Raw genomic sequence first — 113154 nt, forward strand, 5'->3', positions numbered from 1 at the left:
CCGAGCCGCGCCACGCGCACGTCGCCGGGCGTGGCAGGACGGTGACGCATCCCCCCATTGTCACATGCGGAATGTCAGATGCACAATGTCTTCGCGCCGGAGGACGATCCTACTGGTGGAAGAACGGGATGATCAGGTACAGCCCGTAGAGCACGGCGAGGCCGCAGCCCACGAAGCAGGCGTACGCGCCCGTCAGTGCCCAGCGTTTCTGTGCGTCGGAGAGCGGGTTCTTCTTGCGGGCCTTCGCAGCCTTCTTGAGCGCGCGAGCCGCTTCCTCCGGCGAGATGACGGTGATGGCGTCCGTGAACTCGACCGGCTCGACGAACAGGGCGCGCCCGGCGACAGCGAGCAGCCGTGTTCCGAACGCGTACAGGCCGACCACCACGCAGGCGCCGATGATGGATGCGGCGAAGACGACCAGGAAGGCGATCCAGTCGATCATGCTGACTCCTTCTCCTTGCCACGCGGCTTCTTGAGCGGCTTGACCTTCTTGATCTTGACGGCGCGGCCGGACGCCGCGACCTCGCTCACGCCCTGCACGGGCGCCGGGGCGACCGCGTTCGTGCTGTCGACCTTGTTGCGGCTGGAGAGCCAGAAGATGAGCACGATGACGACGACGGCGGCGATGGCGTCGATGGCGAGGCCGATCGGGCCGAGGTCGACCAGCCAGGCGGAGACGGCGCCGACGATTCCGGCCGCGGGGAGCGTGAGCAGCCAGCCGAGCGCGATCCGGCCCGCCGTTCCCCAGCGCACCGACGCGCCGCGGCGGCCGAGGCCGGAGCCGATGACCGAACCAGAGGCGACCTGTGTGGTGGACAGCGCGAAGCCGAGGTGGCTGGAGGCCAGGATGGTGGCCGCCGTGCTCGTCTCCGCCGCGAAGCCCTGCGCAGGCTTGACCTCGGTGAGGCCGCGGCCGAGCGTGCGGATGATGCGCCAGCCGCCGGAGTACGTGCCGATGGCGATGGCGAGGGCGCAGGCGACGACCACCCAGAGCTCCGGGCCGGACCCCGCGGTCTGCACACCGGCCGCGATGAGGGTGAGCGTGATGACGCCCATCGTCTTCTGCGCGTCGTTGGTGCCGTGCGAGAGGGCGACGAGGGAGGAGGAGAAGATCTGGCCGTAGCGGAACCCGCCGCGGCCGTCAGGGCGGCCGTCGTAGCGGCGCGTGATCCAGTAGGCCAGCTTGGTCGCGCAGTACGCCACGACACCGGCCGTGACCGGTGCGATGAGCGCGGGCAGGATGACCTTGTCGAGCACGACGACGAAGTCGACGGAGCCGAGCCCGGCGCCGACGAGCGCGGCGCCGATCAGCCCGCCGAACAGCGCGTGGCTGGACGACGACGGCAGGCCGAGCAGCCAGGTCACCATGTTCCAGATGATGGCGCCGACCAGCCCGGCGAAGATCAGCTCCGGCGTGATGAGGACGCCACCGGAGCCCTCTTTGATGATGCCGCCGGAGATGGTCTTCGCGACCTCGGTGGAGAGGAACGCTCCGACCAGGTTCAGGACGGCAGCGAGAGCGACGGCGACCTTCGGCCGCATCGCGCCGGTGGCGATGGGGGTCGCCATCGCGTTCGCGGTGTCATGGAAGCCGTTGGTGAAGTCGAAGAACAGGGCCAGCGCGATGACCAGCACGACGATGAGGGTGAGATCCACCGGTTACTTTCTCGTGTCGGGACACAGTCCTCCCCGCCAGAGTTCATCGGGGATTCATGCAAATGACCTGGCGCTGTTACGCAACCACGAAAATACTCACACGGCAGCGGGACGAGGTCAACTTCACGCGGCGTCTCGTGGGGCGCTCGGCCGGGGGCCGAGGACCAGATCGACCAGGCGGCCCCCGAATCCGGGGTCGGACGGCGCGCCGGCGATGGCGCGGAAGATCAGCGCGCCGATCACGGTCTCGCTGACGTCGTCGATGGGGAGGCCGGCCCGCAGCTCTCCGGATGCGCGCGCATCCCGCAGCCTGGTGGCGAAGAGCCGGGGATCGGCGAGGGATTCGCGCAGCCTGCTGCCGACGTCGGCGTTCTCCGTCGCCGCAGCGATCAGGGAGCGGAACAGCCCCTCGCCCGCCGGGCTCTCCAGCACGGCCAGCACCTCGGTGAGCCAGGCCGTGAGGTCGTCCCGCAGGTCGCCGGTGTCGGCGAGCACGAAGCGGTCCGGCAGCAGCATCCCCTCCAGCAGGCACTCGGCGATCAGCGCGCTCTTGCCCGACCACCAGCGGTAGACGGTCTGTTTGCCGACTCCGGCGCGGGCGGCGATGCCCTCGATGCTGAGGTGGTCGTAGCCGCGTTCTGCGAAAAGCGCTGCCGTTGCCTCGAGGATGGCGAGCCGTGCTGCCTCGCTGCGGGGTGCTCCTCGTCGTCCATCCGGCATGGCTCACAGCTTACCTGCATTTATCGAGACGAACCGTTGCGTATTATCGACGCGGACGCCACGAAAGGGATGCGAAATGGCCGAACTGCTGTACCGCCTCGGGAAGTTCTCCGCACACAGAGCCTGGCGGGTGGTCATCGCCTGGATCATCGTGCTCGGCATCGCCGTCGGCGGCTTCCTGATCGGCTTCAAGGGCCTGACGACGAGCTTCGACGTGCCGGGGACCGCATCCGGTGCCGTGGTGGACGAGCTCACGAAGAAACTCCCCGACTACGCCGGCGCCTCGGGAACGGTGGTGTTCCAGACGAAGGACGGCTCCGCGTTCACTTCCGCTCAGCGCGACGACATCAGTGCGCTCGTGAAGGACGGGGACGGCCTGCCGGACGTGGCGGACATCATCGACCCGTTCAGCACGGAGAAGCAGCGGGCGGACCGGCAGGCGCAGGTGACGGACGGTCGCGCCCAGCTCGACCAGGCGACCGCGCAGCTCGACGCCGGTCAGCAGCAACTGGATGCGGCGAAGCAGCAGCTCGAAGCGGCAGGGATGCCGACCACCCAGCTCGACGCCCAGCAGCAGACGATCGACGCGAACAAAGCCACGATCGCGGCGAAACAGAAGGAGCTGGAGCAGGGGGCGGAGCTCCTGAAACTGTCCGACGGCATCCGCGTGGTGTCGGAGGACGGCGCGACGGCGCTGGTGAACGTGGCGTTCACCGAGCCGCGCCTGGAGCTTTCCGAGGACTCCAAGCAGGCCGTCATCGAGCACTTCGAGTCGAAGCCGATCGACGGGGTGACCGTCTCGTTCTCCACCGACATCGCTCAGGGCGTTCCGCAGATCGTGGGCGTCGGCGAGGCCGTCGGCGTCGTGTTCGCCGCGATCGTGCTCGTCGTGGTGCTCGGGTCGCTCGTCGCTGCGGCGCTCCCCCTCGTCACCGCCCTGTTCGGCGTCGGCGTCGCCGCGCTCGGCTCCCTGGCGTTCTCCGGGATCGTGGACATGGCGTCCGTGACCCCCGTGCTCGCCATCATGCTCGGCCTCGCCGTCGGGATCGACTACTCGCTGTTCATCGTGAAGCGGCACAGACGCCAGCTCCTGGAGGGCGCGGAGCCGCACGAGTCCGTCGGCCTGGCCAACGGCACGTCGGGCAATGCCGTCGTGTTCGCCGGCACGACGGTCGTCGTCGCCCTGCTCGCCCTGAACGTCACGGGCGTGCCGTTCCTCGGTCTGATGGGCACGGTCGGCGCCGTCGCCGTCATCCTCGCCGTCCTCATCGCCATCACGCTGACCCCCGCCATCCTCGGCCTGCTCGGCACCCGTCTGCTCTCGAAGCGTGCGAGGGCGAAGGTCGGGAAGGTGCACCACGACGACACCGCGGCCAAGCCGATGTCGACCTGGCGGGCCGTGATCACGGTCGTGGCGACCGCCGCCGCGCTGCTGGTCGTCGCCATCCCGGCCCTGTCGATGCGGGTCGGCCTGCCCGACGGCTCCTCCGAGCCCGTCGGCTCGACCACGTACAACGCGTTCCAGCAGACCGCGGACGCCTTCGGCGACGGAGCGACCGGTCCCCTGCTGGTCACCGCGAACATCCCGGCAGGTCTGCAGGACGACCAGGTGACCTCGACGCAGCTCGACATCGCCAGGAAGCTCGCCGACCAGAAGGACGTGGTGGCCGTCGCCCCGATCGCGGTCTCCGACGACCACCGGCTGATGGCGTTCCAGGTGGTCCCGGCCGAAGGCCCGAACAGCGTCTCGACCGAGAAGCTCGTCGGCGACCTCCGCGCCATCGGCACGGTGAACGGCGACATCACCCTCGGCGTCTCCGGCCAGACCGCGATCAACCTCGACATCTCGCAGAACCTCGCCGACGTGCTGCCGCTCTACCTTCTGGTGGTGGTGGGGCTGTCGCTGCTCATCATGATCCTGGTGTTCCGCTCCCTGCTGGTGCCGCTGATCGCGACGGGCGGCTTCATCCTGTCGCTGTTCGCCACCTACGGAGCGATCACGGCCCTGTTCCAGTGGGGCTGGGGCGCCGAGGCGCTCGGCATCCACACCGGCCCCATCCTGAGCTTCCTGCCGGTGATCCTGGTCGGCATCCTGTTCGGCCTCGCGATGGACTACCAGCTCTTCCTGGCGTCCGGGATGCGCGAAGCGTACGTGCACGGCGCCCCTGCGCGTCTCGCGGTCGTGAAAGGCCTGCGGGCGGGCCGCACCGTGGTGATCGCGGCCGCCCTCATCATGATCTCGGTCTTCGGCGGCTTCGTCTTCAGCGACTCCACGATGATCCGCTCGATCGGCTTCGGCCTCGCCTTCGGCGTGCTCGTCGACGCGTTCGTGGTGCGGATGCTGCTCATGCCGGCCCTGATGCACCTGCTCGGCCGGTCGGCGTGGTGGCTGCCCCGCTGGCTGGACAGGGTGCTGCCCAACGTGGATGTGGAGGGCGCGGCGCTGGAGCGGCGGCACCACGTGGAGTGATCGCGGGCGGCCTGGCGCTGCAGCAGGTGGGGCGCGCTGCAGCCGGTGGGGCGCGCTGCAGCAGGTGGGGCGCGCTGCAGCCGGTGGGACGCGCTACAGCCGGTGGGGCGCGCTACAGCCGCCCCACCCCCGTCACCGACACCACCGCGACGCCCGCCTCGGCTGACGCGCCGAGCAGGACCTCCGCGCTGATGCCCCAGTCGTGGTCTCCTGCTGGGTCTGCGAGGATCTGCCGCACCTTCCACACTCCGTCTGCCGCCGCGGCCGTCTCGTCGACGATGATCATCGCCGCTGAGCGGGCTGCCGCATCCGTGCCGATCTCGTCGTGGTCGGCGTAGTAGGCCTCCAGGGCCTCGTCCCAGTCGAGCTCCGTGAAGGTCGGCGTCGCCAGGCCGGCGAGCGACGCCGCTTCGACCTCCACCGCTCCGAGCTCCTGCACCTTGTCCAGGGCGGCGAGCTGCACGCGGCGGAACAGTTCGTTGCGCACCAGCACGAAGAACGCGCGGCGGTTGGTCGTGACGTTGCGGGGTGGAGGAGGCGCGAGCTCGCTCGCTGAGGCGGCGTGTGCTGACGCATCCGGGTGGATGAGCTCCTCCCACTCGTCGAGGAGGCTCGAGTCGACCTGCCTCACCAGCTCGCCGAGCCACTCGATCAGGTCGCGGAGGTCGTCGGTGCGGAGGTCGGCCGGCACCGTCTGGCCGAGGGCACGGTATGCGTCGGACAGATAGCGCAGCACCACCCCCTCGGAGCGGGCCAGCTTGTAGAGGGCGATGTACTCGCCGAACGTCATCGCGCGCTCGTACAGGTCGCGCACCACCGACTTGGGGCTGAGCTCGAAGTCGGCCACCCAGGGCTGGCTGGCGGCGTAGGTGGAGAACGCCGCCGCCAGCAGTTCGGCGTGGGGCTGGGGATGCGTGACCTGCTCCAGCGCCTCCATCCGGTCGTCGTACTCCACGCCGTCCGCCTTCATGGCCGCGACCGCCTCGCCGCGCGCCTGGAACTGCTGCGCGGACAGCACGGGGCGCGGGTCGTCGAGGGTCGCCTCGACCACGGAGACGATGTCGAGGGCGTACTCGGGCGATTCCTGGTCGAAGAGCTCGAACGCGGCGAGCGCGAACGGGGACAGCGGCTGGTTGAGGGCGAAGTTCGGCTGCAGGTCCACCGTCAACTGGATGCGCCCATCCACGTTCTCGACGACACCTGCGGTGAGCAGGGAGCGGTACAGGCCGAGGGCGCGCCTGGCGAGGGCGAGCTGTCGTTTCCACGGTTCGTGGTTGTCGAACACCAGCGCGCGCACGTGCTCGAACACGTCTCCCCCACGGCCGATCACGTTGATGAGCATCGCGCTCGTGATCTGCATGGAAGACGTGAGGGTCTCCGGTTCCGCCTCGATCAGCTTCCTGAACGACGGCTCTCCCCACGATACGAACCCGTCCGGCGCCTTCTTGCGGACGATCTTGCGGCGCTTCTTCGGATCGTCGCCCGCCTTCTCGATCGCTTTCAGGTTCTCCGACTCGTGCTCCGGCGCCTGGGCCACGACCGTGCCTGCCGTGTCGTAGCCCGCCCGCCCTGCTCGTCCGGCGATCTGGTGGAACTCGCGAGCGTTGAGCTGCCGCATCCTGGTGCCGTCGAACTTGGTCAGCGCCGTCAGCAGCACCGTCCTGATGGGGACGTTGATGCCGACGCCCAGGGTGTCCGTGCCGCAGATGACCCGCAGCATCCCGCGCTGAGCGAGCTGCTCGACCAGCCTGCGGTACTTGGGCAGCATCCCGGCGTGGTGCACGCCGATGCCCTGCCTGAGCAGGCGGGAGAGGGTCTTGCCGAACGATGTCGTGAAGCGGAACTCGCCGATCAGCTCGGCGATCGCATCCCGTTGCTCCCGGCTGGCGATCCGCGCACTGGAGAGCGCCTGCGCGCGTTCGAGCGCGGCGAGCTGGGAGAAGTGGACGATGTAGATGGGCGCCTGCCCCGTGCTGAGGAGGTCTTCGACCGTCTCGTGCGCCGGGGTGACCTCGTAGTAGTAGTGCAGCGGCACGGGGCGCTCGACGCCGGTGACCGTCGCCGTCTCGCGGCCGGTGCGCGCGCTGAGGTCGTCGGCGAGCGCCGTGACGTCGCCGAGGGTGGCCGACATGAGGACGAATTGCGTGCGAGGGAGGGTGAGCAGCGGCACCTGCCACGCCCAGCCGCGGTCGGGGTCGGAGTAGAAGTGGAACTCGTCCATCACCACCTGGCCGACCGGGGTGTCCGCTCCGTGGCGGAGGGCGAGGTTGGCGAGGATCTCCGCGGTGCAGCAGATGATCGGGGCGTCGGCGTTGACGGCGGAGTCTCCCGTCATCATGCCGACGTTCTCCGCTCCGAAGATCTCGACGAGGGAGAAGAACTTCTCCGAGACGAGCGCCTTGATCGGCGCGGTGTAGAAGCTGCGCTCCCCGCGGGCGAGCGCGGCGAAGTGGGCGCCGACGGCGACGAGCGACTTGCCCGTGCCTGTCGGTGTGCTCAGGATGAGGTTCGCTCCGGCGACGACCTCGATCACCGACTCGTCCTGGGCGGGGTAGAGGCTGATGCCGCTCTCCTCCACCCACGCCACGAAGGTGTCGTAGAGGGCATCGTCGTCCAGGCTGGCTGGACCGGTGTAGCCGGGGATCGCCCCGACGCGGAGCTGACTGCGTTCTGACATCGTGACCCAAGCCTCCCATGCCGCACTCGACATCGTCACAGCTTGCGCGCCTAGCCTCACGCCATGGTGTCGTTCTGGCGTCCGGCCGCTGCCGGTGTGGCGAGCGTGCTCGCCGGTGTCGGTGCAGGGGAACTCGTCAGCGCGTTCCTCGTGCAGAACGGCAGCCCCGTGCTCGTGGTGGGCGCACTGGTCATCGACCTGGTGCCCGCCTGGCTGAAGGAGGGCGTGATCGCCCTGTTCGGCACAGGCGACAAGGCGGTGCTCGTCGCCTCGCTCGCCATCGTGGTGCTGGCGGCCGGAGCGCTCGCCGGGTGGCTGGAGCTGCGCCGGCCGCCGCTCGGGCGCATCCTGATCGGCCTCGGCGGCGCGGTCGGCGTGTTCGCCGCGCTCACCCGCTCCGGCGCAGGGCTGCTGGACGCCGCGCCCTCCGTCGTGACGGCGGCCGTCGGCATCATCGCACTCGGCATCCTGGCGACGATGCTGCGCGGAACCGCGCCGACCAGGATCGCGCCGGACGGCTCTGTGACGAGGCGTCGGTTCCTCGCGGCGACGGGAACCACGGCCGCGGCCGGTGCGCTCGCCGTGATCGTCGGCCAGGTGGTCGCGACCGGTTACCGCACGGCAGCGGCGGCGCGGGCGGCGTTCCACCTGCCGAAGCCTGCGGTCGCCGCACCGCCCATTCCGGCCGGAGCCTCGTTCGACATCGCCGGTCTCTCCCCCATCGTCACGCCGAACGCCGACTTCTACCGGATCGACACCGCACTGCAGATCCCGGGCATCGACCCTGCCACCTGGAAGCTGCGCATCGTCGGGATGGTCGAGAACGAGGTGGAGCTGAGCTTCGCCGAGCTGCTGAAGCTGCCGCTGGAGGAGTCGACCACCACCCTCACCTGCGTCTCGAACGAGGTGGGCGGCGACCTGATCAGCAATGCCACCTGGCTGGGATACCCCATCCGGCACCTGCTGGCGCGCGCGAAGCCGAGCGCGGACGCCGACATGGTGCTGTCGAAGAGCCAGGACGGCTGGACGGCCAGCACGCCGATCGAGGCCCTGACCGACGAGCGGAACGCCATCCTCGCCGTCGGAATGAACGGCCAGCCGCTGCCGTTGGAGCACGGCTACCCGGTGAGGATGGTCGTGCCTGGCCTCTACGGCTACGTCTCCGCCACGAAGTGGGTGGTAGAGCTCAACGTGACCAGGTTCGACAAGGTCACCTCATACTGGACCGACCGGGGCTGGTCGCAGCGCGGCCCGGTCAAGCTGTCGTCGCGCATCGACGTGCCAGCCTCCGGCCGTCAGGTCGCCGCCGGCACGGTCGCGGTGGCCGGTGTCGCCTGGTCGCAGCACGTCGGCGTGAGCGCCGTGCACGTGCGGATCGACAGCGGCCCGTGGGAGGAGGCGACCCTGGCGGACGCGATCTCGGTGGACACCTGGCGCCAGTGGAAGTACGCGTGGCCCGCCACGAAAGGCGGGCACACCATCACGGTGCGCGCAACGGACGCGAACGGCACGGTGCAGACCTCGAAGGTCGCCGACGTCGTGCCCAACGGCGCCACCGGCCTGCACAGCATCCAGGTCACGGTCGCCTGAGCGCGCGCCTGAACCCGCACTCCAGCGCCAGCACCGAGGGATACTGAGTGCATGGGCATACCTCCCCTCGTCGCACCCGGCCCTGAGCTCTCGCCCGAGCGCGAGGCCCGCTACGCCCGCACCGCACAACTGCCGGGATTCGGGATGCTCGCCCAGCGTCGCCTCCGCAACGCGCGCATCCTCGTGGTCGGCGCGGGCGGGCTCGGTTCCGCTGTGCTCCCGTTGCTGGCCGCGTCGGGCGTCGGAGCCATCGGCATCGTGGACGACGACAGGGTGGAGCGGAGCAACCTGCCGAGGCAGACCGTGCACACCCCGGCCGACGTCGGCCGCCGCAAGGCGGACTCCGCAGCGGAGACGGTCCACGCGCTGGACGCGGAGACCGAGGTCGTCGTGTTCCCCGAACGGCTGACGGCTCAGAACGCCGAGCGCATCCTGACCGGGTTCGACCTCGTGCTCGACGGCAGCGACAACTTCCCCACCCGCTACCTGGTCAACGACGCCGCCGTGCTCGCCGGGCTCCCCGTGGTCTGGGGCGCCGTGCACCAGTTCGGCGGGCAGGCCGGAGTGAGCTGGGCGGCGCACGGCCCGCACTACCGCGACCTGTTCCCCGTGCCGCCGGAGCCGGGCAGCGTTGCGAGCTGTGCGGAGGCCGGCGCGCTCCCCTCCGTGTGCGGTGTGATCGGCAGCGTCATGGTGAGCGAGGCCGTCAAGCTCGTCACCGGCACGGGCTTTCCGCTGCTCGGCCGGGTGCTGATCCACGATGCGCTACGCGGAGACACCCGCGAGCTGGCGTACGAGCGCGACCCTGATGCATCCCCCATCACTGGCCTGATCGACTATGAGGAGTTCTGCGGAGTGACAGACACCATCAGCCCGTCCGAACTGCACGCCCGCCTGCTGGCCGGTGAGCCGCACACGCTGCTCGACGTGCGCGAACCGTGGGAGGCGGACATCGCCGAGATCCCCGGCTCCCTGCTCGTGCCTCTCGGGGTCGTGGTCGCCGATCCCTCCGGGGTCGCAGCACGGCTCGGCGACGATCCGCTCGTGATCGTCTGCCACCACGGCGTGCGCGCGGAGACCGCACGGGCGAAGCTGGCCGAGGCGGGCGCATCCGGGATCGTGCTCGCCGGGGGCATCGACGCCTGGGCCAGAGACATCGACGGCGACCTGGCGCGATACTAAGGACATGACGCCACCGCGCACGGTCGAGGAGCACGCAGAGTCCATCGCCCGCCTCGTCGAGCCGCTGCTCGCCGTGGCCGCCGCGGAGCGGGTTCCGCTGGCGGAGGCGTCCGGCAGGGTCACCGCCGCCGCCGTGCGCTCGGACGTCGACCTGCCGCTGTTCCGCAACTCGCAGATGGACGGCTACGCCGTGCGCTCCGCCGACATCGAGCACACGCCGGTCGCTCTCGAGGTGAGCGGCGACATCCCCGCCGGGCACACGGTGCCGGTGATCCTCACCAGGGGAACCGCCGTGCGCATCATGACGGGCGCTCCCGTGCCGAGCGGAGCCGACGCCATCGTGCCCATCGAGGACACCGAGCTGGTGCTCGGCCGAGACGACGACCTCTCCGGCGCCGTCGTCGAGATCCGCCGCTCCCGCCGCCCTGGCGAGTACGTGCGCGAGCGTGGGAGCGACCTGCGCCGCGGCGACACCCTGGTGGATGCCGGCACCCGGCTGGCCGCGCGCCACCTGGCGGCCATCGCGGCGGCAGGGGCGGAGACGGTGGAGGTGCGTGCTCGGCTGCGGGTCGGCATCCTGACCACCGGCGCCGAACTGGTGTCCGCGGGGGCGACCGCCGAGTTCGGCCAGGTGTTCGACGCGAACGGCGTGGCGCTCGCCGCCCTGGTCGAGGAGTCCGGCGCGCTCGTCTCCGTGCGGACGGCCACGAGCGACGACCACGACGAGTTCGAACGCGCGCTGCTGCACGCGGTGAGCGTGAGCGACCTCGTCGTCACCTCCGGCGGAATCTCGAAGGGCGCGTACGAGGTGGTGCGCGAGGTGCTTGAGCCGCACGGCGCCGAGGTGGTGACGGTGGCGATGCAGCCGGGCGGACCGCAGGCGACCGGCGTCGTCTCCGGTGTTCCTGTGCTGTCGTTCCCCGGCAACCCGGTGAGCACGCAGGTCTCGTTCACGGTGTTCCTGCGCGACCTGCTGCGCGACTCCGCCGGGCTTCCCTCCTCGCCTCCCTCGCCCGCGCGACTCGCGGCGGACGTGCACTCGGTGGCCGGCAGACGGCAGTTCCTGCGCGGCAGACGCCTGCCGGACGGCACGGTCGAGCAGGTCGCGGGCCCCAGCTCGCATCTGGTGGCGGCGATGGCGCGCTCCGACGTGCTCATCGAGGTGCCGACGGACACCGTGGACCTCCAGGCCGGCGACGACGTGACAGTGTGGACCCTATGAGCGGACTCAGCCACATCGACGGAGACGGCAGGGCGCGGATGGTCGACGTCGGAGGAAAGCAGGAGACCGACAGGCAGGCGGTGGCGCGCGGACGGGTGGTGACCCGCTCCGACGTCGTCCGCCTGGTCAGAGCCGACGATCTGCCCAAAGCCGATGTGCTGGCGACGGCGAGGCTCGCGGGCATCGGCGGAGCCAAGCGCACCTCGGAGCTGATCCCGCTGTGCCACCCGCTGCCGCTGACGGCCGTGGACATCGTGTTCTCCCTGGATGCGGACACCGGGGTCATCGACATCGAGGCCACCACCCGCACCCACGGGCGCACGGGAGTGGAGATGGAGGCGCTGACGGCCGTGGCGGTCGCGGGGCTGACCCTGCACGACATGATCAAGGCGGTCGACCCCGCGGCGACACTGACGGACGTGCAGCTCCTCTCGAAGAGCGGGGGCAAGCGTGGCGACTGGCGGCGGGAGACGGCGCAGCAGGAACCGGCGCCCGCCGTCGCGGCGGAACCCACTGCATCCACCGCCATCGTCGTCGTCTCCTCCACGCGCGCCGCTGCCGGCGAGGCCGAGGACACCACCGGTCCGGTGATCGCGGCGTGGCTCGCCGCGCGGCAGCTCCCTGCAGACGTGCGCGTGGTCGCCGACGCCGACATCGCCTCGGCGATCCGGGATGCGCTGCTCGCCCGCCCCGCCGTCCTGCTGACCACGGGCGGCACCGGCGTCTCCCCCACCGACCGCACGCCGGAGGCCACCACCGCCGTGCTCGATCGTGCCCTGCCCGGCGTCGCAGAGGCGCTTCGGGCGCGCGGGGCGGAGCACACGCCGCTCGCCGCGCTCAGCAGGGGCGTCGCCGGGGTCGCGGGAGGAACCCTGGTGGTCAATCTGCCCGGTTCGCGCGGCGGGGTGGCGGACGGACTGGCCGTGCTCGCCGATCTGCTCCCGCACCTGCTCGACCAGCTTCGCGGAGGCGACCACAGCCGATGAGAGACGTGTACGCAGCCATCAGCGCCGACCCCCTCGACGGTTCGACAGTCGAGGAGTTCGTCTGGCGAGCCGCGTCGGGCGCCGTCGTGTCGTTCCAGGGCATCGTGCGCGACCACGACGGCGGCCGCGGCGTCGTCTCGCTCGACTACCGGGCGCATCCGGAGGCCGAGCGGTTCCTCCGCGAGTGCTGCGAGGAGATCGCGTCGCGCAGCGGTCTGCGGGTCGCCGCCGAGCACAGGGTCGGCTCGCTCACCATCGGAGACCCTGCCCTCATCGCCGCCGTCGCCGCTCCGCACAGGGCCGAGGCGTTCGCGGCGTGCGCCGCTCTCGTCGACCTGATCAAGACCAGGGTGCCGATCTGGAAGCGCCAGCACTTCGCCGACGGCGTCTCCGAGTGGGTGGGCCTCTAGCCCGTTCCGCAGGTGCGGGGCTAGAGTCGGTTGCGTGCCGCAGATTCGGGTGAAAGACGCTTCGCTGTACCTCGGGGTGAGCGACGACACGGTTCGCCGCTGGATCGACGCCGGGCTGCTCGGCAGCGCGAAGGACGATGCCGGCCGCACCGTGGTCGACGGCTACGAGCTCGCGCAGCTCGCCAGACAGAACGCCGTGCTCCCCACCGACCCGTCCGGCGTCGCGCGCTCGGCACGCAACCGCTTCGTCGGCCTGGTGACCAGCATCACCGTCGACACCGTCATGGCGCAGGTGGAACTCCAGTGCGGCCCGCACAGGGTCGTGTCGCTGATGAGCAGCGAGGCCGTGCGGGAGCTCGGGCTCGAACTCGGCTCCGTCGCCGTCGCGGTCGTCAAAGCCACCACCGTCATCGTCGAGACCCCCATCGGAAGGGACTGACCGTGCGCCAGCGGATCGTCGCAGCAGCTTTCGCCGCCGCAGCTGCCCTCGCCCTCTCCGGATGCGCGGCCTCCTCCGGCACCGCACCGAGCGCATCCACGGGGTCGCCGTCGGCGGATACCGTCACAGGGACGGTCACTGTGTTCGCCGCCGCGTCGCTCACGGCCACCTTCACCGACCTCGGGAAGGCGTTCGAGGCCGAGCATCCCGGGGCGACGGTGACGTTCAGCTTCGCTGGATCGTCCGACCTGGTGTCACAGCTCACCGAGGGCGCGCCCGCCGACGTGTTCGCGTCCGCCGACGAGGCCAACATGGCCAAGCTCACCACGGCGAAACTGGCCGATGGCCAGCCGTCCGACTTCGCCACCAACGTCCTCGCCATCGCCGTCCCTCCTGGCAACCCGGCGAAGATCACCGCGTTCGCCGACCTGGCGAAGCCGGGCGTCAAGACCGTGGTCTGTGCCCCGCAGGTGCCGTGCGGAGCGGCGACGGCGAAGGTGGAGGCGTCGAGCGGCGTGACCCTGACTCCGGTGAGCCAGGAGTCGTCGGTGACCGATGTGCTCGGCAAGGTCGAGGCGGGCGAGGCGGACGCCGGCATCGTCTACGTCACCGATGTGAAGGGCGCGGGCAGCAAGGTCGACTCCGTGCCGTTCCCCGAGGCGGCGTCGACCGTCAACACATACCCGATTGTCGCTCTGAAAGCGGCGCCGAACCCCGCGGGGGCCGCGGCGTTCGTCGACTTCGTCACCGGAGAGAAGGGCCGCGCCGTCCTGAAGGCCGCCGGCTTCGGGGCGCCGTAGACCGTGGGATCGTCTCCGCGTCGGCTGGACGTGCCGACCTGGGTCGTGGTGATCGCCGTCGTCGGCGCGCTGTTCGTGCTGCTGCCCGTGCTGGCGATGCTGGCCAGGGTCGACTGGGCGAACTTCCTCCCGCTGATCACGTCGCCATCCTCTCTTGATGCGCTCTGGCTGAGCCTGCGCACCTCCGTCGCGGCCACGGCACTGTGCGTGCTGCTCGGCGTGCCGATGGCGACCGTGCTCGCGCGCGTGCCGTTCCCCGGCCAGCGGGTGGTGCGCGCGATCGTGCTGCTCCCGCTGGTGCTGCCGCCCGTGGTCGGCGGTCTGGCGCTCCTCTACCTGTTCGGACGGCGCGGGCTGCTCGGCGGGGTGCTCGACGTCGCGTTCTCGACGACGGCGGTGATCCTCGCGCAGACGTTCGTCGCCCTCCCGTTCCTCGTGCTCAGCCTGGAGGGCGCGCTGCGCACCGCGGGGACGCGCTTCGAGGCCGTCGCCGCCACCCTCGGTGCGCGCCCGGCGACTGTGCTGTTCCGGGTGACGCTGCCGCTCGTCCTGCCCGCTCTGGTCTCCGGCGCGATCCTGTCGTTCGCGCGAGCGCTCGGCGAGTTCGGCGCGACGATCACCTTCGCCGGGAGCCTCCAGGGCGTCACCCGCACGCTGCCGCTGGAGATCTACCTGCAGCGCGAGACCGACCCGGATGCGGCGGTCGCCCTCTCACTGGTGCTGATCGTGGTCTCCGTCGTCGTGGTCGCGGTCGCGCACGGCGCAGGAGAACCGGCGCGCCGTCGTCTGAGGGCGGCGCGATGAGCGGCGCCGTCCGCCTCCGCGCGACGCTCGCAGAACGCGGCATCGACGTCGACCTCTCCGTCGCGGACGGCGAGACCGTCGCCGTCCTCGGCCCGAACGGCGCCGGCAAATCCACTCTGCTCGGGATGCTCGCCGGGCTGATCCGCCCGGACACCGGCCGGGCGTCGCTCGGCGACGACGTGCTGTTCGACCTCCCCGGCACCTGGACCCCACCGCACCGCCGCGGGGTCGCGCTGCTCGCGCAGGAGCCGCTGCTGTTCCCGCACCTGACCGTGCGACAGAACGTGGAGTTCGGTCCGAGGGCCGCACGCGCATCCCGTGCGGACGCCCGCTCTGTGGCGGACGACTGGATGCGCACGGTGGGCGTCGATGCCTTCGCCGAGCGCCACCCGGATGAGCTGTCCGGCGGGCAGGCGCAGCGCGTCGCCGTCGCCCGCGCTCTGGCAGCAGAACCGCGGCTGCTGCTGCTCGACGAGCCGCTCTCCGCCCTCGACGTCGCGGTGACCGGCGAGGTGCGGCAGACGCTCGCCCGCGCCCTCGACGGGCGCACCGCTGTGATCGTCAGCCACGACGCGCTCGACGCCTACCTGCTCGCCGACCGCGTGATCGTCTTGCACGATGGCCGTGTCGTCGACGACGGGCCGACCCGCGACGTCCTCGACCGGCCGCGCAGGGCGTTCACCGCCGAGCTGACCGGGGTGACGCTGCTGACAGGGCGACGCACCGCATCCGGAATCGTCACGGACGACGGCCTCGCCCTCGCAGCGACCGTCGTGGAGGGCGCCGCTCCCGGCGACCGGGTCGCTGCGGCCGTGCGCCCGTCGAGCGTGCGGGTGCTCTCCGCCGAGCCACGCACGACGTCCGCCAACCTGATCTCGGCGGTCGTGACCGGCCTCGAACCGCGCGCCGACCTCGTCCTCGTGCGCACCGATGCCCTGACCGCCCTGGTCGCTCCCGCGATCGTCGCCGACCTCGCGCTCGGTCCAGGCACGCCGGTCACCCTCACCGTCTCCCCCGACGACCTCCGCGTCTACCCCGCCTGACCGTCCCCGCAGTCACCCGCCGCCATCCGCCGCCATCGAGCCGGGACTTATGCACGCCCGCATCCGGCGTGTCGCGTGCACAACTCCCGGCTCGATGGATGCGGTCGTCACCCGCCCGCGAACGGCGGCAGCACGTCCACGGTGCCCGTGACGGGTCGCTCCGGGTCGCGGGACACCACCGCGTCCACCAGGAACGAGCCGGAACGCAGCACCCGCTCCATCGGCTCGCCGTAGCGCGCGAGCAGCTCCGCCCTCAGCGCCCCGAGCGTCGCGTCGGCCAGGTGGATGCGCTCCTCCGGCCGCCCCGCCGCCTCCTCGGCCGCGGCGAAGTACCGCACGAGCACCGTCGCGGCAGCCTCGTCCGCCCGGTCAGCCACCGATCGCCCCCATGCTCCGCACGGGAGGGACGAAACCCGCCGCGTCGATCCCGTGGCCCGCCTGCTTGCCCCACATCGCCCGGCGCCACCAGCGCGCGATCTCTGCATCGTCCGCCCCGCCGCGGAGCAGGCCGCGCAGGTCGGTCTCGTCGTCGCCGAAGAGGCAGGAGCGGACCGTGCCCTCCGCTGTGATCCTGGTGCGGTCGCAGGCGGCGCAGAACGAGCGGGTCACCGACGCGATGATCCCCACCGTCGCCGGTCCACCGTCGACCAGCCACTCCTCCGCCGGCGCAGACGGATCGTCCCGCCCGGCGGCCGTCAGGCTGAAGCGGTCGCCGAGCACGTCGAGGAGTTCGGCGGCCGGCACCATGTTGTCGCGCATCCAGGTGTGGTCGGCGTCGAGCGGCATCTGCTCGATGAAACGAAGGCGGCAGCTGTTCTCGATCGCCCAGGCGAGCAGGTCGGGCGCCCCGGCGAGCGTGTCGCGCATCAGCACGGCGTTGAGCTTCAGCGGGGTGAGCCCCGCGTCGTGCGCCGCGCGGATGCCCGCCAGGACGGCCGGGAGCCTGTCCCTCCTGGTCAGCCGGGCGAAGTGCTCGCGGTCGACCGTGTCGAGCGAGACGTTCACCCTGGTGAGGCCGGCATCCACCAGGCTCCGGATGCGGTGGTCCAGCCCGATCCCGTTGGTCGTGATCGAGAGGTCCAGCCCTGGTGCCGCTGCGGCGGACAGCCCGACGATCTCGGCGAGGTCGGCGCGCATCAGCGGCTCGCCGCCGGTGAACCGCACCTCGGTGATCCCCAGGTCGCGCGCCGCGATGCGCACCAGCCGGGCGATCTCGCCCGCGGTCAGCAGCTCGTCCCGCGGGATGCTCGGCAGGCCGTCCTCCGGCATACAGTACGTGCAGCGCAGCGAGCACTTCTCGGTGACGGAAACGCGCAGGTCGCGGGCGACCCTCCCGAAGCGGTCGATCAGGCCGGGGACGACCGGGCGCCCGTCGAGACTCGGAGCGCTCCGCCGGACCGTTCCCGGCTCAGCGGCTCCCGGCCGGGCAGCCTCCGGCAGAGCGATGCTCCGCGGTGTGCCGAGATTCACGACGGTCATTCCATCACCATAGACCGCGCCGCCTGCCGAGGAATAAGCTGCGCGCATGGGAATCATCTCCTCCGGGTTCCTCGGCCGTCGCCGCACCGAGGATGAACGACTTCCGCCAGGCCAGTACCTCACCGAGGGCTTCCCTGTGCTCTCCGCTGGCCCGACTCCGCGCATCACGCACGACGAATGGGCCTTCACGATCACCACGGAGAAGGGACAGGTGCACCGCTGGAGCTGGGACGAGTTCCTCGCCCTCCCCCAGGACGACGTGACCCAGGACATCCACTGCGTCACAAGCTGGTCCAAGCTCGGCACCTCGTGGCGCGGCGTCGCCCTCGACACGCTGTTCGACGGCGTGGACACCGAGTACGAGTACACGATGGCGCACTCGTACGGCGGGTACACCACCAACGTCCCCCTCGCCGACCTGCTCGACGGCAAAGCCTGGATCGCGCACACCTTCGACGGCGCCGATCTCGCGCCTGAGCACGGTGGGCCGGCCCGACTGCTCGTGCCGCACCTGTACTTCTGGAAGAGCGCGAAATGGGTCAGCGGCCTGCAGATGCTGCCGCAGGACCAGCCGGGATTCTGGGAGCAGAACGGCTACAACATGTACGGCGACCCCTGGAAGGAAGAGCGCTACTGGTGAGCACGGCCTGGCGCGTCGCCGACGTGATCGCCGCCCGCTTCGAGACGCCGACCGCGCGCACGCTGAAGCTGCGCATCCCCGGCCTCAGCGGGCACCTGGCCGGACAGCATGTGGATGTCCGCCTCACCGCCCCGGACGGCTACCAGGCGGTGCGGTCGTACTCGATCGCGTCTGCGCTGCCGGGAGACGAACTGGAGCTGACGGTCGAGGAACTGGCGGACGGCGAGGTCTCCCCCTATCTGGTGCACGGCGTGAAGGTCGGCGACCAGGTGGAGGTGCGCGGCCCCGTCGGCGGCTGGTTCGTCTGGCGGCCGGGCGACCCGGCACCCGTGCAGCTCATCGCCGGCGGCTCGGGTGTCGTGCCCCTGATGTCGATGGCGCGCGCCCACTCCGCCGCGGCGAGCGCGGCGCCGTTCAGGCTGCTCTACTCCGTGCGTTCGCCGGAGTCGGTCTACTACCGCGACGAGCTCGCCGCCCTGGCACGGGATGCGGCCGCCCCGCTCTCCGTCGACTACGTCTACACCCGCTCGGCCCCCGCCGGCTGGCCGGTGCCAGCAGGGCGCCTCACGGCGGCGGCGCTCGCCTCCGCCGCGCTGCCGGCGAGCGCGTCGCCCACGTTCTTCCTCTGCGGGGCGACGGCGTTTGTCGAGACCGTGTCCGGCTGGCTGGTCGACGCCGGGCACGACCCCGCCCGCATCAAGACCGAGCGCTACGGCGGAATCGGAGGCGCGTCATGACCGACCAGGACTACCTCGACGGGAACGCGGCGGCCGGGCTCCTCTCCGAGGTGTTCGCCGTCGACATCACCAGCGCTGTCGGGCGGTGCGCGAGCTGCGGGGACGAGGCGGTCGTCGCCGTCGCCCGGGTGTACCCGAACGATCACGGGCTGGTGATGCGCTGCTCGGTGTGCGGCGACGTGCTCCTTGTCGCGGTGGAAGAGCGCGAGCGGGTGTGCATCGACCTGCGCGGGCTGAGCTGGCTGGAAGTCCGTCCAGGCGCCACCGCGTAGAATTCTCCGGTGCTCCCCGACTCCTCCCCACTCGATTCCGACGACTCACCGGCCGACTCACCGGCCGACGCCCCGCGCGTCGACCCTGCCGACCTCGCCGCCGCCCTGCGCGTGCTCGAGAACCTGCACGAGCTGGATGAGGAGCACCCGGACTTCATCACCGTCCGCCGTGCCACCGCGCACATGTTCAAGGCGGTCAAGCAGGCCAGGCGCAAAGAGATCCGCCGGGCCGTCGCCGAGGCCGACAAGGCCGTCGTCGCCGCCACCGCCACCGGAGCACCCGACCGCATCGACGACGAGACCCGCGGACTCGACCTCTCCACCAGCGCGGAGGGCGCGAGCGCCGGAACCCTGCTCAAGTCGCGTGCCTGCTACATCTGCAAGCAGCACTACACGCTGGTCGACGCCTTCTACCACCAGCTCTGCCCCGACTGCGCCGCCACCAGCCACGCCAAGCGCAACGCCCGCACCGACCTCACCGGCAAGCGCGCCCTGCTCACCGGAGGCCGCGCCAAGATCGGGATGCACATCGCCCTGCGCCTGCTGCGCGATGGCGCTCACCTGACCATCACCACCCGGTTCCCGCGAGATGCGGTCCGCCGGTTCTCCCAGCTCCCCGACTCCGGCGAGTGGCTGCACCGCCTCCGTGTCGTCGGCATCGACCTCCGCGACCCTGCCCAGGTGATCGCGCTGGCCGACTCTGTGGCGGCGCACGGCCCGCTCGACATCCTCATCAACAACGCGGCGCAGACCGTGCGGCGCTCGGCCGGCGCGTACTCCCTGCTCGCCGAGGCGGAGACGCAGCCGCTGCCGGACGGACCCCTGCCGGAGATGGAGACCTTCGGTCACACGGCAGACCCGCACCCGCACGCGCTCGAGGCGTCCGTCGCCGCGCATCCCCTGCTGTCGGCGGCGAACGTCGCCGGCACGGTCGCCGAGCTCGCCGGTCCGTCCGCCCTGACCGCCGACGAACTGGCCGCGCTCGCGATGGCGCCTGGCTCGTCGTCGCTCGCCAAGCACGCGGACGGCAGCGCGATCGACGCCGGCGGCCTGGTGCCGGACGTGCACACGGTCAACAGCTGGACGCAGGCGGTGCAGGATGTGGACCCGCTGGAGATGCTCGAGGTGCAGCTCTGCAACACCACGGCGCCGTTCCTGCTGATCAGCAGGCTGCGCGCATCCATGGCGGCCGCGACCGATTCGGCCGACGCCGACGCGACCGGTTCAGGGCGCGCATACATCGTCAACGTCTCCGCGATGGAGGGCGTGTTCGGCCGCAGGTACAAGGGGCCGGGCCACCCGCACACCAACATGGCCAAGGCGGCGCTCAACATGCTCACCCGCACCAGCGCCGGCGAGATGTTCGAGACCGACCGCATCCTGATGACGGCCGTCGACACCGGCTGGATCACCGACGAGCGCCCGCACTACACCAAGGTGCGCCTGGCGGAGGAGGGCTTCCACGCCCCGCTCGACCTCGTCGACGGAGCAGCCCGCGTGTACGACCCGATCGTGCGCGGTGAGGCGGGAGAAGACCTGTACGGAGTGTTCCTCAAGGACTACCGCAGCTCGGCCTGGTGACGATCGGCGAAACCCGCTGAATCGGCGTCATTCGCGCGCGGTCGCGCGGTCTCCTGATGCGTACAATTCAGTTGCGCGACGTTCTGCGCGAGAACGAAGGAACTCGATGTCCAGCACTCCTGCGGAACAGACGCCGACCAGCCCCACCCCCGTTCCCGGGCAGGCGCACGAGCGCCAGGCGCGGTCGAGCGGAGGGGCTTTCCGGCACTGGCTGCTGTCCGGCCTCGTCGACGAGCGCGGCACCCACCAGGGTCCGCACGGCAGGAAGCCGGAACGGCAGCACACCTGGTGGCAGGTCATGTGCCTCACCGGCGTCGACTACTTCTCCACCCTCGGCTACCAGCCCGCCATCGCCGCTCTCGCGGCCGGGGTGGTGTCGCCGTTCGCGACGCTCGTGCTCGTCGCCCTCACGCTGCTCGGCGCGCTGCCGGTGTACCGCAGGGTGGCCAGGGAGAGCTTCAAGGGCTCCGGGTCGATCGCGATGCTGGAGAGACTGCTGCCCTGGTGGGCAGGCAAACTCTTCGTGCTCGTGCTGCTCGGCTTCGCCGCCACCGACTTCATGATCACGATCACGCTCTCCGCCGCGGACGCCACGGCGCACGCGATCGAGAACCCGTTCACGCCGTCGTGGTTCCACGGCAACCAGATCGGCATCACGCTGTTCCTGCTCGCCCTCCTCGGGGCGGTGTTCCTCAAAGGGTTCAAGGAGGCCATCGGCATCGCCGTGGTGCTGGTGGCGGTGTATCTGGCGCTGAACGTCATCGTGGTCGGCACCTCCATCGTCGAGGTGTTCCAGCACGCCAGCGCCATCGACGACTGGTGGCAGGCGCTCAACACGCAGCACGGCGACCCGCTGATGGTCGTGGCGATCGCCCTGCTCGTCTTCCCCCGGCTCGCCCTCGGCCTGTCCGGCTTCGAGACCGGCGTCGCCGTGATGCCCCAGATCAAGGGGAAGCCGAACGACGACCCCGATCACCCGCAGGGACGCATCAAGGGGGCTGGTCGACTGCTGACCACCGCGGCCATCATCATGAGCTGCTTCCTCATCACGTCGAGCTTCACCACCACGCTGCTGATCCCGCAGAAGGAGTTCCAGTCCGGCGGCCAGGCGAACGGGCGTGCGCTCGCCTACCTGGCGCACGAGTACCTGGGCAACGTGTTCGGCTCCGTCTACGACCTCAGCACCATCCTCATCCTGTGGTTCGCAGGGGCGTCCGCGATGGCAGGACTCCTCAACCTGGTGCCGCGCTACCTGCCGCGCTACGGCATGGCCCCGCAGTGGGCGCGCGCCGTGCGACCGCTGGTGCTGGTGTTCACGCTCATCGCCTTCATCATCACCCTGGTCTTCCAGGCCGACGTGGATGCGCAGGGCGGCGCGTATGCGACCGGCGTGCTGGTGCTGATCACGTCCGCATCCCTCGCCGTCACCCTATCCGCGCTGCGGAAAAAGCAGCGCAAGCGCACCATCGCGTTCGCGATCATCACCGCGATCTTCGTCTACACGACCATCGCCAACATCTTCGAACGCCCGGACGGCCTGCGCATCGCGAGCCTGTTCATCATCGGCATCCTCACCATCTCGATCGTCTCCAGGATCGGCCGGTCGTTCCAGCTCAGGGCGACGAGCGTGACGCTCGACGTGACGGCTCTCGATTTCGTGCTCGAAGACGCGGAGGAGGGCGAGATCCGCATCATCTCGCACGAACCGGACGTCGACACCACCAAGGAGTACGAGCAGAAGAACAAGGACGAGCGCAAGTTCAGCCACATCCCGCAGCGCTCGCGCACCATCTTCATCGAGGTCTACCGCTCGGACTCCTCCGACTTCGAGGAGGACCTGGTGGTGCACGGTGTGGTCAAGCACGGCTACCGGGTGCTGCAGGTCAAGGCGGGGAACGTGCCGAACACGATCGCGGCGGTGCTGCTGGAGATCCGCGACGTGACCGGGATCGTGCCGACCATCTACTTCGAGTGGACGGAAGGGAACCCCATCTCCAACATGTTCCGGTTCCTCATCACCGGCGTGGGCGAGGTCGCCCCTGTCACCAGGGAGGTGCTCCGCGAAGCCGAGCGCGACGTGAAGCGCCGCCCCGCCGTGCACGTGTCCTGACACGGGCATTGACTCTGACACCGGCGCTGGCGCTGGCCGCGCGGGGCGCCCTGTGGGAGCATGAGCGCATGTTCGGTCACGCCTTCTTCGAGACCATCGCCATCGCCTTCGAGGTGGTCGGCGTCAGCGCGATGGCCATCGGGTTCGTCGTCTCCGTCGGCATCGCGATCCGCGCCTGGGCGACCTCCCGCAGCGGAGCGATCGCCTTCAAGACGCTCAGGGAGAGCTTCGGCGGCGTCATCCTGCTCGGCCTGGAGGTGCTGGTGGCCGCCGACCTGGTCAGGACGGTCACGTCGACGCCGTCGCTCACCGACGCCCTGGTGCTCGCGCTGATCGTCCTCATCAGGACTGTGCTGAGCTTCTCGCTGCAGATCGAGATCGACGGCGTCGCCCCGTGGCGCCGCGCCCTCGTCACCGGCCCCGAGCTGATCGCCAGAGCCGCTACGCGCTCCGCCGCCCCCGGCCCCCACTGAGCGCCGCCCCCATCCACGCAATCGAGCCCAGGCTTTTTCACCGCAAACGCGCGGTTTGCGGTGAAAAAGCCTGGGCTCGATTGCTGCTGGGCTAGTCGGTGCGCGCCGCGCGCTCGGCGTTGCGGGCCTTGACGCGCGCGTTCTCCGCGTGCACGGCGGCCTGGGTGGCGCGCTCGGTCACGAGCCACGCCGGGGGCTCCTCCAGGAGGGCCTTGATCTGGGCGGTGGTGAGCGCCTCCGTGACGCCGCCGCGGGCCAGCCCGGAGTTGGAGACGCCGAGCTTGTGGGCGACCACATCGCGCGGATGCGGTCCTTCCGCGCGCAGCGTCGCCAGCCACTCCGGCGGGTTGGCGGCGAGCTCGTCGAACTCGGTGCGGCTGATCTCGCCGTCCTGGAACTCTGCTGGGGCTGCCGGGAGGTAGATCCCCAGCTTCTTCGCGGCGGTCGCCGCCTTCATCGTCTGGGGCTTCTTCTGGGCGCTCATGGTTTCAAGGGTATCCGTTCGCTACCCTCGGAGGATGCCGTCTACGTTCACGATCGTCTTCCCCCTCGGCGTGACCGTCGGCAAATGGACCCGCGTCTTCGAGCAGAGACACCCGGATGTGCAGCTCGTCGTGACCCGCGTGGCCGACGCCGAGCAGCGCGACGCCATCGAAACCGGCGGCGCAGACATGGCGTTCGTGCGCGAGCCTGTCGACACCGACGGGCTGCACCTCATCCCGCTGTACGCGGAGGACATCGTCGTCGCGATGCACCACGAGCACCTGCTCACCCTCGAGAAGAAACTGCACCTGGCCGACCTCGACGACCAGCCGCGCATCGACGGCGTGCCGTCGGAGGCGATGTTCCGCAGCATCGCCGCCGGCGACGGCATCGCCGTCCTGCCGCAGTCGGTGGCGAAGGCGCTGCGCCGCAAAGACGTGGTGGCGATGAAGCTGGAGGATGCGGAGCCCAGCAAGGTCGGCCTCGCCTGGCCGAGGGATGCGCAGCACGAGCTGGTCGACGAGTTCATCGGCATCGTCCGCGGCCGCACCGCCCACAGTTCGCGCAATCCCGACGTCGCCGCCGCGCAGGCGGACGCGGCCAAGCAGGACGCCAAGAAACCTCCCCGCGCGGCGAAGAGCCCGAACGGCCCGGGCAGCAAGCAGGGCAGGCGTCCCGTCTCCCGTTCACGCAAGCCGCGCCGCGGCCGCTGAATCGCGCGGACAGCGCCGGCAGCGCTGACCGCCATGGCCAGCCCGGCCGCCCCGGCCGTGTGCCGACCGGCCACTTCGCCCCCACGGTGCAGAATGTTGCCATGCCATCCAGCGTCGGCCGCGATGCCCAGTCCGCCGTCTACCGGGCGGGGGTGTCCGGCCGCACCCCGCGCATCCCGGTCGGCTTCCCCGCGCTCGAGCGGGCGGCCGAGCGCCGCATGTCACGGGTGGCGTTCGCGTACGTCGCCGGCTCGGCGGGGCTGGAGCGCACCGATCGGGCGGACACCGCGGCGTTCGGCGCCCACCGGATCCTGCCGCGTGTGCTCCGCGACGTCTCGTCGCGCGACCTCGGCATCAACCTGTTCGGCACGCGGAGGGCGACACCGCTGCTGCTCGCGCCGATCGGTGTGCTCGACCTCGCGCATCCATCGGCCGACGCCGGAGCAGCCCGCGCCGCCGCAGCCCTCGGCATCCCCGCCGTGCTCTCCAACCAGGCCTCGATGCCGATGGAGCAGGTGACAGCGGCGATGGATGCGGTGTCCCCGGGCGCGAGCCGCTGGTTCCAGCTCTACTGGAGCTCGTCGAACGAGCTGGTCGAGAGCCTGGTCTCGCGCGCGGAGGCTGCCGGCTGCGAGGCGATCGTCGTCACCCTGGACACCCACGTGCTCGGCTGGCGGCCACGCGACCTCGACCTCGGCTATCTGCCGTTCAGCCGCGGACGCGGCATCGCCCAGTACACGAGCGATCCGGTGTTCCGGCGCCTGGTGCGCGAGCGCGTCTCAGCGAGCGGTCCGCGCGTCCGCACGCCGCTGACCCCCGCCGCCGTCGCGTCGTTCGCGAGTATTCTGCGGCGCCATCCCGGTCGGCTGCGCGACAATCTGCGCTCTCCGGAACCGCTCGCCGCCATCGAGACGTTCCTCGATGTCTTCGCGAACCCCGCCCTCACCTGGGCCGACCTCGCGTTCCTGCGCGAACGCACAACGCTGCCGATCGTGCTCAAGGGCGTCTTGCACCCGGACGACGCCTCCCGCGCCGTCGATGCCGGGATGGATGCCGTGCAGGTGTCGACGCACGGCGGACGTCAGATCGACAACGAGCAGCCGGCCCTGGATGCGCTCCCCCGCGTCGTCGATGCGGTGGCCGGACGCATCCCCGTGCTGTTCGACAGCGGCGTGCGCAGCGGAGCCGACGCGGTCGTCGCGCTCGCGCTCGGCGCCCGCGCCGTCGGCATCGGGCGGCCGTACGTGTACGCGCTCGCCATCGCGGGCGAGGCCGGAGTGCGCGAGCTGCTGCGGAACACGATCGCCGAGCTCGACATCACCCTGGGGCTCGCGGGCGTGCGCAGCGTGGCGGAGCTGGACGCGTCGATCTTCGCCTGAGCCTGGCGGCTCCGCCCGCCAACCGCGCACCGAGCCGCGCGCCAAACCGCGCGCCGAGCTGGGCTAGGAGACCGACGCGCCGATCAGCGACAGCAGCGCCTGCGCGTACGCCGTCGCCGCATCCTCGTCCTCGAACTGCCGCTCGTCGCCCCCGAGCAGGATGGTCACGCGGTAGCCGTCGTCTGTGCGCGCGAGGTGCAGGAAGGCGCCGCCGAGCAGGTCGCGCAACTGGTCCTCGCGCGGAATCCACAGCGCGTCCTCCACCGCCAGCGAGTCGAGCGCCCACTCCGTCGTCCCGTTGAAGCCGAGGATCGTTCCGGTGTCGAACTCGTGCGGTTCGATGGTCATGTCGCTCACGGTGAACCGGTCGCCGGACAGCTCCTCGCGGTCGATCGCGAAGGTGTCTCCTGACTGCGGCCGCCAGCGGAGCCCTGCGGCGCGCAGCAGGCGTGCGGTGTCGTCGGCGATCATCGGATGCTCCTGACGCTCAGCGGGAAGACCATGTCCGCGAGTCTAGGCCTCCGCCCCGGTGTTTCCCAGGCCCAGACCCATCCCACCCTCAGAGCGACGCGCCGCGCTCAGCAGGAGTTCTCCAGCCCACTGGCGACTCTCCTCCGTCCCGACGGAGATCCGCACCGCGTGCCATCACGATCCTCCTTCCGAACCCTGCCGCTCAGTCCGTGACCAGCACGATCTTCCCGCGCACGTGCCCGGCCTCCAGCCTGGCGAACGCCTCGGCGACGCGCTCGATCGGGAAGATCGAGTCGATCGGCAGCAGGCACTCGTCCTCGGCCAGCAGGGCGGCGATCCCGGCCAGCTCGGCGTTCCCCGCTGCGGAGCCGCCGACCGTGCGCGCGCCGCGGGCTGCAGGACCGAACGCGGCGATCGTGTTGATGCGGTCGACCGGCACGCCGAGCTCCAGAGCAGCCTCGATCGTCTCCGCACCGTGGTTGTCGAGCACGGCGGTGATCCTGTCGCCGTCCAGCAGCTCCCGGATGCGGTCGGCCAGGCCGTCGCCGTATGTCACGGGCACGACGCCCAGCCCCTCCAGATAGTCGTGATGCTCCTCGCTCGCCGTCCCGATCACCGTCGCTCCCGCGCGCACCGCGAGCTGGGCGGCCAGCACGCCGACGCCGCCCGCGACCGCGCTCACGAGAACGGTGTCGTGCTCGCGCAGACCGAGGGATGCGGTGGTCGCCATCGCCGTCCTGCCGACCGTCGCCAGCGACCCGGCCACCTCGAAGGTGAGCGGGTCCGGCTTGTGCAGCACGGCGGCGTCGGCGTCGACCACCACGAAGTCGGCGAACGTCGCGAACGGAACGCTCCCGAACACGGCCTCGCCGACCGTGAAGCCGGTGACGCCGTCTCCCACCTCTTCCACGAAACCGGCGAAGTCCTGGCCGACCCCGCTCGGCACGGTGACGCCGAAGCGCGCAGCGACCCGCTCATCCCGAAACGCCTTGGCGTCGATGGCGTTGAGACCGGCGGCCATCACCCGCACGACGAGCTGCCCGGCGCTCGGCCACGGCCGCGCCGTCTCGACCAGGCGGAGCACATCGCGGGAGCCGAACTCGTCGAATCGAACGGACCTGGGCACGCGAACTCCTTACGTCTGTGACGAGGAGTCTAGTTCCGGCCGCGGCGACCGCAGGCGTCCGGACCGAACTCAGCCGAAGAGCAGAGCCGCCTCGTCGTAGCGCGCCTGCGGCACCGTCTTGAGGCCGCCCGTCGCATCCGCGATCGACACGTTGACCACGTCGGTGCCGCGCAGCGACACCATCGAGCCCCAGCGTCCCTCGTAGACCGCGTCGACCGCCGCCATTCCGAGGCGCGTGGCGAGCACCCGGTCGTATGCGCTCGGCACGCCGCCGCGCTGCATGTGGCCGAGCACCGTGGCGCGCGACTCGATGCCGGTGCGCTCCTCGATCATCGGGGCGAGCATCTCGCCGATTCCGCCGAGACGCGGACGGTTGAACGCATCCAGGCCCTTGTGGGAGTGCGCCTCCTCCATCGTGTCGAGGTGGAAGCCCTCGGAGACGACGATGACCGGCGCCCTTCCGCGGTCGCGGACCGACTCGACCCACTCCACGATCTGCTCGATCGACTGCGGCTGCTCGGGGATGAGGATGGCGTGCGCTCCCCCTGCCATGCCGGAGTGCAGCGCGATCCAGCCGACGTGGCGGCCCATGACCTCCACCACCATGCAGCGCTGGTGCGACTCGGCCGTGGTGCGCAGACGGTCGATGGCCTCCGTGGCGATCTCGACGGCGGTGTCGAAACCGAACGAGTAATCGGTGGCGGCGAGGTCGTTGTCGATGGTCTTCGGCACGCCGACGATCTTGAGACCGGCATCGGTCAGGCGGCGGGCAGCGGTGAGCGTGCCCTCTCCTCCGATGGCGATGATCGCATCGATGCCGTTCTCGTCCATCATGCGCTGGATGTTCTCCGGGCCGCCGTTGTCGCCCTCGAACGGATTGGTGCGGCTGGAACCGAGGATCGTGCCGCCCTGACGGGAGAGCCCGCGCACGCTGTGGCGGTCGAGCGGCATGATGTCGCCGTTGACGACGCCTCGCCAGCCGTAGCGGAATCCGGCGAAGTCCGTGCCCTGGGCGCGGTCGCCTTTCAGGACAGCGCCGCGGATGACCGCGTTCAGTCCTGGACAGTCGCCGCCACTGGTGAGGATGCCGATCTTCAAAATGCTGCTCCCTGGGTGATATTCGCTACCTGTGAATCATGCCCGACGGTGGTCGTCAGTACAAAAACGCCCGGCACGGCAGCATCGGCGTGCGGACGGTGCGCGCGGCGCGCGAGCGGCTAGAGCCCGAGAGTGCGCTGCAGTTTCGACGAGCTGGCAGACACGACGGCGCCCGCCGCGAGCACGCGCTCCTCGATCTCGTCGAGCAGCGCGGTGCGGCCGGAGCGCGTGTCAGGGGCGCCGCTCAGCAGTTCCACCTCCCACTCGCGCCAGCCCTGCGTGCCGCCGCTGCGCAGGTTCTCGCTGGTCACGTGATCGTCGCAGAACTCCGCGAGGTCGAACCCGGCCGCATCCTGCAGCACGACCGTCGTGCGGGTGTTGGTGACCCGCGCGATCGGGACGAGCGGTGCGTCGCCGATTCGTGCATCCGGAGCCACCTGGGCAATGGATGCGATCAGCTCGGCTGGCACATCGTCGCCGTCGGTCAGCGGCCAGTGCAGCTCGGTGCGGCCCTCCTCGGCAGGCAGCTTGACGTGCCAGCCCTCGTCGGCTCCTCCGCGACGGACGCGCACGGCGACCTTCGCGTGCGCGAGCGCCAGGTCGGAGGTGTCGAAGTAGGTGGCGACGAGTTCGGCCGTCTCCGGCTTCGACCCTGTCGCGACGGCGCCGACGCCGACCAGGAACGGAGGCTCCGTGTTCTCGTCGACGTCGTACTTTCGCTCGATTTCAACCTGAGAGTGCTGGGGCATTCCCCCTGTCTAGTGCAGTTTCGCTCTGTCGCGAAATTTCCAGACCTCGACGGCAGGGCTGTCTATCGTGAAGGCATGAGCGAACGCGAGACGATCACGGCCCGATTCGACGTCACAGGATGGGACCCGGCCGACCTGCCCGGCATCGACGGCGACTGGGTCGGCGGCATCACGATGCGGAAGACGTACACGGAGGGCCTGGTCGGGGAGTCGGTGGCGCACTTCATCTCGTCCGGCACGGAGGAGAGCAGGGGGTACCTGGCCGCCGAGCGGGTGACGGGCACGCTGCCGGACGGACGAACGGGGTCGTTCACGGTGCACCACGGCGCACTGCAGCACCCTGGCGATCCTTCGGCGTTCGGCTACATCGTGCCGGGGACGGGAACGGACGACTTCTCCGGGTTCGCAGGGAGCGCGCGCATCCTGCACGACGAGCGCGGGCCGTACTTCGTGTTCGAGCTCGACTGAACGCGCATCCCGGTCGAACGGCCCTCGACCACCGGCGGCGCGAGAGGTACCCTCGGTGCATGAGCGAGAGCGACACGCGCCCCGGCGACGACGACCTCGACGCCTTCCGCGAAGAGCAGGAAGGCGACTACGAGCCCGCGCCGAACGTCCACGACGAGGACGACCTCCCCGTCGCGGACGACGATGACGACGACCTCGTTCCCGACGACGACCGCCCCGTGCCGCTCGACGACGCCGGCATCGCCTGAAGCACGACTCGTGCCCGCGCGACTCGTGCGCCCACGCTTCGTGCGCCCCACGCTTCGTGCGCCCGGCGACTCGTGCGAAACGTGCGAGTCGCCGCGATCTTAACCGCACCGTTCGCACGACTCGTGCGCCCGCGACTCGTGCGAAAGGTGCGGTCGGGGCGAGCGCGACCGCACGTTTCGCACGACTCGTGCGCCGCGGACGGCGTCAGCCGAGCGCGTCCTCGAGCAGGTGGATGAGGGCGTCGAGCTGCACGGAGTCCGCCGAGCCGAGCTCCACGTCCGAGCCGTCGAGCGCTCGGGCCGCGAGGCCCTGCTTGGCGTCGATGAGCTCCGCGATCTTCGAGTCGATGGTCTGCGCCGCGATGATGCGCCACGCGGTGACCGGCTCCTCCTGACCGATGCGGTGCACGCGGTCGATCGCCTGCGTCTGCTCCGCCGCCGTCCAGGACAGCTCGGCCAGCACCACGTTGGATGCGGCCTGCAGGTTGAGGCCGACACCCGCCGCGGTCAGCGAGCACACCGCCACCGACACATCCGGATCGTTGTTGAACGCGTCGATCTCGCGCTGGCGGGCGATGGCGGTCTGGTCGCCGCGGATCGAGATCGTCTTCAGGTCGCGGGCGGCGAAGGCGTCCTCGGCCGCATCCATCACGTCGATGTGCTTGGCGAAGAACACCACCTTGCCGACCGAGCGCGCGAGCTGCGCGGCGTAGTCGGACGCAAGCCCCGCCTTCGCCTGACCGATCTTGCGGACCATCGTGAAGACGTTGTCCCCGCTCTTGGCCGACTTCGACTCCTCCAGCTCCGACTGGGCGACGAGCCGGATGAGGTGCCTGCGGTGCGCCTCGTCGTCGCCGTCGAACGAATCGGGGCGACCAGCGGCGGATGCACGGCGGAACTTGGCGACCAGACGCGCGGCCAGCTCCTTCTCGGCCTGGCGGATACTGCGGCCGAGGTCGTCGTCGAGCTCGACGGGCAGGTCGACCACGCGACGGCTCGGCAGGTCGGAGGCGACGTCGAGTTTGCGGCGGCGGACGATGCCCATGTCGATGACCGCCTCGCGGGCCGCGGCGTAGAACCCGAAGTCGGCCGGGGTGAGCTCGGTCTCCTCCAGCTTCTGCATGAGCTCTGGCGACGGCTTGTTGCCATCGATCCAGCCGAGGAACTGCCAGATGGCCTTGAAGTCGTCGATGTCGTTGATCAGCGGGGTGCCCGTGAGGGCGAGCAGCAGCGGATCGCCGGTCTTCTTGATGGCGTCCGCGAGCCCGAGAACGTATTTCGAGCGCTGCGAGTGCAGGTTCTTGATGAAGTGCGCCTCGTCGACGACCATGCCCTTGAAGCCCAGGGTGCTGAGCCAGGCCAGGTGCCTGTCGAGCACTTCGTAGTTCACGATCACGACGTCGGCGAACGCATCCAGCCCCTCGCCGTCTCCGTGGATGACGGTGGCCCTGCGGTGCGGCGTCCAGCGCTCGACCTCGCGCGCCCAGTTCATCTTGACCACGTTCGGCACGACGGCCAGCAGCGGGTACGCACCGACGACCGACGCTGCGAGCACCGACTGCGCTGTCTTGCCGAGACCCGGCTCGTCGGCGAGCAGGAAGCTGCGGTGTCCGAGCCTGACGCTCTCCACGAAGCGGGCCTGGTGGTGCATCAGCTCCAGGCCGGGAGGCGAGTACCTGTCGATCGCGGGCGCAGGCGGCAGCTCCATGCTGGCCGCCTGACCGCCGGAGCCGTATTCGAACGACTTGAACAGCGGGCCGAGCAGCTCCCACGAGTCGAGACGGCGGCGCGGGGCAGGCTGTGCCGCTGTCGCCCGGGAGAAGTCGGGGGCGAGGAACGGGTTGGAGAGCTGCCTGGCGCGCACCGACTGCGGGATCACCTGCTTCTCGGCGAGCTCCGGCGTGATGACGCTGTCCTGCTTCGCCACGGGACGCTCCACCGTGATGATGAGGTCGTCCGGCGTCAGCTCGGTGCCGGACTCCAGCAGCCAGTCGCGACGCATGGTCTGCGCGGTGGCGGTCGGCGGGGACTCGCTCTCCAGCAGGGAGATCAGCGAGGTGTCACGTGCCGCTGTCTTCGCGAGGATGGTCGCGATGCCGTCGAGCCGTTTGAGCTGCTCGGCGCGCGCCGCGTCGCTCAGCTCAGGGTCGGACTTCGCCCTGGCCCGCTCTTCGCGCATGAGGAAGGCGATGACCTGGAACTTGGTGCGATTGGTCGGCCCGAGCTTCTTGCCGTCCGCGGCCTTCGCCTCCACCTCCCGCACTTTGCGCGCGAGGACGGGGATCAGCCCGTCGTTGTTCGCGTGGCGGTTGCGTCGCTGCTGCTGGCGTGACGGGCTGGTGCGTTGACCGGAACGAGACATGGTCCTCCAGTGGGAGCGTCGCGCGCTGACGAAGAGCGGACGCCGTGTGGCGTGAGGGCCGGCGCAGCGATCGGGCAGGGAACCGAATGGTCCTGCCCGCCGCGGTGAGCGCCGGGGACGCGTCGCGAGTGAAATCGCGGCGCTCAGACCAGTTTACGCGAGGATGCGGGAATCAGCGACGTTGATCGACGGGGATCTTCACGGTGACGGCCACGGCCACGAAGAGCACGGCGCCGGCGAGGTGCAGCAGCCGGATGGCGACGTCGCCGAACGCGATCGGCCAGACCGGGTTCCAGATCACGGCAACGGGGATCAGCCCGGCCAGCCACCACCACTGCTTCGCCTGCCCGGCGAACACGCAGAGGATGAGCGCGAGGATGCTCACCGCGTACTGCACGTAGAGGTACCAGTCGCCCCCGATCAGGGCGAGGCCGCCGATCAGGACGATCGCGCCCAGGATGCCTGGGGCGAGCGCTGCACGATTGAACGCGGGCTGGGTGGTGTATCGGGACACGGTCACCGAGTCTACGTCAGCGGGATCGGCGCTGGATGCGCATCCACTGTGCCTGGCTGACGCACGGCTGGATGCTGGCGGGGCGTGCCGACGACGGTGCGCCGGCACGCCCACGTTCAACGGTGCGTGTGATTCAGCAGGCGCCCTTCCGCAGCAGGAACGCGCATGGTGGGGCGTCCGACCCCACGCTCACGGTCACGACGGAATGGCGGGCGAGCTCGACGAATTCGTCGAGCTCCAGACGGGTCATGGGCACGCGACGGAGCTCGGCATCTGATGCGATGCCGTTCACCGCGAACGCCACGTCTGGGACATCGTACGGTTCTCCGGCGAGATCGAGGAACGTGATCGGCGACGGGTCTTCGTTGTCGAGAGGGAACACACTGAGGATCGCGTCTGCAGCGGCTTCTGTGGTCACTTCTCCAAGATGGATGACGGGTGAAACGATTGCTTCTTCTGGATAGCCGCTGCCGACAAGGGTAAGCATGTCGCCATCGTGCATGGAATCCAGGGCGCTTAAAAGCGCACCAGACAGCAGCGGGCTGAGGTTCTTCAGCAAAGTCGGGCCTTTCCTGTAAAACGAATATTTCTCAACCCCTATGTGGAGGATAGACCCGGCAGTATGTCCTCCCCCACCCCCCTTTCAGGGGTGAATGCGGACGGCGCGCCGGAAGGATTCTCACACTCCTCACAGGATCACTGGTAGGGATACATCCCCGCCGCGGAATATGACGCGATCTAGGAAGAAATCCTGCGCCCGGTGAACGACCGCAACCGCAGGCTGTTGAGAACGACGAACACGCTCGAGAACGCCATCGCCGCCCCGGCGATCATCGGGTTGAGCAGCCCGAGCGCCGCCACCGGCAGCGCGGCGACGTTGTAAGCGAAGGCCCAGAACAGGTTGCCCCTGATGATCGCCACCGTGCGTCGCGACAACCGGATGGCGTCGGCCACCAGCACAGGGTCGGAGCGCAGCAGCGTCAGGTCGCCCGCCTCGATCGCCACGTCGGAACCGGAGCCCATCGCGATCCCCAGGTCGGCCGCCGCGAGAGCGGCAGCGTCGTTGACCCCGTCGCCGACCATCGCCACCGAGTTCCCCTTCGCCTGCAGCGCCGCGATCGTCTGCGCTTTCCCCTCGGGCGTCGCACCGCCGACCACGTTCCGGATGCGCAGTGGCCCGACCACCGCGCGCACCGTCTCCTCGTGGTCACCGCTCAGCACCACCGGCTCCAGCCCCAGACCGCGGACCAGCCCGATCGCCTCCTCCGCGTCGTCACGCAGCGGGTCGGAGACGCTCAGCACGGCGACGGCACGGTCGTCGACTGTGACGAGCACCGCCGTCGCGCCGTCGGCACGGGCGGCGCGCACGGCGACGGCGAGCGCGCCGGGGATACCGGCGCTGTCGTTGACGCGGGCGACGGTGACCTGCCGCCCGTCCACGAGCGCGTTGACGCCGAACCCGGCGACGGCACGGAACCCGGAGACGGGAGCGTGCGCATCCACGGCGGCCGCGATGGCCCTGCCGATCGGATGCTCCGAACCGCGCTCGGCCGACGCTGCGAGCAGCAGCACGTCCGCCGCGGCCACGCCGTCTGCCGTCACGACGCCGGTGACCGTCATCGTGCCGGTGGTGAGCGTTCCTGTCTTGTCGAAGACGATCGTGTCGATGCGGCCGGTGCGTTCGAGGACTTCCGGCCCGGTGATCAGGATGCCGAGCTGCGCTGCGCGTCCCGTGCCGACCAGCAGGGCTGTCGGGGTCGCGAGACCGAGCGCGCACGGGCAGGCGACGATGAGCACGGCGACCGCGGCGGAGACGGCGGCCGCAGTGCCTCCGCCGACGAGCATCCACACCAGGAACGTCGCCAGGGCGAGCCCGATGACCACGGGCACGAAAACGCCGGAGATGCGGTCGGCCAGTCGCTGGATGCCCGCCTTGCCGAGCTGCGCCTCCTCCACGAGCTTCGCCATCCTGGCGAGCTGGGTGTCCGCGCCGACGCGGGAGGCGCGCACCACGATGGTGCCGGCGTGCGCGATCGTCCCGCCGGCAACAGCGTCTCCTGCGCCCACCTCGACGGGCACGGACTCCCCCGTCATCGCACTGGTGTCGACAGCGGCTGCGCCGTCCAGCACGACACCGTCCGCCGCGATGCGCTCGCCTGGCCGCACCACGAACCGGTCGCCCACCGCCAGGGCCGAGACGGGGACACGCTGCTCCCGCTCGTCGCCGGTGAGGATCGCGACGTCCTTCGCCCCTGCTCGGAGCAGGTCGCGCAGCGCAGCACCCGCCCGTCGCTTCGACCGCTCCTCCACGAATCTGCCGAGCAGCAGGAACGTGGTGACTCCGGCCGCCACCTCCAGATAGATCGAGCCGGATGCACTGCCAGGCTCCGCCACGAAGCTGAACGGGTGGCGCATCCCGAGCTCGCCCGCTGTGCCGAAGACGAGCGCCCACACCGACCACAGGTATGCGGCTGCCGTGCCGAGCGAGACGAGCGTATCCATCGTTGCCGCACCGTGCCGCAGGTTGACGGCCGCAGCCCGGTGGAACGGCCAGCCGCCCCAGAGCACGACCGGCGTCGCCAGCACCAGCGACACCCACTGCCAGCCCCAGAACTGCCAGGCGGGGACCATCGCGAGCAGCACCACGGGAACGGTGAGGCCCGCACTGACGAGCAGCCGGATGCGCAGCGCAGTGCCGGAGTCGGTTTCAGCCAGCGGTTCGGCGGCTTCGATGACGTGCGCGCCGTACCCGGCCTTCTGCACCTCCGCCACGAGCAGCGCGGGGTCGACGGAGGCCGGCGCCGAGACGCGAGCGCGTTCCGTGGCGAGGTTGACGCTTGCGGTCACGCCGTCCAGGCGCCCGAGGCGCTTCTCGACGCGCGCCACGCAGCTCGCGCAGGTCATGCCGTCGATGGCGAGGTCGAGCTCGACCGTGTCGGCGGAGGAGCCTGGCGCGGTTGTCGCGCCCGTCGTCGCGCCCGTCACAGCAGGGGAAGGCGGCGTGGGTGGGCCAGTGCGTATCCGGCCTCTTCGACCGCGACCGCGACCGCATCCACCGAGAGTGCCGTGTCGCTGGTGACCGTCGCCGTGCCCGCCGCCACATCGACCGCGACCGCCGTCACGCCGTCGATGGTGCTGAGTTCCTCCGTCACCGCGTGTGCGCAGTGCGCGCAGGTCATGCCCCGGATGTCGTAGCTCGTTTCCATGTCTTCGACTGTAACACATACCCCATAGGGGTATGTGGGATCGGCGCGGTATCCTGGAACGGTGATCGCAGACATCAAGAAACGCGCCATGCACCGCACGCGCATCCTGGAAGGCCAGTTGAGGGGCCTGGAGAAGATGATCGAGAACGAGGACTACTGCATCGACATCATCACGCAGTCCCTCGCCATCCAGAAGTCGCTCGGCTCCCTCAACAAGCTGCTGGTCGAGAACCACCTCAAGACGCACGTCTCCGAGATGTTCGAGGAGGGCGGCAGCCAGCGCGACGACGCGATCGTGGAGCTGCTGAAGGTGTACGAGCTCTCGAACAACAGGGGCTGACCGTGGACGACCTCATCCAGATCGTCCGGGGCGACATCACCGACGAGCGCGTCGACGCGATCGTGAACGCCGCCAACAGCTCCCTACTCGGCGGAGGGGGCGTCGACGGCGCCATCCACCGCAGAGGGGGCCCCGCCATCCTCGACGCCTGCCGCGAGCTGCGCGCGACCACGCTTCCCGACGGCCTCCCGACCGGCCAGGCCGTGGCCACAACGGCGGGCGACCTCGCCGCGACCTGGGTCATCCACGCGGTCGGCCCTGTCTGGTCGGCGTCCGAGGACCGCACAGAGCTGCTGCAGAACGCCTACCGCTCGTCCCTGCGCGTCGCCCGCGAGGTCGGCGCGACCTCCGTCGCGTTCCCCGCGATCTCCGCCGGAGCATACGGCTGGCCGATGGACGACGCCGCGCGCATCGCGGTCAGCACGGTGCGCGCCGTTCTCGCCGCATCGTTCGGCCCGGTCGAGCGCGTGCGGTTCGTGCTGTTCTCCGACGACGCCCTCACCGCGTTCCGCACGGCGGCGGGCGAGTGAGCGCCACCCCCGGCATCGACGACGATGCCGCCCTGGAGCGCTTCCGCACGCTCCTGCGCATCCCGACCATGTCGCGCAACGTCGTGGACGACACCGACTGGGAGTCGTTCGACCGCTTCATCGCCGCCCTCCCCGAACTCTATCCAGCGCTGCACGCGACACTCGAGCGCGAACGGCACGGCCACTCGCTGCTCTACCGCTGGCGTGGAGCGGGCGACGGGCCGCCGACGGTCCTGATGGCCCACTACGACGTCGTTCCAGCCACCGACGAAGGCTGGGAGCACCCGCCGTTCGGCGCGGAACTCACCGGCGACGGAGACGGCCGCGTGCTCTGGAGCAGGGGCACCCTCGACGACAAGGGCGCCCTCGTCGCGATCCTCGAAGCAGTGGATGCGCTGGTCGCCGCGGGCCACACACCTGCGGCCGACGTATACCTCAGCTTCGGCCACGACGAGGAGACGGTCGGTTCGGGAGCGCAGGCGATCGTCGCCGCCCTGGGCGAGCGCGGCATCCGTCCTGCACTGGTCGTCGACGAGGGCGGCGCGGTGGTGGAGGGCATTTTCCCCGGCGTCGCCAAGCCGATCGCGGTCGTCGGAGTGAGCGAGAAGGGCATCACCAGCGTGCGCCTGACCGTCGAGCAGAACGGCGGCCACGCATCCACCCCTCCCAAGCTGACGGCGACGGTGCGGCTGGCCCGCGCGATCACGCGGCTCAACGCCAAGCCGTTCCCGGCCAGACTCAGCGAGACGAACCTGCAGATGGTGGAGACGCTCGGCGCGCACGCCAGCGGGCCGCTGCGCGCGGTGTTCACCAGGGCGCGCACGCTGAAACCCGCCCTGGTCGCCGTTCTCGGCCGGGTGAGCGACGAGACGCGTGCGATCGTGCGCACCACGACGGCCGTCACCCAGCTCAGCGGGAGCCTCGCGGCCAACGCGCTGCCGGAGACCGCGGAGGCGGTCGTGAACGTGCGGATCGCGGTCGGGTCGAGCGTCGCGGAGACGGTCGCCCACATCCGCAAGGCGATCCACGACCCGCTGGTGCGCATCCAGACGGTCGACCCGAGTGAGCCGTCCCCGGTGTCGCCGACGAGCGGCCAGGAGTGGGAGGCGGTCGCCGGCAGCATCGCGGCTGTGCACCCGGAGGCGGTGGTGACGCCGTACATCATGCTCGGCGCGAGCGACAGCCGCCACTTCACGGCGATCAGCGACGCCGTCTACCGGTTCACCCCGTTCGAGATGGCCACCGAGGAGCGCGCGACCCTGCACGCCCGCAACGAGCGCATCCACGTGGCCACCTGGCTCCGCGGCATCCGCTTCTACGAGACCCTCCTGCGCGCCCGCTGACCGCCGACGCAATCGAGCCCAGGGTTTCTCACCTCAAAACCGGTTCTTGCGGTGAAAAAGCCTGGGCTCGATTGCTACGCGGCGCCGCCGAGGTCGGGGAGGGTGATCGCGCGGCTGGTGGGCGGCTGCTGGCGCAAGCGCTCCAGCGCTGGGACCAGCTCGTTGACCCAGACGCGGTAGCCCTCCTCGTTGAGGTGGAGCCTGTCGTCGCTGTATGCGGGGTTCAGCTCGCCGTCGTCGAGCGCCAGAGACGGCCAGAGGTCGAGCCACTGGGCGTGCACGGTCGGCGCGAACTGCCAGAGGTGGCGGTTGATGTCGCGGATCTGGTCGGCGAACTCGTGACCGCGCGGCAGCACGGACTGCACCAGGATGCGCGTCTCCGGCAGCTCCCTGCGCAGCGTCACCAGGATGGTCTCCACATTGCGCACCACGTGCTCGACGGAGCGCCGCCAGGCGAGGTCGTTCGTGCCGATCAGCAGCACCACGACAGCGGGCTGGGCGTTGATCACATCCCAGATCCGCGCGACCACGTCGTCGGACGTGTCTCCGCCGACCCCGAAGTTGTAGATCGTCTCCCCCGGCATCCACGCCTGCCAGTCCCCGCCCTGCGTGAGACTGTCCCCGACGAGGGCGGTCGGACCCATACCCGACATCCCCTGATCCGTCATCCGGACCTCCTAAGTCTTTCTGCCATCCTCCCCCAAGAAGCTGAAAGCCGCGAGGGGTGTACCGCGGCCAGCGGCTGCGGTACACCCCTCCGGATGCGTCAGGACGGCGATCGCGGGATGCGCGATCCGCCCCGGATCAGATCAGCGACTTGGTGTGCCAGACCGTCTTCGTCTCCGTGAAGAACGCGATCCGGTCGAGCGACGGGGCAGCCGCGTCCGGCCCGTTCTCCGGGGTGAGCACGCGCTTGAGAGTGTCGGCCGCGGCGATCTGCAGGTCGATCCACTCCAGCGCGCCAGCGCCGACCAGGTCGAGCGCGTTGACGTCGGCGTGCGACGCCAGCCACGGGGCGATCTCGGCCGGGGAGCCGGTCAGGATGTTCACCACACCGCCAGGCACGTCGCTGGTCGCGAGCACCTCGCTCAGGCTGATCGCCGACAGCGGGAAGCGCTCGCTCGCCACGACGACGACCGTGTTCCCCGCCACCAGCGCCGGCGCGACGGCGCTGACGAACCCGAGCAGGCCGCTGTCCTGCGGCGCCACGATCGCGACGACGCCGGTCGGCTCCGGCACCGAGATGTTGAAGTACGGTCCTGCGACCGGGTTGGCGTTTCCGACGACCTGGGCGAACTTGTCCGCCCAGCCCGCGTACCAGACCCAGCGGTCGATGGCCTCGTCCACCTGGGCGCCTGCGACGGACGCCGAGACGCCCTCCGTCTGCTGCACCTCGTCGACGAACTGGGCACGTCGGCCCTCCATCAGCTCCGCGATGCGGTAGAGCACCTGGCCGCGGTTGTATGCGGTCGCGCCCGCCCAGCCGCCGAGGGCTCCTCGGGCGGCGACGACCGCATCCCTGGCGTCCTTGCGGGAGGCCTTCGCGGCGTTCGCCAGGAACGCGCCCTTCGCCGAGACGACCTCGTACGTGCGGCCGGATTCGCTGCGCGGGAACTTTCCGCCGATGTAGAGCTTGTACGTCTTCGGCACGGTCAGGCGGCTCATTTCTTCGCTCCCTTGCGGGTCGTGGTGGATGCGGCGGTCAGCGCACCGGCGGACGAGCCGGAGAGCGCGCGTCCGGGCGTGAGGTACGCCGCGAGTCCGTGGCGGCCTCCTTCGCGGCCGTAGCCGGACTCCTTGTAGCCGCCGAACGGGCTGGCAGGGTCGAACCGGTTGAACGTGTTCGCCCAGATCACACCGGCGCGGAGCTTGTCTGCGACGGCCAGGATGCGGCTGCCCTTGTCGCTCCAGATTCCGGCCGACAGGCCGTACGGGGTGTTGTTCGCCTTGGCGATGGCCTCGGCCGGGGTGCGGAAGGTGAGCACGGACAGCACGGGTCCGAAGATCTCCTCGCGGGCGATCCGGTGGCTGGTGGACACGTTGTCGAAGATCGTCGGCGCGAACCAGAAGCCGTTCTCCGGGATGGCGCAGTCGGCCGTCCAGCGGTCCGCGCCCTCCGCCTCTCCGATGTCGGACAGCTCCCGGATGCGCTGAAGCTGCTCGGCGCTGTTGATCGCCCCGATGTCGGTGTTCTTGTCGAGCGGGTCGCCGAGGCGCAGCGTCGACAGGCGGTTCTTCAGCCGGTCGACGACCTCGTCGTGGATGCTCTCCTGCACCAGGAGCCTGCTGCCGGCGCAGCAGACGTGGCCCTGGTTGAAGAAGATGCCGTTGACGATGCCCTCGACCGCCTGGTCGATCGGCGCGTCGTCGAAGACGATGTTCGCCGCCTTGCCGCCGAGCTCCAGGGTGAGCTTCTTGTCCGTGCCTGAGACCGCTCGCGCGATCTCGCGGCCCACCGCGGTGGAGCCGGTGAAGGCGACCTTGTTCACATCCGGGTGGTTGACCAGGTCGCGCCCGGTCTCCCCCGCGCCGGTGACGATGTTGACGACACCAGCAGGCAGACCGGCCTGCTGCACGATCTCGGCGAACAGCAGAGCGGTCAGCGGTGTGGTCTCCGCCGGCTTGAGCACGACGGTGTTTCCGGCGGCGAGGGCCGGTGCGATCTTCCACGCGAGCATGAGCAGCGGGAAGTTCCACGGGATGACCTGGGCGGCGACGCCGAGCGCGCGGGGCGCAGGGCCGAGACCGGCGTGGTCGAGCTTGTCCGCCCATCCCGCGTAGTAGAAGAACCAGGCGGCGACGAGCGGGACGTCCACATCCCTGCTCTCCTTGATCGGCTTGCCGTTGTCGAGACTCTCCGCGACGGCGAGCTCACGGGCGCGCTCCTGCACGAGGCGTGCGATGCGGAACAGGTACTTGCCGCGGTCGCTCCCGCTCATCCTGGACCAGGTGCGCTCGTATGCCCGGCGGGCGGCGGCGACGGCCGCATCCACGTCGGCGGTGTTCGCGGTGGCGATGGTCGCGATGCGCTCCTCGGTGGCCGGGGAGATGGTCTGGAACGGGGTGCCGTTGCCCTCGACGAACTCGCCGTCGATGAACAGGCCGTACTGGTCGCGGAGGTTCAGGATGGCCCGAGACTCCGGCGCCGGTGCGTATTCGAGAAAACTCATTGTTCTGCCTTCGGTCTCTTCGGTCAGTCGATCGTGACGTAGTCGGCGCCGGAGTAGTGCCCGGTCGTCAGCTTCTGGCGCTGCAGCAGCACATCGTTCAGCAGGCTGGATGCGCCGAACCGGAACAGGTGCGGCTGGAGCCAGCGCTCTCCCACCGTCTCCGCCACGGTCACGAGGTATTTGATGGCGTCCTTGGACGAGCGGATGCCTCCCGCGGGCTTCACGCCGATCTCCTCGCCGGTGAGCTTGTGCCAGTCGCGAACGACCTCGAGCATCAGCAGGGTGACGGGCAGCGTCGCCGCGGGCGAGACCTTGCCGGTGGACGTCTTGATGAAGTCGCCGCCCGCCAGGATCGACAGCCAGGATGCGCGGCGCACGTTGTCGTACGTGTTCAGTTCGCCGGTCTCCAGGATGACCTTGAGGTGCGCGTACGAGCCGTCCGCGCGGCGGCAGGCCTCCTTGACGGCCACGATCTCGTCGAAGACGAGCCCGTAGCGGCCGGCGAGGAACGCGCCGCGGTCGATGACCATGTCGATCTCGTCCGCACCGGCCGCGACGGCGTCCGCCGTGTCCGCCAGCTTGACGGCGAGGGATGCGCGCCCGCTCGGGAACGCGGTCGCGACGGCCGCGACGTTCACGCTCCCCGGTGCGCCGCCGGAGCGCCCGGCGTGGGATGCGCCGAGCGCCTCCACCGCGTACGGCACCATGTCGCCGTACACGCACACGGCGGCCGGTCGCGGCGCGGTGAGGTCGCCAGGGTCGGGGGTGAGGGCCTTGGCGACGAGCGAGCGCACCTTGCCTGGCGTGTCTGCGCCTTCAAGGGTGGTGAGGTCGATCAGCTCGATGATCTTGTCGAGCGCCCAGGCCTTGCTCGTGGTCTTGATGGAGCGGGTGCCGAGTCCGGCGGCGCGCTGTTCGAGGCCGACAGCGTCGACCCCGGGAATGCCGTTCAGGTAGCGGCGCAGGGAGGCTTCCGTGAAGTCGCCTCCGAGCACCTCGACGGCCCGGGCCGCCGGTGCGAGGGTTCGCACGGGCGGCGTCGTTTCGATGGTCACGTCACTCCTTCTTTCAGCTCGCCGCTGTGCGGCCGAGCAGGTGGTTCGCGGTGGATTCGTCGGTGATGAGCGTGCTGCAGAGCCCACTCGACACGATGGCGTGGGCCACCCTGTGCTTGGTCTCGCCTGCGATCACGGCGATGCTGGTGCGCGCTGCGCGCAGTTCGTCCAGCGAGATGCCGAGGGTCCGTCCGTCGAGTTCAGGGTCGGCCACCTGGCCGTCCTCTGTGATGAACCGGCCGACGACGTCGCCGACCGCTCCCTTGGCGGCGAGCGAGGCGACGTCGTCTGCCGTGAGGTAGCCGGAGTCGACGTGCACGGAGCTCGTGTCGACCACACCGGCGCTGAACAGGTACGCGGATGCGCTCCTCGCCAGGGCGAGCACGCTCTGCACCGAGCGGTCGGCCTCGATGGCGCGGCGGGTGGCGGCGTGCTCGAAGATGGCAGGGCTCGGCAGCAGCGTGGCCGTGCCCTGCGCCTTGCGCGCGATCACGACGGCGGTGTCGGCCGCCGCGGTGGCCTGGCGCGTGCTCGACACGCTTCCGTTGATCTGCACCGGGTTCACGCCGACGGCCCAGCCTGGCCGCAGGCGCGCGGCGACGGCGTGCAGGGTGCGGCCCCAGCTCACGCCGAGCGTGCGCGGAACGGGTCGAAGCGTGGTGAGGTAGTCGGCTGCGGCCTGCGCGACGCGGGCCTGCACATCCGAGTCGGTGTCGAGGGTGGGCACGACGACGGCGTCCTGAAGGTCGTAGAAGCCGCAGAGCTCGCGCTCCAGCGAGAACCGTCTGGCGCTCGGGTGCACGATCTCGATGCGCACGAAGCCGTGCTCGCGCGCTGCGACGAGCAACCGCCCGACCTTCCAGCGGCTGACGCTGAGGGCGAGACCGATCTCGTCCTGGGTCTTGCCCGCCTCGTAGTACAGCTCAGCGGCTTTGACGGCGAGGATCTCATCGGTGTCGTTCATGGCCACCCTTCCACCTTAGGAACCGATTGCGCGTCCGAGCAACGCTTGCGCGCATGTTGCTCATATGAGCATCGGTTGTTTCCTTTAGGGTAAAGGTCGTGCCCACTCCCCTCGCTCTCGCCGTCGACTTCGGCGGAACCAAAGTCGAAGCCGCGCTCGTCGATGCAGATGGCCGCCTGGTCGAATCCACCCGCTTCCGCCGCCCGACCGGCCGCACGGCCACCGTCCCGGACCTCGAGGCCTCGGTCGGCGGCGTCGTGCGCGACGCCATCGCTGCGGTTCCCGCCGACGCCGTGCTCATCGGAGCGGGCATCGGCTGCGCCGGACCGATCGACCGCATCCGGGGTCTGGTCTCCCCGCTGAACGTGCCGCACTGGCGCGACTACCCGATGCGCGACTTCATCGCGGGCGTCGTGGCGGACGCCGGGCTCGACATCCCGGTCACGCTGGAGATGGACGGCGTCGCGATCACCCTCGCCGAGCACTGGGTGGGCGCAGCACAGGGCGTCGACAACGTGATGGGGATGGTCGTCTCGACCGGCATCGGAGGCGGCCTCATCGTCGGCGGCCGCGTCATCACCGGCCCGACCGGCAACGCAGGGCACATCGGCCACGTGGAGGTCGGCGAGATCGTCGGAGAGGACACCTTCGGCAACCCCAGCGCGCTCGAAGCCATCGCCTCAGGGCCGCACACCGTCGCGTGGGCGCGTCAGCACGGCTTCACCGGCACCACGGGCGAGGAGCTGGCGGCCGCGTACGCCGCGGGCGACGAGGTGGCGCACCAGGCCATTGCGCGCACGGGCGAGGCCGTCGGGCGCGCCATCGCGTCGGCGACCGCACTGCTCGACCTGGAGCTGGTCGCCATCGGCGGCGGCTTCTCGCACTCGACGCCCGACCTGTTCGACCACATGCGCCGCGTCATCGAGAACCACTACTTCCCCTACGTGCGCAAGGTCCGCATCATCCCCTCCGCCCTCTCCTCCGAGGGTCCCCTCATCGGCGCCGCCGCCCTCATCCACCGCGCCCACCTCCTCCCCTAGCCCCGTCCTCCAGCAATCGAGCCCAGGCTTTTTCACCGCAAATCGCGCTCTTAAGGTGAAAAAGGCTGGGCTCGATTGCTGGGGGGGGGTCAGCGGAAGTGGTCCTCGAGGGCGTGCGGGCGGGCGACGACGGTGCCCGCCAGGGCCGCGGCGAGGGCGGTGCCGATCAGGACGATGAGGGCGACAGTCCAGTCGCCGGTGAGCTGGTGCAGCACGCCCACCGCGAGCGGCCCGAGCGCGCCGAGCGTGTAGCCGAGGCCCTGCGTGAAACCGCTGAGCGCAACAGAGCCCTCGTGGGTCCGCGTGCGCACATTGATCAGCACCAGGCACAGCGGGAACAGCAGCGGCCCGAGACCGGCGAACACCACCCACAGCCAGGTGGCCGTGCCCGGCGCCAGGATCAGCCCGAGGTAGCCGGCGACGAAGAACCCGACACCCGCGTACAGCAGCAGGGCGACGTTGCGCATCCTGGCGGCCAGCAGCGGCACCAGCAGCCCGGCCGGGATGCCCATGCCCGCGTACAGCGACAGCAGCGCCCCAGCCTCCACCGGCGTCGATCCCGCGACGTCGTGCAGGATCTCCGGCAGCCAGGCGAACATCGCGTACGCGTTGAGGCTCGACGCGGCGAACACCACCGCCATCGCCCAGGCGAGCGGGGCGTGCCACACCTTTCCGAGCATCGCGGGCTCCGCCGCCTCCACCTCCACGTCGTGCGCGGGATGCACGGGCCGCCTGGTCAGGACGATGCGCAGCCAGGGCAGGATCGCCAGCAGGCTCACCACGCCCCACATCCCGACGGAGACGTGCCAGTTGGATGCGTCGGCCACCGGAACCGCGATCAGCGGCGGCAGCAGCGTGCTCACCGACATCACCGTCGCGTAGAGCGAGGTGACCAGGCCGATCCGGTCGGGGAAGTACCGTTTCACCAGCGGAGGAAGCAGCACGTTGCCGACGCCCATTCCGGCGAACGTCACGGCGGAGCCGATGGCCAGCATCGCGAACGATCCGGCTGTGGCGCGCAGGACGTGCCCGAGCAGCATCACGCAGAGCGCGGCGATCATCACGCCTTCGAGGCTGGCCTTGCGGGTGAGCGACGGCGCGAGCAGCCCGAACAGCGCGAAGAAGATCGGCGGGAGCATCCCGAGCAGGCCGACGCCGACGCTCGTGACGGCGAACTCCGTGCGGATCTCCGCGAAGATCGGCGACAGCGCTGCGACCGCGGTGCGCAGATTGCTGGCGACCAGCAGGATGCCCACGAGCGCGATTGCGCGACCGTGCCAGAGCGGTCGCGCGGGGGCGTCCGCCATCAGGTGGCGTTCTCGGGCTGCAGAATGCGCCTGGCGGTGTCGACGTCGGCCGAAATCTGCGCGATCAGCGGCTCGACGCCCGCGTACGCGACCATACCCCTGATGCGCTCGACGAACGCGATCTCCACGTGGTGGTCGTAGAGGTCCAGGTCTCTGTCGAGCACGTACGCCTCGACCTGCTTCTGCGGCACGCCCTCGAACGTCGGGTTGTTGCCGACCGAGATCGCTGCCGGATAGCGGTCGTCTCCGTCGGTGAGCCATCCGGCGTATACGCCGTCCGCCGGGATCAGCCCTTCCGATTCCGGCGAGAGGTTCGCGGTCGGGAAGCCCAGCTCCCTGCCCCGCTTCGCCCCGTGCACGACCACGCCGCGCAGGGTCGGGATGTGGCCAAGCAGCTCGCCCGCGTGCCCGACGTCTCCCTCTGCGAGCAGTTCCCTGATCCAGGTGGAGGAGACGCGTCTGCCGTGCTCCGGCCGCACATCGTCGATGAGGTGCACGACGAAGCCGTACTTCTGGCCGAGCTCGCGCAGCAGGTCGACGTCGCCAGCGCCGCGGTGCCCGAACCGGAAGTCGCTTCCGACGAGGACGGCGGCCGCGTGCAGCCTGTCGACCAGAATGTGGTGGACGAACTCTTCCGGCGACAGTTCGGCGAGCGCGCGGTCGAACGCGACGAGCACCGTCGCCTCCACCCCTGTTCCGGCGAGGAGGTCGAGTTTCTGCTCGACGCTGACGAGGGCGGTCGGGCACTTCTCCGGCGCCAGCAGTTCGAGCGGGTTCCTGTCGAAGGTGATCACGGTCGGGGTGAGCCCCCGCTCGCGTGCGACCTCGCAGAGCCTGCCGATGACGGCACGGTGCCCCGTGTGCACGCCGTCGAACTTGCCGATGGTCACCGCGCTCGGGCCGAAGCCCTCCGGGATCTCCGCCACCGATCGGAACAGCTTCACGATGCCGCTCCCCGCGGCTTGTGCCCGCGCAGGTAGATCAGTCCGAGGATCGGAAGCACCAGCGGGATGAACAGGTAACCCATGCCGTACACCGACCACACGGTGGCGTCGCGGCCGAACGGGTCGACGTCGTGCAGGCCGAGGGCCTCCGGCGCGAACAGGCTGAGCGAGCCGATGACGAGCACGCCGACCAGCTCGAAGGTGATCGTGATCCAGGCCACCCGGTACCAGGCGCGTCCCGGCGCGACCAGGGCGACGGTCGCCACGATGTAGACCACGGCGGCCAGTGCCGACAGGGTGAAGGCGACCGGCGCCTCGTGGAACCGGTCGATGATCTGGAAGACGCTGCGCCCCGTCGCCGCGAGCGCGAGCACGCCGTAGACGAAGACGAGCACGCGGCCGATGCCGGTGATCCGCCGCTTCGCGGTGGGGTCCTCCGAGTGGTCGCGTGCGGACATGGTGTGGTGTGACATCGCCTACGATTCTATTCGCGCAGCGCGGGCTGCCCAGCACCGCGCATCCCGTGCCGGGCTCAGGCGCCCTGCACGAACCAGATCTGGCCCATCCGGTAGACCATCACGGCGATGGCGAGACACACGCCGCCCAGGATGACCGTCGACCACTTGTTGCGTTCGATCAGCGCCCAGAACCCTCCCGCCAGCGGCAGGATGAGCGCGGAGATCAAATAGATGTAGAACTCGGGCAGGCTCCCGCTCGGCTCGTTTCCCACCGCCGGCGCGACGATGGTCACGATGAGCTGCGCGATCAGCAGCACCTCGACGAGCGCAAGCGCGCCCATGCTGACGTCGCCCGGCACCCGGCCCGCGAATCCGAGCACGATGCAGAGCACGCCTGCGACGGCGGCGACGATCACCTGCGCCGTCGTGAACCACTCGATCATGCGGTCGCGATCTCGTCTGTCGGGAAGTTCACGAGGGTTCTTGCTTCCTTTCCGCGGAACTCGATGAGCCCCACCAGGTGGCCGGTCGGCGCGATGGCCGCGAGCGGCACGCCGTTTCCATTCTCTCTTTCCGCCACGTGGATGCGCTTCCCGTGGGTCAGGTCGATGGCCTGCTGCTCGGTGAGGTCGAAGCGCTCGAACAGCGTCGTGGCCGCCTCTGCCGCAGGCACGAGCGCGGCGGCGACGTCGACGGACTCGATGGGATGCGCGTCCTCCACCCGGAACTCCCCCACCCTGGTGCGCCGCAGCGCCGTGAGGTGCCCTCCGACGCCGAGCGCTGCGCCGAGGTCGCGCGCGAGGGACCGGATGTATGTGCCCGACGAGCAGACGACGCGCACGTCGAGGTCGATGGCGACCTCCGACCGGCGCACGTCGAGCAGTTCGAACTCCGAGACGGTGACGGGCCGCGCCTTCAGCACGACCTCCTCCCCCGCCCGCACCCTGGCGTACGCCCGCTTTCCGTCGACTTTGATTGCGCTGACGGAGCTCGGCACCTGCTCGATCTCACCGGTGAGGTCGGCGATCCCGGAGCGGATGGCATCGTCGGCGACGGCTGCGACCGCATCCAGAGCAGCCTCCGCCACGATGTCGCCCTCAGCGTCGTCCGTGGTGGTCGTGGCGCCGAGCCGGATGGTCGCCAGGTATTCCTTGTCGGTGCCGACGATGTACGTCAGCAGCCGGGTGGAGGAGTTGAGGCCGACGATCAGCAGCCCGGTCGCCATCGGGTCGAGCGTGCCTGCGTGGCCGACCTTGCGGGTGCCGGCGAGGCGCCTGGTGCGCGCGACGATGTCGTGGCTGGTCCAGCCCTGCGGCTTGTCGACCAGCAGGATGCCGGAGCCCGTCATGCGCTCTTCTCGCCGACGACGTCGAGCACGAGCTGCAGCTTGGTCTGGAAGGTGCACTCGAGGAGTTCGGTGGCGGCCTCGTCCAGCCCGTACTTCTCCGGCAGGCGCAGTCCGAGGAGTGTGTTGAGCAGCATCCCCTCTGCGAGGAAGGTGCGGACGCGCTCCGGCTCGAAGCCGGCGTCGTCGCGCAGCAGCCGGTAGATGCTGATGAACCCCTGCCTGGCCTTCTCGCCGATCACGGGGTCGTGGCCCATGCTGAACGCCTGCATGAGCGAAAGCAGCAGCCCGCGGTCCTCGATCAGGTTGACGTATGCGGTGCCGAGCAGGCGGCCGATCTGGTCGTCTGGCGAGCCGTCGGCCTTCCACTCGTCGATCGTCTCGGTGAACGTCACGAGCAACTTGTCGAGCGCGCGGGAGAGCACCTCGACGAAGAGGTTCTCCTTGCTGCCGAACATCCGCACGACGTACGGCTGGCTGATGCCGGCCGCCTTCGCGATCTGGTCGGTGGTCGCCCCGAAGTATCCGCGCTCCCCGAAGACGAGGCTGGCGGCGGCGAGGATCTGCTCTCGGCGCTCCCCCGACGGGATGCGTTCACTGATCTTGTCGGTCACACTTGACAGGTTATCAGTTGATTACTAATCTCGGTCCTGTTGTAATCATCCGATAACAACAATCCCGCGAAATCGACAGGATGTGCAGCATGTCGTCCCCATCCACCGCCCGCCGCATCCCGATCTGGCTGGCCATCGTCGCCGCATCGCTCCCGATGTTCATGGCGACCCTCGACAACCTCGTCGTCACCAGCGCACTGCCCGTGATCGCGAAAGACCTCAGCGCCTCCATCGAAGAGCTGCAGTGGGTCATTAACGCGTACACCCTCAGCTTCGCCACCTTCATGCTCATGGCCGTCGCCCTCGGCGACCGGTTCGGACGCCGCACGGTCTTCCTCAGCGGCATCGCCATCTTCACGCTCGCCTCCGCCGCCAGCGCCCTCGCCACCGAACCGTGGATGCTCATCCTCGCCCGCGCCGTGCAGGGCGTGGGAGCCGCCGCCCTCATGCCGCTCTCGCTCACCCTCCTGGCAGGCAGCGTCAGCGCCAAGCTGCGCCCCGCCGCCATCGGCATCTGGGGAGGCATCGCGGGGCTCGGCGTCGCGACCGGCCCGCTGATCGGCGGCGCCGTCGTGCAGGGCTGGAACTGGCAGGCGATCTTCTGGCTGAACGTCCCGCTCGGCGTCATCGCCGTCCCCCTCGTGCTCGCCGCCCTGCCGAACAGCTTCGGCGAGCGCGTCCGCGCCGACATCGTCGGCCTGCTGCTCGCCGGCCCCGGCGTCCTCGGCATCGTGTTCGGGATCGTCCGCGGCAACGACGCAGGCTGGGACAGCTTCGAAGTGCTCGGCGCGCTGATCGCCGGCGCAGCGCTGCTCGTGGCGTTCGTGTTCTGGGAGGGCCGCGCATCCGCCCCTCTGCTGCCGCTGCGACTGTTCCGCGACCGCAGCTTCACCGTGGCCAACCTGGTCGGCGTGACGTTCAGCTTCGGCATCTTCGGGGCGGTGTTCATCCTCATCCAGTTCCTGCAGGTGGTGCAGGGCCACACGCCGCTCGAAGCCGGTGTGATGACGATGCCGTGGACGCTCGCTCCCATGGTCGTCGCGCCGCTCACCGGCCTCGTATCCGGTCGCACGGGCACCCGGCTGCCGATCCTGCTCGGCCTCACCTTCCTGGCCGTGGCCATGGCCTGGATCGCGCTGACCCTGTCGGCCGACCTCGCGTACTCGTCGATGTGGCCGCCGTTCGCTCTCGCGGGGATCGGCATGGGCCTGGTGTTCGCGCCGAGCTCCACCGCGGTGCTCGCCAACATGAAACCGGCGGACCACGCGAAGGCGTCCGGCACCAACTCCACCCTCCGCGAGATCGGCGTGGCCCTCGGCATCGCCGTGCTCACCGCGGTGTTCACGGGCGCGGGCGGCACGCTCACCCCGACGGGCTATGTGGATGCGGCCATCCCGGCCATCTGGGTCGGCGCGGGTGTGCTCGCGGTCGCCGCTGTGATCTCGCTCGCGCTGCCCTCCGGCATCGTCCGCCGCCGTCGCCAGGACGCGGAGGCCGAGATCACCGAGGCGGTCGCCGCCGAGGGCTCCGCCCAGGCCGCCGCGCTGGTCGACTAGCGCGCCTCTCCCCGCGCCATCCCTGAGTGGTCCCGAATTGCCGTGCGCCCTCCCCGGCGCACGGCAATTCGGGACCACTCGTTCGCGGCTAGGGTGGGGGGATGCGGATCGGCGTCATCGGAGCGGGAGCCATCGGCGGCACCATCGCAGCCCTGCTCGATCGCGTCGGCCACCAGATCGAGGTGACGGCGCGCGGGGCGCAGCTCGACGCCATCCGCGCAGACGGGCTCCGCCTCGACGGCGCGTGGGGCTCGCACACCGCCAGGATCGACGCCGACGAGATCCTGCGCACGCAGCCGGAGCTGGCGTTCCTCTGCACCAAGGCCCAGGATGCGGCTGCAGCCATCCGTGAGAACCAGCACCTGCTCGGCGGCATCCCCGTGGTCGTCGTGCAGAACGGACTCACCGGACTGCGCCAGGCCGCGACCATGCTGCCGGGCTCCGAGTGCGTCGGCGCCCTCGCCCTCTACGCGGCGAGCTTCCTCTCCCCCGGCAGAGTCAGCGTCACGACAGCGGCCAACACCTACATCGGCGCCGGGAGCGGCGAGCCGCCGGAGGCCGCCGTCTTCGCCACCCGCGTCCTCGACGCCGCCATGCCGACGTTCGCCGTCGCCAACTTCGACGGCGCCCAGTGGACGAAACTCATCGTCAACCAGATCAACGCCATGCCTGCCATCACCGGACTGAGCGCGCAGGACACACTCGGCGACGCCGCGCTGCGCCGCATCGTCACGGCCAGTATGCGCGAGGCGGTCAGGGTCGGCTTCGACCGCGGGATCCGCTACGGCAGCATCCAGGGCCTGAGCAACGGCATCCTGCGGTTCGTCGCCGCGGCTCCGCTCTGGGCCGGCCAGCTCGTGCCGCTCACGATGCGACGCCGGATGGGAGCGACCCCCAACCCAGGGTCGACGCTGCAGAGCATCCGTCGCGGCCAGCTCACCGAGATCGACTACCTCAACGGCGCGATCGTCGGCGAGGCACAGGAGCTCGGGCGGGAAGCGCCGATCAACGCCGCCATCGTCGGCCTGGTGCACGAGGTGGAGCGCACGCGCGCGTTCATCGCGCCCGCCGTCGTCGCCGACCGGATGCGCGCTGTGCTGTAGCCGTCACCGCCACCGTCACCGGCACCGCCACCGTCACCGGCAGCCGTCACCACCGGCCACCACCGGTTCAGCAGCTATCGGCGAACACCCGCCGCGGCACGTCAGGATCGCTGTCGTCGACGAGGGCGCTCGCCCACATCCGCGGCTCCGCGTCGTTCTCGTAGATCGGGTCCTGCGGCGTGTTCACCAGAGCGACGGAGTAGTGCCAGATCCCGCGCAGCTCCGGCCTCAGCAGGAACTCGCCGTCGACCACCAGCACCGCATCCTGGCCTGTGGTCTCCCAGCGGCTCTCGATCGGCACATCCCGCCGCTCGTCGAACGCCGCGGTCTGGAAGCCGGTGCTCCCCGCCATCCGGTACGGGTCGATCAGCACGCGCCGAAACGTCACGTAGTCGAACGACGAACGGTAGTAGTCGAGGTCCGACTCCTGGCCGAGCCTCGTTCGATCGGCGCGCGGTCGGTGGAAGTCGGTCATCGACGACCGGAACGTGTCATACCCTGCCTCGCGGAACACCTCGGCGAGGTCGTCGGCGAACGGCGCGGTGTCCGTCGTGCCGTCGACGGCCACCATGGTGCGCCCGTGCCCGTAACTGCGCGTCACCTCGCCGACCAGTTCACGGAGGAACAGGACGCGCGGCGTCGGTGGAAGCTTCATGGCACGAGCCTAAGCCGCGAACCTGTCGAACGCCCCGCAACGATTACGCTGGAACGATGGTGGATGCGGAGCTCGACACGTTCTCGTCCGCCGTCATCGACTGGTTCCACGCCAACCGCCGCGACCTTCCGTGGCGCAGAGACGGCTTCACCGCCTGGGGCACCCTGGTCAGCGAGTTCATGCTGCAGCAGACTCCGGTGAGCCGCGTGATCCCGCGCCTGGAAGAGTGGCTGACGCGCTGGCCGACCCCGGCCGATCTCGCCGCGGTCCCTTCCGGCGAGGCCGTGCGCGCGTGGCAGTCGCTCGGCTATCCGCGCCGTGCCCTCTGGCTGCACGCCTGCGCCGTCGCCATCACCGAACGCCACGACGGCATCGTCCCGGAGGATGTGGATGCTCTGCTCGCCCTCCCTGGCATCGGCGACTACACGGCGCGCGCCGTCGCGGTGTTCGCCTACGGCAACCGGCACCCGGTGGTCGACACGAACATCCGCCGCGTCATCGCCCGCGCGGTCGACGGTCAGGGCGAGCCGGGCCCGCCGGGCAGACGCGACCTCGCGGCGATGGATGCGCTGCTCCCCACCGGCCGCGCAGCCGCGGCCGCCTTCAACGCCGGAATGATGGAGCTCGGCGCTCTGGTGTGCGTCGCTAGGACGCCGCGCTGCGACACCTGCCCACTCGCCGAGGTGTGCGCGTGGCGGCAGGCGGGCTATCCGGCGTACGTCGGGCCGAAGAAGGCCGTGCAGAAGAAGTACGAGGGAAGCGATCGCCAGGTGCGCGGGCGCATCCTGGCCGAGCTGCGCGCCTCGCACATCCCGGTCACCGCCGCCGAACTCGAAGCCGTGTGGCCGGACGCCGCCCAGCGCGACCGCGCACTCGCCGGTCTCCTCGCCGACGGCCTCGCCGTCGCCGTCGATGCCGGTTCCGGCTCCGGCTACACGCTCCCCTAACGCAAATCGAGCCGGGACTTCTGCACGCGACGCGCCGAAGCGCTGCGTACAGAAGTCCCGGCTCGATTGCTTCTAGTCTTCTTCGTCGTCCTCGTCGCGCGGCTTGACGTACGGGTCCTCGTCGCCCGCGTATGCGGCGCCGGCGGCCAGGCCGGCCACCTCGGTGTCGCGCTGACGCGCTTCGCGCAGCAGGTCCTCGATGTGCGCCGCGTTCTCCGGGATCGCATCCAGGATGAACTCCAGCGACGGAGTCAGGCGCGCGGTGATGTTCTTGCCCACCTCGCTGCGCAGCATCCCGGTGGCCGCAGCCAGGGCCGCCGCCGTGTCGGTGCGCTCCTCGTCGGTGCCGTACACGGTGTAGAAGACCGACGCGTGCTGCAGATCGCCCGTCACCTGCACATCCGTGATCGTCACGAAGCCCATGCGCGGGTCGCGCACGCCGCGCTCGAGCCGCTTGGCGATGATGACCTTGATTCTGTCCGCGAGCTTCCTCGCGCGTGCCGGATCAGCCATGTTGTCTCTCCTTCACCTGCTGTGATGCCACCTGCCGGGATGGGAGGAGGCCCGGAGAGCGAACCCTCCGGACCTCCTATCCCTGCCTAGACGCGGGGCTTCTCCCGCATTTCGGTCGTCTCGATCTCGTCGCCGATCTGGATGTCGTTGAACTTGCCGAGCCCGATACCGGCCTCGAAGTCTGTACGCACCTCGGTGACGTCGTCCTTGAACCGGCGCAGCGACTCGATGGTGAGGTTGTCGCCCACCACGACGCCGTCGCGGATGACGCGCGCCTTGGCGTTGCGCGTGATCGTTCCGGAGCGGACGATGACACCGGCGATGTTGCCGAACTTGGAGGAGCGGAACACCTCGCGAATCTCGGCGACACCGGACTGGACCTCTTCGAACTCCGGCTTGAGCATTCCCTTGAGGGAGTTCTCGATGTCGTCGATCGCGTTGTAGATGACCGAGTAGAAGCGCACATCCACACCCTCGCGGGCGGCACGCTCACGAGCCTTGACGTCCGGGCGGACGTTGAAGCCGATCACGATCGCGTTGTCGATGGTCGCCAGGTCGATGTCCGACTCGGTGATCGCACCGACGCCGCGGTGCAGGATGCGGAGCTGGACCGAGTCGTCGACCTCGATCTTCATCAGGGACTCTTCCAGGGCCTCCACGGCACCGGAGACGTCGCCCTTGATGATGAGGTTGAGCGCTTCGACCTTGCCCTCTTCCAGAGCACGGGTGAAGTCCTCGAGCGAGATGCGCTTGCGCGACTTCGCCAGCATGGCGTTGCGCTCGGCGGCTTCGCGCTTCTCGGCGATCTGACGGGCGGTGCGGTCCTCCTCGGTGACGAGGAAGGTGTCACCGGCGCGCGGAACGCTGGAGAGACCCTGCACCTGCACGGGACGCGACGGGAAGGCCTCGTGGACGGCGTCGCCGTTCTCGTCGACCATCGCACGGACGCGGCCGTACGCCGTACCGGCCACGATCGAGTCTCCGACGCGGAGCGTACCCGACTGGATGAGCACGGTTGCGACAGCACCACGGCCCTTGTCGAGCTTGGCCTCGATCGCGATACCGCGCGCATCCTTGTTGGGGTTGGAGCGCAGGTCGAGACCGGCGTCCGCGGTGAGCAGCACCGCGTCCAGGAGGTCCTGGATGCCGATGTCGTTCCGAGCGGACACGTCGACGAACATGACGTCTCCGCCGTACTCCTCCGCGACCAGACCGAACTCGGTGAGCTGCTGACGCACCTTGGCCGGGTTGGCGTCCGGCTTGTCGATCTTGTTCACCGCGACCACGATCGGCACACCGGCCGCCTGGGCGTGGTTCAGGGCCTCGATGGTCTGCGGCATGATGCCGTCGTCCGCCGCGACCACGAGGATCGCGATGTCGGTGACCTGCGCACCACGGGCACGCATGGCGGTGAACGCCTCGTGACCGGGGGTGTCGATGAAGGTGATGGCGCGCTCGATGCCCTCGTGCTCGGTCCACACCTGGTATGCACCGATGTGCTGGGTGATGCCACCGGCCTCGCCTGCGACGACGTTCGCGTTGCGGATCGCGTCGAGAAGTCGGGTCTTACCGTGGTCGACGTGACCCATGACGGTGACCACCGGCGGGCGGATCTCGAGATCTTCGTCCGTCTCGTCCTCGAGCTCCTGGTCGAGGTCGATGTCGAAGCCTTCGAGCAGCTCCTTGTCCTCGTCTTCCGGGGACACGATCTGCACCTTGTAGCCGAGCTCTTCGCCCAGCACGCCGAACGTGGCCTCGTCGAGCGACTCGGTCGCCGTCGCCATCTCACCGAGGTGGAACAGCACGGTGACCAGGTTTCCGGGGCTCGCGTCGATCTTGTCTGCGAAGTCCGAGATGGATGCGCCGCGGCGCAGTCGCACGACGGTGTTGCCGTCGCCACGGGGAACGCTCACGCCGCCCAGCGACGGAGCTTCCCTCAGCTCGAATTCCTGCCTCTTGGCGCGCTTCGACTTGCGGGCCTTGCTCTTGCCGCCACCGCGACCGAACGCACCGGCGGTGCCGCCGCCGGGTCCGCGACCTCGGCCGCCTCCGCCACCCGCGGGACGCGGGCCACCGAAGCCGCCGCCCGGACGCTGGAAGCCGCCGCCGGCGCCTGCGCCTGCTCCTGCTCCACCGCTACCTGGACGCTGCTGGAAGCCTGGGCGGCTTCCGCCTGCGCCGCCAGGGCGCTGACCCGGGCGGTTTCCACCTGCGCCGGGCGCGCCGGGACGCGGCGAGCCGGGACGCGGAGGCGTCGGACGCGGGATGTTGCCCGGCGTCGGGCGCTGGCCCATGCCCTGCGAGCTCGCGAACGGGTTGTTGCCAGGACGCGGAGCGCTCGGGCGCTGACCCATGCCCTGATTGGATGCGAACGGGTTGTTGCCAGGACGCGGTGCGCCCGGACGCGGGATGCTGCTGCTCCCTGCGGCGTTTCCGCCTGCGGGGCGCGGGGTGTTCGGCTTGACGGCGTCCGACGGGGCTTCCGTCTTCGCTGCGTCTGCCGGAGCATCCTGTGCCGCCTTCGCCTTAGCGTCGGCAGCGGCCTTGTCGGCCTCCGCCTTCTCGGCGGCGGCCTTCTGCTCCGCGAGGGCCTGACGCTCGGCGACGGACAGCGGGGCTGCCGGCTTGGGAGCGGTGCCGCCCGGGTTGGGTGCGGACGACGGGCGCGTCGCGCCGGGCGTCGGAGCAGAGCTCGTCGCACCCGACTTGGGCGCGGCGGCCTTCTGCTCGGTGGATGCTGCCGCGGCAGCCTTGTCGGCCGTGAAGCCGTCCGCCTCGAGGGCGGCGCGAAGCTTGCGCGCCACGGGCGGTTCGATGCTGGAGGACGGTCCCTTGACGAACTCGCCCATTTCTTTCAGTTTCGCAAGAGCGATCTTGCTGTCTACTCCGAGTTCGGTAGCGACCTCGTGTACGCGTGGTTTGGCAGCCACAATTCTCCTGTCTAGGGGGTCTACCCCTAGCAGGGCAGACCGTTAGTTACGGACGGGTCTCATTTCGAGCCGCTCATTAGTTGTCACTCATTTGAGTTCACTGTGCCGTTCAGCCTGTTCTCTTCAAGTGCGGCCTGGATGGCCGTCGTATCGAGCATCCCATCGACCTTCAAGGCCCGCCCGAAGGCGTGCCTTTGCAGGGCTTTGTCGAGACACCCGACGACCGGATGCAGCCACGCACCTCGCCCAGGAAGCGTGGCGGAATGGTCCACCACGAGTTTCGAGTTCTGGGCGACGACCCTCAGAAGTGAGGGCCGGGGAGCGCGAGAACGGCATCCGACGCACGTTCTAACAGCTTCCATCTTACACCCGCGCACCGCCCAGGTCCTGCGCGGCTACTCCTTGTCCAGGATCGAGTCGGGCTGGATGTCGTGCTTGCGTGCCTGCGGCAACCGTGTCGCCACGACTCCGTCGCGTCGGCACGGCGCGAAGATCGTCATCCATCCCGACCTCATTCTTTGTCCAGGATCGAGTCGGGCTGGATGTCGATCTTCGCGCCCGTCAGCTTCGCGGCGAGACGGGCGTTCTGGCCTTCCTTGCCGATGGCGAGCGAGAGCTGGTAGTCGGGCACGAGCGCACGGACGGCCTTCAGCGATTCGTCGATGACGAACGCGCTGGTGACCTTCGCGGGCGACAGGGCGCTCGACACGAACGTGGCCAGGTCTGGCGAGTAGTCGACGATGTCGATCTTCTCGTTGTTCAGCTCCGCGGTCACGGCCCTGACCCGCTGGCCGAGCTCGCCGATGCAGGCGCCCTTGGCGTTCACTCCCGGCTCGGTGGCACGCACCGCGATCTTGGTGCGGTGACCGGCCTCGCGAGCGAGCGAGACGATCTCGACGACGCCGCTGGCGATCTCTGGGACCTCGAGCGCGAACAGCTTGCGCACCAGTGCGGGGTGCGTGCGCGAGACCGTGATCTGCGGACCCTTCAGCCCCTTCGACACGCTGGTCACATACACCCGGATGCGCGACCCGTGCGTGTACTCCTCGCCCGGCACCTGCTCCTCGGGCGGCAGGATCGCCTCGACGCTGCCGAGGTCGACATGGATCATCCGCGGATTTGGACCCTGCTGGATGACACCGGCGACGATGTCGCCCTCGCGACCGCGGAACTCGCCGAGCACGGCGTCGTCCGCGATGTCGCGGAGCCGCTGGTTGATGACCTGCTTCGCGGCGAACGCCGCGATGCGGCCGAAGTCGCTCGGGCTGTCCTCCGCCTCGCCGATGACGTTGCCCTCTTCGTCCTTCTCGGGGACGTACACGGTGACGTGGCCGGTCTTCCTGTCCAGGTGAACCCTGGCGGCCGGTGGCTCTTCCGTGTGACCGTGGCGGTGGTCGGCCTGGTCAGTGTGCTTCAGGTAGGCGGTCAGAATCGCCTGCTCGATGATCTGCACCAGCTCGTCGAAGGGAATCTCTCGCTCGCGTTCCATGAGACGCAAGACGCTGAGGTCGATGTCCATGCCGGCCTCCTCTATTCAGATCTCGCCGTCGCGTTCAGCGCGACGGACTCGACTAACTACGGTACCCGATGATCCGACCGGCCGGAACGGGGGTACCGTTCGGATCATGACCTCCCCAACGTCTGCAGCCAGACGCGTCGAGCGCATCCCGGCCGTCCGCGTCCTCGCCAGGGTCGGAAACGCGGCCATCGGCATCCTGCACATCCTGATCGGCGCCATCGCCCTCGCCGTCGCCTTCGGCGCAGGAGGAGGGGGCGACGCCGACCAGTCCGGCGCTCTCCAGGCGCTGGTGGCGGTGCCGGGCGGGCTGTTCGTGGTCTGGGCGGTGATCGTCGGGCTGATCGCCCTGGCGCTCTGGCAGATCCTGCAGACCATCGTGGCACCCAAGGCGACCACCCGTGTCGTGGAGATCGCCAAGGGCATCGTGTACGCCGTGCTCGCCGTCACCGCCATCGGCATCGCGGCAGGCGGTCGCTCCGACGCCTCCTCGTCGGAGACGTCCGCGAGCTCCCGTCTGCTCTCGCTGCCCGGCGGCGTCTTCCTCCTCGCCGCCATCGGCCTCGCGATCGTCGGGGTCGGCATCGGTTTCATCGTGAACGGCGTCACCCACCGCTTCGAGCGCGGTCTCCGCCTGCCTCCGAACGCGCTGGCGGGCGTCACGACGACCCTCGGCCGCGTCGGTTACATCTCCAAGGGCGTCGCCCTCGGCATCGTCGGCGGCCTGGTTGTCGCCGGCGCTGTCACGTTCGACCCCGGCAAGGCGAGCGGCCTCGACGGCGCGCTGAAGTCGCTCACCCAGCTCCCTTTCGGCGTCTTCCTGCTCATCCTGATCGCCATCGGCCTGATCGCCTACGGCGTCTTCTGGTGCGTGCGAGCGGTCGCCGTCCGCCTCTAGCCGGGCACGAGTCGTGCGAAACACGCGGTCGCAGGCTCCCGCACCGCACCTTTCGCACGAGCCGACCACCACTAGCCGGGCACGAGTCGTGCCAAACACGCGGTCGCAGGCTCCCGCACCGCACCTTTCGCACGAGCCGTCCGCCTCTAGCCGGGCACGAGTCGTGCGAAACGCGCGGTCGCAGGCTCCCGCACCGCACCTTTCGCACGAGCCGACCAACCCCGCGACCCGGCAAGCGCGCGCGGCGACACCCCACCCGACCCCGCGGCCGCGCGCGACGTCAGCAGTTCGGCCATGCGACGCAGGAACGCTGGGCGGTCCACGAACAGATCGCGCCGGGTGACGCGGACGACGCGCCACCCGGCGGCGACCATCGCGTCGTGCCGCCCGATGTCGGCGTGCCACTGCGCGGCGTCGGTGCGGTGACCGTCGCCCTCGTACTCGAGGATCACGCGTTCGTCGACGTATGCCAGATCGGGATGCAGGAGCATCGCCCCGAAGAACAGCGGCGGGTTCACAGCGGGTTCCCCCAGCCCGGCGTCGACCAGCGCCAGCCGCAGCAGGGTCTCCGGGCGCGAGTCCGCGCCGAATCGGATGCGCTCAGCCGCCCAGCGCAGCGCCGCGGCGCCGGGCGTGCGACCCACGCTGCCCGCGGCATCGCGCACCTGTTCGACCGTCGCCAGCGCGTCCCTGTCCCGAGCGCCGACGATGTGGTCGCCAACAGCGGTCAGCTCCTGGCCGGACAGCGACGCACCGAGTTGCCGCCACACCTGTACGGGCGAGCAGACGGGCAGCCCGTCGACCGCCCGCTCCTCGACCCTGGCGAGGCTGTGTCCGCGCACGCCTCTAGCGCGCGGCGGCGTTCGCGGAAACGGCACGCTGACATGCAGGTCTGCGAGCCGTCGCCCCTCCGCGGGGAGCGGGAACCCGTAGAGCGCGGCAGCGGTCTCATGGCTGAACACCTGGCCGGGCAGCATTCGCGATCGGTATGCGGCTGCGCGGTCCAGCACGCTCTCCACCGTTCTCGTGCTGTTCACTCCGTGGAAGGGATGCTGCACATCCCGCGCCCGGAGGCGTCGCGGTGCCACGCCAACCGCGATGGCCGCCGCGGTGGCGAAGGGAGCGTTCTGGAGTTCGTGAGGGAGGATGCGTGCCTGAGTCATGCATCCACCGTCGCCGAAACGCGGGGCCGAGGCCGCGCATCCACTGATTCTGTGGACAACCGGCCCTGTGGACTCGTGCGAAAGGTGCGGTCGCGACGGACGCGACCGCACCTTTCGCACGAGTCGTGCGTTACGCCCCGAGCGCCGCGAGCGCGGCGGCGATGGGGAGGGTCTCGCGGGAGCCGGTGCGGCGGTCCCAGAGCTCGACCTCACCGTCCGCGGCGCCGCGGCCGACGACGAGCACGTGCGGCACGCCGATGAGCTCGGCGTCGCCGAACTTCACGCCGGGCGAGACCTTGGGGCGGTCGTCGAGCAGCACCTCACGTCCTGCGGCCTCCAGCGACGCCGTGACCTGCTCGGCGACCTCGAACGCGAGCTGGTCGCGGCCTGCGGCGACGACGTGCACGTCGAACGGCGCGACGGACTCCGGCCAGATCAGGCCCCTGTCGTCGTTGTTCTCCTCCGCGATGATGGCCAGGATGCGCGTGACGCCGATGCCGTATGAGCCCATCGTGACCGTGACGAGCTTGCCGTTCTCGTCCAGCACCTTGAGGCCGAACGCGTCGGCGTACTTGCGGCCGAGCTGGAAGACGTGCCCGATCTCCATTCCGCGGGCGAGCTCGACGGGACCGGAGCCGTCCGGTGCTGGGTCGCCCGCCTTGACCTCGGCCACCTCGACCGTGCCGTCCCACGCGAAGTCGCGTCCGGCCACCAGGCCGAAGACGTGCTTGCCGTCGATGTTCGCGCCGGTGATCCAGCCGGAGCCGTCCACCACCCGCGGGTCGACCAGGTAGCGGATACCCGTGGCCGACTCCTCGCCGAGCACGGCGCCGTCCACGCCCCAGGGACCGATGTAGCCCTTCACCAGGCCGGGATGCTTCTGGAAGTCGGCGTCGGTCGCAGGCTCGACCTCGCCAGGCGCGAACGCCACCTCGGCACGCTTCAGCTCGACCTCGCGGTCGCCCGGCAGGCCGACGACGACCAGCTCGCGCGTGCCGTCCAGGTGCGTCACCGCGAGCACGACGTTCTTGAGCGTGTCCGCTGCCGTCCAGGCGCGGCCGTCCGGCCGCGGGTGCTTCTCGTTCGCCACATCCACCAGGGTCTGGATGGTCGGCGTGTTCGGGGTGTCGAGCACCTCCTGAGGGGTCAGCTTCTCGTACGAGCGCGCGGCGGGCGCGAGCGTGGTGAACGCCTCGACGTTGGCCGCGTATCCGCCCTCCGAGCGCACGAAGGTGTCCTCGCCGACCGCGGTCGGGTGCAGGAACTCCTCGCTGCGGGAGCCCCCCATCGCACCGGCGTCGGCCTGAACGATCACGTAGGACAGTCCGAGCCTGGTGAAGATGCGCTCGTACGCGTCGCGCTGCGACTGGTAGCTGGCGTCGAGCCCCGCATCCGTGTAGTCGAAGGTGTACGCGTCCTTCATCGTGAACTCGCGGCCGCGCAGGAGACCCGCGCGGGGGCGCGCCTCGTCGCGGTACTTGTCCTGGATCTGGTAGATCGCCAGCGGCAGATCCTTGTAGCTCGAGTACAGGTCTTTCACGAGCAGCGTGAACGCCTCTTCGTGGGTCGGCGCCAGCAGGTAGTCGGCGCCCTTGCGGTCCTGCAGGCGGAAGAGACCGTCGCCGTACTCCTCCCACCTGCCGGTGACCTCGTACGGCTCGCGCGGCAGCAGCGCGGGGAAGTGCACCTCGTGCGCACCCGCAGCGGACATCTCCTCGCGGATGATCGCCTCGATCTTGGCTTTCACGCGCAGGCCGAGCGGCAGCCACGCGAAGATGCCTGGCGCCTGGCGCCGGATGTAGCCGGCGCGAACCAGCAGCCTGTGGCTGGTGACCTCGGCGTCGGAGGGGTCTTCACGGAGGGTGCGGAGGAAATAGTTCGTCAGGCGTGTAGGCACCGTTCCATGTTAGACGGAGGCGACGGCGGCCGATGTTTCAGCGGGTGGATGCGCGCCCAGGGATGCGCGCCGAGGGATGCGCGCCCAGGGATGCGCGCCGAGGGATGCGTCCAAAGGGGGATGCGCATCCGGCTCCGGAATAGGCTGACCGTATGCCTGACCGCAGAACGCACGTCACCGCATCCGCAGCCCAGAGCGAGCTCGCGACGGCGCTGGCCGCGCTCCGCGCATCGCTCGAGCTCCCGGACGGTTTCCCCGCGCCGGTCGATCAGGAGGCGGAGGCGGCGGCGAGCACGACATCGCTGCCTGGACGCGACCTGACCGCGATCGAGTTCCTCACGGTCGACCCCGTCGGATCGACCGATCTCGACCAGGCCGTGCACATCGAGCGCACCGGCGACGGCTTCCTCGTGCGCTACGCCATCGCCGACGTCCCTGCGCTCGTGCGTCCGGGCGGCGCCGTCGACACGGAGGCGCGCAGGCGCGGGCAGACGATCTACGCTGCGGACGGGCGCATCCCGTTGCACCCCGCTGCGATCGGCGAGCACGCCGGTTCGCTCCTCCCCGGGGTGGATCGGGGCGCGTTCGTCTGGGAGCTGACGCTCGGGCAGGACGGGCACGAGCGGGAGGTCTCTGTGGCGCGGGCCAGCATCCGGTCGCGGCGCCAGTGGTCTTATCAGGAGGCGCAGACCGCCATCGACGACGGCTCCGGTCCGGAGACGCTCCTGCTGTTGCGAGAGGTGGGGCTGCTGCGCATCCAGTGCGAGCGGGAGCGCGGAGGGGCCAGCCTCAACGCGCCGGACGAGGAGATCGTCTTCCGCGACGGCGCGTACACGCTCGAACGGCGGGCGCCGCTGCCCGTCGAGGAGTGGAACGCGCAGATCTCGCTGCTGACCGGGATGGCGGCCGCCCGGCTGATGCTGGAGGCGCGCGTCGGCATTCTGCGCACCATGCCGCCGCCGACAGAGGATGCGGTCACCGCGTTCCGTGCGCAGACCACCGCACTGGGCCTCCCCTGGCCCCAGGACGTCTCCTACGGCGAGTATCTGCGCACCCTGGACCACCACGACCCCCGCGCTCTCGCGGTGATGCAGGCGGCCACAGGGCTCTTCCGGGGCGCCGGCTATGTGGTGATGGACGGCACCGCCCCGGCCGATCCGCTGCAGTCGGCGGTCGCCGCCCCATACGCGCACACGACCGCTCCCCTGCGCAGACTCGTCGACCGCTGGGTGCTGGTGATCTGCGAGGCGCTGTGCGCGGGACACACGGCCCCTGACTGGGCGACGGCGTCGCTCGGAGAGCTTCCGGCGATCATGGGCGCGACCTCGCGCGTGGCCTCGCAGCTCGGCGCAGCGAGCGTCGACAGGGTGGAGGCCGCGCTGCTCAGCGGGAGGATCGGCGACGCGTTCGACGCCACGGTGCTCGCGATCAGGAACGGCGACATGACGGTGCAACTCGCCGACCCGGCGGTCGTCGCCTCCATGCCGCGCCCGGACACCGTGCTGCCCGGCACCGTGGTGCGCGTGCGGCTGCTGTCGGTGAGCATCCCGAACGGCAGGGTGGAGCTGGTCGTCGTCTGAGGGCGGGCGGTCGCGGCGGCGCCGCTCGGACCACTCGTTATGCCGCTGGACGCCCGAGTGCGCGCTCGACGGCGGCGGCGATCACGGCCTGGCCCGCCGCCGTCGGATGCACGTCGTCGGCCTGCAGGAGGTCGCGCTGCCCGTCGAGCGGCTGGCCGATGTCGAGGTCGACCGCGCCGATCGTCCCGGCGGCCTTGACCACATCGGCGTCGATCGTGCGCAGTTGGTCCGGCTCTGCGGTGTCGCTCCAGACCGGGCTCACCGCGAGGATCTCGGCGTGCGGGAGGGCGGCTCTCAGCGCGGTGAGCGTGCTGTCCGTCGCACGCGCGATCGCCGCATCCGGTTCGCCGAGATCGTTGCTGCTGCCGGACACGATGACGACAGAGGGATGCAGGGAGACGGCCGCGTGCACCTGATCGGCGAAGGTGTCGCCGTTGTCGCCGACGGTCACGAATCCCGAGCCGTCGCTTGCGAGGTTGCTGAGCCGCCAGCCGTCCTCCCCTGCCAGCAGCGCCGGCCACGCGTCGGACGGGTCGAGACCGTGCCCCTCCATGATCGAGTCGCCGATCGCGACGACCACAGGGCCGTCCGCCGTCGCGTCGGTCACGCGGGAGACGATCGCGGGCGCGGCCTCGGCACCGGATGCGGCGGACACGAACGCGAGCGCCAGCCCGGCCGCGAAGGCCGACAGTCTGACCACCCGGGTGACGCCCATGACGGCACGATAGATCGCACGGCTATGGGCCGCCTATGTCTGGCCTGTGCAGATACGGATGGAGCCGGGGTCGCTAGTGCGCGCCGACGGTCACGGTCGGCTCGCCAGAAGTCGCGTCCGGCATCTCGGCGGCGATCCGGTTGGCCTCGTCGATCAGGGTCTGCACGATCTCGGCCTCCGGCACGGTCTTGATGACCTGGCCCTTGACGAAGATCTGGCCCTTGCCGTTTCCGGATGCGACACCCAGGTCGGCCTCGCGCGCCTCGCCAGGCCCGTTGACGACGCAGCCCATGACGGCGACGCGCAGCGGCACGCTCATGCCTTCGAGGCCGGAGGTGACGTCGTTGGCGAGCTTGTACACATCCACCTGGGCGCGTCCGCAGCTCGGGCAGGAGACGATCTCGAGCTTGCGCTCGCGCAGGTTGAGCGACTGCAGGATCTGCAGGCCGACCTTGACCTCCTGCGCCGGCGGAGCGGAGAGCGAGACGCGGATGGTGTCGCCGATGCCCTCGGAGAGCAGGATGCCGAACGCCGTCGCCGACTTGATCGTGCCCTGGAACTCCGGGCCCGCCTCTGTCACGCCGAGGTGCAGCGGCCAGTCGCCGCGCTCGGCGAGCAGCCGGTACGCCTTGACCATGACGATGGGGTCGTTGTGCTTGACCGAGATCTTGAAGTCGTGGAAGTCGTGTTCCTCGAACAGGCTGGCCTCCCAGACGGCGCTCTCGACGAGCGCTTCCGGGGTGGCCTTGCCGTACTTCTGCAGCAGGCTGGGCTCGAGGGATCCGGCGTTCACGCCGATGCGGAGCGAGACGCCCGCCGCCTTGGCTGCGGCGGCGATCTTGCCCACCTGGTCGTCGAACTTGCGGATGTTGCCCGGGTTGACGCGCACGGCCGCGCAGCCGGCGTCGATGGCCGCGTATACGTAGTTGGGCTGGAAGTGGATGTCCGCGATCACAGGGATCTGGCTCTTCTTCGCGATGATCGGCAACGCTTCCGCGTCGTCGCGGCTCGGCACCGCGACGCGCACGATGTCGCAGCCGGATGCGGTGAGCTCGGCGATCTGCTGCAGGGTCGCGTTGATGTTCGTGGTCGGCGTCGTCGTCATGGACTGGACGCTGATGGGCGCGTCTCCTCCGACGAGAACCTTGCCGACCTTGATCTGACGGGACTTGCGTCGGGGTGCGAGTGTTTCGGGAACCTTCGGCATCCCCAGATTGATTGCTGCCACGTCCCCAATCCTACGCGGCTGTTTGGGAACCGGCTGGGCGCCGAGTGTGCGCCGTCTAGCCGAAGAGGTTGATGGGCTTGACGATGTCCGCGTACATCAGCAGCACGCTCATGCCGCCGAGGACGATGACGACCGCGAAGGTCAGCGGCATCAGCTTGGCCATGTCGACGGGACCGGGGTCGCGGCGCTTGAACAGCTTGGCGAACGCGCGCCGGATGCCCTCCCAGGCAGCCCCGGCGATGTGGCCGCCGTCGAGCGGGAGCAACGGGATGAGGTTGAAGACGAACAGGGCGATGTTCAGCGATGCGAGGATCCCGATCATCGTGTAAACCTTGTCGATCACCGGAACGCCGTCGAGGGCGGTGAGCTCGCCGGCCGCCCGCCCGATGCCGACGAGGCTGACCGGGCCGTTCGGGTCTCGCTCCCCGGACCCGAACGCGGCGTTCCAGACGTCGACCATGCGCTGCGGCAGGTGGATGATGACGCCGACGACCGCTCCGGTCTGCGCACCGACGGCTGGGAGCACGGAGGTGATCGGCTGCGGCACGAGCTCCTGCAGCGATCCGATGCCGACGAATCCGGCGGTCACGGTGGCGACCGTGCCGTCCGCATTCTTGACGACGGCTCCGGATGCGTCGGTCTTGGCGACCGCGTTGGTCTTGGGGGTGACGGCGAGCGTCCTCTCCTCGCCGTCGCGCTTGACGACGACGGAGAGCGTGCGGTCGGCGGAGTCGCGGATGACCTTCGTGGACTGCGCCCAGCTAGTGATCGGCGTGCCGTCGATGCTGACGATGGTGTCGCCCGGCTTGATCCCCGCCGCGGCGGCAGGGGCGGCGGGATCGCTCGCCTCGCAGGTCTGGCGGGTGCTGTTCGACGCGAGCACGCACTGGCTCACCGTGGCCACCGTTGTCGACTGCTGCGGCGTCCCGAAGCCCATCAGCAGCACGCCGAAGAGTACGACGCCGATGAGCAGGTTCATGAACGGGCCGCCGAACATGATGATGATGCGCTTCCACACCGGCAGCTTGTAGAACGTGCGGTTCTCCTCGCCGACCAGCACGGTCTCGGCGCTGGCGGTGCGCGCATCCTGAGCCATCGCCTGCATGAAGCCTGTGGTGGCGTTGCGGCCAGCTCCGCCCTCCTTGCCAGGGGGGAACATCCCGATCATCGAGATGTAGCCGCCGAGCGGGATGGCCTTCACGCCGTACTCGGTCTCACCGCGGCGGAACGAGAACAGCGTCTTGCCGAACCCGATCATGTACTGCGTGACCTTGACGCCGAAGAGCTTGGCCGGAACCAGGTGGCCGATCTCGTGCAGCGCGATCGACAGCGCGACGCCCACCAGGATGATGACGACGCCGAGCACGAAGAGCAGTACGGATTCCACGGCTACAGAGTAATGGCGCGCAGCTTGGAACCAGCAGGGGGAACGCTATGCGGCGGCGATCAGCCGGTCGGCCGCATCCCGTGCCCAGCGTTCCGCCTCTGCGAGGCTCTCGCGGGTGAGCTCACCGTCCGGACGGTGCGCATCCACGACCCGTTCGACCGTGTCGACGATGTCGAGGTAGCCGATGGCTCCGGCGTGGAAGGCGGCGACGGCCTGCTCGTTGGCGGCGTTGAACACGGCGGGATACGTCGCGCCGGCCTCGCCGACGCGCTTGGCGAGCGCGACAGCGGGGAACGCGTCGCCGTCGAGCGGCTCGAACGTCCAACTGTGCGCCGCCGACCAGTCCAGCGGCACGCCGACGCCCGGCACCCGGTTGGGCCAGTCCAGGCCGAGCGAGATCGGCAGCCGCATGTCGGGAGGGGACGCCTGCGCGATGGTCGACCCGTCCACGAACTCGACCATCGAGTGGATCACCGACTGGGGATGCACGGTGACCTCGATCCTGTCGTACGGCACGTCGAACAGCAGGTGCGCCTCGATGATCTCGAGCCCCTTGTTGACGAGCGTCGACGAGTTCGTGGTGACGACGAGCCCCATGTCCCAGGTGGGGTGCGCGAGCGCCTCCCTGGGCGTCACGTCGGCGAGGGATGCGCGGCTCCTCCCCCGGAACGGGCCACCGGATGCGGTCAGCACCAGCCGCCGAACCTCGCCAGCTGTGCCGGAGCGCAGCGCCTGCGCGAGCGCGGAGTGCTCGGAGTCGACCGGCACGATCTGTCCTGGCGCAGCCGCCGCCTTCACGAGAGCGCCGCCGACGATCAGCGACTCCTTGTTGGCGAGCGCGAGGCTCGCCCCTGTCTCGAGCGCGGCGAGCGTCGGGCCGAGGCCGACGGACCCGGTGATGCCGTTGAGCACGACGTCCGCCTCGACGCCGCGCACCAGACGCTCGGAGTCGTCGGCGCCGAGCGCCGTCTCCCCCACTCCGAACCGCTCCGCCTGCGCGGCCAGTTCGTCGGCGTTGCTGCCAGCGGTGAGCCCGACCACGGTGAAGCGGTCGGGGTTCGCCGCGATGACGTCGAGGGCTTGGGTGCCGATCGAACCGGTGGAACCGAGGATGATGACTCTGCGCACGGGTCCAGCCTACGGAAGAGTCAGCGCGTGGTGCCGAGGATGTCGATGACGAAGACCATCGTGTCGGTCGCCTTGATGTCCCCTGAGCCCTGCGCGCCGTAGCCGTCGGCCGGAGGGACGATCGCGATGACCTGCGAGCCGACCTTCTGGCCTTCGAGTGCCTTCTTGAAACCGGCGACGACGCCGGTGGTCTGGAAGGTCGCCGGGGCGCCACGGCTCCAACTGGAGTCGAACATCTGCCCGTTCCTCCAGAGGACGCCCTTGTACTGGACGGTGACCGTGTCGCCGGGCTGGACCACCTCGCCGTCGCCCTGCTTGAGGACGCCGATCTTGGTCTCGGTCGGCGGGTCGGTCTTCGGAATCGTGACGTTCGGCTCACCCGTCGAGGTGAGCTTCACGGTCGGGAAGCCCGCTGGCGGAGTGACCGTCTTGCCGTTCGCCCGCGTCGGCACCTTCTCGACGAGGTCGGCGACGAAGACGACGGAGTCGGTCGCCTTGAGGTTCAGCTTGGAGGTGTCGAGGCTGCCGAACGCCTCCTTCGCCGTGGCGGTGAGCACCACGCGCGTCTTGAGCGGGAGGCACTCGATCGCGCGGACCAGTCCGGGGACGTACGCCTTGTCGTTGACCTGGATGGTCTGCGGAGCCTGGCCGTCGAATCCGGCTGCCGGCGTGATCTCCTTGCCGGTGACGCCGCTGTACGCGGCCAGCGCGATGCCGACGGAGTCGCCGCCCTTGACCTCCGCGCCAGTGCCCTTGATGACGATGCTGCGCTCGATGTCCGTGGTCTTCAGCGGCGTCGGCACCGTGACCTTCGGCGTCGCGCCGAACTTCCCCTCTACCTTGATCGACTTCGAGGTGTCACCGGCCTTGACGTTCTGGCAGGCGTTGGCGGCCGGGGTCGCGGTGCTCGTCGGCGCGCCCGAACTGCAGGCGGCGAGACCGGCCACGACGAGGGCGGCGGTGACGATCGAAAGGGATTTGCGCACGGTGATACTTTCCGGAATGCGGGCAGGGGTACCCAGTCTGCCTCATCCTCCTTTGCCGAACCTGACAGCGAGCGCCGCATACGATGGAGCACATGACTCGCGAATTCTCCGTTCCGCAGACCCGCAACCTCGTCACCGACCTGCCCGGCCCCCGCTCGATCGAGCTGCAGGAGCGTCGGGTCGCATCGGTCAGCCGCGGCGCAGGGACGCTCGCGAACATCTACATGGAGTCCGGCTCCGGCGCGATCCTGGTCGACGTCGACGGCAACCGGCTGATCGACCTCGGCTGCGGCATCGGCGTGACCACCATCGGCCACGCGCATCCCGAGGTCGCGGCTGCGGCGTTCGAGCAGGCATCGAAGCTCACGCACACGCTGTTCACCGTGACGCCGTACGAGAACTACGTCCGGGTCGCCGAGAAGCTGGCGGAGATCACTCCTGGCGACTTCGAGAAGCACAGCATCCTGGTCAACTCGGGAGCGGAGGCGGTCGAGAACGCCGTCAAGATCGCCCGCAAGTTCACCGGCCGCCGCGCCATCGCCGCCCTCGACCACGCGTTCCACGGACGCACCAACCTCACCATGGCGATGACGTACCGCCCCTGGCCGGAGCGCGCCGGCATGGGCCCGTTCCCCGGTGAGATCTACAGCGTGCCGATCAGCTACCCGTTCCGCGACCCGGAGGGGATGACGGGCGAAGAGGCCGCGGAGCGCACCATCGACTACATCAACACCCACATCGGCGCCACCGAGCTCGCCGCCCTGTTCGTCGAGCCGATCCAGGGCGACGGCGGCATCATCATCCCGGCCCCCGGCTACTTCAAGCGGCTCTCCGAGTTCTGCACGGAGAACGGCATCGTCTTCGTCGCCGACGAGATCCAGGCGGGCATCGGCCGCACGGGCACCTGGTACTCGATCGAGCACCACGGCGTCGTCCCCGACCTCATCACGAGCGCGAAGGGCATCGCCGGCGGCTTCCCGCTCGCGGCTGTCACCGGCCGCGCCGAGATCATGGATGCGGTCCAGCCCGGCGGCATCGGAGGCACCTTCGGCGGCAACCCGGTCTCCACCGCCGCCGCTCTCGCCGTCTTCGACGTCTTCGAGAAGGAGGACCTGCTCGCCGAGGCGCAGCGGGTCGAGAAGGCGCTCTGGGCGCGCATCGGCGACTGGGCAGACCGCTTCGCCGTGGTCGGCGAGGTGCGAGGCAAGGGCGCGATGTTCGGCATCGAGCTCGTCGTGCCGGGCACGAAGACCCCCAACCCCGACGCCCTCAAGGCCGTTCTCGCGCACGCGACCGCCAACGGCGTCATCCCGCTCGACGCCGGAAGCTGGGACAGCGTCCTGCGCCTTCTCCCCTCGGTCGTGATCAGCGAGGAGCTCATCGACGACGCGGCGACCGTGATCGAAGAAGCACTGGCCACCTTCGGCTGAGCCGGATCGTGGGATTCCTTCGCCGACGCTGGCGCGCCATCGCGGGGGTGGCCGCCCTGGCCTCCGTCTTCACCCTGGTGCCGGCCGTCGGCGGGTTCGCGGAGCAGAAGGCGTCGTTCGACCCTGGCGACATCATCAGCGACGACAGCTTCTTCAACCCGAACGCGATGACGCAGGCCGACATCCAGGAGTTCCTGGATGCTCGCACCTGCAAGCCCAAAGACGGCGTCCCCTGCCTGTCGCGCTACCGCATCGACACCCCCGCCGTCCCGGCGTCGAAAGACCGCTGCTCGGCGATCCGCGGCCAGCGCGACGAACGGGCGAGCAGCATCATCGCCCGCGTGGCCACGGCGTGCACGATCAGCCCGCGGGTGCTGCTGGTGCTGCTGCAGAAGGAGCAGTCGCTGCTCACCGCGCCGAGCGCATCCGGGTATCAGAAGGCCACGGGATACGCGTGCCCTGACACCGCGGAGTGCGACAAGAAGTTCTTCGGGTTCTTCAACCAGGTGTACCGGGCGGCCTGGCAGTTCCGGGAGTACACCGTGCATCCGGACGACTGGCGGTACCGGATCGGCGACAACGCCATCCAGTACCACCCGAACGCCGCCTGCGGCACGAGCACGGTGACCATCGCCAACCAGGCGACGGCCAACCTCTACAACTACACGCCGTACCAGCCGAACGCCGAGACCCTCGCCAAACCGACCGGCCCTGCCGGAGCCTGCTCCACCTTCGGCAACCTCAACTTCTCCCGGCTGTACAACACCTGGTTCGGCTCGCCGCTCGCCGTGCGCTTCAGCGGGTTCGTGCCCGCCTGCCTGGTCTACGCCGGCGGATTCGGCTGCGCGCCGCTCCGCCCGTTCGACGGCGGCTGATCGCCCTGGCTCCTCGCGCATACCGCGCACGGAATACACCCGCGACTACGCTCGTATCCGTGACGACGACCGAACCCGACGCTGGGACGACCGAGGTGAAGAAGCCCGGCTTCGTCTACCTGCTCGGGCGCACGGTCATCGCACCCGTCGCGCGCCTGCTCTACCGCCCGACGATCATCGGGCGCAAGAACGTGCCACGCACGGGCGCGATCATTCTGGCGAGCAACCACCTCTCGTTCATCGACAGCATCGTGATCCCGCTGATGGCGCCGCGGCGCGTGCAGTTCCTCGCCAAGTCGCACTACTTCGAGGGAACCGGCTTCAAGGGCTGGCTGTCCCGCACGTTCTTCACGGCGATCGGCGCGGTCGGCGTCGAGCGCGGCGCGGGGCAGGCGGCACAGGATGCGCTGGACCAGTCCAAGCGCATCATCGAGACGGGCGCGGCGTTCGCCCTCTACCCCGAGGGCACGCGCTCGTTGGACGGACGGCTGTACAAGGGACGGACGGGCGTCGCCTGGCTCGCACTCACGACCGGTGCGCTGGTCGTCCCCGTCGGGCTGATCGGCACCAACGAACTGCAGCCTGTCGGTGCGAAGGTGCCGCGCATCCGGAAATTCACGGTGAAGTTCGGCGAGCCGATCGACGTCAGCAAATACGGTTCAGCGGAGTCCGGCCGCGCCAGGCGTCAGGCCACCGACGAGATCATGGCCGCCATCCACGGGCTCACCGGCCAGGAGCTGGCGGAGCGCTACAACGAGGCGCCGCCCGCGAATGCGGTGGAGCGGGTCAAGCGCGCTCTGCACCCCGAGCGGCGGTAGCTGCCGCAGCGGTGGGCTCCGCGTCAGTGGCGTCCTGACCGGCGTCGGCCTCCCCCGCCTTCGAGCGGTAGGTGCGGGCCTTCTGCCTGTTGCCGCAGACGCCCATGCTGCACCAGGTGCGCGACCCGTTGCGGGACTTGTCGTAGAACGCCCAGCGACAGTCGTCTGCGCCGCAGAGCTTCACGCGTTCGAGCTTGCCCTGGATGCTCAGGATGAGCGAGCTCGCGACGGCCGCCTGCGCCGCGGTGCGGGCGGTGAGGCCGACGGAGCGCTCCCCGCAGGTCGTCTCCAGTTCGACGGAGGGCAGGTCGGCGGCCTCTCCATCGACCACGGAACGCAGGGCATCCCGCACTCGCTTGGTCTCCGCGGCGTCGCCTGGCTCTACGCCGTGACTCTCGGCCCACGCCGCGAATCCTGTGGCGTCGTCGATGGCGTCGACGTCGTCCTCCACGTCGTACGTGTTGAGGAAGTCGACCAGCAGGTCGGCGCCCAGCTCGGGTGCATTCGTACGCATGTAACCATTGTAACCCGATAACTGGTTACGGTATGCTCTAACCATCAAAACAAGTTAGGTGGTTATCATGCATCCGCTCACACTGTGGCTGACGTCGATCGCCGAACTCGGCGAGCGCGAACGGGAACAGGCCATGCTGCGCAGGCGCCGCGACTCCGGCACCGAGCAGCCACCGCCGCTCACCCGCGACGGCCGCTGGGCCGCCGCCATGCACCGCTGGGCCGAGTCGGAGCGCGCCGCGGCCCCCACCCCCGCCCCCGCCCCGGTTCCCGCCTCCGTCCCCCAAGCCCGCTTCGGCTGCGCGTAGCAATCGAGCCCAGGCTTTTTCACCGTATTCCGCGTTCTTACGATGAAAAAGCCTGGGCTCGATGGCGTCGCTAGGCGAGGGTGAGGAGCTCGGGGGCGTGGTGGACCGGGAAGTTCACGGAAGCCGCGATGAAGCACTTGGCGGCGGCCGGGGCGTGCAGGGATGCGGCGAGCTCGGCCTGGGCCGGGTCGGCGATCGTCACCAGCGGGCGCAGGGTCGCGCTGGTGAAATGGCCTCCGCCGTCGCTGGTCTGCTCCATGAGGCCGGTCGCCCTGTCGGTGTATCCGACGACGACCACCCCGGCCCTCGCCGCCTCGGCGAGGTAGCTGAGCATGTGGCACTGGCTGAGGGCCGCGAGCAGCAGCTCCTCCGGATTCCAGCGGTCGCGGTCGCCGAAGAACGCACGGTCCGCGGACGCCTCGATGAGGTGCTTCCCCTCGGCGGTGACGACGTGCTCGCGTCCGTAGTCCTTGTAGCCGCTGGTGCCGCTCCCCCTGTTGCCTGTCCATTCGAGGTCGATCGCGTAGCTGTGCTCGAGCTTCATGGTCCGATTCTGCCACCGGAGCTAAACTCGTCTCATCATGACCGACACTCTGAGCACAAGCGCGCCCGTTTACAGCGTTGCGCAAGAACGCCGCATCGTCACGGCCGTACCCGGCCCGAAGTCCCAGGAACTGCACCAGCGACGCCTGGCTGTCGTCCCCACCGGCGTCTCGTCCACCCTTCCCGTCTACATCGCCAAGGCGAACGGCGCCATCCTGGTCGACGTCGACGGCAACCAGTTCGTCGACTTCGGCGCAGGGATCGGCGTGACGACGGTCGGCCACACCGAGACCGCCGTGGTGGATGCGGCCGCAGCCCAACTGCAGGACGTCATCCACACTCTCTTCACGATCACCCCGTACGAGGAGTACGTTCGCGTCGCCGAACTGCTCGCCGAGCACACCCCTGGCGACCACGCCAAGAAGTCCGTCCTGGTGAACTCCGGCGCCGAGGCCGTGGAGAACGGCGTCAAGATCGCCCGCAAGCACACCGGCCGTCGCGCCGTCGCGGTGCTCGACCACGCGTACCACGGCCGCACCAACCTCACGATGGCCATGAACTTCAAGGCCATGCCGTACGCGACCGGCTTCGGCCCGTTCGCCGGTGACGTCTACCACGCACCCAGCTCGTACCCGTACCACGACGGCCTCAGCGGGGCGGAGGCGGCCGCGCGCACCATCGCATACCTCGAGAAGGTCGTCGGCGCATCCGACCTGGCCTGCCTCGTCGTGGAGCCGATCCAGGGCGAGGGCGGATTCATGGTCCCGGCCGACGGCTATCTCCCCGCTCTGCAGGAGTGGTGCACGGCCAACGGCGTCGTGTTCATCGCCGACGAGATCCAGAGCGGCATGGCCCGCACGGGCGCGTACTACGCCAGCGAGCACTTCGGCCTGGTCCCGGACCTGGTGCTGAGCGCCAAGGGCATCGCGGGCGGCCTCCCGCTCGCCGCCGTCACCGGCCGCGCCGAGATCATGGACTCCGCCCAGCCCGGCGGGCTCGGGGGCACCTTCGGCGGCAACCCCGTGGCGGCGGCCGCTGCCGTGGCGGTCTTCGAGTCGATCGAGAAGAACAACCTGCTCGACGAGGGCAAGCGCATCGAGAAGACGCTCAAGCCTGCGCTGCTCGCGCTTCAGGAGAAGTACGACATCATCGGCGACGTGCGCGGCATCGGCGCGATGCTGGCCATCGAGCTCGTGCAGCCCGGCACCGGAGCGACCACCAAGGAGCCGAACGCCGAGGCGGTCGCCTCCATCGTGGCGTACGCGGCCCAGCACGGTGTGCTCGTGCTCAACGCCGGCACGTACGGAAACGTCCTGCGCTTCCTGCCGAGCCTCGCCGTCTCCGACGCGCTGATCGCCGACGCCGTGCAGGTGCTCGACGACGCCTTCGCTGCGCTGTGAGCCCCGCGGTCTTCACCGGGCAGGAAGCCGTCGAGCTGGCGGTGGTCGAGCGCAGCGGGTTCGTCGAGTCCCGTCACCTCGGCTCGGCCATCGTGCTGGGGCCGGACGGCGCCATCGTCCGGTCGCTCGGCGCGCCGGACGCCCCGGTGTTCCCCCGGTCGAGTCTGAAGCCGTTCCAGGCCATCGCGGTCATGGGCTCCGGCGTCCCGCTGGAGGGCGCAGCCGCCGTGCTCGCGACCGCCAGCCACGGCGGAACGCCGGCCCACCTGTCTGTCGTGCGAGGCCTGCTCGCACAGGCGCAGCTCACCGAGGACGCCCTGCAGTGCCCGAACGACTGGCCGCTCGACTCGGCAGCGCGCGACGACGCGATCCGCAGCGGCGAGGTCAAGCGCCCGCTGTTCATGAACTGCTCAGGCAAGCACGCCGCGATGCTGCTGGCCTGCATGGTCAACGGCTGGCCGACCGAGAGCTACCTCGACCCGCAGCATCCCATGCAGCAGCAGGTGCGGGATGTGGTGGAGCGGCTGACAGGAGACAAAGTCGTCGCGACCGGCGTCGACGGATGCGGCGCCCCCGTCTTCGCGATGGCTCTCAGCACCCTCGCCCGCGGCATCCAGCGCATCGCGACGGCGTCGGACGGCTCGCCGTTCGCGCTCTACCGGAACGCCGCGAGCCTGAAGAACGCCGTGCTCGCCAACGGCTGGGCCATCGACGGTCCCGGCCGTGCCAACACCATCGTGATCGACGAGCTCGGCATCTTCGCGAAGCTCGGCGCGGAGGGCGTGATGGTCATGGCGGCGCCGGACGGCACCACGGTGGCGCTCAAGATCCTGGACGGCAGCCTGCGGGCGGCGACCATCGTCGCCCTGTCGCTGCTGGCGGACGCCGGGGCCGTCGAGCGTGAGGCGGTCGCAGCGGTCGCACCACGTCTCGACCTCGCCGTGCTCGGCCGCGGCGTGCGGGTCGGAGAGATCCGCGCGTCGTACGTGTGACGCGCATCCCGAGCGCCCGTCGACAGACGACGTAACGGCCCGGCAGTTGGATGCTGCCGGGCCGTCGCGCCTTTGGGGGTCTTGAGGGGTCAGCCAACGTCCTTGGCCAGCCGCTTCGCGCGGGCGGCCGCTGTGAGCTGGGTGATCAGCACCACGAGGATCGTGATGATGAACACCGCGGAGGCGATCACATTGGCCTGGGCGGGGATGCCGCGCGAGGCCGCGATGTAGATGTACATCGGGAACGTCGTGACGGCGCCTGCGTTGAAATTCGTGATGATGAAGTCGTCGAAGCTGAGCGAGAACGACAGGAGCGCCGCCGACAGGATGCCGGGGAGCAACAGCGGGAATGTGATCCGCCAGAACACCGCGACCGGCGAGCCGTAGAGGTCGCGGCCCGCCTCCTCCAGCGCGGGGTCGAGGCTCGCAACGCGCGCCTTCACCGTGACCACGACGAAGCTGATGCAGAACATCACGTGGGCGATGATGATGGTGCCGAAGCCCTTGTTCACGCCGAGGCTGAGGAACTGGGCCGCCAGGCCGGCGCCGAGCACGACCTCCGGGCTCGCCATCGGCAGGAACAGCAGCAGACTGGTCTGCGAGCGGAACCGGAACCGGTAGCGCATCAGGGCGATGGCGATCATCGTGCCGAGCACCGTGGCGACGACCGTCGCGATGATGCCGATGATGATGCTCGCCATGAACGCGTCGCAGATCCCGGCCGCGTCGCACACATTCGTCCAGTTGCGGAAGGTGAACCCGCGCCAGGCGATGTTGTTCTTGAGTGCGTCGTTGAACGAATAGATGAACGTGTAGACGATCGGGATGAGCAGGAACGCCAGCGCGAGGAACGCATAGACACCGAGGCCGAGCCCCTTGAACCGGAAACCTCTCACAGCAGGTCCTCCGTTCCGCTGCGCTTCACGTACACGCCGACGATCACCAGGATGACCGCCATCAGCACCACGGACATAGCCGCTGCCGTCGGGTAGTTCTGCAGCACCAGGAAGTTGGTCTCGATGACGTTACCGATCATCGAGGTGTCCGCGCCGCCGAGGAAGTCCTGGGAGGCGTTGATGTAGTCGCCCGCCGCGGGGATGAACGTCAGCAGGGTCCCGGACACGATGCCGGGCATCGACAGCGGGATGGTGATCTTGCGGAACGTCGTCCACGCGCTCGCGTACAGGTCGGAGCCCGCTTCGAGATAGCGAACGTCGAGCCGCTCCAGCGTCGAGTACAGCGGCAGGGTCATGAACGGGATGAAGTTGTACGTCAGACCGAAAATGACCGAGAACGCCGTGCCGGTGACGTGCGCATCCGGAGGCAGGATCGACAGCGCCTTGAGAGAGCTGGTGAACCAGGAGTCATCGGAGAGCAACTGCTTCCAGGCCAGCGTGCGGAGCAGGAAGCTGATGAAGAACGGCGCGATGACGAGGGTCATCAGCAGGTTCTGCACCAGGGGGTACTTCCGCACCTTCACGCCGATGAAGTACGCGAGCGGGTAGCTGATCACCAGGGCGGCCGCCGTGGCGATGATCGCGTAGACGAACGACCGGATGATCTGCGGCCAGTACTCGGCGATCGCATCCGTGTAGTTCTGCCACTGAAAGGCCGCCTGATACTGACCGATGTCGCCGTCGACGACAGGGGTCTGGAACGACGTGATGATCAGCGAGACCAGCGGCGTGAGGAAGAACAGCACCAGGTACAGCACGCCCGGCAGCAGCAGCACCAGGGCGATGCCGCTCCTGCGCCGCTGCGCCGGCTCCTGATCCTGGGTCGGCGGCGCGGCCGTCGAGAAGGCAGCGAGCGCCATCAGGCCTCCTCGAGCTCCGTCAACATGCGCTCCTTGGCCTGGGTCGCGATCATCTGGGTGTCGGAGTCGTCAACGAATCTGCCGTCGGCGGGCGGCTCGTCGGCCAGCACGAAGGTGTGCGACGGGTCCCAGGCGATCCACACCTCGCCGCCCAGCGAGGCGACCGGTCCGCTGGACAGGTTCTGGGCGAACACGACGATCGTGCCCGCTCCTGGCACATCCACCAGGTACTGGGTGCTCACTCCGCTGAACGAGACGTCGATCACCCGGCCGGGACCCAGGACGTTCGCGCCGGACGCGATGCCGGACGGGTCGCTGTGCAGCGTCAGCTTCTCCGGGCGGACGCCGACCGTGACGTTCCCGGTGTGGCGCTGGGCTCGCGACCGCGGCACCTGGATGCGCTGGTCGGCGACGTCGACGCCGAGGACGTCCCCTCCGCCATCCAGGATCGGACCGACGAACAGGTTCGACTGGCCGAGGAAGTTGGCGACGAAGACGGTCGCCGGCAGCTCATAGAGCACCGCAGGCGCCCCCATCTGCTCGATCTCGCCCTTATTCATCACGGCGACGGTGTCGGCCATGGTCATGGCCTCCTCCTGATCGTGGGTGACGTGCACGAAGGTGAGACCGACCTCGGTCTGGATCGACTTCAGCTCGAGCTGCATCTGGCGCCGCAGCTTCAGGTCGAGCGCACCGAGCGGCTCGTCCAGCAGTAGCAGGGCCGGGCGGTTGACCACGGCGCGGGCGAGCGCGACCCGCTGCTGCTGGCCGCCGGAGAGCTGCGCCGGCCTGCGCGCGGCGAGGTGGTCGAGCTCGACCAGCCGCAGCGCCTCGTGCGCCTTCGCGATCGGGTCGCCGATCTTGCGGCGGCGCAGCCCGAAGGCGACGTTCTCGAGGATGGTCATGTGCGGGAACAGGGCGTAGCTCTGGAACACCGTGTTGACAGGCCGCTGGAACGGCTTCGTCTTGGTGACGTCTTTGCCGCCGATGATGATCTGGCCCTCCGTCGGCTCCTCCAGACCGGCGACGAGGCGCAGGGTGGTGGTCTTCCCGCATCCACTCGGGCCGAGCAGCGCGAAGAACGAGCCGGCCGGGATGGTGAGGTCGAGGTTCTCGATCGCCGTGAACCCGGGGAACCGCTTCTTGATCCCGACCAGTTGCAGGTCGGCGCCGGACTCGGCGAACGCTCCGCGTGCCATCAGGCGCCCAGGATGACCTTCTGGAACGCCGCCTGGTACTTCTGCTCCTCGGCCGGGGTGAGGGTGCGGAAGATGTGCGCGTTCGAGAGGGTGCTGTCGTCGGGGAAGATGAGCTGGTTGTCCGCCAGGTCGGGGTCGATCTTGATCGCGGCCTCCTTGGCGCCGACCACGGGGGTGATGTAGTTCACCCAGGCGGCGACCTCCGCCGCCACCTCCGGCTGGTAGTAGTAGTCGATGAGCTTCTCGGCGTTGGCCTTGCGCGGGGAGCCGATCGGGATGACGAAGTTGTCGCTCCACAGGGTGCCGCCCGCCTCGGGGAGGACGAACTCCCAGTTGTCGCCGGCCTCGGCGTTCAACTGGGTGATGTCGCCCGACCAGCAGATCGCGGCGAGGGTGTCTCCGCTCTTCAGGTCGTTGAGGTAGGAGTTGCCCTTGATGTTGCGGATCTGGCCGTCGCTGACCTCCTTGGTCAGCTTGTCGATCGCTTTGTTGTAGTCGTCGTCGCTGAACTTCTTGGAGATGTCGACGCCCTGCTGCAGCATCAGCAGGCCCATCGTGTCGCGCATCTCGCTCAGCACGCCGACCTTGCCCTTGAGCTCCGGCTTCCACAGGTCGTCGACGGATGTGAGGCCGTTCGGGAGCTTGGACTTGTTCCAGCAGATCCCGGCGAAGCCGCTCTGCCAGGGCAGCGACTTCTTGCGCCCAGGGTCGAAGTCCGCATCCTGGAGCGCGGGTGAGAGATTCTTCTTGTTCGGGATGGCCGACTCGTCGAAGGACTGCACGTAGCCGAAGCGGATGAGGCGGGCGACCATCCAGTCGGTGAGACAGACGGTGTCTGCGCCGATGTCCTTGCCGAGGGCGAGCTGGTCCTTGACCTTCGCGTAGTAGGTGTTGTTGTCGTCGACCGCGACGTCGTACTTGACGGAGATGCCCGACTGCTTCTGGAACGCCTCCAGTGTCGGGTACTTCCCGTTGTCGTCCTGGTCGAGGTACGCCTGCCAGTTGGCCCAGGTCATGGTCTTGTCCGTCGACGACACGTCCTTGGCGGCCGTCGGCTTGCTCGACGCCCCTCCCGTCGAACACGCGGCGAGGGCGAGTGCCGCTGCGCTCGCGCCCGCGCCGGCGAGGAGGCCGCGCCTGGTCAGTTGCGAACGCCTGGCGGACTGCACCAGTTTCTGGATCATCGGGTCTTGCGGAAGCTGCCTGGAATTCACGAGTGGTGCTCCTTCGGGGTCGAACACGATCACGCACAACAACCCGCCGCGCACTTCGGTGTGCCGTTGCGGTGGGTCGATACTGGCACACGGCCGGTGCGCCGCGCATCATCCGATGGGCAAAACGTCCATTCCGAAACATAATCTTCACGAAATCCGTTCCGAATCGACCGTTTCGCCGGGGAAATCGTCGTGCGGCCTGATTCCGTCGGCGATGGGTGGCGGAATCCGTCCCAACCTCACTGAGAATTCACGAAATCAGCACAAATCCGACCATCAGACAGTCGAAATCGTCGGTCACTTCGGGTTAGGGTGATGATCGAATCACCACGTCGATGTGTAAGGAGTCCCATGAAGGTCGCGATCCCCCGCGAGATCAAGAACAACGAGTTCCGGGTGGCGATCACCCCGGCCGGCGTGCACGACCTCGTGGCGAACGGGCACGAGGTGTACGTGGAGACGCAGGCGGGGGTCGGCTCGTCCATCCCCGACGAGCTCTACGTCTCGGCCGGAGCGACGATCATGCCGGACGCCGCATCCACCTGGCAGATCGCCGACCTGGTGCTCAAGGTCAAGGAGCCAGTCGAGAGCGAGTACGGCCACTTCCGTCAGGGCCTGGTGCTGTTCACCTATCTGCACCTCGCCGCCGAGGAGGCGCTGACCCGCGCACTGATCGACTCGGGCGTCACCGCGATCGCCTACGAGACCGTCCAGCTTCCCTCCAGGGCTCTCCCCCTGCTCGCCCCGATGAGCGAGGTTGCCGGTCGTCTCGCCCCGATCGTCGGCGCGAACACGATGCTGAAGCCGAACGGCGGCCCCGGCCTCCTCATCCCCGGCGTCCCCGGCACCCACCCTGCCGTCGTCACCGTGCTCGGCGGCGGCGTCGCCGGCACAAACGCCACATCCGTCGCCGTCGGCCTCGGCGCCGAGGTCACCGTGCTCGACACGAACATCGCCCGGCTGCGCGAACTGGATGCGCTGTACTCCGGCCGCATCAAGACCATCGCCTCGAACAGCTTCGAGATCGACAAGGCCGTCGTCGCATCCGACCTCGTCATCGGCTCCGTGCTCGTGCCGGGCGCGAAGGCGCCGAAGCTCGTCAGCAACGAGCTGGTCTCCCGGATGAAGCCGGGCAGCGTGCTCGTCGACATCGCCGTCGACCAGGGCGGATGCTTCGCCGACTCGCACCCGACGACGCACGCCGACCCCACCTTCACGGTGCACCAGTCGCTGTTCTACTGCGTCGCCAACATGCCGGGCGCGGTGCCGCACACCTCCACGTACGCGCTGACCAACGCGACCCTGCCATACGCCCGCGCCATCGCCAACCGCGGCTGGCGCGACGCGCTGTCCGCGGACGCGTCGCTGGCCCTCGGCCTCAACGTGCACGCCGGAAGCGTCACCAACGCTGCCGTCGCCGAGGCGCACGGCCTGCCGTCGACCACCGTGGCCGACGCGCTCGCCTGACCGTCCCGCTGCTCCGTAACGCAGGAGATCCCGGCCACTTCGGCCGGGATCTCCTGCGTTACGGAGTCCGGCGCGGCGCGTCGTGCAGAAATTCCTGCGCTAGGTCATCGCAGGACTTCCCACGCGACACGCCGCCGCCGTCTCCGTTCGGAAGGAGATGGCGGCGGAATGCGTCGAGAACTCCGTTCGAACGGAGTTCTGGCGGCGTGGGCTGGTGGGGGTGGGTCAGCTCACGTCGAACCACTGGTCGCCGATCTCGACACGCGTGCCGCGCGTGACGCGGTAGCGACGGCCGGCCTCGCAGAGGCGGGCGACACCGCCCAGTGGATGCGCGACCGTCCCGTTCCCGGAGTACCTGTCGCAGATCCACAGCTCCCCCGCCTCGATGCCGAACTCGAGGTGCGTCTTCGACACGCTCCGCGCCGGGTCGTCGACGGCGATCATCTGGTCGACCTGCTCCCCCGGCTGCGTGATCGGACGCCGCCCGATCAGTCCGCTGCCAGACACCTCCACGCTGGGACCGGTGGAGAAGCTGAGCGTATACGTGACGGCGGCCTGCTCGGCGGGAGGCGCCGACTCGATGTCCTCGACCAGGATGCGCGCTTCGTCCTCGTGCTCCGCGTGCGCGGCGCCGAGGAACCGGCCGGCGACCGCCGGCCTGGGCAACCGCTCCACGATGGACGTGTCAGACGGCCGCGCGTCGACGACGGCCGGAGGACGCACCCGCGCCGCCGTGACCGAGCTTCCGCAGTTGCCGCAGAACAGGGTCCCGTCCGACAATTCGCTGCCACACACCCGACAGTTCATCGTCTGCCTTTCCTTCCGTTGCCCCTCCACCCACGGTAGCCGAGCGAGCGGAGCGAAACCGCCGCCAGCATCCGCTTCCACCGTGTGTCGCGCTTGCCGAGCTGGCCGCGCAGTTCGTCGACGGCCTTCCACACCGTGTCCGCCTCCTCCTGGGTGGGGGCGATCGGGCTGAAGACGGCACGGTCGGCGACGGCGGCGAGGGCGCTCGCCCTCGACCCTCCGATGGTCCCTGCGAACTCCTTGCGGGTGGCGGCCGGTGGCGGATCGTACCCGTGGTCGACAGCGGTGTCCGCGAACTCGCGCCACCCGCCCGCGATGCGCTCCACTGCGGTCGGCGCTTTGCGACGCAGCGCTCTGCGCCGCCACTTGGCGGCCAGGACGGCGAGGAACGGCGCGGAGAGGATCGCGAGGCCGAGCACCGTCCAGCCGACGATCGTGAGCACGGCGATGAGCGCATCCAGCACCGGGTTGGGCTGCGGGGTGTTGCTCTTGTCGACCTGGGCCTGGGGCGGGTCGTCCGGCTGAGCAGGGGTGTCGTCGACCGGGGGCTGCACGTTGGTCTGCGGCCGCGTGATCTGCGTCGGCTGGTCCGGCTGCTTCGGCGGCACGGGACGGATGGGCGGAGTCGGGTCCACCGTGACCCAGCCGTCCGTCGTCTGCACTTCGATCCACGCCGAGATGTCCGAGCCGGTGAGCGTGACCCTGGCCGAGCTCGCCTGGTCCTTCGGGGCCACGAACCCGACCACCACGCGCGCCGGGAACCCGAGCTGGCGGGCCATCAGGGCGGCGGTCACCGCATACTGCTCCTGGTCGCCCAGCATCGGGATGTCCGTGAGCAGTTCCGTGATCCGGTCGGCGCCGTGCCCCGAGCGACTCGGCGGCTCGTCCGCTCCGATGCCGTGGCTGATGTAGCCGTCGGCGGCGAGCCCGTCGAGGGCGGCGGCGAGCTTCGCTCCTGCGCCGGTCACGCCCGCCGTGTACTTCTGCAGAGTCTGCGCCAGCTCGTCGGGGATGATCGCCGGCTTCGGGACGATTGCGCTGCCAGGGGCGGCCTTGGCGAGGCCGGCGGGCGTCACCTCCGGCTTGACCACCGCATCCATCGTGTAGCTGTCACCGGTCGACAGGCCGCGGGTGACCGCGCCCGTGCCGGTGACGTCGTTGTAGAAGAACGCGCCGGAGAGCGTCGGAGCCGCCGACCCGTGGAAGGTGATCTGCTGAAGCTGGCCGCTGCCGGGGATCCACGGGCCGCGGTAGTCGCGCACGGTCACCGCGATGGTGTCACGGGTGCCGACGACACCGGCCTGGTCCATCCGGTACGGGACGCGCGTGAACGATCCTGAGGCGCTGGAGATCTGGTCGGTGCCCACCGAGTACGTCACGCCGTCGTAGGTGTCGAGCGTCGCGATGCGCAGTCGCCTGTCCGAGGGCAGGCCGTCGACCGTGAGCATCGGCAGGTCGGCGCGCGCAGGCTCCAGATAGGAGCGGAAGCCGCTCAGCGGGCTCGGGTACGAGCGGGGGTCGAACGGCTGCTCGACGGCCGTCCTGACCACCTGGCGCTCAGCTGCGGGCGGGACGAGCACGGACGCCGCCGTCCCTGCCACCCCGGCGATGGCGACGATGACGGCGGCGCCGACGACGGTGCGGCCGACTGTCAGCCGTCTGTCGCGAGCGGACTCGACCACGACGCCGCTCTGCTCGGTGAGGCTGAGCACGGACGCGGCCCGCCTACGCAACCGGAACCGGATCATCCACGCCAGCAGCGCGGCGAACAGGCTGAGGGCCAGCCACAGCGGCACAGCGGACGTGCCGGACCCGAGCAGGATTCCCGCCAGCATGAGCAGGATCGGCGGCAGAGCTGCCAGCTCGCCCCTCGACGAGCGCAGGGCCGTCGACACGGTCGCGACGACAGCGATGAGGATCAGGATGAACGCGGGGACGAGCAGCGCCTGGTACGACCCGACGGGGAGCGAGATGGTGACGAGTTGCTTCCAGCTCAGCCAGGTGGCGCGCACCAGGTCGCCGAAGCCCTGCGCGGTGGGCAGGAGGCCGCCCGCCGTCGCCTCGCCAGGCACGGCGAGCTGCACGCCCAGACCGAGGTAGACGGCCGCCACCAGCGGCGCGATCACGATGCTCGGCCAGCGGAACACGGCGCCGAGCACCGCGATGGCCGCTCCGACCACTAGTGTCACGCCGAGCATGATCGCGAATGCCGTCGACTGGTAGACCGGCCAGAACGCGAAGGCGGCGAGGCCGGTGGCGACGACGGCGAAAGCGGTGTCCACGACGACACCCGAGGCGCGCAGCCGCTTCCTGGATGGGCGGTCGGCGGCCATCAGGTGGCCATCCTCTTCGCGAGGCTCTTCTGCAGGTCTTCGAGGTAGCCGATGGTGAGCACGCTCAGGTCCGACACCCTGCGGAGCGCGGGGACGGCACCCTCATCGCAGACGACGGCGACCACGTCGACCCCGAGCGGGAAGTGCGAGGCCGCCGCGCGCAACTGGGTGGCCGTCACGGTCGAACCGCAGACGAGGAACGCGATGGACGTGCCTGTCGACTCCTCGGCGGCGATCTGCGCGAGCTCCGGCAGGCGCAGGGCGGTCGGCGCCAGCTCCACCCCTGCCAGGTCGTCGAGCAGCCTGCCTCTGTTGACGATGCTGAGCCGCCGGACGGTGTGCACGATCTTCTTCGCGAAGTCGGGCGTCCTGGCGCTCGCCACCACGGAGACGGTGCGCGAGTCGAGCATCGCGCGCACGCCCAGCGAGCCCGCCGCGCTCACCGCGAGCTCGAACTCCTCGTCGTTTCCGTAGTCGGAGCTCGACAGGCTGAGCGCCACCAGCAGGTGGCTGCGCCGCGTCTCCTCGAACTGGCGCACCATGTAGCTGCCGGTCTTCGCCGTCGACTTCCAGTGGATGTTGCGCCGCTCGTCGCCGGGCACGTACTCGCGCAGCGCGTGGAACGCGATGTCGCTCGCGGTCAGGTCGCGGGTAGGCGCGCCCTCCAAGTCGCGGACGAACCCGGTGCTCATGCTCGGGATGGCGATGGTCCGTGGATGCACGAACAGGTCGAGCGACTCGGCCCACACCATCTCGCGCCGCACCACGCCGACGGGGTCCGCTCGCACCGTTCGCACCGGCCCGATCGGCACGATGCCCCTGCGCGTGGTCGGAACGAGGAACACATCCGCGTGCGTCTCGCCACCACCGAGCGACGGGGATGCGAACTCTGCCAGGCCGTGCCCGACCGGCACCTCGACGCGCACGCTGGCGAGCCTGCGCCTGCCGGGGTTCCGCACCATGACCTCGCCGGGCGCCTTCTCGCCGACGACGACGCGGTTCGACGGCAGCGAGAGCCCGACGCGGTACGCGTTGCGTCCGGCCAGGTACCCGGAGGCGACCACCAGCAGCGCGACGGCGCTCCAGCCGACGACGACCGCCTCCAGCCAGCCGTAGACGTAGCCGGAGGCGAGCCCGAGGATCGCGACGACGGCGAGTGCCCAGCCGAGCGGCGTGACGACGGACCCCACTCGCCTGGCGACGCCGGAGACGGCGCGCCACGCCGCGGAGGTCGTCCGAACGACGAGGACGATCGTGTCGGCCAGGAATCCGTCCCTGGTGCCGACGATCCTCGCCCTGGCGTTGGTGAGCTCCGCCTGGGTGCGACTGACGGTCGTGCTCACACGGCGACCCGATCCCCCGGGGGCGGCGTCTCGATCAGGATCTGGGCGACGACGCTCGACGCGGAGACGCCCTCGAACTCCGCCTCAGGGTCGAGGACGAGCCGGTGCGCGAGCACGGGCTCCGCCAGCGCCTTCACGTCGTCGGGCGTCACGTAGTACCGTCCGGCGGACGCGGCGAGCGTCTTGGATGCGCGCACGAGCGCGAGGGCGCCGCGCACGCTGACGCCGAGACGGATCTCGTCTGCGGTGCGGGTCGCATCCACCAGGCGCGAGACGTAGTCGTTGATTGTCGGGTCGACGTGGACGGTGCGCGCCATGCCCGCCATCTCCACGACCGTCGCGGCCGAGATGACCTCCGGTACGACGATCTCGTGGGCGCGGTGCTCGGAGCCCTCCAGGATGCGCAGTGTCGCTTCGTGGTCAGGGTAGCCGATCGACGCCTTCATCAGGAACCGGTCGAGCTGCGCCTCCGGCAGCCGGTAGGTTCCCGCCTGCTCGATCGGGTTCTGGGTGGCGATGACCATGAACGGGGCGCCGACCTGGTGGCGGACGCCATCGACCGTCACCTGCTCCTCCTCCATCACCTCGAGCAGCGCGGACTGGGTCTTCGGGCTGGCCCTGTTGATCTCGTCGGCGAGCACGATGTTCGCGAAGACCGGACCGCGGTGGAACTCGAACGCGCCGGTGCGCTGGTCGAAGATGTTGACCCCTGTGATGTCCCCCGGCAGCAGGTCGGGGGTGAACTGCACGCGGTTGCTCGTTCCCCGCACGCTCTGCGCGATGGCGCGGGCCAGCGAGGTCTTGCCCGTTCCGGGGAAGTCCTCCAGCAGCAGGTGGCCCTCGCTGAAAAGGGCGGTCAGCGACAGCCGGATGATGTGCGCCTTGCCGAGCAGCACCTTGTCGATGTTCGACACCAATCGCTCGAAGACGCCGGAGAACCAGGTCGCCTGCTCAGGGGTCATTGTCATGCGTGGCCTCTCTGCTGCTGGTTCTCGGCTCGGTCGGGTTCGTGCATTGCTGGCATTGCGGGCATCGTCATTCAGTATGACCGTTCCTAGCCCTGGGCAACCGCAGCACTCGCGTAGCTCTGCGTGTACGTCGCGCCGCCGACGGTCACCGAGACCACGAGCGGGAAGCTCGGATCGACGGGGGCACAGGATGCGGTCTGCCCGACAGGGGGCATCGGCGTCTGGGTGACCCCGCCGTCGCAGGTGTACGTCACGCTGTCGTACGCGCCCGTCGGCCAGGACGTCCAGGTGTACGCGTAGGTGTTCGTGGCAGGGTCGGTGGTGGTGTCCGTGGTCGTCGTGAAGCGCACGGCGCCGAGCTCGGTGGAGACCGCGACGCCGAGGGGCACGCTGAGTTGCGGGTCGCTCTGGGGGTTGCAGAGGTTGCCGTCCGGGTAGCTCTCGCAGATTCGCGTGATGGTGAGTGTGAGCGGCACCCCGTAGTGGTTCAGGTTCTGACCGACGAGCAGCCCGGACGTCGCTTGGAACGATCCGGTCTCGTTCACGCCGGACCCGGAGAGCCGGTAGTAGACAGTGGGGTTCGCGCCGCTGCCGGCGCGGTACGTCACGCCGTCGAGGCGGAAGTCGTAGCGGCTCGCTCCGTTCTGCACCGGACCGGACACGCTCACGGCGGTCGGGGTGCCGGGCGCCTGCCTCGGCGTGGCCGTCACGACGCTGCTCTGCGTGCATCCCTGGCCGTTGTACGCGTAGACCACGAAGTTGTACCTCGTGTTGGGCTGCAGCCCCTGGAAGGTCGTGCTCGTGCCCGCCGTCGAGATGAACGACGACGAGAGGGGGTCGACCTGCAGCACGGGATTGCCGGATTCGACGCCGCTGACGCTGCAGTTCGGCATCGCGGAGCCCTGGAACACGCCGGCGTAGTACCGCCTGATCGCCTTGCCGTTGTCGCCGAACACCGCCGGCCAGCTCAGCGTCGCCGTCGACCCGTCGGTCTGGCTCGGCGTCGCCACCGGCCCTGCGCCGACGACCAGCGGGGCGCCCGCCGGCACGCCGCTGCTCTGGCTCTGGTTCCAGCTCGTGCGACCGGCGTAGAAGTCGTTGCGGGAGGATACGGAGAATCCGATCGCCGCGCCGTTCGCGATCCCCGCGTCCGTGATGTTCAGCGAGTACTGGGTGCCTGGAGCGTCGCCGCGCTGCACGGCGAAGGGCACCGTCTGCCCGGCGAGCGCCACCAGGTAGGAGCTGATCGGGCTGGCTCCCGGCACATCGGCCGGCTTGGTCCAACTGATCCGCAGCCCGTGGTCGAGCGGCAGTGAGGACAGCCCGGACGGTGCGCCGGGGATCACGTCGGACCAGACCGGTTCGGTGTAGGCGGTCGGATCGGACAGCCCGAGGGCGTTCTTGGCGCGCACCGTGATGGTGACGGCGTTGTCCGGGCCGTTGCCCGGCGTGCCGACGGCGCAGCTCGTCGTCGCGCACGGCGTGGTCGACAGCACCTGGCCGGTGCCGGCGTTCGCGACCGTCACCTCGAACCCGGTGATCGGCGAGTTGTTGAACGCGCCTGGAATCCACGAGACCGTGAGCGACCGGTCGGCGAACGCCGTGATCTGCACGTTCGAGACGGGAGCAGGCTTGTCCTGCACCGACACCGTCACGGTCCCCCAGGTGTAGCGATCCGGGTCGTTCGTCGCGTCGGCGACCTCGTACTGCACGGTGGCGTCCGCCGGAGCCGCTGTCGCTGACACCTGGATGCTCAGCGTCGAGTTGTCGGCGCTCGGCGTGATGGTCACGCCGCTCGGCAGGTCGCTGCTGCCGGCCCCGCGCACGCCGACGACGCGCAACGGCTTGTCGGGGAACGGGTTGGTCGCCCTGTCATTGGCGAGCACATCCACGGAGGTGGTCTGCCCGCGCGGGGCGATCACGGTGTCCGGCTGCGGGCTCGCCAGCGGCCTGGTCGACGGCACGACGTTGATGTCGATGCGACCGGCCTGCCCGGCGTTGACCGCATCCCGCACACCGATGGCGATCGACGGATGCGCGCCCTTCGCCGTCCCGGCCGCCACCGCGATCGTGAGCTTGTTGCCGTCGAGCGAAGTCGACACCCCGGCGGGCTTCGGGTCCTGCACGCTGAACACCAGCTCGTTCTGGTCCTTCGCGTACGGGTAGCTGGTGAGCTTGGCGAGGTCGACCGTCTTCGACTGGCCTGGCTCGAAGTCGATCAGCGCGCCGGTGAACACCGGCGGCTGGTTCTGTCGCGGCGTGACCTGGATCGGCAGAACGATGGTGGCGACGTTGCCGTTCGGGTCGCCGGCCGATGTGCCGTCCGTCACCTGGAACGAGATGGATGCCGGACCGAAGTACCGCGCTGCACTCGTGTACTGCAGGGTGTCGTTGTTGACCACCAGGTCGTCGCCGTTGGCGTGGGTCGCCCTGACTGTCGCGGCGTCGGTGAGCCGCACCTTCCGCCCTCCGACGGCCACGATGTAGTCGTTGAGGTGGATCGTCAGCGTCTTCTCGCTGATCACCGCGAGGTCTGCGGCGCCGCGCTTCACCTGCGGGAGGGCGTCGTTGTATCCCGGCACGTGCACGAAGCCGTACCCGGAGACCGAGTCGTCGTCCGGGTTGCTGACCTTGAACGGGATGATCTGGCTCTTCGCGCCGATCGTGATCCTGATCCGCTTGTTCGCCGTGACCTGCGCGCTCGTTCCGTATCCGGGCACGAGCTGCAGCCGCAGGCTGGAGACGGGACCGTCCGCGAAGAACACGTTGGCCAGGACGTTGACGTTCACCCTGTCTTTGCCGAGGATGTCGGACAGTCCGAGTGTCGTGTCGGCGACGATCGGCCTGGCCGGAGGGGCATTGGCGCTCACCGTCACGCGCACGAAGTTCTCGCTCGTGCCGCCGCGCTGGTTCTGGATCGTGTAGAGGAAGCCGTACGTGCCTTCGGCTTTGGGCGCGGTGACGATCACGATGTCGCCGCTGATCTTCGCCTTCGCCTTGCCATCGAGCGACGACACCCTGGTGATGGTCAGCGGGCTGCCGTCCGGGTCGCTGTCGTTGGCGAGCACCTGGATGTTGAGGGTCTTGCCAGGCCGGGTGGTCACGTCGTCCTCGACCGCGACCGGGTTGCGCGCGCCGTCGACGCGCGGAGCGATGCCGACTCTGACCGTTCCCGTGGCGCGGGCGCCGAGTGCATCCACCACCGCGTAGCTGAACGTGTCCGTGCCCGCCGCGTAGTCGCCTGCCTGGAAGTCCATCCAGTCCGGTCCAGACGCGATCACCGCGCCCTTCTGCGGGTTGGTCTCCTGGCCGATGAGCTGCACAGAGTCCCCGTCGGGGTCGATGCCGGACAGCGGGATGGTGACCCGCACGGTGTCCCCGGCGAGCACGCGCGCCGTCACCGTCTTCGGCACAGGCGGGTTGTTCGTCGCCTCGTCTCGTTCTCGCACGGCGATGTTCACCTCGGCGGTCGCCCACTGGCCGTCCTCGCCGACCACCTTGTATGCAGCGGTGAAGTTTCCGGGCTTCGACGGCGCCAGATAGCGGAGCTGGCTCCCGCTCGCGAAAAGCAGTCCCGCCCCGGCCGGCAGCGGGGTCGCGAGCGTCGGGTCGAGCGTCAGCTTGTCCCCGTCCGGCTGGATGTCGTTGGCGAGCACGGGGATGTCCACGACGTCGTCGACGCGAACCGAGACACTGTCCGGTGCGGCGATCGGCGGCTGGTGCACGGTCAGCGGGGGAAGCTGCACGACCGTCACCGTGCCGACCGCATCCGCGAGCCCGTTGCTGAGCTGGTAGTGGAAGTCCAGCGGTGCGTCGAGCGGCCGGTTCAGCGTCACGCGCAGGGTGCGCTGACCGAGGATCTCCACGCGCACGCCGCTCGTCGGGGCTGGGGCTGTCACACCGGTGACCAGGAGCACGCCGCCGGACGGGTCGATGTCGGTGGACAGCACATCCACGTCCTGGGTGGTCTGCTCCCGGATGAACGCGGTGTGCGGCACCGCGATGGGCGCCGTCTTCGCACCGGGAGGCGCCTTCACGTCGATGCGCACGGTTCCCGTCGACGTGACGACGCCGTCGGAGACCGTGTACTCGATGTTGTGCGTGCCGACCTGGTCGGAGTCGAAGCGGAAGGTGCCGCCCTGGTAGTCGGGCGTGATCGTCGCGTCCGCCTTGCTCGGCACGTTGCTGAGCCGCACCGTGCCGTTGCCTCCGCGCACGTGGGCGAGCGGCTGCACCGTCACCTCCTGCCCCTGATAGGCGAGCACAGCGAACGGGTCGGCGATGATCGGCACCTGCCCAGGCGCTCGCACTGTCACAGCGAGTGTGCCCGTTCCCTGGCTGAGCGCGTCGGACACCACCAGGTTCACGTCTTTGAGGTCGCCGCCCTGGCCGTGGTCGGAGAACGCGACCTGGCCCTGCGGGGTGAAGGTCACCGTGTCCGGACCGGGGACGGTCGCTCCCGCGAGGAAGAACGAGTCGCCGTCCGGGTCGTAGCAGTCGCCGAGAACGGAGCTGGTGACGCGTCCGCCGGCCTGCACGACGGCCTTCGCCGCCCGCACGCACACCGGGGGCGAGTTCTCGGCCGGGAGGCGCACGGACACCACGACGTGCGCGGACGCCGTCCCTCCCCTGCCATCGGAGATCGTGTAGTCGAACGCGATCAGGCCGCTCGCCGTGTCCGGCAGCGTGATCTGGAGCTGCTGGTTGCTGTTCGTCAGCTCCAGGGTGCCCTGCTCCTCCGGGATGCCCGTGAACGAGTCGATCGTGAGCACGTCGCCGTTCGGATCGTAGTCGTTCAACAGCACGGGAAGAGGCGTCACGCGTCCCGGCCGTGCGCCGAACTGGTCGTCGACGGCGACGGGCGGCTGCTGCTGCTTCTCGTACTGCGGTGTCGTGTCCTGTCTGGACTGGTCGACGAGCTCCTTGGTGTTCTTCTTGGCGACCAGCTCATCCCAGTTGTCGATGCGCGCGTTGCCGCTCTGCACCGCCCAGGAGACGCCGGACCTGCCGTCGTTCAGGACCACCCTGTCCCTGTTGACCCTGAACGCGAGTGCCGCGCCGCCTGGCACGCTGGTGAGCGTCGACGGCCTGCCTGCACCGGATGCGTCGCACGAGCTCCACGCAGTGCCCCCGCTCCACGCGGCGTACGTGCAGTCGCCGACCGTCGTCGGCGCGGCCGGGGCACCGGAGGCGTCCGCGAACGCGCGGGACGGCTTCGACCCGTCGAACGGCACCCTGATGAGCCCGCTGTTCGTCGCGATCCACACCGCGTCGCCCGAGGAGGAGGACTGCTGCAGCACGGGGTCGTCTCCCGAGGAGAGCAGTCCCGAGAGGTCGACCGTGCGGCCGGCCAGGTAGAGGGTGCGCTGATCGGGGTCGAGGAGTGCCCACTTCCCGTCGACGACGGTCAGCGTCACCGCCGTGCCGTCCCCCTTCGTCGGCACCTTCTGCGACGTGGTCGACGGCTCGGCGCCGGTCACGTCGATCCTGGTGACCGTCCTGGTGTCCGGCAGGTAGGCGAACAGCGCGCCTGCGGGATCCATCGCAGCGACGGTCCTCCCGCCGAGATCGATGGTCGAGCCAGAGCCGGCGTTGAACTGATCGAGCTGCGACACCGTCGTGAGCCAGAGCTGTCCGGTCGCCTGCGACAGCAGCGAGACATGGTCGCCGGAGATGTCGACGCGCGGCGACCGGGGAGGAAGCGCGACGGACTTGCCTGCCTCGCTCGTGGCGGGGTCGACCACCGCGAGCGTGTTCGTCTCCCTGTCGAGCAGCAGGACGTTCGAACCGTCCTGGGCGACGTCGACCGCCTCGCCCGTGCCGGTCACCACGGAGTTCAGCTTGTCGATCTCGGTGTTGGCCCGGCCGAGCGACTTCTTGGCGTCGCTCGACACCCAGACCGCCGCATCCCCCAACTGCATGTGCTGGGCGCTGTAGCCGCCGGACACGACGGCGAGCGTCGTCACCAGAGCGACGACGACCGTGCTGCTCGTCGCCGTCGCCACCAGGGACTTGTGCGCCGCGATCCAGGCTCCGATCACGGGCTGTCCGCTCTCTGCACGCACTTCTGGCCGCTCGGCTCGCCGGTCTTCCCGTCGCGATTGACCGTGACGGTGACGCACACGGTCTCGCCCGGTTTCGCATCCACCCGGAACTCGGTGGCGTGCTGGCTGCTCGGCGGCTCATCGCCGACCGCGACCTGGTAGGTGTCGTCCGGCTGAAGCCCGGGGTCGGTCCAACTGAACACGATGGTGCCGGACGAGACGCGGCCGGACAGATCGCGCACGGTCGGGATCTCCCCGCTCGACGACACCTTGACCAGCACGAACGTCGCCGTCACGGCCAGCGCCACGACGAGCACGGCGCAGGCGACCAGCGACAGCACGAGGGCCCGCGACCATCTGGCGGGCGGCGGCGCCGTGGTGCTCGGCACACTGCCGGCGCTCTCCCGCACCACCGTCCGCGTAGGAGCGCGCATCACCGTGGCGGTCGAGGCGTTCCTGCGGCGCCTGCGCGCGGCCGACGGGTCCACAGTGAGGAGGCCCTTCACGCGGGTCCTGTCCTCGGGGTCGTCGGCCGTCGCGAGGGCCCAATCGTCCATCGCGACCTCGATCGGCGTCTGCGGAAGCCCCAGCTCGGTCTCGACGGCCTGCAGCTCCCTGATGAACTCGATCACGCTGCGCTGCCTGGCCGACGGCTTCTTCGACATCGCCTTCTGCAGCACCTGCTCCAGGCGCGGAGGAACGTCGACCCGGCCGATCGGCTGCGGCCTGCCCTTCGTGATCCGCGAGATCAGCTCGGACGAGGTGTTCTCCTTGCCAGGCACCTCGAACGGCGACCGGCCGGCCAGAAGGGAGTAGATCGTCGCGCCGAGCGCCCAGATCTCGCTCGCGATGGTCCCGCTCGTCTCGTCGAGCAGCACCTCGGGAGCCGACCAGGGGATGGACAGCCCGATCGCCTCTGTGACCTCTGCCTCTCCGAGGGTCGCCGCGATGCCGAAGTCGCTCAGCACGGGATGCCCGTACGCGGTGGTCAGGATGTTCGACGGCTTGATGTCCCTGTGCAGCACCCCGGCGCGGTGCGCCGTCTCGACGGCGCTCGCGATCCGCACGCCGATGCTCAGCGCCTCGGCGACGGGAAGCGGCTCCATCCGGTAGCGCTGGCCGATCGCCGACGAGCACAGCTCCATCACCAGATACGGGCGGCCATCGGCCGACACGCTCGCCTGATAGACAGTGAGGATCGACGGGTGCGTGCTCAACTGGGCCATCAGGTTGGCCTCAGCCTGGAACATCTGCTTGACCTGGCTCGTCACCACCTCGGCGAGCATCACCTTGACCGCGACCTGGCGTCGTGGCATGTTCTGCTCGTAGAGGAAGACGTCGGCGAAACCCCCGGAGCCGAGCACGCGGACGTACGAGAAGCCGGGAAGGTTAGGCGGCTGTGACGGCAAGCGCCGGGCCATATCGCCTCCCGGGTCGGTCGAAGCTCAAAACGGTCCCCCAATTGTAGGCAGCGCCCGCTGAGGGGATCCGGCCTGGTCCCGGACTGGGGACAGGATATTCACCCCCAACTCGGGGGACAGTACGAGGGGTCGGCGTGGCGTCGCTCAGTGGCGCCGCGCTGTCCGTCTCGGCGCGCCGTCGCCGTGCGGCCCGCTCTCCGGTGTCGCGAGCACGTCGACGACCACGACGGTGACGTTGTCCCTTCCACCGTTGCCGAGTGCCGCATCCATGAGCTGCTGTGCAGCATCCAGTGGGGAGGCGCCTTCGCCGAGGAAGTACCGGATTCCGTGCTCCGTCAGCTCCTTGGTGAGCCCGTCGGAGCAGACCAGGAGGCGGGAGCCGGCGACGATCGGAATGAGGAAGAAGTCGGGGACGGGGTCTTCGTTGAAGCCGACGGCGCGGGTGATCACGTTGCTGTGCGGATGCACCTCCGCCTCGGCAGGGGTGATGGCGCCGGAGTCGAGAAGCTCCTGCACGATCGAGTGGTCGACGGTGACCTGCTCCAGCGTGCCGTCGTGGTAGCTGTACACGCGCGAGTCGCCGATGTTGAACACCAGCCAGTACGGGGCGCCGTCCACGAGAGTGAGAGCGATGCCCGTCACGGTCGTGCCTGTTCCGAGGTCGGTGTGGCCGACGCCGCGGCCCATGTCGTCGACAGCGGCGCGCAGGGCGCTGGTGAGCGCTTCCTGGCCGATGAAGTCGACGGACACCTGCTCGGCGAGCCTGGTGACGACCGCCGTGCTGGCGAAGTCGCCTGCGGTGTGACCGCCCATCCCGTCCGCGACGGAGAAGATCGGCGACCGCGCGAGCAGGCTGTCCTCATTGACGGAGCGCCGATAGCCTTTGTCACTCAGCGCCGCCCAGGCGAGGCTGATGTGTGCGTCGGAATCGCCAGGCACGGCCACGGTGTGGCGCCTGTTGCTGCGACCGATCTGGGTCACTCGCGTCCTCTTCTAGTCGGTTCGGATGCGTCGTCGCCGGCGCGTCCGCCTGCGGCAACGATCTCGATGATATTACCGTCGCCGATCTCCACCGTCGTGCCGGAGAGCACGACGACGGACTGCCCGGGCCGGAGCCGGGACTCGTTCCCGGTCGCGGCGGTGACCACGGTGCCGTTGGTGGAGCGGAGGTCGGTGACGACCACCGCGTCGCCCTCCTGCTCGATCCTGACGTGGGTCGACGACACCTCGTGATCGGGCGACGCGACCGCCACCAGGCGGGGAGGAGCGCCGGAATCGATACGCGGAGCGGTCGGCCTTCTGCCGATGAGAACGGGCAGGTCGAGTTCGAAGACCTCGCCGGATGCGAGGCGGATCGCGTACTGCGCCGGCGCGGGAGGGAGGATCACGGGTTGGGTCGCGGCCGCCGTGTCATCCGTCCATGCGTTTGCATACGGCTCGGGCGTGTCGGAGGGCGGCTCGATGTCGACGGCACCGGGCAGCTCGTGGCCGGCAGGCACGGCGGGACCGGAGGGCGACACCTCCGTCTCGTGGGCGAAGATGCTCGCCCCGCGCCTGGCACGGATGATCGTCTCGTCGGAGACCAGGTCCGCATCCGGTACGGCGGGAGCCTGCTGGCGCGGCTGCTGCGTTTGCTGCTGCGTTTGCTGCTGCGTCTCCTGCGCTGTTCCGCCGCCGACGTAGCGCCCTGGCGCCGTGCGCTCCACCCGCTCGATCGGGGACAGCGTCCAGGTCAGCAGCTCGCCGTCCACGACGCCGAGGCCGACGGGCAGCGAGCCGACGCTGAGCCGGGCGACGGGACCGGTGGGCAGATCGTCCCCACCGATCACCAGGCCGATCACCGACCGGAACTCGGCGAGCACCCACGGCTGCACTCCCCCGGCGGAGAACCGTCTGGACCCGCCGACGGAGAAGACGTCGATGGCCGCCGTGCCGCGCACCACCGCCGTCACGAGCACCTCACCCGCCGCATTCGGCTCCGTGAGCTCCGCGACCGCGAACGAGCGCACCGCATCCTGACCCACCAGCGGGAACGCGCCGACCACGGACTCGATGGTCGCAAGCTCCGAGTCGGCCAGCCACCACACCGTGTCGACGATCGCGTCCGCGACCGAGCTCTCCACGGCCGCGACGAAGCGCCTTCCGGCGATCAACAGCCACGTCGACGGGCCCGCGACCGGCGCGTACCTGACGTACCCAGGAGACACCGAGGTTCCTCCTATGGATGTGGTCGTGGTGGGTTACGAGCCGATGTAGCTCATGACGTGCTTGATCCGAGTGTAATCTTCGAAGCCGTACGCCGAGAGATCCTTGCCGTATCCGGAGTGTTTGAACCCGCCGTGCGGCATCTCGGCCACCAGCGGGATGTGCGTGTTGATCCACACGCAGCCGAAGTCGAGTCCTTTCGCCATGCGCATCGCCGTGCCGTGGTTCTGCGTCCACACCGACGAGGCCAGCCCGTACTGCACGCCGTTCGCGAAGCGCAGCGCCTCTGCCTCGTCGCCGAACTTCTGCGCCGTGATCACCGGGCCGAAGATCTCGTCCTGCACCACCTCGTCGCCCTGGACGACATCGGAGACGATCGTGGCCTCGTGGAAGTATCCCCTGTCGCCCTGGCGGTGGCCGCCGAGCGCGAGCGTCGCGTGGTCGGGCAGCCGGTCGATGAAGCCCTCCACCTTCGCGAGCTGGTCGGCGCTCGACAGGGCTCCGAAGAACACGCCGTCCTCGCGGGGCCCTCCCGTCTTCGCGTTGTCACGGGCGTACTCGGCGAGCGCCGCCACGAACTCGTCGTGGACGCCCTCCTGCACCAGGACGCGGGTGGCGGCCGTGCAGTCCTGTCCTGCGTTGTAGAAGCCCGCGCTCGCGATGCCCTCAGCGGCCGCGGCGATGTCCGCGTCGTTGAAGACCACGACGGGCGCCTTGCCGCCGAGCTCCAGGTGCACGCGCTTCAGGTCGAGCGCTGCCGATCCCGCCACCTGCATCCCCGCCCGCACGGACCCGGTGATCGACACCATCTGCGGGATGCGGTCGGCGACGAGGGCGCGGCCGGTGTCCCTGTCGCCCGTCACGACGTTGAACGCTCCGGCCGGGAAGAACTCGGACGCGATCTCGGCCAGCAGCAGCGACGACGACGGCGTCGAATCGCTCGGTTTCAGCACGACCGTGTTCCCGGCGGCGAGCGCCGGCGCGATCTTCCAGATGGCCATCATCATCGGGTAGTTCCACGGCGTGACCTGCCCGATCACGCCGATCGGCTCGCGGCGGACGAACGAGGTGTGGTCTTTCAGGTACTCGCCCGCCGACTTGCCCTCGAGGTTGCGGGCTGCGCCTGCGAAGAAGCGCACCTGGTCGATCATCGGCTCGACCTCGTCAGGCACGATGCCACCGCGCGGCTTGCCGGTGTCGCGCATCTCCACGTCGGCGAGCTCCTCCGCCCGCTCCTCCAGGGCGTCGGCGAACTTGAGGAGGGCGAGCTGCCGCTCGCTCGGGGTGGTGTCTCCCCAGGTCTCGAAGGCGCCTGCCGCGGCGCGGTACGCATCCGCGACGTCCGCCTCGGTGGAGATCGGCGTCGTCGCGATGACCTCCTCCGTCGCAGGGTCGACGATGTCGAGGCGTTCCGTCGCCCGCGATTCCACGTAGTCGCCGCCGACGAAGTTCTTCAGTTCACGGATGCTCATCGCATTCCTCCAACGTTCGCGCTGTTTCCTGGGCACGCGGCTGCTGCACGACAACGGCGTCGCCCGCCGGGCTCATGACCCGACGAGGCGACCATACCCGAGTGTGCTGTTCTCCGCCTCAGCCGATGTACGACATCACGTGCTTGATCCGCGTGTAGTCGTCGAACCCGTACATCGACAGGTCCTTCCCGTAGCCGGAGTGCTTGAAGCCGCCGTGCGGCATCTCGGCCACGATCGGGATGTGGGTGTTGATCCACACGCATCCGAAGTCCAGGTTCTTCGCGAACCGCATCGCGGTGCCGTGGTCCTTCGTCCACACCGACGACGCCAGGGCGTACTGCACGCCGTTCGCCAGCCGCAGCGCCTCCGCCTCGTCGGTGAATTTCTGCACGGTCTGCACCGGCCCGAAGATCTCGTTCTGCACCGCCTCATCGTCCTGGCGGAGGCCGGAGACGATCGTCGCCTCGTAGAAGTAGCCCTTGTCGCCCTGACGGTGGCCGCCGAGCTGCACGGTCGCGTGATCGGGCAGCCTGTCGATGAAGCCGCTCACCTGTGCGAGCTGGTTGGCGTTGTTGACCGGGCCGAACAGGATGCCGTCCTCGCGCGGCGCGCCCGTCTTGGCGTTGTCGCGGGCGTATGCGGCGAGGGCGGCCACGAACTCGTCGTGGATGCCCTCCTGCACCAGCAGGCGGGTGGCCGCCGTGCAGTCCTGACCGGCGTTGAAGTACCCGGCCGCCACGATGCCTTCGACGGCCTGCTGGATGTCCGCGTCATCGAAGACGATCACAGGCGCCTTGCCGCCGAGCTCCAGGTGCACACGCTTCAGATCGAACGACGCTGCGCGCGCCACCTCCATCCCGGCCCGCACCGAACCGGTGATCGAGATGAACTGCGGGATGGGGTCTGCCGTCATCGCGGCGCCGGTGTTCCTGTCACCGGTGATGACGTTGAGCACGCCGGCGGGAAGGAACTCGGAGGCCACCTCGGCGAGCAGCAGGGTGGACAGCGGAGTGGTGTCCGACGGCTTCAGCACCGTCGTGTTGCCGGCGGCGAGCGCAGGGGCGAATTTCCAGACCGCCATGTTGAGGGGGTAGTTCCACGGCGTCACCTGACCGACGACGCCGATCGGCTCGCGGCGGACGAACGAGGTGTGGTCTTTAATGTACTCGCCGGCCGACCGGCCTTCGAGGTTGCGTGCCGCTCCTGCGAAGAACCGGATCTGGTCGACGGACGGCATGATCTCGTCGTCGACGAGCGTCGCGCGCGGCTTGCCGGTGTCCTGCGACTCCGCGTCGGCGAACTCCTCGGCGCGCTTCTCCATCGCGTCCGCGATCCTGAACAGGGCGAGTTGCCGCTCGCTCGGGGTCGTCTCGCCCCAGGTCTCGAACGCATCCTGTGCAGCGCGGTATGCGTCGGCGACGTCGTCCGCCGTCGAGACGGGTGAGGTCGCGTAGACCTCCTCGGTCGCCGGGTCGATGAGCGGAAGGCGCTCGTCGGACCTCGCGTCGGTGAAGGAGCCGTTCACGAAATTGCGGAGTTCTCGCGTTGTCATGCCGGAAGTCTACTGATTTCGATAGAAAACGGTACAGATTCGTGCGGATTCGCTTGCCCGAAGGTCATCTCACTGACAGAATCGCTCCATGAGTTCCCCTCGGGCAGTCACTGCCGCCAAACCTGTCCAGATCGACGACGTCTCCAAGGCGATCATCGAGCAGTTGCAGGTCGACGGCCGTCGCTCGTACGCGGAGATCGGCAAAGCCGTCGGTCTCAGCGAGGCGGCGGTGCGCCAGCGCGTGCAGAAACTGACCGAGTCGGGTGTCATGCAGATCGTCGCCGTCACGGACCCGATGCAACTCGGGTTCTACCGGCAGGCGATGATCGGCGTGCGGGTGACAGGAGACACCAGGGCGGTCGCCGACAAGCTGGCGGCGATGCCGTCCGTGGACTACGTGGTCCTCACGGCGGGGACGTTCGACATCCTCGCCGAGGTCGTCTGCGAGAACGACCTGGATCTGATCACCATGCTCAATTCCGAGATCCGAACCATCGAGGGCGTGCTCTCGACCGAGACGTTCGTCTATCTCAAACTCCACAAACAGTTCTACAACTGGGGAACACGATGACAATCACCACAGAAAACCCCGCCATCTCGACGGCCGACGAGGATGCCCTCCAGGCCAAGGCGAAGGACCACCTCTGGATGCACTTCGCGCGCCAGTCGGTGATGGAGGACGGCCACGGAGTCCCCATCATCACGCGCGGCGAGGGCCACCACATCTTCGACTCCCGCGGCAGGAAATACATCGACGGCCTCTCCGGGCTGTTCGTGGTCAACGCCGGCCACGGGCGCAAGCGGCTCGCGGCCGCGGCGGCCAAGCAGGCGGAGGAGCTGGCGTTCTTCCCGATCTGGTCGTACGCGCATCCCAACGCCATCGAGCTCGCCGACCGGCTCGCGCACTACGCGCCGGGCGACCTCAACCGCGTCTTCTTCTCCACCGGCGGCGGCGAGGCGGTCGAGACCGCGTTCAAGCTGGCCAAGTACTACTGGAAGCTGCAGGGTCGCCCCACCAAGCACAAGGTGCTCTCCCGCGCCGTCGCCTACCACGGCACGCCGCAGGGCGCCCTCGCGATCACGGGCATCCCTGCCATGAAGGAGATGTTCGAACCGCTGACGCCCGGTGGCTTCCGCGTTCCGAACACGAACTTCTACCGCGCAGGAGAGATGGGCGCCCCGACCGACGATATCGAGCAGTTCGGCGTGTGGGCGGCCAACCGCATCGAGGAGATGATCCAGTTCGAGGGTCCGGAGACCGTCGCCGCGATCTTCCTCGAGCCGGTGCAGAACTCCGGTGGATGCTTCCCGCCGCCTCCCGGGTACTTCCAGCGCGTGCGCGAGATCTGCGACAAGTACGACGTCCTGATGGTCAGCGACGAGGTCATCTGCGCCTTCGGCCGCATCGGCCACATGTTCGCCTGCGACGAGTACGGCTACGTGCCCGACATGATCACCTGCGCGAAGGCGATGACCAGCGGGTACTCCCCCATCGGCGCCACGATCATCAGCGACAAGCTGTACGAGCCGTTCAAGCACGGAAACACGTCGTTCTACCACGGCTACACGTTCGGTGGTCACCCCGTCTCCGCCGCAGTCGCGATGGAGAACCTCGACATCTTCGAGGAGGAGAAGCTCAACGAGCGCGTCCGCGAGAACTCGCCGCTGTTCCGCGCAGAGCTGGAGAAGCTGCTCGCGCTGCCGATCGTCGGCGACGTGCGCGGCGACGGCTACTTCTTCGGTATCGAGCTGGTGAAGGACAAAGCGACCAAGGAGACGTTCGACGACGACGAGTCGGAGCGACTGCTCCGCGGGTTCCTGTCGAAGGCGCTGTTCGAGGCCGGCCTGTACTGCCGCGCGGACGACCGTGGCGACCCCGTCGTCCAGCTCGCCCCGCCGCTCACGATCGGCCCCGCGGAGTTCACCGAGATCCGTCAGATCCTCGAGTCCGTCCTCACCGAGGCCGAGAACCACCTGTAAACCACACCATCGAGCCCGGACTTGTTCACGTTTTCCCCGGCGATTCGCGTGAACGACTCCGGGCTCGATTGCTTTGCGAGAGAGGGACGCGCGTGAACTACGAGCGGGTCGGGTACTGGTTCGATTCGATCAGCGAGGCGGAGGGCGGGTTTCGGCCGCGCCCTGGGCTCAGCGAGGACGTGCAGGCGGACGTCGCGATCGTCGGCGCCGGTCTCACCGGTCTCTGGACGGCGTACTACCTGCAGGAGGCCGACCCTTCGCTGCGCATCGTGCTGCTGGAGAAGGAGGTCGCCGGATTCGGCGCCTCCGGCCGCAACGGCGGCTGGTGCTCCGCGCTCTTCCCCTGGTCGGCGTCCGCCCTGCGGGCCCGCTACGGCTTCGCTGCCGCTGTCGCCCAGCGCCGCGCGATGATCGACACGGTCGGCGAGGTCGGCAGGGTCTCCGAGAAGGAGGGCATCGACTGCGACTACGTGCGCGGCGGCACGGTCACCTTCGCCCGCTCCCGCGTCCAGCTCGCCGCGGCCCGCGCCGAGTACGCGGAAGCCAAGGAGTTCGGCGCCGACACGGTCTCGATCCTCGGAACGGACACCGTGCGCACCCGGTTCGGGGCGACGGATGCGGTCGCCGCGACGTTCACGCCGGATTGTGCGCGCATCCACCCGGCCAAGCTGGTGCGCGGGCTCGCCAGGGTGGTCGAAGCACGCGGTGCGACCATCGCGGAGAAGACCGAGGTGACCTCCTGGTCCGGCGGCGTCGTCACCACCGTCTCCGGCGGACTGGTGCGCACGGTCAGGGCCGGCACCGTGGTGAACGCGACCGAGGGCTACGGTTCGCAGGTGCGCCAGGTGGGCAGGCGCATCCTGCCGCTGTACTCGCTGATGATCGCGACCGAGCCGCTCTCCGACGACGTGTGGGACAGCATCGGCATCGAGCACGGCCAGACCTTCGCCGACTTCCGCCACCTCATCATCTACGGTCAGCGCACCGCGGACAACCGCTTCGCGTTCGGCGGCCGAGGCGCCCGCTACCACCTCGGCAGCACGATCCTGCCCGAGTACGACCGGGCCCCGCGCGTGCGCGACCACCTCACGCGCGCACTCTTCGAGCTGTTCCCCGATGCGGCGGGTGCACGCATCACGCACCACTGGGGCGGACCGCTCGGCGTCCCGCGCGACTGGCACGCGAGCGTCGGCTACGACCGGGATGCGCGCGAGGCGTGGGCGGGCGGCTACGTCGGCGACGGCCTCAGCACCACCAACCTCGCCGGACGCACGCTCGCCGACCTGATCGGCGGCCGCCGCACGGACCTGACCGCCCTCCCCTGGGTCGGCCACCGCTCCCCGCAGTGGGAGCCGGAGCCGCTCCGCTTCGCCGGGGCGAACGCCGGCCTCGTCGGCACAGAGCTCGCCGACCTCGAGGAGCGCGTCACAGGCCGCCCCTCCATCGCGGCCCGCCTCATGGCCACCCTCACCGGCCACTGACCCGCACGCCCCCACCCCCCACTCGCCCACTCCCCACTCGCCCACTCGCCCGGTCAGTCGTTGAGTGGTCCCGAATTGCCGCGCGTAAAACGTTCGCACGGCAATTCGGGACCACTCAATGACGACGACGGGTGGATGCGGGACGCGCTCAGGCCTCGTCGGAGACGGGGGCCGCGAACTGGGCGTTGTAGAGGGTGTAGTAGGCGCCGCCCGCGGCCAGCAGCTCGTTGTGCGTGCCCTGCTCCACGATGCGGCCGGCCTCCATGACCAGGATGAGGTCCGCATCCCGGATCGTCGACAGACGGTGGGCGATCACGAACGAGGTGCGGTCGGTGCGCAGCGCGGCCATCGCCTTCTGCACCAGCACCTCGGTGCGCGTGTCGACCGACGACGTCGCCTCGTCCAGGATGAGGACGCTCGGCCGCGCGAGGAACGCCCGCGCGATGGTCAGAAGCTGCTTCTCACCGGCGGAGACGTTGCCGCCTTCGTCGTCGAGCACCGTGTCGTACCCGTCCGGAAGGGAGTGCACGAACCGGTCCACGTAGGTGGCGCGGGCAGCATCCAGGATCTCCTCCTCCGTCGCATCCGGTCGCCCGTATTCGATGTTCTCGCGGATCGTCCCGTTGAACAGCCAGGTGTCCTGCAGCACCATTCCCATCCGGCTGCGCAGGTCGCGCCTGGTCATCGACGCGATGTCGACGCCGTCCAGCGTGATGCGGCCGGAGTCGAGCTCGTAGAACCGCATCATCAGGTTCACCAGTGTGGTCTTGCCTGCGCCGGTCGGTCCGACGATCGCGACCGTCTGCCCCGGCTGCGCCACCAGCGACAGGTGCTCGATCAGCGGCTTGTCCTCCGTGTAGCGGAACGACACGTCCTCGAAAGCCAATCGGCCCTTCGTGCCCTGCGGGCTCTCCGGTTCCGCGGGGTCGCTCGACTGCTCGTCCGCATCCAGCAGCTCGAACACGCGCTCTGCGGACGCGACGCCCGACTGCAGGAGGTTGGCCATCGAGCCGAGCTGGGTGAGCGGCTGCGTGAACTGACGCGAATACTGGATGAACGCGGTCACGTCACCGAGCTGCATCGCGCCGCTCGCCACCTGCAGACCGCCGACCACCGCGATCACGACGTACATCAGGTTCCCGACGAACATCATCGCTGGCATGATGATGCCGGAGATGAACTGCGCGCCGAAGCTCGCCCGGTACATCTCCTCGTTCTTCAGCCGGAACTGCTCCTCCACCTCGCGGTGACGGCCGAACACCTTGACCAGCGCGTGGCCGGTGAAGGCCTCCTCGATCTGGCCGTTCAGCTCGCCGGTGTTCTTCCACTGGGCGACGAACAGCTTCTGCGAGCGCTTGGCGATCACCGTGGTGATGATCAGCGTCAGCGGGATGGTGATGAGCGCGATCACCGCGAGCAGCGGAGAGACCACGAACATCATCACGACCACGCCGATGACAGTGAGCAGGGAGGTGAGCAACTGGCTCATCGACTGCTGCAGCGTCTGCGAGATGTTGTCGATGTCGTTGGTGACCCTGCTCAGCAGCTCGCCGCGCTGCATCCCGTCGAAGTAGCGCAGAGGCAGGCGGTGGATCTTCGCCTCCACCTCTTCGCGCAGACGGTACACGGTGCGCTGGGTGATCCCGTTGAGCACGTACGCCTGCAGATAGCTGAACACCGACGACAGGATGTAGAGGGCCAGCACCCACATCAGCACGCCGCCGACCGCGGTGAAGTCGATGCCGGCGCCTGGCGTGAACGTGGTGCCGGAGAGCAGATCGGCGAGCTGTGACTGGTGGGATGCGCGCAGACCCGCGATCACCTGCTCCTGCGTCGCGCCCTTCGGGAACTGCGACGACAGTGCTCCGGCGAACACGAGGTTGATCGCGTTGCCGAGCAGCTTCGGCCCGAGCACCGCGAACACCACGCTCACGACGGCGAGCAGCGTGACGAAGACGATGCCGACCGCCTCCGGCCGCAGCCGGCCGACGAGACGCTTGGCGGACGGGCCGAAGTTCATCGACTTCTCGACGGGGCCCTGCATCCCGCCGAACGGGCCGCCACCGCCAGGGCCGCGTCGCACAGGCGGGCGCGCGGGGACGCGCTCCTCGGTTTCGGTGTTCTCGCTCATGCTGCTTCCTCCGCGGTGAGCTGCGACGACACGATCTCGGCGTACGTCTCATTGGACTGCAGGAGTTCGTCGTGCGTTCCGCGGCCGACGATGCGGCCGTCCTCCAGCACGATGATCTGGTCGGCGTCGACGATGGTCGACACCCGCTGCGCGACGACGATCATGGTCGCGTCGGAGACCTGACGCGCCAGCGCTTGCCGCAGCCGCGCATCCGTCGCCGTGTCGAGCGCGGAGAACGAGTCGTCGAACACATAGATCTCTGGACGCTTCACCAGTGCGCGGGCAATGGCGAGCCGCTGACGCTGACCGCCGGAGACGTTGGTGCCTCCCTGGGCGATCGGCGCATCCAGCTTCTCCTGCATGGCCTCGACGAAGTCGCGCGCCTGCGCGACGTCCAGCGCCTGCCAGAGCTCCTCGTCCGTCGCATCCGGTTTGCCGTAGCGGAGGTTCGAGGCGACGGTTCCGGAGAACAGGTACGGCTTCTGCGGCACCAGCCCGATGCGCGACCAGAGCAGGTCGGGGTCGAGCTCTGCCACATCCACGCCGTCGACGAGCACGATGCCGCTCGTCGCGTCGAACAGCCTCGGGATGAGGTTGACCAGCGTCGTCTTGCCCGAGCCCGTGCTTCCGATGATCGCGGTGGTCTGGCCGGCCTTCGCCAGGAAGGTCACGTCGCTCAGCACCGGCTGCTCAGCGCCGGGGTATGAGAAGCCGACGTCGACGAACTCCAGTGTGCCGTGCGCATCCAGCTCCGTGATCGGGGACTCCGGGATGCGCACGGACGATTCCGTGCCGAGCACCTCGCCGATGCGGTCGGCGCAGACGGCCGCGCGCGGGACGAGCACCGCCATGAAGGTCGCCATCATCACGGCCATCAGGATCTGCATCAGGTACTGCAGGAACGCCGTCAGCGTGCCGATCTGCATCGACCCGTCCTGGATGCGGAACCCGCCGAACCAGATCACCGCGACGCTCGAGACGTTCAGCACGAGCATCACGATCGGGAACATCAGTGCGAACAGCCGCCCTGCCCGCAGTGCGGTGTCTGTGACGTCGGCGTTCGCCTTCTGGAACCTGCTCGACTCGATGTCCTCGCGGACGAACGCGCGCACCACCCTGATGCCGGTGAGCTGTTCGCGCAGCACCCGGTTGACCCTGTCGATCCGCTCCTGCATCGTGCGGAAGAGCGGAACCATGCGCGAGATGATGAGGCCGACGGCCACCAGCAGGATCGGTACGCTCACCGCGATCAGCCAGGAGAGCTGGATGTCCTGCTGCATCGCCAGGATGATGCCGCCGATCGCGAGGATCGGGGCGGACACGAGCAGCGTGCAGGTCATCAGCACGAGCATCTGCACCTGCTGCACGTCGTTGGTGTTGCGGGTGATCAGCGACGGAGCGCCGAACTTCGACACCTCGCGCTCGGAGAACTCGCCCACCTTCTGGAAGATCGAGCCGCGCAGGTCGCGGCCGACCCGCATCGCGACCTTCGCCCCGAAGTACACCGCGGTGATGGAGCAGGCGACCTGCACGAGGGTGACCCCGAGCATCCCAGCGCCGACCCAGACGATGTAATTCGTGTCGCCCTTGGCGATGCCGTTGTCGGTGATGTCGGCGTTCAAGGTCGGCAGCCACAGCGACAGCAGCGCTTGGGCGAGCTGGAAGACCACCACCCCGACGAGGAGCGGCCAGTGCGGTCGGAGGAACCGGCCGAGGAGTTTGAGAAGCATGGGATCTCCTAGGGTGCGGGTGCTGGCTGTGTTTCGGGTGCGGTCTCCGACGTGTAGCCGGAGCCTGGGGTGGAGCGGTCGAAACGGTCGGAGAGGCCGGTGAAGCCGGAGGGACCGGCGAGGTCGGCGTCGAGCGGTCGACCCGCGATGCCGACCATCGCGAAGCGGGCGAGGTCGTCGATGCTGAACTCGATCCCGTCGTTGAGGGCGGGGAAGGCGGACGAGAAGCTGATGAGTCGCAGGATGTGCGCGACGCGCTCCGGCGGCCAGTTCAGCCGATCGGCCTCCGGCTCCAGCACGCGGCCGATGATGGCCGCGAACTGGCCGCGCTCCTGCGGGATGGGCGGACGCTGCGGACCCACGACGGCCATGATGCGCATGACGCTCTCGAACCGCTCGCGCAGCAGGTAGAGCACGGCACGGATCTTGTGCTCGAACGGGAGGGCGGGGTCGATGGCGCGGAGAGCATCCCGGAGCGGCTCAGGATCGAGGTACTTCTCGATCGCGGCCTGCACCAGCGTCTCCTTGTCGCCGAACGCCCGGAAGATCGTGCCCTCGGCGATGCCTGCCGCCTCTGCGATCTGCTTCGACGTGACGCCGCGCCCGTGCTCGACGAGCAGCGGGATGACCGCGTCGATGATCATCGCGCGCCTGTCCTCCACGCTCAGGGGCTGGGCGCGGGGCGTCCGCTTGAGGTCGTCGTCCGTCAGATCCACGCGCTGATCCTACGCGGAGTGAGCACTCACTCACAACGCTCGCCCCGTTCGCCCTGAGCGAACACGCCCTGCCGCCCTCCTCCCTTCAGCCCCCGCCCCCGCCCCCGCCCGACGCCATCGAGCCCAGGGTTTTTCACCTTTAGAACGCGTCTTGCGGTGAAAAACCCTGGGCTCGATGGCGTCGGGCGGGGAGGGGGGCCCGAGTTAGGCGGAGGGGGTGAAGATGGCGGTGATGGTGGCGAGGTCGTCGACGGTCGGGCGCCAGGCGGTGGCGGCCTCGGCGTTCGCGGTGATCTGCTCCGGCTTGGTCGCCCCGGCGATCACGCTGGTGAGACCTGGCTGGGCGAGCAGCCACGCGAACGTGGCCGCCAGCATCGTCACCCCGCGCTCGTCGCAGAACGCCTGGTAGCGCTCGATCGCATCCCACGGAGCATTGTCGACCAGGTGGCGCCTGATCATCATGATGCGACTGTCGGCCGGGCCGCCCTCGCGCGAGAACTTACCCGTGAACAGGCCGTTGTAGAGCGGGAAGTACGGCAGGAAGCCCAGACCGTACTTGTTGACGGCCGGGAGCACCTCGCGCTCGGCGTCGCGCACGAGCAGGCTGTACTCGTTCTGCGACGAGATGAACTTCGGATGCCCGTGCAGCTCGGCGGTGAACTCCGCCTCTGCGATCTGCCAGCCGTCCAGGTTCGAGTGGCCGATGTAGCGGATCTTGCCCTCGGTGATGAGGTCATCGAGAGCCGACAGGGTCTCCTCGATCGGGGTGATCGGGTCCGGCTGGTGCAACTGGTAGAGGTCGATCCAGTCGGTGCGGAGCCGTCGCAGCGACGCCTCGACGGCGAGCCGGATGTATCGGCGGGAGCCGCGCACGCCCCAGTCCGGTCCGTTGCTGCCCGCCATGTCCATCCCGAATTTGGTGGCGAGGACGATCTTGTCGCGCTTCCCTGCCAGCGACGTGCCCATCAACGTCTCGGAGAGCCCGCGCTCTTTGCCGTAGATGTCAGCGGTGTCGAAGAACGTGACGCCGGCGTCGATCGCCGCGCCGATCACCGCGTCCGTGCCGTGCTGGGTTTCGGATGCGGTTCCTGCGCGCCCGAAGTTGTTGCAGCCGAGGCCAATGGTCGAGACGATGAGCCCCGAGTCTCCGAGAGGACGGTAGTCGATTTCTGCCATGCTCCGAGTCTATGCAGGGTCACCGATCCCTCCACACCCAGTGGGACCGGACGACTTGTCCCCCATGTCCGATTTCCGCGAGAACACGTCGGTGGCCCCCCGTAGAGTCTTCTCATGAGCACTTCCTTCGCCTACCTCACACGGATGCCGAGTCCGATCGGCCGCATCGAACTGACCAGCGACGGTCACTCCATCACCTCCCTCTCCATCGAGCGCTCGGGGCACCTTCCCCTCGAAGAGCACCAGGAGCGCACCACAGAGGTCCTCGAACGCGCCGAACTGCAACTGCAGGAGTACTTCGCCGGCGACCGCAAAGACTTCGACCTGCCGGTCAAGCTCGAGGGCACGGAGTTCCAGCGCGCGGTCTGGCAGCAGCTCGCCGACTTGGAGTTCGGCACCTTCACCTCATACGGAGAGCTCGGGCAGGGCATCGGCCGCCCGGGCTCCGGCCGCGCGATCGGCGGCGCTGTCGGCGCGAACCCCATCCCGATCATCATCGGCTGCCACCGCGTGCTGTCGTCGTCCGGCAAGATCACCGGCTACAGCGGAGGCGACGGCATCCCCACCAAACTGTGGCTGCTCACCCACGAAGGGATCATGCTGGCAGCATGAGCCCCGCCACCACCGACTCAACGCAGCCCGCGCCCGTCCCCACGGACTCGGCAACCACGTCCAGGCCGGTCGCCTCCGTCAGCCCGGCCGTGATCCTCGGAGACGACGGGCTGGCCAGGTGCTCATGGTCGGCGAACGACGCCGAGTACCGCCGCTATCACGACGAAGAGTGGGGCCGCGAGCAGCGCGACTCCCGAGCCCTCTACGAGAAGCTCTGCCTGGAAGGCTTCCAGGCAGGCCTCTCCTGGATCACCATTCTGCGCAGGCGACCCGCGTTCCGCGAGGTCTTCCACGGGTTCGAGGTCGAGGCCGTCGCCGCCATGACAGAAGACGACGTCGAGCGACTGCTCCAGGATGCGCGGATCATCCGTCACCGAGGCAAGATCACCGCCACCATCTCCAACGCTCGTGCCGTTCTCGCCCTGGACCTGCCGCTGACCGACCTGATGTGGAGCTTCGCCCCCTCCGCCACCGATCACCGGCGTCCGCGCGCCTGGTCGGAGGTCCCCGCCGTCACCGCGGAGTCGACCGCGCTGAGCAAGGAGCTCCGCCGCCGGGGCTTCCGCTTCGTCGGCCCCACCACCATGTACGCCCTCATGCAGGCGACCGGCATGGTCGACGACCACTTCGAAGGCTGCTTCCGCGCCTAGCCCCGATCACCGATCACCGACTACCGACTGCCGACCGCCGACCGCCGACCGCCGGATGCTCGCCGCGGCCGTCAGCTCACGCGACGACAGCGCGCTCAGCCCAGCTCGGCTCAGGTGGCCCGACCAGCGCAAGAGGGTCGGGCCGACGACGGTACTCGTATCGAAGCGCCGGATTCTCGCTCGCGATGACACCTCCGCACGTGCCCGACCGCAGGCGGAATCTGGTGTGTCATCGCGCATCCGGCCTGGGAGATCGGCGTGAGGGGATCACACCGGGTTTCCGTGACGTCGGCCCGACTGATAAACGAGATGAAGCGACCGTTCGACTTCGAACGCCCCCCATCACCCCGTTGGCTGGCTGGCTCCTCCTCATTGCTCGCATTACCCGATGCGAAGCTATCCGAGACGCTTCACCTACGATTGAGCATATCTCAGTTTTTGAAACTCCACCACTGATTCACGCACAATTTCGACACGCCCCCGGCACACGCTCTCACGCACACAGCGGGCGGGCAACAGCTCAGCGGAGCACAGCCATCAGCTTGCCCGGCTCCCCCGCCACCTCGGGCACGATCAGCTCCAGGTCGCCAGAGGCGTCGTCCGCCTGGCGCAGCTCGTAGCCTTCCGCGGCGGCCCAGGCGAGCAGCTCGTCCGTGGTCGCGAAGTCGGTGCCCGTCTCGATCAGGGCGCGGGTCAGTAGACCCTTCGCCTGCTTGTTGAAGTGGTTCAGCGCGCGGACGTGACCGCCCGCGTCCCGTGCGAGCACGCGCACATAGTGGGCGTCCGTCCGCTCGGGAAGCGGCCCGAGCGCAGCGTAGCCTTCCGAGCGCAGGTCGATGATCAGCCCGGGATGCGCGTCGAACACCGCGCCGACGGCGGGTGCCCACCGCTTCTTCAGCGTCGCGACGCCCTTCTCGAGCGACAGGCGCGAGTCGAACGACAGCCGGTAGGCCGGGATGAGGTCTGTCGCCGCGACCGGCCCGAGCAGCGCGGACTGCACGACCACCGTCGCCCCGGCGAAGGCCCACTGATCGGCCGTCAGGCTCTCCGCATCCAGGGCGTCGTAGAGCACCCCGGTGTATCTGCGGAGAGCGGGCATCGTCGCCGACGAACGGATCGCGCGATTGCGGTCGACCTCTGCGGCCTGCTTGGGGCCGAGCTTCAAGGCCCGAATGCTGTGCTCGCGGTTCCTGGACAGCGCCGCGACCGCGGCGAGCACGCTCCTGCGCACCGGCTTGAGGGCGCCGAAGCGCAGCCGGTCGAGGTCGAGCGGGGCTTCCGCTCCCCCGTCGCGCTTGGTTTCGGAGGGCGGAAGGAGGATGAGCAACCTATGCCACCAGGAAGTCGAGAGCGATCTCGACGTTCTGGCCCAGCGGCGCCGCCGTATCGATCGTCACGCGCGGAAGGGTGGCGCACGCGCCCCTCCACTCGTCGTACTCGTCGACGCTCTGCTCCACCGCGTACGCGGCCGTGAGGCCCTGACGCTTCGCGAGGCGAGACTGGTGGAGTTCGTCGTCCGAGCAGACGACCTCGATCACACGCAGCTTCACGCCGGAACGCTCCGCGAGGTCACGCCACTGCAACCGGGCGGGCTCGACGGCGTTCACCGCGTCGACGATCACCGAGTGACCGGACTGCAGCACCTGCTCCGCCATCGTCTCCGCGACCAGGTAGGCGGCAAGGCCGGTCGGCTGGTCGGAGTCGATGCCGGCGCGCAGGATGGACACCTCGATCGGGTCCACAGACACCGTGGTCGCGCCGAGACGCGCGCCGATGATCTCGGCGATCGTCGACTTGCCGGAGCCGGGCAGGCCCGCCATCGCGATCAGGATGGGGACGCGGACGTCGCCGAACTGACGATCCACGATGACGGGCTGCTCAGCCATGTCAGACGAGCTCCGCCTGGCGGGCCACCACCGTGACCGTGTTGTTCTCGACGGAGAGGAAGCCATCGTCGGCCTGAGCCTTGATCGACTCCCCTCCGTTCAGGGTCACACGCACCTCGCCGGAGGCGAGGATGGCCAGCAGCGGTTCGTGGCCGGGGAGAATACCGATCTCACCCTCGACCGTCTTCGCGACGACCATGCTCGCCTCGCCCGACCACACTTCGTGGTCGGCGGCGACGACGCTGACATTGAGGACAGCCATTGTTAGCCGTTCTCCTTCTGGATCTGAGCCCACTTCTCTTCCACGTCGGTGATAGCGCCGACGTTGAAGAACGCCTGCTCCGCCACGTGGTCGAACTCGCCCTTGGCGATGGCGTCGAACGACTCGATGGTGTCCTTGAGCGGAACCGTCGAACCCTCGACACCGGTGAACTTCTTCGCCATGTAGGTGTTCTGCGAGAGGAACTGCTGGATGCGGCGCGCACGCGACACCGTGATCTTGTCTTCCTCGGAGAGCTCGTCGACACCGAGGATGGCGATGATCTCCTGCAGTTCCTTGTTCTTCTGGAGGATCTGCTTGACCGTGGTGGCGACGCGGTAGTGGTCGGCGCCCAAGTAGCGGGGGTCGAGGATGCGCGACGTCGAGGTCAGC

Annotated in this window: 105 protein-coding genes (2 of these 105 cut by a window edge); 41 read left to right on the forward strand and 64 right to left on the reverse strand. The window is 69.4% G+C overall.

The features are described 5' to 3' along the window. The 4 genes from ACYVGI_RS11030 to ACYVGI_RS11045 all read right to left on the reverse strand — a co-directional run. A protein-coding gene (locus ACYVGI_RS11030; protein ID WP_460632667.1) for a helix-turn-helix domain-containing protein crosses the window boundary here: on the reverse strand, window positions 1-50 show its beginning. It extends 985 nt beyond the left edge of the window; 50 of the gene's 1035 nt are visible here — the first part of the coding sequence; its start codon is at window positions 48-50; the stop codon falls past the left edge of the window. 59 nt (window positions 51-109) lie between these two features. Beyond that, window positions 110-442: a peptidase gene (locus ACYVGI_RS11035; protein ID WP_460632668.1), complete on the reverse strand. Its 333-nt coding sequence runs from the start codon at window positions 440-442 to the stop codon at window positions 110-112. Beyond that, window positions 439-1656 (reverse strand): inorganic phosphate transporter, encoded by a 1218-nt coding sequence (locus ACYVGI_RS11040; RefSeq protein WP_460632669.1) that lies wholly within the window; start codon window positions 1654-1656, stop codon window positions 439-441. The genes ACYVGI_RS11035 and ACYVGI_RS11040 overlap by 4 nt, the downstream gene beginning before the upstream one ends. Before the next feature lie 123 nt (window positions 1657-1779). Then, window positions 1780-2376, reverse strand: coding sequence for a TetR/AcrR family transcriptional regulator (locus ACYVGI_RS11045; protein ID WP_460632670.1), 597 nt, complete (start codon window positions 2374-2376; stop codon window positions 1780-1782). A 76-nt stretch (window positions 2377-2452) separates the two neighbouring features. Between ACYVGI_RS11045 and ACYVGI_RS11050 the strand changes: the two genes are divergently transcribed. Next, complete coding sequence (locus ACYVGI_RS11050; protein WP_460632671.1) at window positions 2453-4846, forward strand: MMPL family transporter; 2394 nt, start codon at window positions 2453-2455, stop codon at window positions 4844-4846. A 112-nt stretch (window positions 4847-4958) separates the two neighbouring features. On the opposite strand, the gene ACYVGI_RS11055 is transcribed toward ACYVGI_RS11050, so the two are convergent. Beyond that, window positions 4959-7523, reverse strand: a complete 2565-nt coding sequence (locus ACYVGI_RS11055) for a DEAD/DEAH box helicase (RefSeq protein ID WP_460632672.1) — start codon at window positions 7521-7523, stop codon at window positions 4959-4961. 63 nt (window positions 7524-7586) lie between these two features. Between ACYVGI_RS11055 and ACYVGI_RS11060 the strand changes: the two genes are divergently transcribed. The 9 genes from ACYVGI_RS11060 to ACYVGI_RS11100 are packed head-to-tail and all read left to right on the forward strand — an operon-like array spanning window position 7587 to window position 15999. Then, window positions 7587-9113 carry a molybdopterin-dependent oxidoreductase gene (locus ACYVGI_RS11060; protein WP_460632673.1) on the forward strand — a complete coding sequence of 509 codons (1527 nt, stop codon included), beginning with the start codon at window positions 7587-7589 and terminating at the stop codon, window positions 9111-9113. Window positions 9114-9164: 51 nt separating this feature from the next. Further along, window positions 9165-10295, forward strand: a complete 1131-nt coding sequence (locus ACYVGI_RS11065) for a ThiF family adenylyltransferase (protein WP_460632674.1) — start codon at window positions 9165-9167, stop codon at window positions 10293-10295. Window positions 10296-10299: 4 nt separating this feature from the next. Beyond that, entirely contained in the window at window positions 10300-11517 is a 1218-nt protein-coding gene (locus ACYVGI_RS11070) for a molybdopterin molybdotransferase MoeA (RefSeq protein WP_460632675.1), read from the forward strand. Next, window positions 11514-12503 carry a bifunctional molybdenum cofactor biosynthesis protein MoaC/MoaB gene (gene moaCB, locus ACYVGI_RS11075; protein WP_460632676.1) on the forward strand — a complete coding sequence of 330 codons (990 nt, stop codon included), beginning with the start codon at window positions 11514-11516 and terminating at the stop codon, window positions 12501-12503. The genes ACYVGI_RS11070 and moaCB overlap by 4 nt, the downstream gene beginning before the upstream one ends. Continuing rightward, the gene (locus ACYVGI_RS11080) at window positions 12500-12913 is read left to right on the forward strand and encodes a molybdenum cofactor biosynthesis protein MoaE (protein ID WP_460632677.1); all 414 of its coding nucleotides are present in this window, start codon (window positions 12500-12502) and stop codon (window positions 12911-12913) included. Before moaCB ends, ACYVGI_RS11080 begins: the two co-directional genes overlap by 4 nt. A gap of 34 nt (window positions 12914-12947) precedes the next feature. Next, complete coding sequence (locus ACYVGI_RS11085; protein ID WP_460632678.1) at window positions 12948-13352, forward strand: TOBE domain-containing protein; 405 nt, start codon at window positions 12948-12950, stop codon at window positions 13350-13352. Then, window positions 13349-14152 carry a molybdate ABC transporter substrate-binding protein gene (modA, locus tag ACYVGI_RS11090; RefSeq protein WP_460632892.1) on the forward strand — a complete coding sequence of 268 codons (804 nt, stop codon included), beginning with the start codon at window positions 13349-13351 and terminating at the stop codon, window positions 14150-14152. The genes ACYVGI_RS11085 and modA overlap by 4 nt, the downstream gene beginning before the upstream one ends. Before the next feature lie 30 nt (window positions 14153-14182). Continuing rightward, window positions 14183-14956 (forward strand): ABC transporter permease, encoded by a 774-nt coding sequence (locus ACYVGI_RS11095; RefSeq protein WP_460632679.1) that lies wholly within the window; start codon window positions 14183-14185, stop codon window positions 14954-14956. Next, complete coding sequence (locus ACYVGI_RS11100) at window positions 14953-15999, forward strand: sulfate/molybdate ABC transporter ATP-binding protein (RefSeq protein ID WP_460632680.1); 1047 nt, start codon at window positions 14953-14955, stop codon at window positions 15997-15999. Before ACYVGI_RS11095 ends, ACYVGI_RS11100 begins: the two co-directional genes overlap by 4 nt. Window positions 16000-16106: 107 nt before the next feature. Here the strand turns inward: ACYVGI_RS11100 and ACYVGI_RS11105 are convergent, their stop codons facing one another. Together ACYVGI_RS11105 and moaA are read right to left on the reverse strand one after the other, a co-directional pair. Continuing rightward, a complete protein-coding gene (locus tag ACYVGI_RS11105; RefSeq protein ID WP_460632681.1) occupies window positions 16107-16376 on the reverse strand; it encodes a MoaD/ThiS family protein in 270 nt (89 codons plus the stop codon). After that, on the reverse strand, window positions 16369-17478 hold the full coding sequence (gene moaA, locus ACYVGI_RS11110) for a GTP 3',8-cyclase MoaA (protein ID WP_460632682.1): 1110 nt from the start codon (window positions 17476-17478) through the stop codon (window positions 16369-16371). Before moaA ends, ACYVGI_RS11105 begins: the two co-directional genes overlap by 8 nt. Before the next feature lie 46 nt (window positions 17479-17524). Here moaA and ACYVGI_RS11115 point away from each other — a divergent pair, with 46 nt between their 5' ends. The 6 genes from ACYVGI_RS11115 (at window position 17525) to ACYVGI_RS11140 (ending at window position 23291) form a co-directional block, all read left to right on the forward strand. Then, a complete protein-coding gene (locus ACYVGI_RS11115) occupies window positions 17525-18118 on the forward strand; it encodes a sulfite oxidase-like oxidoreductase (RefSeq protein WP_460632683.1) in 594 nt (197 codons plus the stop codon). Beyond that, on the forward strand, window positions 18115-18855 hold the full coding sequence (locus tag ACYVGI_RS11120) for an FAD-binding oxidoreductase (RefSeq protein ID WP_460632684.1): 741 nt from the start codon (window positions 18115-18117) through the stop codon (window positions 18853-18855). Before ACYVGI_RS11115 ends, ACYVGI_RS11120 begins: the two co-directional genes overlap by 4 nt. Beyond that, window positions 18852-19127: a DUF6510 family protein gene (locus tag ACYVGI_RS11125; RefSeq protein ID WP_460632685.1), complete on the forward strand. Its 276-nt coding sequence runs from the start codon at window positions 18852-18854 to the stop codon at window positions 19125-19127. The genes ACYVGI_RS11120 and ACYVGI_RS11125 overlap by 4 nt, the downstream gene beginning before the upstream one ends. 9 nt (window positions 19128-19136) lie before the next feature. Continuing rightward, complete coding sequence (locus ACYVGI_RS11130; protein ID WP_460632686.1) at window positions 19137-20708, forward strand: SDR family NAD(P)-dependent oxidoreductase; 1572 nt, start codon at window positions 19137-19139, stop codon at window positions 20706-20708. Between the two features lie 106 nt (window positions 20709-20814). Continuing rightward, the gene (locus ACYVGI_RS11135) at window positions 20815-22818 is read left to right on the forward strand and encodes an APC family permease (protein WP_460632687.1); all 2004 of its coding nucleotides are present in this window, start codon (window positions 20815-20817) and stop codon (window positions 22816-22818) included. Window positions 22819-22886: 68 nt separating this feature from the next. Then, window positions 22887-23291, forward strand: coding sequence for a DUF1622 domain-containing protein (locus ACYVGI_RS11140; protein ID WP_460632688.1), 405 nt, complete (start codon window positions 22887-22889; stop codon window positions 23289-23291). A gap of 91 nt (window positions 23292-23382) precedes the next feature. Here ACYVGI_RS11140 and ACYVGI_RS11145 read toward each other — a convergent pair whose 3' ends face one another. Next, window positions 23383-23775, reverse strand: coding sequence for a DUF5997 family protein (locus ACYVGI_RS11145; RefSeq protein ID WP_460632689.1), 393 nt, complete (start codon window positions 23773-23775; stop codon window positions 23383-23385). A gap of 34 nt (window positions 23776-23809) precedes the next feature. On the opposite strand from ACYVGI_RS11145, the gene ACYVGI_RS11150 reads away from it, so the two are divergent. Beyond that, window positions 23810-24487, forward strand: coding sequence for a LysR family transcriptional regulator substrate-binding protein (locus ACYVGI_RS11150; RefSeq protein WP_460632690.1), 678 nt, complete (start codon window positions 23810-23812; stop codon window positions 24485-24487). 101 nt (window positions 24488-24588) lie between these two features. Continuing rightward, window positions 24589-25866: an alpha-hydroxy-acid oxidizing protein gene (locus tag ACYVGI_RS11155; RefSeq protein WP_460632691.1), complete on the forward strand. Its 1278-nt coding sequence runs from the start codon at window positions 24589-24591 to the stop codon at window positions 25864-25866. A 63-nt stretch (window positions 25867-25929) separates the two neighbouring features. On the opposite strand, the gene ACYVGI_RS11160 is transcribed toward ACYVGI_RS11155, so the two are convergent. From ACYVGI_RS11160 to ACYVGI_RS11175, 4 genes are all read right to left on the reverse strand, one after another. Beyond that, window positions 25930-26337, reverse strand: coding sequence for a hypothetical protein (locus tag ACYVGI_RS11160; RefSeq protein ID WP_460632692.1), 408 nt, complete (start codon window positions 26335-26337; stop codon window positions 25930-25932). A gap of 202 nt (window positions 26338-26539) precedes the next feature. After that, window positions 26540-27463, reverse strand: coding sequence for an NADP-dependent oxidoreductase (locus ACYVGI_RS11165; RefSeq protein ID WP_460632693.1), 924 nt, complete (start codon window positions 27461-27463; stop codon window positions 26540-26542). A 69-nt stretch (window positions 27464-27532) separates the two neighbouring features. Next, window positions 27533-28561 carry a 6-phosphofructokinase gene (locus ACYVGI_RS11170; RefSeq protein WP_460632694.1) on the reverse strand — a complete coding sequence of 343 codons (1029 nt, stop codon included), beginning with the start codon at window positions 28559-28561 and terminating at the stop codon, window positions 27533-27535. 119 nt (window positions 28562-28680) lie between these two features. Further along, window positions 28681-29310, reverse strand: coding sequence for a CYTH domain-containing protein (locus tag ACYVGI_RS11175; protein ID WP_460632695.1), 630 nt, complete (start codon window positions 29308-29310; stop codon window positions 28681-28683). Window positions 29311-29385: 75 nt separating this feature from the next. Between ACYVGI_RS11175 and ACYVGI_RS11180 the strand changes: the two genes are divergently transcribed. Beyond that, complete coding sequence (locus ACYVGI_RS11180; RefSeq protein ID WP_460632696.1) at window positions 29386-29778, forward strand: DUF3224 domain-containing protein; 393 nt, start codon at window positions 29386-29388, stop codon at window positions 29776-29778. A 59-nt stretch (window positions 29779-29837) separates the two neighbouring features. Next, complete coding sequence (locus tag ACYVGI_RS11185) at window positions 29838-30026, forward strand: hypothetical protein (RefSeq protein ID WP_460632697.1); 189 nt, start codon at window positions 29838-29840, stop codon at window positions 30024-30026. A 205-nt stretch (window positions 30027-30231) separates the two neighbouring features. On the opposite strand, the gene ACYVGI_RS11190 is transcribed toward ACYVGI_RS11185, so the two are convergent. From ACYVGI_RS11190 to ACYVGI_RS11210, 5 genes are all read right to left on the reverse strand, one after another. Next, window positions 30232-32388, reverse strand: a complete 2157-nt coding sequence (locus ACYVGI_RS11190; protein ID WP_460632698.1) for a DEAD/DEAH box helicase — start codon at window positions 32386-32388, stop codon at window positions 30232-30234. Window positions 32389-32560: 172 nt separating this feature from the next. After that, window positions 32561-32902, reverse strand: coding sequence for a DUF6804 family protein (locus tag ACYVGI_RS11195; RefSeq protein ID WP_460632699.1), 342 nt, complete (start codon window positions 32900-32902; stop codon window positions 32561-32563). 133 nt (window positions 32903-33035) lie between these two features. Further along, window positions 33036-33461, reverse strand: a complete 426-nt coding sequence (locus ACYVGI_RS11200; RefSeq protein WP_460632700.1) for an RbsD/FucU domain-containing protein — start codon at window positions 33459-33461, stop codon at window positions 33036-33038. A 179-nt stretch (window positions 33462-33640) separates the two neighbouring features. Continuing rightward, window positions 33641-35887 carry a heavy metal translocating P-type ATPase gene (locus tag ACYVGI_RS11205; protein ID WP_460632701.1) on the reverse strand — a complete coding sequence of 749 codons (2247 nt, stop codon included), beginning with the start codon at window positions 35885-35887 and terminating at the stop codon, window positions 33641-33643. Next, window positions 35884-36108, reverse strand: coding sequence for a heavy-metal-associated domain-containing protein (locus tag ACYVGI_RS11210; protein WP_460632702.1), 225 nt, complete (start codon window positions 36106-36108; stop codon window positions 35884-35886). The genes ACYVGI_RS11205 and ACYVGI_RS11210 overlap by 4 nt, the downstream gene beginning before the upstream one ends. Window positions 36109-36169: 61 nt before the next feature. Here ACYVGI_RS11210 and ACYVGI_RS11215 point away from each other — a divergent pair, with 61 nt between their 5' ends. The 3 genes from ACYVGI_RS11215 (at window position 36170) to ACYVGI_RS11225 (ending at window position 38321) form a co-directional block, all read left to right on the forward strand. Then, window positions 36170-36448, forward strand: coding sequence for a metal-sensitive transcriptional regulator (locus ACYVGI_RS11215; RefSeq protein WP_055892256.1), 279 nt, complete (start codon window positions 36170-36172; stop codon window positions 36446-36448). Between the two features lie 2 nt (window positions 36449-36450). After that, window positions 36451-36978: an O-acetyl-ADP-ribose deacetylase gene (locus tag ACYVGI_RS11220; RefSeq protein ID WP_460632703.1), complete on the forward strand. Its 528-nt coding sequence runs from the start codon at window positions 36451-36453 to the stop codon at window positions 36976-36978. Between the two features lie 68 nt (window positions 36979-37046). Beyond that, entirely contained in the window at window positions 37047-38321 is a 1275-nt protein-coding gene (locus tag ACYVGI_RS11225) for a M20/M25/M40 family metallo-hydrolase (protein ID WP_460632893.1), read from the forward strand. 74 nt (window positions 38322-38395) lie between these two features. Here the strand turns inward: ACYVGI_RS11225 and ACYVGI_RS11230 are convergent, their stop codons facing one another. From ACYVGI_RS11230 to ACYVGI_RS11250, 5 genes are all read right to left on the reverse strand, one after another. Further along, complete coding sequence (locus tag ACYVGI_RS11230; RefSeq protein ID WP_460632704.1) at window positions 38396-38989, reverse strand: GDSL-type esterase/lipase family protein; 594 nt, start codon at window positions 38987-38989, stop codon at window positions 38396-38398. Between the two features lie 136 nt (window positions 38990-39125). After that, on the reverse strand, window positions 39126-39986 hold the full coding sequence (locus ACYVGI_RS11235) for an aldehyde dehydrogenase family protein (RefSeq protein ID WP_460632705.1): 861 nt from the start codon (window positions 39984-39986) through the stop codon (window positions 39126-39128). Continuing rightward, complete coding sequence (locus ACYVGI_RS11240) at window positions 39983-41491, reverse strand: aldehyde dehydrogenase family protein (protein ID WP_460632706.1); 1509 nt, start codon at window positions 41489-41491, stop codon at window positions 39983-39985. The genes ACYVGI_RS11235 and ACYVGI_RS11240 overlap by 4 nt, the downstream gene beginning before the upstream one ends. Window positions 41492-41514: 23 nt before the next feature. Next, entirely contained in the window at window positions 41515-42546 is a 1032-nt protein-coding gene (gene deoC / locus ACYVGI_RS11245; RefSeq protein WP_460632707.1) for a deoxyribose-phosphate aldolase, read from the reverse strand. Between the two features lie 13 nt (window positions 42547-42559). Then, window positions 42560-43510, reverse strand: coding sequence for a sugar-binding transcriptional regulator (locus tag ACYVGI_RS11250; RefSeq protein WP_460632708.1), 951 nt, complete (start codon window positions 43508-43510; stop codon window positions 42560-42562). 98 nt (window positions 43511-43608) lie between these two features. Between ACYVGI_RS11250 and ACYVGI_RS11255 the strand changes: the two genes are divergently transcribed. Next, window positions 43609-44550, forward strand: coding sequence for an ROK family protein (locus ACYVGI_RS11255; protein ID WP_460632709.1), 942 nt, complete (start codon window positions 43609-43611; stop codon window positions 44548-44550). Between the two features lie 89 nt (window positions 44551-44639). Here the strand turns inward: ACYVGI_RS11255 and ACYVGI_RS11260 are convergent, their stop codons facing one another. Genes ACYVGI_RS11260 through ACYVGI_RS11285 form a run of 6 tightly spaced genes read right to left on the reverse strand, consistent with a single transcriptional unit; the run spans window position 44640 to window position 49218 of the window. Further along, window positions 44640-45857, reverse strand: a complete 1218-nt coding sequence (locus tag ACYVGI_RS11260; protein WP_460632710.1) for an MFS transporter — start codon at window positions 45855-45857, stop codon at window positions 44640-44642. Further along, complete coding sequence (locus tag ACYVGI_RS11265) at window positions 45857-46801, reverse strand: bifunctional riboflavin kinase/FAD synthetase (RefSeq protein ID WP_460632711.1); 945 nt, start codon at window positions 46799-46801, stop codon at window positions 45857-45859. Before ACYVGI_RS11265 ends, ACYVGI_RS11260 begins: the two co-directional genes overlap by 1 nt. Continuing rightward, complete coding sequence (locus ACYVGI_RS11270; protein WP_460632712.1) at window positions 46798-47274, reverse strand: hypothetical protein; 477 nt, start codon at window positions 47272-47274, stop codon at window positions 46798-46800. Before ACYVGI_RS11270 ends, ACYVGI_RS11265 begins: the two co-directional genes overlap by 4 nt. A gap of 59 nt (window positions 47275-47333) precedes the next feature. Next, window positions 47334-47702 carry a hypothetical protein gene (locus ACYVGI_RS11275; protein ID WP_460632713.1) on the reverse strand — a complete coding sequence of 123 codons (369 nt, stop codon included), beginning with the start codon at window positions 47700-47702 and terminating at the stop codon, window positions 47334-47336. Further along, window positions 47699-48607, reverse strand: a complete 909-nt coding sequence (truB, locus tag ACYVGI_RS11280; RefSeq protein WP_460632714.1) for a tRNA pseudouridine(55) synthase TruB — start codon at window positions 48605-48607, stop codon at window positions 47699-47701. The genes ACYVGI_RS11275 and truB overlap by 4 nt, the downstream gene beginning before the upstream one ends. Further along, window positions 48604-49218 (reverse strand): TetR/AcrR family transcriptional regulator, encoded by a 615-nt coding sequence (locus ACYVGI_RS11285; protein ID WP_460632715.1) that lies wholly within the window; start codon window positions 49216-49218, stop codon window positions 48604-48606. The genes truB and ACYVGI_RS11285 overlap by 4 nt, the downstream gene beginning before the upstream one ends. Window positions 49219-49298: 80 nt before the next feature. Here ACYVGI_RS11285 and ACYVGI_RS11290 point away from each other — a divergent pair, with 80 nt between their 5' ends. Then, window positions 49299-50774, forward strand: coding sequence for a DHA2 family efflux MFS transporter permease subunit (locus ACYVGI_RS11290; RefSeq protein WP_460632716.1), 1476 nt, complete (start codon window positions 49299-49301; stop codon window positions 50772-50774). Between the two features lie 101 nt (window positions 50775-50875). After that, a complete protein-coding gene (locus tag ACYVGI_RS11295) occupies window positions 50876-51877 on the forward strand; it encodes a ketopantoate reductase family protein (protein ID WP_460632717.1) in 1002 nt (333 codons plus the stop codon). Window positions 51878-51944: 67 nt separating this feature from the next. On the opposite strand, the gene ACYVGI_RS11300 is transcribed toward ACYVGI_RS11295, so the two are convergent. Continuing rightward, window positions 51945-52532: a nucleoside/nucleotide kinase family protein gene (locus ACYVGI_RS11300; RefSeq protein WP_460632718.1), complete on the reverse strand. Its 588-nt coding sequence runs from the start codon at window positions 52530-52532 to the stop codon at window positions 51945-51947. Window positions 52533-52588: 56 nt separating this feature from the next. On the opposite strand from ACYVGI_RS11300, the gene ACYVGI_RS11305 reads away from it, so the two are divergent. Continuing rightward, a complete protein-coding gene (locus ACYVGI_RS11305) occupies window positions 52589-53479 on the forward strand; it encodes an HhH-GPD family protein (protein ID WP_460632719.1) in 891 nt (296 codons plus the stop codon). Window positions 53480-53551: 72 nt separating this feature from the next. Here the strand turns inward: ACYVGI_RS11305 and rbfA are convergent, their stop codons facing one another. The 4 genes from rbfA to nusA form a co-directional block, all read right to left on the reverse strand. After that, window positions 53552-53992, reverse strand: a complete 441-nt coding sequence (gene rbfA, locus ACYVGI_RS11310) for a 30S ribosome-binding factor RbfA (RefSeq protein ID WP_460632720.1) — start codon at window positions 53990-53992, stop codon at window positions 53552-53554. An 86-nt stretch (window positions 53993-54078) separates the two neighbouring features. Beyond that, window positions 54079-56922 (reverse strand): translation initiation factor IF-2, encoded by a 2844-nt coding sequence (infB, locus tag ACYVGI_RS11315; protein WP_460632721.1) that lies wholly within the window; start codon window positions 56920-56922, stop codon window positions 54079-54081. An 83-nt stretch (window positions 56923-57005) separates the two neighbouring features. Further along, window positions 57006-57284 carry a YlxR family protein gene (locus ACYVGI_RS11320; protein WP_460632722.1) on the reverse strand — a complete coding sequence of 93 codons (279 nt, stop codon included), beginning with the start codon at window positions 57282-57284 and terminating at the stop codon, window positions 57006-57008. 149 nt (window positions 57285-57433) lie between these two features. After that, a complete protein-coding gene (gene nusA / locus ACYVGI_RS11325) occupies window positions 57434-58441 on the reverse strand; it encodes a transcription termination factor NusA (RefSeq protein WP_055892198.1) in 1008 nt (335 codons plus the stop codon). Between the two features lie 106 nt (window positions 58442-58547). On the opposite strand from nusA, the gene ACYVGI_RS11330 reads away from it, so the two are divergent. Next, entirely contained in the window at window positions 58548-59336 is a 789-nt protein-coding gene (locus ACYVGI_RS11330) for a DUF1206 domain-containing protein (RefSeq protein WP_460632723.1), read from the forward strand. A gap of 146 nt (window positions 59337-59482) precedes the next feature. Here ACYVGI_RS11330 and ACYVGI_RS11335 read toward each other — a convergent pair whose 3' ends face one another. Both ACYVGI_RS11335 and ACYVGI_RS11340 read right to left on the reverse strand, forming a co-directional pair. Beyond that, entirely contained in the window at window positions 59483-60499 is a 1017-nt protein-coding gene (locus ACYVGI_RS11335) for an endonuclease domain-containing protein (protein WP_460632724.1), read from the reverse strand. A gap of 130 nt (window positions 60500-60629) precedes the next feature. Further along, window positions 60630-62396: a proline--tRNA ligase gene (locus ACYVGI_RS11340; protein ID WP_460632725.1), complete on the reverse strand. Its 1767-nt coding sequence runs from the start codon at window positions 62394-62396 to the stop codon at window positions 60630-60632. Between the two features lie 152 nt (window positions 62397-62548). Here ACYVGI_RS11340 and ACYVGI_RS11345 point away from each other — a divergent pair, with 152 nt between their 5' ends. Then, the gene (locus tag ACYVGI_RS11345; RefSeq protein ID WP_460632726.1) at window positions 62549-63976 is read left to right on the forward strand and encodes an RNB domain-containing ribonuclease; all 1428 of its coding nucleotides are present in this window, start codon (window positions 62549-62551) and stop codon (window positions 63974-63976) included. A gap of 37 nt (window positions 63977-64013) precedes the next feature. Here the strand turns inward: ACYVGI_RS11345 and ACYVGI_RS11350 are convergent, their stop codons facing one another. From ACYVGI_RS11350 to ACYVGI_RS11370, 5 genes are all read right to left on the reverse strand, one after another. Continuing rightward, window positions 64014-64691, reverse strand: coding sequence for an SGNH/GDSL hydrolase family protein (locus tag ACYVGI_RS11350; RefSeq protein WP_460632727.1), 678 nt, complete (start codon window positions 64689-64691; stop codon window positions 64014-64016). A gap of 73 nt (window positions 64692-64764) precedes the next feature. Then, window positions 64765-65919: a flavodoxin-dependent (E)-4-hydroxy-3-methylbut-2-enyl-diphosphate synthase gene (gene ispG, locus ACYVGI_RS11355; protein ID WP_200949579.1), complete on the reverse strand. Its 1155-nt coding sequence runs from the start codon at window positions 65917-65919 to the stop codon at window positions 64765-64767. Window positions 65920-65974: 55 nt separating this feature from the next. Further along, window positions 65975-67306 carry a M50 family metallopeptidase gene (locus ACYVGI_RS11360; protein ID WP_460632728.1) on the reverse strand — a complete coding sequence of 444 codons (1332 nt, stop codon included), beginning with the start codon at window positions 67304-67306 and terminating at the stop codon, window positions 65975-65977. A gap of 45 nt (window positions 67307-67351) precedes the next feature. After that, the gene (locus ACYVGI_RS11365) at window positions 67352-68434 is read right to left on the reverse strand and encodes a 1-deoxy-D-xylulose-5-phosphate reductoisomerase (RefSeq protein WP_460632729.1); all 1083 of its coding nucleotides are present in this window, start codon (window positions 68432-68434) and stop codon (window positions 67352-67354) included. Window positions 68435-68454: 20 nt separating this feature from the next. Beyond that, window positions 68455-69420, reverse strand: a complete 966-nt coding sequence (locus ACYVGI_RS11370; RefSeq protein ID WP_460632730.1) for an FKBP-type peptidyl-prolyl cis-trans isomerase — start codon at window positions 69418-69420, stop codon at window positions 68455-68457. 83 nt (window positions 69421-69503) lie between these two features. Here ACYVGI_RS11370 and ACYVGI_RS11375 point away from each other — a divergent pair, with 83 nt between their 5' ends. Genes ACYVGI_RS11375 through ACYVGI_RS11385 form a run of 3 tightly spaced genes read left to right on the forward strand, consistent with a single transcriptional unit; the run spans window position 69504 to window position 72543 of the window. After that, window positions 69504-70850 carry an aminotransferase class III-fold pyridoxal phosphate-dependent enzyme gene (locus tag ACYVGI_RS11375; RefSeq protein WP_460632731.1) on the forward strand — a complete coding sequence of 449 codons (1347 nt, stop codon included), beginning with the start codon at window positions 69504-69506 and terminating at the stop codon, window positions 70848-70850. A gap of 8 nt (window positions 70851-70858) precedes the next feature. Beyond that, window positions 70859-71725 (forward strand): hypothetical protein, encoded by an 867-nt coding sequence (locus ACYVGI_RS11380; protein WP_460632732.1) that lies wholly within the window; start codon window positions 70859-70861, stop codon window positions 71723-71725. A gap of 59 nt (window positions 71726-71784) precedes the next feature. Continuing rightward, on the forward strand, window positions 71785-72543 hold the full coding sequence (locus ACYVGI_RS11385) for a lysophospholipid acyltransferase family protein (protein ID WP_460632733.1): 759 nt from the start codon (window positions 71785-71787) through the stop codon (window positions 72541-72543). Here ACYVGI_RS11385 and ACYVGI_RS11390 read toward each other — a convergent pair. Next, window positions 72512-73057, reverse strand: coding sequence for a CGNR zinc finger domain-containing protein (locus ACYVGI_RS11390; RefSeq protein WP_460632734.1), 546 nt, complete (start codon window positions 73055-73057; stop codon window positions 72512-72514). The two genes, ACYVGI_RS11385 and ACYVGI_RS11390, sit on opposite strands and share 32 nt — an antisense overlap. A 67-nt stretch (window positions 73058-73124) precedes the next feature. Between ACYVGI_RS11390 and ACYVGI_RS11395 the strand changes: the two genes are divergently transcribed. Then, on the forward strand, window positions 73125-73364 hold the full coding sequence (locus tag ACYVGI_RS11395) for a hypothetical protein (protein WP_460632735.1): 240 nt from the start codon (window positions 73125-73127) through the stop codon (window positions 73362-73364). A gap of 70 nt (window positions 73365-73434) precedes the next feature. Here ACYVGI_RS11395 and ACYVGI_RS11400 read toward each other — a convergent pair whose 3' ends face one another. Then, window positions 73435-73908: an OsmC family protein gene (locus tag ACYVGI_RS11400; protein WP_460632736.1), complete on the reverse strand. Its 474-nt coding sequence runs from the start codon at window positions 73906-73908 to the stop codon at window positions 73435-73437. A 37-nt stretch (window positions 73909-73945) separates the two neighbouring features. Here ACYVGI_RS11400 and gabT point away from each other — a divergent pair, with 37 nt between their 5' ends. Both gabT and ACYVGI_RS11410 read left to right on the forward strand, forming a co-directional pair. After that, window positions 73946-75307: a 4-aminobutyrate--2-oxoglutarate transaminase gene (gene gabT / locus ACYVGI_RS11405; protein WP_460632737.1), complete on the forward strand. Its 1362-nt coding sequence runs from the start codon at window positions 73946-73948 to the stop codon at window positions 75305-75307. Continuing rightward, window positions 75304-76299: an asparaginase gene (locus tag ACYVGI_RS11410; protein ID WP_460632738.1), complete on the forward strand. Its 996-nt coding sequence runs from the start codon at window positions 75304-75306 to the stop codon at window positions 76297-76299. Before gabT ends, ACYVGI_RS11410 begins: the two co-directional genes overlap by 4 nt. An 89-nt stretch (window positions 76300-76388) precedes the next feature. Here the strand turns inward: ACYVGI_RS11410 and ACYVGI_RS11415 are convergent, their stop codons facing one another. Genes ACYVGI_RS11415 through ACYVGI_RS11430 form a run of 4 tightly spaced genes read right to left on the reverse strand, consistent with a single transcriptional unit; the run spans window position 76389 to window position 80498 of the window. Continuing rightward, on the reverse strand, window positions 76389-77195 hold the full coding sequence (locus tag ACYVGI_RS11415) for an ABC transporter permease (protein ID WP_460632739.1): 807 nt from the start codon (window positions 77193-77195) through the stop codon (window positions 76389-76391). Next, window positions 77192-78115 (reverse strand): ABC transporter permease, encoded by a 924-nt coding sequence (locus tag ACYVGI_RS11420; RefSeq protein ID WP_055892132.1) that lies wholly within the window; start codon window positions 78113-78115, stop codon window positions 77192-77194. Before ACYVGI_RS11420 ends, ACYVGI_RS11415 begins: the two co-directional genes overlap by 4 nt. Further along, a complete protein-coding gene (locus ACYVGI_RS11425) occupies window positions 78115-79314 on the reverse strand; it encodes an ABC transporter ATP-binding protein (RefSeq protein ID WP_460632740.1) in 1200 nt (399 codons plus the stop codon). Before ACYVGI_RS11425 ends, ACYVGI_RS11420 begins: the two co-directional genes overlap by 1 nt. Then, window positions 79314-80498 (reverse strand): ABC transporter substrate-binding protein, encoded by a 1185-nt coding sequence (locus ACYVGI_RS11430; protein ID WP_460632894.1) that lies wholly within the window; start codon window positions 80496-80498, stop codon window positions 79314-79316. Before ACYVGI_RS11430 ends, ACYVGI_RS11425 begins: the two co-directional genes overlap by 1 nt. Window positions 80499-80879: 381 nt before the next feature. Here ACYVGI_RS11430 and ald point away from each other — a divergent pair, with 381 nt between their 5' ends. Further along, a complete protein-coding gene (ald, locus tag ACYVGI_RS11435) occupies window positions 80880-81995 on the forward strand; it encodes an alanine dehydrogenase (RefSeq protein WP_460632741.1) in 1116 nt (371 codons plus the stop codon). Between the two features lie 225 nt (window positions 81996-82220). Here ald and ACYVGI_RS11440 read toward each other — a convergent pair whose 3' ends face one another. The 10 genes from ACYVGI_RS11440 to ACYVGI_RS11485 all read right to left on the reverse strand — a co-directional run bounded on the left by ACYVGI_RS11440 (window position 82221) and on the right by ACYVGI_RS11485 (window position 100140). After that, entirely contained in the window at window positions 82221-82775 is a 555-nt protein-coding gene (locus tag ACYVGI_RS11440) for a hypothetical protein (protein ID WP_460632742.1), read from the reverse strand. A 23-nt stretch (window positions 82776-82798) separates the two neighbouring features. Further along, a complete protein-coding gene (locus ACYVGI_RS11445; protein ID WP_460632743.1) occupies window positions 82799-85135 on the reverse strand; it encodes a DUF3488 and transglutaminase-like domain-containing protein in 2337 nt (778 codons plus the stop codon). Next, window positions 85135-86478, reverse strand: a complete 1344-nt coding sequence (locus ACYVGI_RS11450; protein WP_460632744.1) for a DUF58 domain-containing protein — start codon at window positions 86476-86478, stop codon at window positions 85135-85137. The genes ACYVGI_RS11445 and ACYVGI_RS11450 overlap by 1 nt, the downstream gene beginning before the upstream one ends. Further along, window positions 86475-87446, reverse strand: coding sequence for an AAA family ATPase (locus ACYVGI_RS11455; protein WP_402848580.1), 972 nt, complete (start codon window positions 87444-87446; stop codon window positions 86475-86477). The genes ACYVGI_RS11450 and ACYVGI_RS11455 overlap by 4 nt, the downstream gene beginning before the upstream one ends. An 86-nt stretch (window positions 87447-87532) precedes the next feature. Then, window positions 87533-93487 carry an Ig-like domain-containing protein gene (locus tag ACYVGI_RS11460; protein ID WP_460632745.1) on the reverse strand — a complete coding sequence of 1985 codons (5955 nt, stop codon included), beginning with the start codon at window positions 93485-93487 and terminating at the stop codon, window positions 87533-87535. After that, window positions 93484-94911, reverse strand: a complete 1428-nt coding sequence (locus ACYVGI_RS11465; RefSeq protein WP_460632746.1) for a serine/threonine-protein kinase — start codon at window positions 94909-94911, stop codon at window positions 93484-93486. Before ACYVGI_RS11465 ends, ACYVGI_RS11460 begins: the two co-directional genes overlap by 4 nt. A 144-nt stretch (window positions 94912-95055) precedes the next feature. Further along, entirely contained in the window at window positions 95056-95892 is an 837-nt protein-coding gene (locus ACYVGI_RS11470; protein ID WP_460632747.1) for a protein phosphatase 2C domain-containing protein, read from the reverse strand. Further along, entirely contained in the window at window positions 95889-97118 is a 1230-nt protein-coding gene (locus tag ACYVGI_RS11475) for an FHA domain-containing protein (protein WP_460632748.1), read from the reverse strand. The genes ACYVGI_RS11470 and ACYVGI_RS11475 overlap by 4 nt, the downstream gene beginning before the upstream one ends. 33 nt (window positions 97119-97151) lie before the next feature. Further along, the gene (locus ACYVGI_RS11480; protein ID WP_460632749.1) at window positions 97152-98588 is read right to left on the reverse strand and encodes a gamma-aminobutyraldehyde dehydrogenase; all 1437 of its coding nucleotides are present in this window, start codon (window positions 98586-98588) and stop codon (window positions 97152-97154) included. A gap of 118 nt (window positions 98589-98706) precedes the next feature. Beyond that, complete coding sequence (locus tag ACYVGI_RS11485; RefSeq protein ID WP_460632750.1) at window positions 98707-100140, reverse strand: gamma-aminobutyraldehyde dehydrogenase; 1434 nt, start codon at window positions 100138-100140, stop codon at window positions 98707-98709. An 88-nt stretch (window positions 100141-100228) separates the two neighbouring features. Between ACYVGI_RS11485 and ACYVGI_RS11490 the strand changes: the two genes are divergently transcribed. The 3 genes from ACYVGI_RS11490 (at window position 100229) to ACYVGI_RS11500 (ending at window position 103601) form a co-directional block, all read left to right on the forward strand. Continuing rightward, entirely contained in the window at window positions 100229-100711 is a 483-nt protein-coding gene (locus tag ACYVGI_RS11490; protein WP_055892090.1) for an Lrp/AsnC family transcriptional regulator, read from the forward strand. Beyond that, a complete protein-coding gene (locus ACYVGI_RS11495) occupies window positions 100708-102120 on the forward strand; it encodes an aspartate aminotransferase family protein (protein ID WP_460632751.1) in 1413 nt (470 codons plus the stop codon). Before ACYVGI_RS11490 ends, ACYVGI_RS11495 begins: the two co-directional genes overlap by 4 nt. Before the next feature lie 92 nt (window positions 102121-102212). Continuing rightward, complete coding sequence (locus ACYVGI_RS11500; protein ID WP_460632752.1) at window positions 102213-103601, forward strand: NAD(P)/FAD-dependent oxidoreductase; 1389 nt, start codon at window positions 102213-102215, stop codon at window positions 103599-103601. A gap of 148 nt (window positions 103602-103749) precedes the next feature. Here the strand turns inward: ACYVGI_RS11500 and ACYVGI_RS11505 are convergent, their stop codons facing one another. From ACYVGI_RS11505 to ACYVGI_RS11520, 4 genes are all read right to left on the reverse strand, one after another. Continuing rightward, window positions 103750-105732 carry an ABC transporter ATP-binding protein gene (locus tag ACYVGI_RS11505; RefSeq protein ID WP_460632753.1) on the reverse strand — a complete coding sequence of 661 codons (1983 nt, stop codon included), beginning with the start codon at window positions 105730-105732 and terminating at the stop codon, window positions 103750-103752. After that, the gene (locus ACYVGI_RS11510; protein WP_460632754.1) at window positions 105729-107462 is read right to left on the reverse strand and encodes an ABC transporter ATP-binding protein; all 1734 of its coding nucleotides are present in this window, start codon (window positions 107460-107462) and stop codon (window positions 105729-105731) included. The genes ACYVGI_RS11505 and ACYVGI_RS11510 overlap by 4 nt, the downstream gene beginning before the upstream one ends. Window positions 107463-107470: 8 nt before the next feature. After that, complete coding sequence (locus ACYVGI_RS11515) at window positions 107471-108178, reverse strand: TetR/AcrR family transcriptional regulator (RefSeq protein ID WP_460632755.1); 708 nt, start codon at window positions 108176-108178, stop codon at window positions 107471-107473. A 204-nt stretch (window positions 108179-108382) separates the two neighbouring features. After that, window positions 108383-109354, reverse strand: a complete 972-nt coding sequence (locus tag ACYVGI_RS11520; protein ID WP_460632756.1) for an aldo/keto reductase — start codon at window positions 109352-109354, stop codon at window positions 108383-108385. 114 nt (window positions 109355-109468) lie between these two features. Here ACYVGI_RS11520 and ACYVGI_RS11525 point away from each other — a divergent pair, with 114 nt between their 5' ends. Beyond that, window positions 109469-109966 carry a methylated-DNA--[protein]-cysteine S-methyltransferase gene (locus ACYVGI_RS11525; RefSeq protein WP_460632757.1) on the forward strand — a complete coding sequence of 166 codons (498 nt, stop codon included), beginning with the start codon at window positions 109469-109471 and terminating at the stop codon, window positions 109964-109966. After that, complete coding sequence (locus tag ACYVGI_RS11530; RefSeq protein WP_460632758.1) at window positions 109963-110616, forward strand: DNA-3-methyladenine glycosylase I; 654 nt, start codon at window positions 109963-109965, stop codon at window positions 110614-110616. The genes ACYVGI_RS11525 and ACYVGI_RS11530 overlap by 4 nt, the downstream gene beginning before the upstream one ends. Window positions 110617-111136: 520 nt before the next feature. On the opposite strand, the gene ACYVGI_RS11535 is transcribed toward ACYVGI_RS11530, so the two are convergent. The 4 genes in view from ACYVGI_RS11535 to atpD are tightly spaced (at most 2 nt apart) and all read right to left on the reverse strand, a layout consistent with a single transcriptional unit that may run on beyond the window. Beyond that, complete coding sequence (locus ACYVGI_RS11535; protein ID WP_460632759.1) at window positions 111137-111943, reverse strand: YaaA family protein; 807 nt, start codon at window positions 111941-111943, stop codon at window positions 111137-111139. Window position 111944: 1 nt separating this feature from the next. Then, window positions 111945-112502, reverse strand: a complete 558-nt coding sequence (locus ACYVGI_RS11540; RefSeq protein ID WP_460632760.1) for an AAA family ATPase — start codon at window positions 112500-112502, stop codon at window positions 111945-111947. A 1-nt stretch (window position 112503) separates the two neighbouring features. Beyond that, window positions 112504-112764: a F0F1 ATP synthase subunit epsilon gene (locus tag ACYVGI_RS11545; RefSeq protein WP_055892062.1), complete on the reverse strand. Its 261-nt coding sequence runs from the start codon at window positions 112762-112764 to the stop codon at window positions 112504-112506. A 2-nt stretch (window positions 112765-112766) separates the two neighbouring features. Beyond that, window positions 112767-113154 carry the 3' end of a F0F1 ATP synthase subunit beta gene (atpD, locus tag ACYVGI_RS11550; RefSeq protein WP_055892055.1) on the reverse strand. 1076 nt of this gene lie beyond the right edge of the window, so 388 of the gene's 1464 nt are visible here — the last part of the coding sequence; its start codon lies off the right edge, out of view; it ends in the stop codon at window positions 112767-112769.

The organism is Leifsonia lichenia (assembly GCF_054780215.1).

Bases quoted from the DNA above. Each gene is read 5' to 3' on its own strand.
- ACYVGI_RS11275 (WP_460632713.1), bottom strand. From the start codon at position 47,702: ATGATCGAGTGGTTCACGACGGCGCAGGTGATCGTCGCCGCCGTCGCA.
- ACYVGI_RS11145 (WP_460632689.1), bottom strand. From the start codon at position 23,775: ATGAGCGCCCAGAAGAAGCCCCAGACGATGAAGGCGGCGACCGCCGCG.
- ACYVGI_RS11295 (WP_460632717.1), top strand. From the start codon at position 50,876: ATGCGGATCGGCGTCATCGGAGCGGGAGCCATCGGCGGCACCATCGCA.
- ACYVGI_RS11465 (WP_460632746.1), bottom strand. From the start codon at position 94,911: ATGGCCCGGCGCTTGCCGTCACAGCCGCCTAACCTTCCCGGCTTCTCG.
- ACYVGI_RS11425 (WP_460632740.1), bottom strand. From the start codon at position 79,314: ATGGCACGCGGAGCGTTCGCCGAGTCCGGCGCCGACCTGCAACTGGTC.
- ACYVGI_RS11400 (WP_460632736.1), bottom strand. From the start codon at position 73,908: ATGAAGCTCGAGCACAGCTACGCGATCGACCTCGAATGGACAGGCAAC.
- ACYVGI_RS11155 (WP_460632691.1), top strand. From the start codon at position 24,589: ATGCCATCCAGCGTCGGCCGCGATGCCCAGTCCGCCGTCTACCGGGCG.
- ACYVGI_RS11225 (WP_460632893.1), top strand. From the start codon at position 37,047: ATGTCGCGCAACGTCGTGGACGACACCGACTGGGAGTCGTTCGACCGC.
- ACYVGI_RS11250 (WP_460632708.1), bottom strand. From the start codon at position 43,510: ATGAACGACACCGATGAGATCCTCGCCGTCAAAGCCGCTGAGCTGTAC.
- ACYVGI_RS11505 (WP_460632753.1), bottom strand. From the start codon at position 105,732: ATGAGCGAGAACACCGAAACCGAGGAGCGCGTCCCCGCGCGCCCGCCT.
- nusA (WP_055892198.1), bottom strand. From the start codon at position 58,441: ATGGACATCGACCTCAGCGTCTTGCGTCTCATGGAACGCGAGCGAGAG.
- ACYVGI_RS11335 (WP_460632724.1), bottom strand. From the start codon at position 60,499: ATGACTCAGGCACGCATCCTCCCTCACGAACTCCAGAACGCTCCCTTC.
- ACYVGI_RS11210 (WP_460632702.1), bottom strand. From the start codon at position 36,108: ATGGAAACGAGCTACGACATCCGGGGCATGACCTGCGCGCACTGCGCA.
- ACYVGI_RS11305 (WP_460632719.1), top strand. From the start codon at position 52,589: ATGGTGGATGCGGAGCTCGACACGTTCTCGTCCGCCGTCATCGACTGG.
- ACYVGI_RS11100 (WP_460632680.1), top strand. From the start codon at position 14,953: ATGAGCGGCGCCGTCCGCCTCCGCGCGACGCTCGCAGAACGCGGCATC.
- ACYVGI_RS11485 (WP_460632750.1), bottom strand. From the start codon at position 100,140: ATGACAACGCGAGAACTCCGCAATTTCGTGAACGGCTCCTTCACCGAC.
- ACYVGI_RS11480 (WP_460632749.1), bottom strand. From the start codon at position 98,588: ATGAGCATCCGTGAACTGAAGAACTTCGTCGGCGGCGACTACGTGGAA.
- ACYVGI_RS11065 (WP_460632674.1), top strand. From the start codon at position 9,165: ATGGGCATACCTCCCCTCGTCGCACCCGGCCCTGAGCTCTCGCCCGAG.
- moaCB (WP_460632676.1), top strand. From the start codon at position 11,514: ATGAGCGGACTCAGCCACATCGACGGAGACGGCAGGGCGCGGATGGTC.
- ACYVGI_RS11300 (WP_460632718.1), bottom strand. From the start codon at position 52,532: ATGAAGCTTCCACCGACGCCGCGCGTCCTGTTCCTCCGTGAACTGGTC.
- ald (WP_460632741.1), top strand. From the start codon at position 80,880: ATGAAGGTCGCGATCCCCCGCGAGATCAAGAACAACGAGTTCCGGGTG.
- ACYVGI_RS11430 (WP_460632894.1), bottom strand. From the start codon at position 80,498: ATGATCCAGAAACTGGTGCAGTCCGCCAGGCGTTCGCAACTGACCAGG.
- ACYVGI_RS11350 (WP_460632727.1), bottom strand. From the start codon at position 64,691: ATGGGCGTCACCCGGGTGGTCAGACTGTCGGCCTTCGCGGCCGGGCTG.
- ACYVGI_RS11230 (WP_460632704.1), bottom strand. From the start codon at position 38,989: ATGACGGATCAGGGGATGTCGGGTATGGGTCCGACCGCCCTCGTCGGG.
- ACYVGI_RS11455 (WP_402848580.1), bottom strand. From the start codon at position 87,446: ATGACAATGACCCCTGAGCAGGCGACCTGGTTCTCCGGCGTCTTCGAG.
- ACYVGI_RS11525 (WP_460632757.1), top strand. From the start codon at position 109,469: ATGAGCACTTCCTTCGCCTACCTCACACGGATGCCGAGTCCGATCGGC.
- ACYVGI_RS11290 (WP_460632716.1), top strand. From the start codon at position 49,299: ATGTGCAGCATGTCGTCCCCATCCACCGCCCGCCGCATCCCGATCTGG.
- ACYVGI_RS11135 (WP_460632687.1), top strand. From the start codon at position 20,815: ATGTCCAGCACTCCTGCGGAACAGACGCCGACCAGCCCCACCCCCGTT.
- ACYVGI_RS11180 (WP_460632696.1), top strand. From the start codon at position 29,386: ATGAGCGAACGCGAGACGATCACGGCCCGATTCGACGTCACAGGATGG.
- ACYVGI_RS11240 (WP_460632706.1), bottom strand. From the start codon at position 41,491: ATGAGTTTTCTCGAATACGCACCGGCGCCGGAGTCTCGGGCCATCCTG.
- ACYVGI_RS11510 (WP_460632754.1), bottom strand. From the start codon at position 107,462: ATGCTTCTCAAACTCCTCGGCCGGTTCCTCCGACCGCACTGGCCGCTC.
- ACYVGI_RS11345 (WP_460632726.1), top strand. From the start codon at position 62,549: ATGCCTGACCGCAGAACGCACGTCACCGCATCCGCAGCCCAGAGCGAG.
- ACYVGI_RS11260 (WP_460632710.1), bottom strand. From the start codon at position 45,857: ATGGCGGACGCCCCCGCGCGACCGCTCTGGCACGGTCGCGCAATCGCG.
- ACYVGI_RS11115 (WP_460632683.1), top strand. From the start codon at position 17,525: ATGGGAATCATCTCCTCCGGGTTCCTCGGCCGTCGCCGCACCGAGGAT.
- ACYVGI_RS11060 (WP_460632673.1), top strand. From the start codon at position 7,587: ATGGTGTCGTTCTGGCGTCCGGCCGCTGCCGGTGTGGCGAGCGTGCTC.
- ACYVGI_RS11270 (WP_460632712.1), bottom strand. From the start codon at position 47,274: ATGTCACACCACACCATGTCCGCACGCGACCACTCGGAGGACCCCACC.
- ACYVGI_RS11045 (WP_460632670.1), bottom strand. From the start codon at position 2,376: ATGCCGGATGGACGACGAGGAGCACCCCGCAGCGAGGCAGCACGGCTC.
- ACYVGI_RS11175 (WP_460632695.1), bottom strand. From the start codon at position 29,310: ATGCCCCAGCACTCTCAGGTTGAAATCGAGCGAAAGTACGACGTCGAC.
- ACYVGI_RS11235 (WP_460632705.1), bottom strand. From the start codon at position 39,986: ATGAGCCGCCTGACCGTGCCGAAGACGTACAAGCTCTACATCGGCGGA.
- gabT (WP_460632737.1), top strand. From the start codon at position 73,946: ATGACCGACACTCTGAGCACAAGCGCGCCCGTTTACAGCGTTGCGCAA.
- ACYVGI_RS11520 (WP_460632756.1), bottom strand. From the start codon at position 109,354: ATGGCAGAAATCGACTACCGTCCTCTCGGAGACTCGGGGCTCATCGTC.
- ACYVGI_RS11140 (WP_460632688.1), top strand. From the start codon at position 22,887: ATGTTCGGTCACGCCTTCTTCGAGACCATCGCCATCGCCTTCGAGGTG.
- ACYVGI_RS11530 (WP_460632758.1), top strand. From the start codon at position 109,963: ATGAGCCCCGCCACCACCGACTCAACGCAGCCCGCGCCCGTCCCCACG.
- ACYVGI_RS11185 (WP_460632697.1), top strand. From the start codon at position 29,838: ATGAGCGAGAGCGACACGCGCCCCGGCGACGACGACCTCGACGCCTTC.
- ACYVGI_RS11375 (WP_460632731.1), top strand. From the start codon at position 69,504: ATGGAGCACATGACTCGCGAATTCTCCGTTCCGCAGACCCGCAACCTC.
- ACYVGI_RS11395 (WP_460632735.1), top strand. From the start codon at position 73,125: ATGCATCCGCTCACACTGTGGCTGACGTCGATCGCCGAACTCGGCGAG.
- ACYVGI_RS11330 (WP_460632723.1), top strand. From the start codon at position 58,548: ATGACCTCCCCAACGTCTGCAGCCAGACGCGTCGAGCGCATCCCGGCC.
- rbfA (WP_460632720.1), bottom strand. From the start codon at position 53,992: ATGGCTGATCCGGCACGCGCGAGGAAGCTCGCGGACAGAATCAAGGTC.
- ACYVGI_RS11190 (WP_460632698.1), bottom strand. From the start codon at position 32,388: ATGTCTCGTTCCGGTCAACGCACCAGCCCGTCACGCCAGCAGCAGCGA.
- ACYVGI_RS11055 (WP_460632672.1), bottom strand. From the start codon at position 7,523: ATGTCAGAACGCAGTCAGCTCCGCGTCGGGGCGATCCCCGGCTACACC.
- ACYVGI_RS11390 (WP_460632734.1), bottom strand. From the start codon at position 73,057: ATGCGTACGAATGCACCCGAGCTGGGCGCCGACCTGCTGGTCGACTTC.
- ACYVGI_RS11050 (WP_460632671.1), top strand. From the start codon at position 2,453: ATGGCCGAACTGCTGTACCGCCTCGGGAAGTTCTCCGCACACAGAGCC.
- ACYVGI_RS11125 (WP_460632685.1), top strand. From the start codon at position 18,852: ATGACCGACCAGGACTACCTCGACGGGAACGCGGCGGCCGGGCTCCTC.
- ACYVGI_RS11035 (WP_460632668.1), bottom strand. From the start codon at position 442: ATGATCGACTGGATCGCCTTCCTGGTCGTCTTCGCCGCATCCATCATC.
- ACYVGI_RS11540 (WP_460632760.1), bottom strand. From the start codon at position 112,502: ATGGCTGAGCAGCCCGTCATCGTGGATCGTCAGTTCGGCGACGTCCGC.
- ACYVGI_RS11495 (WP_460632751.1), top strand. From the start codon at position 100,708: ATGACAATCACCACAGAAAACCCCGCCATCTCGACGGCCGACGAGGAT.
- ACYVGI_RS11545 (WP_055892062.1), bottom strand. From the start codon at position 112,764: ATGGCTGTCCTCAATGTCAGCGTCGTCGCCGCCGACCACGAAGTGTGG.
- ACYVGI_RS11070 (WP_460632675.1), top strand. From the start codon at position 10,300: ATGACGCCACCGCGCACGGTCGAGGAGCACGCAGAGTCCATCGCCCGC.
- moaA (WP_460632682.1), bottom strand. From the start codon at position 17,478: ATGACCGTCGTGAATCTCGGCACACCGCGGAGCATCGCTCTGCCGGAG.
- truB (WP_460632714.1), bottom strand. From the start codon at position 48,607: ATGACGGGCTCCGGCATCCTGCTGGTCGACAAGCCGCAGGGCTGGACC.
- ACYVGI_RS11445 (WP_460632743.1), bottom strand. From the start codon at position 85,135: ATGGCCGCCGACCGCCCATCCAGGAAGCGGCTGCGCGCCTCGGGTGTC.
- ACYVGI_RS11160 (WP_460632692.1), bottom strand. From the start codon at position 26,337: ATGATCGCCGACGACACCGCACGCCTGCTGCGCGCCGCAGGGCTCCGC.
- ACYVGI_RS11320 (WP_460632722.1), bottom strand. From the start codon at position 57,284: ATGGAAGCTGTTAGAACGTGCGTCGGATGCCGTTCTCGCGCTCCCCGG.
- ACYVGI_RS11420 (WP_055892132.1), bottom strand. From the start codon at position 78,115: ATGGCGCTCGCTGCCTTCTCGACGGCCGCGCCGCCGACCCAGGATCAG.
- ACYVGI_RS11080 (WP_460632677.1), top strand. From the start codon at position 12,500: ATGAGAGACGTGTACGCAGCCATCAGCGCCGACCCCCTCGACGGTTCG.
- ACYVGI_RS11150 (WP_460632690.1), top strand. From the start codon at position 23,810: ATGCCGTCTACGTTCACGATCGTCTTCCCCCTCGGCGTGACCGTCGGC.
- ACYVGI_RS11490 (WP_055892090.1), top strand. From the start codon at position 100,229: ATGAGTTCCCCTCGGGCAGTCACTGCCGCCAAACCTGTCCAGATCGAC.